Consider the following 115343-nt stretch of genomic DNA (forward strand, 5'->3'; position numbering starts at 1 on the left):
TGTCTTTGTATCACTTGTTTGTGGTACGTTTAATATTAGTTCGAGCAGTCAGTTTGGTAGAACAGCATTAAAAACCATTGTGCTCTACCTTTTTACCACATCTATAGCTATTAGTCTGGCCTTATTTGTATCAATCGTACTGGGAACTAACGGCAGTAGCATCACACCAGTAGAACAGCAATCTCAAACACTCTCCACCCCAACGATTAAAGAAACCTTGTTAAATCTGGTGCCAAGTAATCCTGTCAAAGCCATGGCAGAAGGAAACATGTTGCAAGTTATAATATTTGCATTATTACTAGGCATATCCATTACTGGCGCAGGAAGAAGCGCACAAAAAATTAAAGACTTATTCAAAGCAGCTGATGCAGTAGTTATGCGCTTGGTCCATATTGTATTTCTTGCGGCACCTTATGGAATTTTTTGCCTTATTTCAGTAATGTTTGCCCGTATTGGGATTAATTTGATCATGCAACTCTCGGGTTATTTCTTTACTGTTTTGTTAGCCTTGGCGCTGCATTTATTTATTGTATATCCCATATTACTTAAAAGTTTCACCGGTTTATCACCCTTAATTTTTTTCCGACAAATGTGGCCTGCCATGATGTTTGCTTTTTCTACTTCAAGCAGTAATGCATCGATTCCTGTGGTACTGAAAACTGTTGAAGAAAAACTGGGAGTAAATGAATCCATTGCATCATTTATTATTCCTTTAGGAGCCACAATCAACATGGATGGAACAGCTATTATGCAAGGAGTTGCTACAGTATTTATTTCACATGTATATGGCATTGATTTAGGACTCAGTGGTTATCTCACTGTAATTTTGTTAGCAACACTCGCATCCATCGGTACAGCCGGTGTTCCTGGGGTCGGTTTAGTTACATTAACCATGGTCCTTATTCAAGTGGGGCTTCCGGTTGAGGGAATCTCGTTGATTATCGGTATAGACAGACTATTGGATATGTCGCGCACTATTGTAAATATCTGTGGCGATGCTACCGTGGCTTGTATTGTTGGATATAGTGAACAAGCTCTAAATGAAAAAAAATATTATGAACTCAATTCGATTGAAATTTAAAAGGCTGTATTGAGCTTAGTTTCGCTTATTGTGTCCTCGCTGCTTTCTAACTTCGGCTCCTCTCGCTCCAGATTATTTTCTTTTGCTTTACCAAATGCTTGTTTAAATTCTTGTGTCTTTCCAATATTTTTACTAATTATGTTATCTGAAACAATTGATGCTACCTTTAAAAAAAACTCAGTGATTTTTTTAAAGATAGGAGTTCTTGCGTGTAAGCTTTGAAATTCTGATAACGAGCCATCGTTGCCAGAAGGTTTTTTGTCAATCCGGTCAATTATAGCATCACAAAATTTATCCAACGGCTCATCACCCATTCGTCTGTGAGACGGATCATTTTTATGGATTTCACCATCCAGCAGAGATACTAGGTTAACAAGATCAGTTTTATCAAGACTGCTCTCATTCAACTGACTTATTGGATTTTTCCCTTCAATTTGATGCCGCTGATTAATCACTTCCAGTAATCTGCCTTGTACACCATAGGTAAAAGCACCTCCTTTAGGAAGTCCTGTAATCTCACTCAAAAAAGCAACCAAATCATCAGCTTTTAACATAGTATTTTTTTTAATCAAGGATATTATCTCAGGAGGAGGAGTGACATCTGGGCCTAAAAGATCACAGCCTAATTGCAGGTTTTCTCTCAAAATCTCACGATCTGTTTTACTGTGTACGTTTACTGATGCAAACAGATTTTTAACTTCATTCCACTGGCCTTGTTGCGCATAAAGTACCAACAGCTGTCTCTGTACTTCAATATTGTCCTGAGTCCCCAGTGCCTCTAAAGCTTCAATTTTTTTCTTGCGATCCATGATCTGGTGAATAACATTAAATTGCTCAGTAATATCAGATGTTACTGAAGGAATAATTGATATTTTTAACGGTACATCCACGCGTTTTTCTGCTGGTAGTGCTTCAATAACGTCTTGTATTTTTTTTGCTGACTGCATCCAGGTCTGTCCATGTTGATGTTTAAAAGCGCTCTCCAGCAATGCATTAATTTCCTTATATTCAACCTTATTACCTATCAAACCTTTTATGTACAAACAATATCCTTCCGGAGAGCAAAACGTACTGTCGGGTTCTATTTCTCTTACTTTTGAACGAAACATCGACGATGTATATGGGTTTTGTCCAACAGCAGCTTGTCCAACAACGCCAACATGATTTTGCCATACCTGAAACGGAATTGTAGTCTCTACGTCTTCGCCCCAAGTGACAATACGAATTTTTACACTGTCGCTTTCCTCATCATATTCAATATTTTTGATAGTAAACAGATGTCCGTCCATAAATTGATTGAACAAATTTTGTTTTTTAGGTAATTCCTGACTATTATCAACAATAAAACTAGCCAGAGTTGACGTGCCGGCAAAACCTGCCATGTATCCATCTTTAATTAACATGTGCAACTGCTTGATCCCTTCTTTGTTACGAACAGAGATATTTTTTACATTACTATAGCCTGATTGTTTCATCCAACTGTTCAATTCATTAAGAGTGGTTACACCAAATAATTGCTTGGAAAGCTCAGTACTTTCTTCACTATAGCTTACGAGACTATTCTCCGATGAACGTAATCCATTTAAAATAATATGATCTGCATCGTGAATATCAATTCCATCACTGCGTTTTTTATTTGCTATGCGATCCTTCACTTTAACATGTAGAACTCCTTTTTCTGCATCAAGATCTTGCAAATCAACTTGTCCATCTGATGCCAGCTTAGAAACCATCTGGACATATTGCAGTGGATTTAATAAGGCCATATTATGCACATAAGTGTTAACACCACATACCTGTTCATTACGCTGATTAATGAAGCGCGGATCCAAAACACGTAATGCCATTTGCAGAACGAGTAAATTACGATCAAAATTGCGAAATTTAAGGGGAGCGTCTTTATCCAGAAAATTATCAGCTTGATATGCTTTATAATCACTTTTTATTAATTTCAGTAAGGGAAATTCATCAAGAATTTGATTTATGGAATTTTGTTCACCAGTTAAATAAGCAAAAGATTCCAGTTGCTTGGCAATAGTATATAGTTTCGGATTGTATTTATCGTTCCAATCACTTTTAGTTTCTCTCAAATGTTCTTGAAATTTTTGTAATAATAATTTGGTGAGCTCTTTAACATAGATTTTTTCTATGAGAGGATTATCTATATCATCACTAATAACAGTAACATAATCTAAGGCGTTTAAATAATCCTTATAGGAAGTAACCGGATGGTCGGCCAAAGTCAAATCGTTGTTAATTTTTGCTATTCCATTTTCATTCTTTACAAGATTTCCATCCTCATCTAGTTCTAAATAAGTAGTTAATGAAATACCCATAGTGATCTTCAATAGCTCAGAGTCTATTAGTTTAATATAGAACAAATTTTTATCACTGGCGAATATTGACGCACTACAGAATGGGGTCAATACCCACATTTTCTATCAGTTTCTGTACCGCTTCACCATAACACTCCTTATTGGATATTGGATTGCGCCCGGGGTGGTCCGGTTCAGTGTTCAGCCTGATTGAGCAAATGAACCTGTTTAGCGAAGCCTGGCGAAAGCAACAATGTCACTGCAACTGGAATTGAACCATTTTTGTAAACATATTCATCCCACTTACTTTCATTGGTGCGTGTACTTAACAGACTTTTACAGCAAACCTAAATTCTAATTACGGGTCATTTCGTGTAAATGCAAAATAGACAACACCTAAAACAAGTCCATAGACCAGATGACCTATTAGAGGTGGTATGTTTTGCTTAATACCTTCAATGCTCCAGTTGATAAACAAAGGCACCCCCGATGAAAGAAAAGGTAAAAGGGTCATCGGTCCAGCTATCCACATTCCCAAACCAAATAACAAACCAAAAAAAAATGCTGAAAACCAGGACTTAATTAACCAACCCAGTATTATAGCGAAAGCGATACCTCCTCCAATACTCATCACTGCATGAACTACAAGACCGCCCATTTTGGAAGGCATATCAATTATGTCCCCTAGTGTTTCAAGCATCCCGCTTAAAACGAGAAAACAGGTGAATACAATACCCGCGATGACTCCGGCAACGACACCGTGTCGAATGTTTCTAGCAGAAAACATATACGCTCCTTGTCAGGTTTAACAAAAAATTTTAATGCTCTTCCCGGTTGTTTGATAATGGTTAACACAAATTTTCAAAATTATAATCTGCTGACCCAATTTAAAAAAGAAGCCTGTACTACCTCCATGATTAAAATACGATTTTTCTTCTGTTAGAAATCCTAATCAACCTGTAGGCCAGATGGTTCTTCAGTTAAAGTCAGAAGTCCTCCTTTATGCATTCAATTGGTTCTGGTAATTTATTGCAAAATCGATGCCAATTTCTGGTATTTTTTGTGAAAATAAGAGCTGCCTTCTCAGCTACTGTCCATCGATAATAAATCAGAGAAACAGCACCAAAAGCCATAGCAACGATACCTCTGAGACCATCAAAAAAATGGCAAGATGAGCTATCATCCTCACGATGGCTGCCAACCTGTGCTATAGAGTTTTTGCTAGAGGAAAAACCGGATTATTACAAGAATTATCCTCTGATGAAGATATCCTATCTTGGGAGACAAGGGTATGCGATGAGCTAGCATGGAACTAATCGCATAAAGTGTATTACGATTAGGAATATTTACCTCAAATTTGATTTATAAGTCTTTATTATGTACAATAAACGATAATATAAAACTGACAAGGCTTATAACTAACAAGCTATAATCAGCTACATTGCTTGTAATTCTTGTTTAAACATGCGGTTACCACAAAAAATGACAAATTTTCTAAGAGACGTTGACGCTTACTTTAGAAGTAAGCCTCGGTTATTTTTTTCTATATTAGGCGGGTTAACCCTTTTCCTGATTGCAACAATAGTACTAAGCGTAGTGTGTCCCCCGGCAGTACTAGCTATAGGCATTGGCGCATGGTCTTTGGTTGGTAACATTCTTCCTCTTATTGCAATAAATTTATTCGCTACATTTACATTGTGTACCCTGACAACGCAAATTCCTCGAATGTTTCGTTCTCCTATTGATGAGATTGAGGATCTTTTAGGTGATCTTATCTCTTTGGCTGGTCAAATGGCTAAAGTGGATAGAGAAAAATCAACAGCTCAACCTGAGAATCAAGAAACTGAAAATCTATCTGAGGTTGTACATCATGATCCATTATTTGTCTCGACAAATAAGGTTGAAAAAAATCAAACCGAAGATCAATTACAGACGAGCAATGTACCCTCTATTAATAAATCAAACACTATCAATTAATAAGATAACTTCTGCTAAGACACAATTAAAGTGAGCCGAAAAATCACTTTATTACTTTTTTTCTCTTTCAGTGAACTCTGATTTTTATTTTAAAATACATACAGTTAATTTATTATTTTAATTATAGAATATAATTTATTCTCCCAGCGCTAAAAGTGTAACGGTCATATTTCCTCATGTGTACCATGAGCAAGTAGTGGGAGCCTTACAAAATTCAATAGAATTTCCAAGTAAGAGAATAACCCTCTGATTTTCATGATTTTATTTCAAGCCATTTAAAATAAACCTGTTTTTCCTTCCCGTCATGTGCAAATTAAAATTATCGGCTATAGTTTAATGTAATTATAAAAATAAGAACGGATATTTAATTCCGGCTGGGGGAAACATGTTAATTAGATGGCTAGGTATCGCTTCATTATTAATTGCCACACTCAATGTTCCATGCTTTGCCGAAGATCGTGAAATTGCAATTACAATTGATGATTTGCCTTTCGTTGGATCAGGGAGCAGTACCCCTGCTAGTTTGAAAAGAACTCAAGACCGATTCATGGCTTTAGTTAATGCACTGGTTGAAAATGAAGTGCCGGCTACCGGATTTGCTATTGGCGGTGCAGTTGCTAAAAATGAATGGGACTTGATGGAAACATTTCGCAATCAGGGATTTACAATAGGAAACCATACTTATACTCATCTTAGCTTAAATGCGATAAGCGCAGACAAGTATATCGCTGACATAGAGCGAGCAGACGAAAAGTTGGGCCGTGTTTTGACTGAGCCTAAATATTTCCGCTACCCCTATCTTGCTGAAGGCAAAGGTGAGAAGAAACAAAAAGTTCTTGATTATCTTCTTGCTAATCAATATACCATTGCGCCTGTGACTATTGACAGTAAAGATTATGAGTTCAATGCTCAACTTTATAGAATCCCTTATAGTAAAAGAGCTCAATGATATGGGTCCGCATGTCTGGAACAAAATTAAGGAAAAATAAGAGCTATTCATCCATCATTTATAGTTAAAAATTCACTCAAATTAACCTATTTAAACCTACTCAATACCGTATGAATAGTGATTGCTACTACGAATTGTCTTAGGTCATTTTACCACAACTCTATCAGAATGACTTATCCACAAGTCCACAGGTCAGGAGAGCTTCACTTTCTCGTATAGGCCTGTGGGCCTTGTGGGTAAGTCATGACGCTCTCATTTAGGGTTTATGGTCTTTTCCGGCCATAATACACCTCTGCGGGCGTTAAATAATTAAAGGACTGGTGAAGCCTTCGGTTATTATAATACTCAAAATACTCCGTTAAGGCCAGCTCAACCTCTTCAATTGTATCAAAATCATACCGGTAGATTTTTTCTTGCTTAACACTACGCCACAATCGCTCGATAAATATATTATCTAAATAACGTCCTCGCCCATCCATGCTGATAGAAATGTGGTGAGATTTTAGCGTATTTATCCAATCTTTTGAGGTAAATTGAGAACCCTGATCCGTGTTAAAGATCTCACAACGCGAATGCAGCAAAGCGTTTCTAAGCGCCTCAATACAAAATTCAGCCTCCATAGTAGGTGAAATAGCCCATCCAATCACATAACGACTATACCAGTCCATAATAGCTACTAAATACACATGCTTTCCTTTCATGCGGATGTAGGTGATATCTGCGGCCCAAACCTGATTTGGTTTGGTGATATCCACCTCTTTTAATAAATAAGGGAACACCTCATGCTCCTTATTGGGAACGCTTGTATTTGGCTTTGGGTAAACAGTCGATAACCCCATCATTTCCATCAACTTTTTTACTCGACGTTTACCAACAGGATAGCCTACTTCTTTTGACAGCCATCTTGCCCGCTTAATTTTACCTTCACATGGATACTGCAGATAGTGCTCATCAAGTAGCGCCATAAGCGCTTCATCTTCGACAGAAATGGGCTTGGCACTATAATAATAACTTGAAACAGGCAAGTCTAATAGCAAGCATTGTTCACGAATGGTGAGCTCGGCAAGAGGATCAATCATGACGCGCTTTTCATCCAGACTAAAGTTCATGCTTTTTTTTTAGCCAAGATAGCTGCGCTTGAAGTCGACCAATTTCTTGATATAATGCCTCAACAAGCTGCTCTTGGGACTTGGCTTCTTTTTCATTAGCCCCAGAGAATAAATCGTTAATGGCTTTGATGGCCGATTGCTTCCAAGTTTTTACCTGCGTTGCGTGAACACCGTATTCACTGGTAATTTGCGCTTGTGTGAGTTTCCCCTCAATCGCAGCTAGCGTTATTTTTGCCTTCTTGGCCGCCGTATAATAAGCTCGCTTTTTAGACATTTTATTCTCCTCTTTGTATTAAGAAGAATAGCTCTTAAAAAACCTTTTTTTGTGTCCAGAAAACCGCGCCTATATTACAAAGTGTCAAACAATTTAAAAAACGCTATCTTGCATATATTTGGCAACAAACTCTTAAGGCAGAAAAAAGAGCTAAAAAAAGTAATAGTCAACCAGTCAAACAAATTTTATTAATCCATGCTAATTTGTTAAATAGCCTGTGTTTGAGAGATATCATAGAAATGTATCGAAGTAATGGCTACAAATTTATAACTTTAGCGGATGCATTAAAGGAGAATACCGCGCAACCAATCAATGATATGTCTGATCCAGCAAGGCCGGTTCGCTCAAGCGATTCGAGCCAGCTAGACTGCATCACCTGTCAATGAATTGGGTAAATGCCATTCTGAACGCAGTAGGGGTTTTGAACCTAAACCTGACGTAAATCAAATCCTCTCAAAGTTCTGAGAGTTTTACACAAAAGTTAACTGCCTACTTCCGCGTTTAAGATATAGTTGTAACCATTAGTCGGAATCAGATGCTAATGAGTACCCTATTTTTCCAATCGTGATAAAGCATGGCGTGGCAAAAGTAACCAATAACGTCCTTCATTTTTCATGTGTCCGGCAATTAAAGTGGCTTTATCGCCCCCCCCCCAAAATACGTCACCTCTAACTTTACCTCGAATAGCCCCACCAGTATCTTGGGCTACCATCAAGCGCTGCATGGGTTTATTTGTACCCGGATTTTTACTATCGGGACGTGTAGTACTTAACCAAAGAGGCGCTCCCATAGGAACCCATTCCCGATCGATAGCCAGAGAATATCCCGGTGTAAGTGCCACACCCTGAGATCCAAATGCTGCATCTAAATTCAGTCTTCGGAAAAAAACAAAGGATTTATTTTGGTTAATTACTTCATCCATTTCTTGGGGATGCGCTTTAAAATAGCTTTTTATACCCTGCATAGATGCATTATGTTTTGTCATAACTCCTTTTTTGATTAACACGCCTGCGATAGGAGTATAAGGAGCACCGTTTTGGGCATCATAGCCTACATAGATTCGTTTACCATCTTCAAATTCTATTATTCCCGAGCCTTGAATCTCTAGAAATAATCTGTCTACCGGGCTATTAATCCAAACCAACGCCCGAGCGGTATTCTTAATAGCTCCTTTATTAATTTGTTCGCGGGTATAAAAAGGAAGTAATTTATTTTCAGAGATTCGACCAACAATTTTGCGATTTTTTAAATCAGGAATAAACGAACCTAAATCAACATTCACTAAATTGCTTGGCTTTTCATAAATAGGTACATTAAATTCAGCAGATTTAGTATAGCTGCCTTTAATCAGAGGCATATAATAACCGGTAAATAATCCTTTCACTGGTTTATTATCGTAAAACTCTACAGGGGCAAACCATTTCTGAAAAAATTGCTTTGCTGATTTTTCAATAACAGGATTAGTATCTAAAGCCACCCGACATGCAGGTTGCCAATCTTTAACTTGCAAATCTATTTTATCAGTCCCGACCACTCGCTCGGGATTTTGTTTAATAAATGCACGACATGAAGCCTGAAAAGTGAGTAATGACTTTTTCAGTTCAGCTCTTTCCCAACCGGGTAACTGATTAAAGCTCACCTGACGAAAAGTTGGTTTTGGAGACCAAAACCACCATGCCGATATACCCAAAGCAATTAAAACCAGGAATAATGTAAGACTTATAAATTTCAATTTCATAGAGGTAAATTTTTACACGTAATGGAGTAAATTGCAACTAAATCCTGTTTTTTAGTGTTTAATCAGGGTTACTAACGGTAAAAAATTATTCATTATCAATATACAGCTGCTTAAAGTACCATGAAACAAATAATGACTTCTAGTACCAGCCCGGCTCTTCTTGCATGAATAAATGAACAATTTTTTCACTGAATACGTAAAGCCAGATGATTTAAGGCATTAATATAAGCAAATAAATTTCTTAAATCCTTATCCTCAACCTCAGAGTAGGCTAAATGATGCTCAATACCATCTAAAAACCCTTGGAGTTGATAGTTCAAAGCCTCTCCACCAGCTTTATCATGATGTTCAAATAGCGCAACTAATTGGTGTTCATAAAGGGGCAAGTTTAAATCAAAAATTCTCGCCGTAACCTTTGCTTGCTCTCTATCTACAGTTACTAATATATGGCTTATGGCTGCCTGAGTGAATACCAATGATTCAAATCTTTGGGTAAGCTCTGTTAGTTTATTCTGTTTTTTAAGCGATAAATGTTCATCAGCCAAAGCTTCAATTAGTCCTCGAGAGAGCCAAAATAAATTAGCTAAATCGTGCAATGTTATTGGTCCTTCTGATACGGCAAATATTTGATTCATGTTAAAAGTCATATAGTTATATAATTTGTTGAGGTAGCGATTCAATATGGTCCATACATCTGATCTCCAGAGAATATTGGCCACTATAAAGCTCGCTATTATACCGATAATAATCCCTGCCAAACGCTGTAAAGGAGGATCCAACAGAATAGGTGGCCCCCCTTCTTGTGCAAGGGAGATAATTAAAGCAATATTCGCCTGAAGGCCTATGTAAGCATACTTGGGGTGCTTAAACATAAAATAACAAAATCCCCATACCGAAAAAAAAAGTATCATCATTAGGTCAAACAGATTCATTTCAAAGATAAATAACGAAAATAAAGCGATTCCACCACCGAGAAAACATCCTATGAACCGATAGATACTGATGTTTGTCATATCATAAAGATTTTTACGAATGGAAATAATCAAGCTACTTATAATACCGTTTAATCCACCAGGCCAGTTACTGATTAACCAAAAACTTAAAGCAAGAATGACAGACAAACCTGCTTTAATACTGTGCTTGCTTAGATCGTAATCCGATCGCAAGCGTTGTTTTTTGTTTAACAACACAAATTTTGGTTTACTAACTGAGGAACCAGCTAATAACGCATGCATTGAGGAAAAACATTGACTTACTTGCTGTAAAAAATGGATAAAGGAATATACAAATTCACTTTTAACCAGATAGTTTTTCTTTCCTCGACTAAAGTTTTGTTCTAAAGCATCAAGTGCTGCGTTGGTTTGTAAAACTATGGTTATTGAGGTTTGACTAGTAAACGCAGATTCAAGTAACGCCAAATCATGCTGAATAGCAGAAAATACCGGCTCAATAGGCATAGATTGTATCGCGCTGATATCTATATCCTTTGGAGAGGACAGATTTAAGTATTGTAACTGACGGGATAAGTCATAAAAAGAATCCAAGAATGCACGTAACTTATCAGTTCTCTCTTGTGTCACCCCTATCTCATGATTCATTGCCCCAATAAGCTCGACCGCTTTACGAATTTTCTTTTTTATTTTTAAATTACTTTGTGCTACCGCATCAAAGTCTATTTTTCCCTGCATCAAATTTTTAGCAAGTAGTTCAAACTCTGCCGAAAAATCATGAAAAATTTCATGAGTCTGCACTGTAATGTTATCTTTTAAATGGTTCGGAAAAATCGCATAAGCACTAATTGCTGAAACTAATACACCTATTCCGATCTCAACAGGTCGCCAAATAGCGACAAAAAAGGCATTTTGAGGGTTCATGGCTAATTGAGAAATCACAATAAAGGCACACAAGGCCCCTAATAAATAAGCATAACCATAGGAACTAAGATTATAATAATAAACCGCAATAATGATGATGAAAAAACATGAAAGTAAATAAAGTAAAAAACTATTGACCACTAAACCCGCGAGAAAAAAACCAATAAATGCGCCGGCAATTGTCCCAATAATGCGCATCATTGCTTTATCTATAATACTTCCTGTATATAAATTGGCAACAACAACCACGCTCATTCCTGACCAGTAAGGTGTGTCGAGATGAAATGAAAAAGAAATTAATACTGCAATCAAAGTTGCAAAAGCTGTTCTTAAGGCTGCTCTATTTTCCACACTTTGAGGCCAAAAAAAATACACCAGGTCACCTGTAGGTAATTGTTGTGGCACTGGCACCAATGCGCATTGGATATTGATCAGTTAAATCATCAATATAGATACGAACAGGAAAACGCTGGGCTATTCTAATCCAGTCCTCAGTCGCCTCCATATAAAGTAGGGTTGAAGAGGCAACGTTTCCATTTTGTACTCTGTTTATACCCCAACCTATGCTGTTCACATGTCCATGAAACACTTTGCCAGGGTACATATCAATCATAATTTTTGCTTTGTCTCCGGGTTTGATAAGTCGAACAGCTGTTTCTCTGTAGCGAGTAACCACCCACCATTGTCTCGTCTCAATCAAGGCGAATAATCCCTGTCCCGTTTGAATGTACTGGCCTTTACGCAAATTGAAATTAGTAATATAGCCGTCCTCTGGAGCGATAAGGGTGGTGTGACACAACAGGTAATTAGCTTGATCCAATTCGGCCTGAGCCGCCAAAATTTCGTTATCATCAAAATTAATTTGAGCTATTTTTAATTGTTGTTCTGCTTCAATAATAGCAGCCTCTTGTTCTTTAATCTTATCGGCCAGATTAATGAGGGTGATCTTTGGCATATCTCCCTTTAATTGCAATTTGTTAAAGCGCTCGTAATGATCCTGACTCAAACTTAGTTTTATTTGACTTCGTTTTAATCGTTGCTCTGCTTTGACTATGGCTAACTTTTCATTTTCATAATTCAATTTAGCAATATTCAACTTGGCTTTTCCTTGTTGTACTGCGTAAATATAAGGAAGGGGATCTATCTCGATAAGTTTATCTCCTTTTTTTACCTGTTGATTCTCTTTTATATAAAGCTTCGTAACCGGTCCAGAAACCAAAGGGATAATATTTACTATATTTGCTGATACGTAGGCATCATTTGATCGGGTATCATAATAGGCAAAATAACGATAAGTACCATAAGTGGCTATTACTAAAATGAGCACGCTTATTTGTGGCCAATATTTAAATTCGGGAAATCTAAATAAACTCATCCAATGAGACCTTTTTATAAATTATTTCATAACAATACAACCTAGTCTGACCTTACTCAAGAACTCAATTACCTTATTCTCATAATCTCTCAATCCAAATAAATAAGCTGAATGAGGACAACATCTACTTTAAGATCATTACCTGCCAGGTTATTGAGGTAGACAGGGAGTTGAACTGGCTATTTTTTGAAAGCCCCCCTATACTTTTCTTAGGAATTAATTGATTATGGAAATCACTCATATGGAGCATGATAACTCACCTGATAGCATCCTTAAGGTACTTCAAAAAAGTTCCCTATCTGGTTCTTTATCAAGCAAAAAAACAGAACAGATAGCCCTCTTTTTTAAAATTACCCGTTTTGGTGCTCATGAACCAATTATTAATGAACATGGTATCCCCATTGATTTATATGTTATCGCGGAAGGGGTCGTTGAAATCCTGAAAAAAATCCGAGAGTGGAAGTCCTCTGTGTATTTCAATGCTTCAAGAACTAGCTGTATGCCAGGAACAAAACACTTATTGGGGCTTAAATATCACACTTGACTGTCGGACGAGTAACGTTATTTTTGATATAAAAAAGATCCTTATTTTTCGAGGAAACAAGCGAAGTTAACAGAGAATAAAATAAAATGACACTAAAAATGACGTTCCTCGGCTCAGGTTCAGCCTTTACTGTAGGACCAGAAAATTATCATTCAAATATTTTATTGCAAATAGGAAAAGATACCCTTCTTCTTGATGCCGGATCAGATCTAAGGCATTCCCTATGCGAACAAAAACTGGATTATCATGACATCTATAATGTATATATTTCTCATTTACATGGTGACCATACTGGAGGCCTGGAATGGCTAGCATTAACCACCCACTTTGATCCAGACTATGATGGCAAGCCTAATCTGTTTGCCAACGAACACATTATTACTGATTTATGGGAAAAAACACTATCAGGCGGGTTGAGCACCCTGCCACATAAACATCCTTCTATTGATACCTTTTTTAATCCCAAACCCATAAAAGAAGATGGAAGTTTTATATGGCAGTCCGTAGAGTTTAAATTAGTTCGAACCATTCATTATTATAGTGAGTATAAACTGATGCCCAGTTATGGCTTAGCATTTACATATAATAAAACTCGTGTTTTTTTCACCACTGATACTCAAAGCAGCCCAGAGCTGACCCCACTCTATGAAAAAGCCGATATCATCTTTCATGATTGTGAAACAACACCAACCAAAAGTACTGTGCACTCCCATTACTCGGAACTGAGCCTTTTACCAAAACATTTAAAGAAGAAAATTTGGCTCTACCACTACAATCCTGGACCCCTACCAAATGCAAAAAAAGATGGCTTTCTCGGCTTTGTTACTAAGGGGCAGCATTTCTTGTTTTAACAGGTGGACAAATTTCTGCGTTCCCGGCGCTGAAGAAAGACGGAGCTAAAATTTCTTAGACGGAAGGCTCAAGTCCTGACCCAACCTTGCTCGAGTTTATATCTGGGATATAGCGCCAACTACCAATTCCAGTGGTTACCTCATGTTCCCCTCCTGAACAACCCATAACTGCTGATGGTTTAATCATTCTTAATTGTAATACAGAGACTGTATTTCCATTTTCACCAAGTAACAAGAGTGATACTCTGTTATGGCGAGTTGCATGTTTATGATCATGAAGTACCAGGCAAGGGAAATCACCTAAATCTTCAATGATGTATCGATATTGGGACTGTCCATCAATCAATGAACAACCCTGGTTATTAATTAATCGTTGGATGACTTCATTCGCTGCATCTCCATGCTCTATACAATTATCAGCAATTGCTACCTTTGAAGCCCGTGCTAATTGTAAAGCCAGAGCCTCTAACTGATAAAAATTCTGATGTTGTTGCTCCTGTTGATTTAGCGCCTTATGGTAGAGCAACACATGGTGCAAGCAAGTAATTAACAGTGAACTAATTACTAAGATAACGCACAGTGTCATAAGAAATATAAACCCGCTATATTGTTTGCTCATGATCCGCGAACAGCAACAACTAACTGTTGTTTTTTATTGTTATCTAAATCCATAACAATGGTGACGACTTGTTTCTCATTAATACACTTTTTCTCAATATGTAAGGAGTGAACCAAAGTAGTCAGCTCCTCAGTATGAAACAATTTGTAATATAAAGTCTTCTTCTTATCCCTTTGCTTGATAAACCATTTTTCTTCACGCCACTCGCCTATATAAACAGATGGAGTATATGAAAACATTAAAGGTTTGGTTAAGATCACCACATAACCACTTTCCAGTTTATCTACGCTCAAAATCTTATGGACCTCGGCATGTTGACAATCAGCAATCAAAACCGGACGTAATTCTTTAAATAACGTACCATCAGAAACTATTAATCTAGTTGGACTTTGAATATCAATAATCCCTGTAAAAAATTCACTCATTCGATTAATTTGAATCATTTGTTGTGAAGTCTGTTCAATTATCATCCCTGGTATATTGCTTTTAAAATTTCTCCTATCCATTGTCTTAAGTCGTTCAATTCCCAAGCAGGGGGTAAATCCAGCGCGACGTACACTGTCACCAAGCAGATCCCTTATCCATTGTATGTCAAAACTCTCATCCAATAATTTTTCAGCCTCAGCATATTGGCGTTTATTGCATAAATATAATTGGGTTAACGTAGTCATCATAATACTTGCTAAAAAAAGACTAATCAGCACCTCAGATAAACCAATACCTGATTGATTATTCATTGCTCAGCTCTTGTTAAACTACTTGAACGGGTTATATTAGCAAGGTTCCCAGACCAACTTAGACACAAAATGATATTTTTCTGATTTTTAGTTACTTTTAAAAAATAGGGAGATGGTGCAATAGGGAATTTATGAATACCCACAAATAATGATTCGTCAATTTGATCAAGAAATTGTGAGGCCTTCGCACGTAGCCCTAACTGCGTCAATAATTGACCGGTCTGTGCCTGTTGTGCTAATAAAGCCAAACCCATGGTAGTTACTAACATTAATGATATCAATACTTCAACCAGGGAAAATCCCTTTTGATGGACCATTCATTTCTTCCTGAGGTTGGTTGCCGGGCGCAGGCTACCGTGACCTATAAAAAAAAGCAAGAAATTTTATCTTTTGGCATTAACGAACTGCTCAAGTGATTTTGTATTAATTAAATCAACACGTTATAAAATAAGCTGCCAATATTACAAACAATTATACCGGTCATTGTATTTTTAATGGGGCTTAATATTGAATTAAACCCCATCTGGTGATGACAGTAGGGACTGGCTTCGGTAATATGATCGTAATACTCCCCTGAAGGACAACTGCTTATGGCTATCGATTTTCATCAGTTACCCCATGCAGGAATACGCTCTTTAGTTCCCTATACGCCGGGTAAATCTATAGAAGAACTTACACGAGAAAAAGGAATTACAGACATCATCAAGATGGCTAGCAATGAAAATCCTTTAGGCTGTAGTCCTTTGGCGTTAAATGCGCTGCGGACGATGTCTCCTTATTTGGCAGCAACATACCCCTCACCAATAAATCATGCCTTAATGCCCAAGTTGGCCAATAAACTTAAAATTAATACAGAACAACTTTTTTTGAGCAACGGCTCAGATCATTTATTTAGTATGCTATTATACTGTTTCGCGCTACATACGGGTAAACAAATCCTCACCCATGAATATGCGTTCAGTACTTACGCTATTCAGGCAAACACATTAAAAATTCCTGTTCGTACTGTCGCTATAAATACAGATTGGCAAATTAATATTAATAATTTAATCCAAGCATGTGATGCTCAAACAGGTATTGTTTTTGTTGCTAATCCCAATAATCCAACAGGCGTGTTAATGGATCAAAGCGACATAAAATATCTTCTGGATCATATCCCGAAAAGTACTTTGCTCGTACTTGATGAAGCATATTACGAGTTTGCTGCTACCAGACTGAGTATTAACAGCATAGAATGGCTGGCCAACCACCCCAATTTAGTCATTACCCGAACCTTTTCAAAAATGTATGGAATGGCGGGACTACGATTAGGTTACGCCATTGCCAATCCTGATATCATTAATCTCTTACAACGAGTGCAATTACCTTTCTCAGTGAATCAAGCGGCACTCATTGCTGCTCATGCAGCTTTGGATGATGATGATTTTATTAAATTAAGTTTATTGACTAATGATGAAGGGATGCAACAAATGCGTACCGGTTTTGATGAATTAAATCTAAACTACTTGCCTTCAGCGTGTAACTTTTTAACTTTTGATTGTAGGGATGATGGATCAGCACTTTATAATTATTTATTAGAACAAGGTATTATTGTAAGACCTTTACATGCGTATAAAATGAATCGACATATCAGAGTGACCATAGGAACCAAGGAACAGAACTCTAGGTTTCTTAGCGCATTAAAAATTTACTATGCATAAGTAACAAGTAGCCGGAGGTAGGACCTAATGTATGCATCAAAACAGAAATGGTGCTTGAACAGCACTAATTCAGATTGTGAGTGCATGGATAGGATGTGACTTAACCCGGCGCAAAGTGGATCAATTTAACTATTTAACAGTAAAAGGAACAATCATGACTAGTGACTTAAGCCAAAAACATTGTGAGTCTTGTGAGGGTATTGGTTCTGCGCTTAATGCAGAACAGATAAAAAACCTACTGCCCCAATTAAATAAGCAATGGCAGGTTACGGACGATAAACGAATGCTTAAACGGTCATTAGCATTCAATAATTTCTATGAAACCATGGCCTTTGTTAATGCTCTTGCCTGGATTGCCAATAGTGAAAACCATCATCCTGATCTGGAAATAGGTTATAATTACTGTCGTGTCAGTTTTATGACTCACGCACTTGATGGGTTAACACATAACGATTTTATTTGTGCTGCAAAGTTAGATCAATTGATTGCAAATTAAACATGGAATAATGGATCACGACATAAAAAAACCTCATCCTGGAGTAATGAACGTGGCGAGGAAATTGAACAGGATGTCACAAATTTTATTGATCCAAATTACGTTATAAACTACCATGTTTATTTTTCAATCAACCAGGATTTACTATGGCCTTTTTTTAAAAAAATAGAACGGTAGCTGAGTTACATAAATATTTAGCCTCTTTGTCATTAAAGCAATTAGTGTCATTGAATCAGGCTTATGGAGATCACTTTGTCGAACTTAGTGATCGTGAGGAGATAGCTGAGCGCAATTTATTATCACTGCAAGAAGAGCTGCCAAAACAAAAAGAAAAACACCAAACCCTGCTAGCCGAATTTCCAAAGGCTATAGAGGATGAAAACAGAAGGCTCAGATCACTCGAATCTTTAAGTAATGAGGGAAGTAGAACTGAAAAATATCTTTTGACAGGGCAAATAAATGGTTATTCTCCTTTGAACTTGTGTGAACTGATGATTTCTAATCAGGAAAAAACAATTGGCTCTTTAACCAAGCAGATAGAAGTTGCTAAAAACGAGGTTCAATCTGCTAAGGCTGATATTTCTCTTACTGTACAAGAACTTAGAATTCTTAACAAGATTATTGAGACTCGTAGAGAAGCTGTGAAAACTGAGCAACTGTCTGAAATTAACGCCAGAACTGATACGACAGATCTGCATCTTTCAATACGTCCTTGTTAATAACAGTTAAACAACAATTCATAGTGTATTCTGGGTAGAGGAAACCAATAGGCCCCCTCTACCAGTATAATGAAACAATCTCAAGGACGGTCATCTAACTCTTTGCGTTGATTGGGCAAGAAATCCTTTCTATCTAAGCCCATGGAAACTGCTAAGGCTCCTGCCACGTAAATTGAAGAATAAGTTCCAATTAATATTCCAATAATCAATGCCAAAGCAAAGCCGTGAATTGTTTCACCACCATAAACAAATAACGCCACAACAACAAACAAAGTCAACATTGACGTCATTATAGTTCTTGAAAGAGTTTGGTTAATTGATATATTCATAATTTCTATCGGGGAAGTTCGGCGAATTTTAATGAAATTCTCACGTACCCGATCAAAAACAACAATGGTGTCATTTAAAGAGTAACCAATTACAGCCAGTAGTCCTGCCAAAGCTTTAAGATCAAATTCAATACCAAAGAAAGCAAAAATCCCCAATATCATCACTGGGTCATGGATTAAAGCGACTGCAGAACTAACCGCAAGTCGGTACTCGAAGCGCATGGCAATATAAATCATAGTTGCCAGCAATGATACCAAAATAGCGAGGGCTCCTTTTGTAGCCAGTTCCTGACCTACTTGAGGGCCGACAAAATCAACTCGTTGTTTCACCGCACCTGGTATTACAGACATTACTTGTTCTACCAGGAGGGATTGATCTTTATCGGCACGAGGTGCAATGCTGATCAGAACATCTTTCGAAGTACCATAACTCACCACTTGTGCCTCATGAAAGCCAATCCTACTGAGATTCGCTCTAATCAGGGGCAAGTCTGCTGCATTAGGGTAAGATACTTCAATTTGGGTACCGCCGGTAAAATCAAGCCCCCACTTTAATCCGTTGATCGCCAGAGCACCAATAGAAACAACAAAAATTAATACGGAGAACATCGCCGTCCAACGACGAGCCCCCATAAAGTCCACTTTTGAATTTGGATTAAAAAATTCCATCTGAGCCTCGCCTTAAATACCTATAGATAATTTTTTTACGTTGCGATTACCATAATACCAATTCACAATCGCTCGAGTATAAGTAATACCTGTCAGCATAGAAGTTAATAATCCTAAAGACAGAGTTACAGCAAATCCACGAACTGGGCCGGTACCCACTGCAAACAGAATTACGGCTACAATAAAAGTAGTCACATTCGCATCCAGAATAGTTGAAAATGCACGCTCATAGCCCGCATAGATTGCGGCTTGGGGTGATAATCCATGACGTAACTCCTCTCTGATACGCTCATAAATCAACACGTTGGCATCAACGGCCATACCCACCGTCAGAACAATTCCTGCAATTCCTGGCAGCGTCAATGTAGCATCAATAATCGATAACAGAGCACTGAGTAAAATAAGGTTTAATACTAATGCGATGTTAGCAATCAAACCGAAAAACCGGTAGTAGACTAGCATCAGGATTAAAATTAAACCCATTCCTACACCCAATGAAACGATACCCCTGCGTATATTTTCCTTACCTAAAGTGGGACCGACCGTGCGTTCTTCAATTGGATAAATTGCTGCTGGCAAAGCCCCTGCTCTTAATAATAACGCGAGATTGCTTGCTTCTTTGGAGTCTGTTAGTCCAGTAATCTGAAAGTTGCTACCTAAAGCATTTTGAATCACAGGAGCACTAATCACTCGCTCTTCTCTATGAGTCAGTCGCTTTTCAACTCCATTGACAGTTTGCATCGTATTTTTGGTTTCAACGTAAACAATAGCCATGCGCTTGCCGATATTTTCGCGGGTAATCTTAGTAAATAAAGTCTCACCACCACCGCCGAGCTGAATTTGCACAGCAGGTGTTGCAGTTTGCTGATCAAAACTCGATACTGCTGAGGTAATTGAATCACCACTTAAAACCACCATTCTTTTCAACAATATAGGATGGCCATCCATCATATATAACTTGTCACTCACAGGTACTGCACCAGTTTGTTTTGCAATTTGAGGGTCGTTATCTTGGTCCACTAAATAAAATTGCAGCGTTGCGGTACCTCCAAGAATCTGTTTTGCTCTCGCCGCATCCTGGATTCCGGGTAAGTCAACCGCAACGCGTGTAGCTCCCTGCTGTTGAACCACCGCTTCACCAACACCTAATTCATTCACTCGATTACGTAAAATACTCATTGTCTGTTCAATAGTATTTTGTCTAATCGTGTTTAATTCTGTGGGAGAAATAGAACCTAAAATTGCGTTATCTATCTTTGTTTTTACAAAAACAACATCAGGCATCTTTTGTTTTAACTCGCCAAGAGCCTTGTTCATAGATTCAGGATCACGAAATCGCAAATCAATACCCTTATCAGCAATATAGCGAATACTGGAGTAGCGTAAACCAATATCACGCATCTCCTGTCCTATATTCTTCATTATCCCTTCGTAGCGACGACTAATCACGCTTTCTACATCAACCTCAAGAAGAAAATGCACCCCACCACGAAGATCCAATCCCTGCTTCATCGGCCCGGCATGAATTGCTTCCAGCCAACGAGGAGTAGATGGGGCCAGGTTTAATGCAACAGTGTATTGGTTGCCCAAGCTATTTTTAATTACATCCCTGGCTAATAATTGAGAGTCTGTAGATGAAAATACTACCTGAACCCCTTCGTTCTCAACAAGGAGTGATTTATACTCAATCTTAGCTTGTTTCAAAGCATGTTCCACTTGAGTTATCACTGCTTCTTTATCTTCAAGTGTATCGGATGAAATCTGAACTACAGGATTTTCTGTATATAAATTGGGTATGGCATAAATAAAACCGATAGCTGCAATCGCAATCAGCATCAGATTTTTCCATAGAGGATATTTGTTTTGCATTTCCGTGTCCCTATGACTGACTTAAAGAGATTTTAAAGTGCCTTTGGGTAATACTGTACTCACCGCGCCTTTTTGCAAATTAATCTCTATACCTTCTGCAACGCTGACTTTGATGTACTGCTCATCAATACTGACTACTTTGGCCAACATACCACCAGAAGTAATGATTTCATCACCTTTCTTTAATTGACTTACTAACTCACGATGTTCTTTCGCTTTTTTATTTTGTGGTCTGATTAACATAAAATAGAACAAAACGAAGATGGCCGCGATCATTATGAGTGAAAAGGTTCCATCAGTTTGAGCTGCTGGAGTTGTGCCGGCTGCAGCGAAAGCATCGCTAATAAAAAAACTCATATAATCTCCTCAAATCTGCTATTAATTTATCGCGTTAGACTCCAATAGCAAAGTGTATCGCAGTCTACTGTTCAACTAGCGTGACATCATATAGATAATTGATCGGAAGGTAAATGAATCGATTCAATTTCAATTTAATTTCCTAAATAACTTAGCGCATAGTAAACATTATGTTGAATTAAAAAACGTTGACATAATAAAGGAGTATGGCGAAATAAATGATGTAGATACGCTTTTGTCAGGTGTTGTGAACAGGTTGGACACCTGCATTCGCTATCAATGGGTTCAAACTGCATTGCTGCCGAATCTTCAGTCAAATTTACTATTCCCTCTTGGCTAAAAACCTGTCCTTGCATACCTGCTACTGCAGGTTGATCCGATTCAAGAAACTCTATGCCTTCACTTTTTAAACGTTTCATAAGTTCCAGGCTCAGATTCCCTGTTACATATCGCGGTAAATAGGTCCATCTTTTCAGTTGTTGCAAAAATGTCTCATCGGAAAGGGAATTATCCCAATGAAAATACACTCCATGAGTTCTATGTAGTTCCTGCTTTAATAAATCATCAACTGCAACAAAGGGTATAATTGACTCATTCCAATCATCCCATATTTTCGGATGTTGCTGCAGTATTCTTTGAGGTAAAATGACTGCATTAGGTTTTATACTTAAAACGATTTCTATCAGTTGAGAATAAGTCAACTTAAGCTTACTCCCATCATAAGGAGAAATAAGAGTAAAAATGCCCTCCTTATTTGCTAAAAGCTGAGCTGTATTTAAAATAGTTAAGCCAGACCATCCCATATATCGAGCTAAATCCGGAGTCTTTATTAAAAAATCATAACCCGGTTTCAATAATAAAGAATCAAGTTTTAAGGCAACCGATCTGATATTCACTTCGTTCCAATTGGTCGCAGTGAGACATAAACCCGCCCCGGAGGTCATTACAGGTATAAAATTTTGATCGGCATGCAACATTCATTATCCCCTGAAATACTAAAATGTTTAAAGTAATAAACTGGTATCACCATAACTAAAAAAACGATACTCTTTATTAATTGCCTCTTTGTATAATGCCATAGTTTGTTGATGACCGATAAAAGCTGAAACCAGCATGAGTAAGGTAGATTCTGGCAAGTGAAAATTTGTCATTAATCCATCACAAATTTTAAATTGATAACCGGGGTAAATAAATATATCCGTATCTCTGCTGCACGGAGCAAGAACTCCATTTTGAGCAGCGCTTTCAAGACTGCGTAATGCTGTAGTACCTACGGCAATCACTCGATTACCGGCCGCTTTAGTTGAATTTACAGCATCAACCAGCTCAGGACTTATTGTAAAATGCTCACTATGCATTTTATGTTCTTTAATATCATCGCAGCGCACAGGTCTAAATGTCCCGGCGCCAACATGTAAAGTAACATATGCAGTTGATACACCTCGAGAATGCAAACTCAATAATACAGACTCATCGAAATGCAGGCCTGCGGTCGGTGCGGCTACCGAACCAGCATATTTCGCATAAATGGTTTGATAGCGGTCCTCATCCAGTAGTTCATCTTGTCTGTTAATATAAGGGGGTAATGGGATATGCCCTAAGCGTAACAATAAATCCAATACCCCAATGTTGGCCTTGCAAACAAATAAGTCGTCTTGTCTTTCTAGTATTTCAAGTTGGTTCCCCTGCTCCAATTGAATAAAACCACCTGGTTTTAGTGCTTTGCTGGCTTTTATATGGGCAAGAAAAGTAAACTCGCCAGTAACGCGCTCGACTAACAACTCTACTTTTCCACCAGTTGATTTGTATCCATAAAGTCTTGCAGGAATGACCTTACTGTCATTCATCACTAATAAATCACCCGGATTTAAAAAATCGGCTATCTCTCTGAATTGATAATGACCATACTCCCCTTTTGCACGATTGTAGATTAGAAGGCGAGAAGCACTTCTTTGGGCCAAGGGATATTGAGCTATCAACTCTGGAGGGAGATCAAAGTGAAAATCTTGTTTGTTCATAACGCAACCTGAGAATAAATTGGCGCCATTATACACTGAATTTTGAGGATTAAACTAATTTCTAAGCGCTCATCTTTCATGAGGGCTTCTTGGAGGATCTTTTAATTGATTACAGTCCGGCTTATTGAAAAGTTATTCCTGAACCACACAAAATATGGCTATATTTAATGCTGACTAAAAGGGGGCCATTCTCAGTTTCATTTTCGAAGCAATTCAATTCTATAGTTCCAGGTCTCTTTGGAGCTGGAGAAGTTTCACCAAAGAACACAGAACGTGATAATTTCACAATTTTGGGTAACTGCTCCTCTTTTGCACCAGAGGTGAACTAATGCTCGAGTTCATGCAAAGTGGTAACTGTTTTTCGTTTATAGGCATCTGCTTTATAAACTGACTCCATGGAACCCGGGAGGTGATCGCTTAATTGAGTTACATCAATTACAGACAAATAATTCCCCGCCCCTAATTCATTATCACAATATTCCATCACTTCTAAAGCAAGGCCCTGAACGACCTTATAAAATCCACGCAAATTTACATGACCTGGACATAAAACAGATGTAGGTAGTCTTTTATTTTATATTGGTGAGTATGTTTCATAATTTATAAGATTATTAATATAAAGGCACTAACTAACCAGATTAGAGTACTTGTTAAATAGGGATATGGGTAAGGCTTATAGGTTTTTCTTCGTAAATACCAATCCAATAAAAATACGGGTACTGTTGAAATTAACGTTAGTAATATTATCGATGCAACAGAAGAGGACACTTGACCGAAAGGAATTATCCAAGTTAAAAAAGACAGCATTGCATGTAACACATCACGATAATAATAAATTACCAAGTAGACCAAATCATTAAAATTATAGACAACGCAAGATGCTACAACTAAAGGGAGAATTAAAATTGCCCCTTTAATGGCAAATATTTTTTTAAATACCCGGATAAACTCTTGCGAAAAAAAAACGAAAATAGCAGCACAAAAGACAACCGCAGCTAAAGTAAATAACATGTTTGTTCCTCTTCTCAATCAATATAGAGCTAAAATATCACTGAAATTTTGGGCTGCGTGACAACTCACATTTTTAAAGACCGAGGTGCCATGACGTGGTCAAGGCATCCAGAAATCCTGTATTTGGGAGATCTAACCAGACCCAGTGTAAAAGCATCGAGGGACAATGAAAGACCCCTGTCAACAAACCCTGGTTCAACATTTAATTATTGCCTCTCTTCCAGAGCTTCCCATCGTGCAAAAGCAACCGCCAATAAAGCTTCTTCTTTTGCTAACTGTTGGCCAACCTGTGAAATAAGCTGAGCATCCTGCTGATAAAATTGTGGATCGGCCATTTGCAACTGCAAGTTCGCTATTTTCTTTTCCAATTGCTCAATTTTCTGGGGTAGTTGAGACAGTTCACGCTGTTCATTGAAGCTCAACTTGTTAGCTGAATTAGTACGTTTCGTACTTGCTGCCTTTACTGCTACCTCACGTTGTTGCTTTCTATGCATTCTATATTCGTCATAGCCCCCGACAAACTCGCCAAATTGTCCCTCTTCCTCATAAACCAGCACACTGGTGACTACCTGATTAATAAATGCTCTATCATGGCTAATCAAGATTAAAGTGCCTGGATATTCCATAAGCATATTTTCCAAAAGCTCTAAAGTTTCAATATCCAAATCGTTAGTAGGTTCGTCCATGACCAACAGATTGACAGGCTTTGCAAATAACTTGGCTAATAGCAATCTGTTCCTTTCACCACCGGATAAAGAGGAAACAGGTTGATTAAATCGTTCTGGAGGAAATAAAAATTCACGCAAATAACTGGCAACATGTTTTTGCTTGCCATTAATCGTCACATAATCCGCCCCATCCCCAACGTTGAACATCACCGTTTGATCCTCTTGAAGATGGCGACGTAATTGATCAAAATAGGCAACATTTAACGAAGTGCCTTGTTTTATTGTTCCAGAATCTGGTTCTAACTCCCCTAATAACAAACGTACCAATGTAGTTTTACCACATCCGTTAGGACCAATAATTCCAAGCTTATCACCGCGAGTTAGTAGTAAAGAGAAATCTCTAACAATTGTTTTATTGGCGATTACAAAGTTAACTTGCTTAGCTTCTATCACCATAGAACCTGATCGGGTGACATCCAAAGCCAAGGATTTTACTGTGCCTACTTGATTACGACGCGCTTTATATTCCTCTCTCAGGGCTTTTAATGCACGCACACGGCCTTCATTACGTGTTCGTCTGGCTTTAACTCCTGTACGAATCCAAACTTCTTCCTCGGCTAATCTCTTATCGAATAAATCATTTTGTTTTTGCTCACTGAGTCTTATTGATTCGCGCCTGTCTAAATAAGTTTCATAATCACACTCATGCTGATACAGTTTTCCTCTATCAATTTCAACAATCCTATTGGCTACCTGGCCTAAAAACTCCCTATCATGGGTTACAACTACCACATTGCCTGCAAAGCTCTTTAAATATGATTCCAGCCATTCAATCGCTTCAATATCCAAATGGTTAGTTGGCTCATCTAATAACAATAAATCTGGGGTGGCAATGAGTGCGGCTCCAAGTAAAACTCGTCGTTTCATACCACCTGATAAATTATTCATTTGATCGGTGATGTTAATACCCAGCCTACTCGCCATCGTTTCAATCTTGGGTAATAAATCCCATGCATGTAAATTATCCATTTTTTGCTGACATTGAGCTAGCTTATCCATATCTTCTTGCTGGGATAATTCATTAAATTGAGCTAAAACCTCGCCCACTTCACCTAAGCTTTTCACCAGAAAATGATAGACAGACTCCTTTCCGGTAATCGGTACCTCCTGAGTTAATCCCGCTATGCGTAACCCAGACAATTGGTGAATCTGGCCACTATCAGGAATAAGATCTCCTTGTAACAGCTTAAGCAGAGTTGATTTGCCAGCGCCATTACGTCCTACCAAGGCAATTCTCTCCTGGGCTTGAATTTGCCAATCAGCCTGATCCAGCAAACGATTTCCAGCCAAAATAAGGGTGACACCATTAAGGGAAACTATACTCATATAAAACTCTATGTTTAGTAAACTATACGTTCATGTAGCCCGTATTTGCGCAAAATAATACGGGAATAGATGTCAGAATCCTGATTCTGACTTTATAATCCTGCTCATTAATTATAATTCATTCCCGTATTCTGTCGCGCAAATACGGGCTGCTGAGCAGTCCTGGCTACTGATTTCGTTTCAATATGAGTCGCATATCCTGTTGCACCATATTAAATTGTGACAGCACATTCATCCCAAGCAAAACCAAACTGTTGTCATTGCCGGGAATAATCACTGCTTTAACGTCTTTCAAAATAAATTCGCCAACCGATAGCTGCTTGAGACGAGTTAAAGAACCCGTAACTTCTCCATTCGCTGTGAACATTTTTATTGGATAACGTCCTCTAATATGCAAACGGTCTGCAAGAGCCTGGGGAATTGCAACTAACGTTGCTCCCGTATCAACTAGAAATTCAACCGGATACTCATTAATCCGTCCTTTAATGTGATAATGACCTTCTTTATCCGCACTTAATATCATTTCAGTATGATTAGAGGAGTAAACAGTATTTTCTGATTTTTGATGATAATAAAAAAATAAAAATAAACCAGCAAACAAGATAATCCAAACAAACAGGAACATAATACGTCCTGTGCGATCGTATTGATCGTTACTCATATATCAACTACTCGAAGAATACAAAACCATAATACCATCCATTTCTACTTGAGCACCACGAGGTAAAGCAGAAACCCCTATTGCAGCTCTGGCTGGATATGGCTCAACGAAATAACGACTCATCGCGTCATTAATCAGGGGGAAATGACTTAGATCGGTCAAATAAACAGATAGTTTCACTATATTAGCTAAAGTCCCACCTGCTGCCTCACATACTGCAGATAAATTATCTAACACCTGACTAATCTGTAGCTTAATATCCTCACTGCAAATTTGCATGGTTTTGGGATCTAACGGAATTTGACCTGAAAGATATACGGTATCTCCGCAGCGTATTGCCTGGCTGTATGTGCCTATAGCTTCTGGTGCCCATTTCGTGTTAATTGGTTGCATCAATTCTCCCCTTGTTTTTTTCTATAGAGCCGCATTACTACTTTATTTGCCCTTAACCTGCGCATAACCCGAGCCAGGTGTGTCCGGTCATTAACGCTAATAGAAAAAGTAACCGCATTATGGCGTCCATCACGTGGATCCACATTTATATTACCTATATTAGAGTCTGCTTCAGAAATGGCGGTTGCCAAGGCTGCTAATACACCGCGTTCGTTGGCAACATCCACAGTAATATCAACCCAGTACTCTCCCTGAATTTTCTCATCCCAACGCAAGGCAATAAATTGCTCTGGATGACTGCGCGACGTTTTCAAGGAAGAGCAATCACTGGAATGTACAATTATACCTCTGCCTTGCTGGAATTTACCTACAATATTATCGCCAGGTATCGGTTGGCAACATTCGCCAAAATGCACCACCATGCCTTCGGTCCCCTTAATTGCCAAAGGTCGCGGTTTATTGTTCCTATCAAGCTCATCAGACTCCTGGGTAACCACCAGGCGTTTGGCAATAACCATTGCCATTTGGTTACCTATCCCTATTGAATACAATAAATCATCATTCGTCTTGTAGTGCAAATCACTCAATAATGCCTGAAGCGATTCGGGGGGTACTTTAGCGTAATCACTGGATAATTCAATTAGTGATTGTTCTAACAAACGTTTTCCTAAAATAATGGACTCCGAATGCTGCTGACTTTTTAAAAAATGACGAATATTAGAGCGCGCCTTACCGGTCACAACAAAATTGAGCCATGAAGGGTTAGGGTGAGCGCCAGGAGCCGTAATCACTTCAACTGTTTGACCATTAGATAAAGGGATACTCAGTGGTACCAAGCGCCTGTTCACCTTAGCGGCAACACAACTGTTTCCTACCCCTGAATGCACTGTGTAGGCAAAGTCTACCGGTGTGGCCCCTTTAGGCAACTCCATAATATGCCCTTTTGGAGTAAATACATACACCTCATCAGGAAACAAATCGATTTTTACATTCTCAATAAATTCAAGGGAGCTTCCAGTGCTGCGCTGCATTTCCAACAAACTCTGCACCCATTCTTTTGCTCGTAATTGCGCTTCATTTATTTCAAGACCAGAGGACTTATAGATCCAATGAGCGGCTACCCCGTTATCTGCTACCTTATCCATTTCACGAGTGCGTATTTGTACTTCCAGTGGAACGCCAAAAGGACCAAATAAAGTAGTATGCAAGGACTGATATCCATTAGCCTTGGGGATGCCAATATAATCTTTAAAGCGTTGTGGAACAGGTTTGTAAGTACAATGTAAGGCACCCAAAATCCGATAACAAGAGTCGATATCCTCTGTAATCACTCGAAAAGCAAAAACATCAGTAATTTCAGTAAAAGAGGCCTTTTTTAAGCGCATCTTACGATAAATGCTATATAAATGCTTTTGTCTGCCAAATACTTGTTCATAAGGAATTTTAAGCTGGGCTAAAGCATGCTGTAAATCTTTTTCGATTGTTTGAGTTAATTCTCGCCTGTTACCTCTGGATTTTTCTACCGCGGATTTTATAGCTCTATATCTCATGGGATATAAAGCCTGGAAACCTAAATCTTCAAGGCCCACATAAATGGAGTGCATCCCCAGACGGTTGGCAATCGGTGCATAAATTTCAAGCGTTTCTATAGCAATGCGACGTCGCTTGGCAGAAGGCATAGCACCTAATGTACGCATATTATGTAAACGGTCAGCCAGTTTGACGATAATAACGCGTATGTCTTTAACCATGGCTAAAACCATTTTACGAAAATTTTCTGCCTGAGCCTCTGCTTTCGATTCAAATTTTATTTTTGTTAATTTGGTTACTCCGTCAACCAAGGCAGTTACATCCTCACCAAATTGACGGGTTAAGTCCTCTTTACTAATAGCAGTATCTTCAACTACATCATGGAGTAAAGTAGCCATTATGGTTTGATAATCTAACCTCATTCTTGCAAGGATCAAGGCAGCAGCTACTGGATGTGTAATATAGGGTTCGCCTGAACGGCGCATTTGGCCATGGTGTGCTTTTTCAGCAACTAGATATGCTTGGTAACATTTTTCTATTTGCGCCTGCTCAAGGTAGCATTTAAGCTCTTCATCGAGCTCCTTAAAGTAGCTCACGCAATACTCCCTAATGTCCAACATGGCCTTTAATACCTCTCGTTGTCAAATTATGGTTTTACGCTTCGCCCCTGGACGCTCTGCTTACCTAAATATCATAACTTGCTTTGCAAGTGGTATATTTATCGAGGAATAGTCCTCTTAATGCAAAGTTAACAACACTTTTATTCTTTGTCTAAAATATCTGCAGTTACAAACCCTTCAGCAATTTCACGTAAAGCAACCACCGTTGGCTTATCATTTTCCCACTCAACCATAGGCTGATCACCACGAACTGCTATTTGTCTTGCGCGTTTGGAAGCGACCATAACCAATTCGAATCGATTTGCAACGTTTTCTAAACAATCTTCAACTGTTACTCGTGCCATATATTACTCCAGTGATTATAAACAGATACTCTCTCTTTACCAGGTTTTATCTGCCTCTTACTCAAACCCAACATTTTACTGCGATGAAAGCAGGAATGAAAGCAATTTTGCTTGTTTATTTACCTGCCTATCCATTCGCAGCCGATTTCCAACCACTATAGCCTCTAGTTCTGAGGCTGCATGATCAAAATCATCATTCACAATTAAGTAATCAAACTCAGGATAATGACTTAGTTCATCCTGTGCTTTTTTCATTCTCTCACTGATTACCTCATCATTATCCTGACGCCGATTCATCAAGCGCAACTTTAATTCCTCCAATGAAGGGGGGATAATAAAAATGCTGATGGCATTAGGAAACGAATGTCTGATTTGTTCTGCTCCTTGCCAATCAATATCCAGTACCACATCAATTCCGTACATCAACCGCTCAGTAATTTGAGCAGCAGATGTTCCATATAAGTGGTTGAAAACCCTGGCATGTTCAATAAAAGCATTATCATTGACCATGTCTATAAATTCTTCTTTTTTAACAAAGAAATAATCACTACCGTCTTTTTCTCCTGGCCTCATCGCTCGTGTTGTATGAGAAATAGAAACTTCAATGCGATCGAGGTTATCGATGAGTTTCCGCACCAAGCTTGTTTTGCCCCCTCCAGAAGGTGCAGCTACAATATATAGATTTCCAGAATCATTACCAACCATATAACTCACTCAATATTTTGTATTTGTTCACGCATTTGTTCGATTAGAACTTTCATTTCAACAGCACTTTGCGTTAATTCAATCGAATCTGACTTTGAACTTAATGTATTCGCTTCCCTGTTTAATTCCTGCATCAAAAAATCCAGTCTTCTGCCCGCAATTTTATCGCATTCAAGAGTACGGCTAACTTCTTTAATATGCGTGTGTAATCTGTCAAGCTCTTCACTCACATCAAGCCGCGCCAATATCATAGCAATTTCTTGCTCTACCCGTGGCTCGGGAACTTCCAGTTGCACAGCATAAAGACGAGTAAGCAATTTATCCCTGGTCTGATTTGCCAGTGAAGCTACTAAAGACCTGGAACGCTCCACTTCTTGACCTAATGCTTGCAAACGTCCTTTCACATGCACCTTTAAAGATTGACCTTCAGTCAATCTGGTGTGGCTCAATTGTTCCACAGCATCTTGAAACAAATACAGGGCCTGTTTGCCCAATTCCTCCATATCCAACTGGTTTGGCTGCACTACACCAGGCCAGGAAAGTACGTGACTTACACTTAAATCGTTAGCCAAGTGATGTGAGGCAGCTAATTTACTGCTTAATTCTACTAATGCATTTACCATACCTATATTTATAAGCATAGACTGATTATTGCAACTTGTGTCTTGATATTTGAGCTGGCACTCAAGTTTTCCTCTGCTTATTTTATCTCGTAATGAACCACGCAGATGAGTTTCAATAAAGCGAAAAGACTCAGGCAAACGAAATGAAACATCTAAATAACGATGATTAACAGACCTGATTTCCCAGCAAAGATGACCTGCATCAACCTGTTTTTGAGATCGAGCAAAAGCTGTCATACTATGAATCATATAAATACCTGCGAATAAACCTTGTGCGAATATACCTCAAATGAGAACAGTTGGACAGAGATGTATCATCAAATAGTCACTTAAGACAAGAGAAGAAAAGCAACCCAGCTACAGAAAACTTATATGAACCAATGAAAAATTAAGGTGTTTAATAAACCCTGTCAAACCAAAGGTAATAAATCAATATCTGCAGTATTTACCGCCTCGAAGAGTGCAACTCCATGATTAACGCGCTATACTTCCCAATTTTATTGAGGATTATGTGATGCGCCCAAGTAACCGTGAAGCCAACCAACTTCGGCCGATTAAAATAACACGTAATTATACTAATTACGCTGAAGGTTCTGTTTTAGTCGAGTTTGGACAAACAAAAGTACTTTGCAATGCTTCCATTATAGAAGGTGTTCCTCGTTTTATTAAAGGTAAAAGTCAGGGGTGGGTTACGGCAGAATACGGGATGCTTCCCCGAGCAACTCATAGTCGTAGCGATAGAGAAGCTAGTAGAGGCAAGCAAGGAGGTAGAACACTGGAGATTCAACGCCTTATTGGCCGCTCTTTGAGAACTTGTGTTGATTTGAAGACGATTGGGGAACATACCATAACCCTGGATTGCGATGTAATCCAAGCGGATGGCGGGACAAGAACAGCAGCAATCACCGGGGCTTGTGTCGCAATGAAAGATGCTATTAGTTGGATGGTACAACGGGAAAAAATTCGCAAAATGCCCTCTTTTAATTACATTGCAGCTGTATCAGTAGGCGTCTATAGAGGGCAAGCTGTACTTGATTTGGATTATGCGGAAGACGTACTGGCTGAAACAGATATGAATGTTGTCATGAACGAAGAAGGGCATTTCATTGAGGTACAAGGAACTGCTGAAGACAGAAGTTTTAGCCGTGAACAACTAAACAGCATGCTTTCTCTTGCAGAAATTGGCATTCCTCAGTTAATTGAATTACAAAAAATACCTGAATAATTTCTTAAAGCTGTTGCCTGTTGGTCCGTCAATGCCCGAGACATGTTACAACCATCCCTAATTAACCGTCTAAATACTGCGCTTTATGCGCAGTATTTAGAATCCCCTAGAATAAAGTTTTATTAATAGCTGCTTCCTTGGCAATATGACGGGAAATAATATTTTTATTCACCAATTCGGTTAGGTGCTGATCTAAAGTTTGCATGCCTTTAGCTTGACCAGTTTGGATAGAAGAATACATTTGTGCGACTTTATCCTCTCGAATAAGATTCCGAATGGCTCCAGTACACAACATGATCTCGAGAGCAGCGACTCGTCCTCCATTAGTTTTTTTCAATAAACTTTGCGCTATAACCGCTTGTAATGACTCAGACAGCATGGAACGAACCATTGATTTTTCTTCAGCCGGAAATACGTCAATTATTCGGTTTATTGTTTTAGTGGCAGAGTTTGTATGTAAGGTTCCAAATACCAAATGTCCTGTTTCGGCAGCCGTCATTGCCAAACGAATCGTTTCCAGATCACGCAATTCACCTACCAGAATAATATCCGGATCTTCACGTAAGGCTGAACGCAAGGCGGCATTAAAACTTAACGTATCTTTGTGTACTTCACGTTGGTTTACCAGACATTTTTTACTTTGATGAACAAACTCTATAGGATCTTCAACTGTCAGGATGTGCTCATAGCGCGAGGAATTTATATAATCTATAATAGCAGCAAGAGTCGTACTTTTTCCTGATCCGGTAGGACCAGTGACCAAAACTAACCCTCTGGAGAAACTAGCCATTTCTTTAAAAATAGGCGGTAAATTTAAATCTTCCATACTTAAAATGGTCGATGGAATTGTTCGAAAAACAGCGGCAGCACCGCGTGATTGATTGAACGCATTAACCCTGAAACGGGCCAGATTAGTAATTTCAAAAGAAAAATCAGTTTCTAAAAACTCTTCAAACTCATTTCGTTGCCTGTCATTCATGATGTCATAGATAATTTTTAACACATCTTTATGTTCTAAATCAGGTAAATTGATTTTACGCAAATCCCCATCCACGCGAATCATCGGAGGCAATCCGGCGGATATATGTAAATCTGAAGATTTATTTTTAACAGAAAAAGCCAGTAACTCTGCTATGTCCATGTGCCATTAACCTTTTTAGTTTAATTATATCTACTATTCGTCTTTTTACAGTAGATTAGCTCAGGAAATGATACACAGCAAACTTTGCTGTATCATCCTATAGCTTTGAACTATAAATTGTGGAATAAACATGAGTCTTGAGCAAAATTTAAATCAAGTAAGGCTGTTGGTTGCACAGGCTGAGAAATTAAACGACAGAGAACTGGGTAGTGTTCTTTTATTGGCAGTCAGTAAAAAACAAAGTATTGAAATGATTACTAAAGCGTTTCACCTGGGTGTAACTAATTTTGGTGAAAATTATTATCAAGAAGCATTAAATAAAATAAATGCATTAAGCCATTTACCCATTAGCTGGCACTTCATAGGCCCGATTCAAAGCAACAAAACCAAGGGAATTGCTAGCCATTTCAGTTGGGTTCACAGCCTTAACCGCATTATAATTGCCAGGCTACTTAATGAATACAGACCATTAACTCTGCCTCCAATTAACGTATGTTTGCAAGTCAATCTAGTTGCCGAAGAAACCAAATCGGGAATGCTCCCCGAACAAGCACGTGAATTAGCTCTGCTGGTCAGTCAATTACCCCATCTCAAACTTAGAGGTCTTATGACCATCCCTCCTCCCCTAAAGAATCCCGAAGAACAATATCAATTATTGTTTCAACTCAATCAATTGATGCATTCCATTAATCAGGAATCAGGATTAAAAATGGATACTTTATCCATGGGGATGAGCGATGATTTAATTCCTGCAATTAAGGCGGGATCTACTATTGTTCGCATTGGTCGAGCAATTTTTGGCGAAAGATAAGGGGGATTAGCATGAATATTAGTTTTCTAGGTTATGGAAATATGGCAAAAGCCATTGCCCGTGGGTTAAGTCAACAAGGTTGCCACTCCTTGTCTGCGGCTGCACCATCTTTAGGTATAGGTACTAACAAAGATCAGATTCAAACTCATTTTGATAATAAACAAATCATTAAAGATGCGGAAATTATCGTTTTAGCAGTAAAACCAATGAAAATGAGCCTGGTTCTTAATGAAATTACGCCATTTCTTTCCCCCGATTGTCTTCTTATTTCTGTTGCTGCAGGCTTGAGTCTGTCCTGGTTCGCTGAGCATGGTAGCGTAAATCAACCTCTTATCCGCACTATGCCTAACACGCCCGCATCTGTTGGATTAGCAGCAACACCCATGATAGCTAATCCATTTACAAGTTCTGAACAGAAACGACAGGCCGATTTTATTTTTTCCACAATCGGGATAACTGCTTGGGTAGAAAATGAAGAAGACATGGATACCTTTACCGCACTTTCAGGAAGTGGGCCTGCTTATGTTTTTTCATTTTTAGAGGCTATGGTGGAGGCAGCAGTTGCCCTGGGTTTAAATGAGTCTGTCGCCAAAAAATTTGCATTGCAAACCTTTAATGGAGCACTAAAATTAGCCCAAAACGATAATTTAAGTTTAAACCAGTTAAGAACAAAGGTAACATCACCAGGAGGGACCACAGCAGCAGCACTTAGTATCATGCATAAACAACTAAATACCTTAACTCTTGCAGCAATGAGCGCCGCAAAACAACGTGCGCATGAATTAGGAACAGTAAAATAAAAATTAAACTGTTCTTCAATGTTTTTTAGTTCCTTAAACAGGAGGAGTGATGTCTGGTTTTACAGCAGTAGGATTTTTTATATTTTCTTTATTTTTTGGACTTATCATTTTCAGTTTATGGGTTCGTATTGCATTGCGTTACTTACGCATCAGCGCACTCACTCAATTCAGCCAACTTATTTCTACCATCACAGATCCTTTAGTAAAACCTTTTAATATAATTCTAAAACAAAAATATAAACCAGGACAAAAATATGATTGGGTGGCTTTTGGGGTTTTAATCCTGGTTGAAATTGTTAAAATAATCTGTCTCAGTCTGCTGTTGTTCCATGCCATCATACCGGTGCCCTTTTTACTGCTTTATGTGCTTGCTGATTTAATTATTCAGCCATGTAATCTGTTGTTCTACGCTATTCTAATTCGGGTGATTATGAGCTACGTCAATCCCAGGTGGCAACATCCAATAGCAGATTTCTTGCGTTTATTGACTGAACCTTTACTAATCTTGGGCAGAAAAATTATTCCTGATATTTCAGGTTTCGATTTTTCACCAATTATTATGATAATCATTTTAAAAATAATCACCCTGTTTATTAGTGCATCCTTGCCCTGGAGTCTGTTATAGAAGCATTGTGAATTAAAAGGGACTATAATTGAATTATGTGGAACTGACTGGATGTACACATGAAAATCAAATTTATATCTGGTTTAGTATTGTTATGTATGCCACTTAGCCTTTTGGCAGATAATTCTTTTTATTGTCCTCAAAATCATGCATATATAAATGTGGGGATGTCGGCTAACGAGGTTATTGCCGCTTGTGGACAACCTTTAAGTCAACAAGATTCAAATCAACCAATAGTGCAAAGAATTCCTGTGCAGCAATTGATTTATAACAATCAGGGTACTGGCAATGCTTTTTTTGGAGTGTGGAACGTACCAACGGGGAGTGGTGGCACACAATTGCAAGTAGATGTGGTTAACAATAGAATTAAAGCAATTAAAGTAAATGGATCTGACTCCAATGCATTTTCCATTTGCAATGGTGCTAGCATCGAAATAGGTGATCAAGTAGGTAAAGTCTATGGTTCTTGTGGCAGTCCCTCTGTTGTAAACAGTACTTTTATTAATCAGATCGTACCTACAGCAACGAAACCGCAAATTTGGATTTATCAACCTGGACAATATCAGCCAACTGTTTCCTTGACTTTTGTCGATGGCAAACTACAATCCATCAACAAATAATTGAGGATCTAACTTAAATGAGCGAAACTATAGATGATATTACTATTTCTTTCAGTGAAAATGGAACTGAAACGACTAAAGAACTTGATAAGCAAATATTAACTAAAGGTGCCTGGACAACTATCATGTTCAAATATCAAGACTGGGATAATGCTAAAAATGATTATGGTCCTGTTAAATATTCCATCAGGCGTTATCAAAAAAGAAATAACCAGTATTGGCAAAAATCCAAATTTAATATTTCCAGCGCTGATCAAGCTAAAAAAATTGTTGATATTCTTAATGAGTGGCTAAAATAAATCTGATTATCCCGACCACCAGCTAGAGATCTTCTGACAAAAGCACGTTGCCCACATTTGAAGATCCCTCGCTTCGTTCGCGGTAAGTGTGTCGACCCCATGTAACACCAAAGCTTCCTCAGGCTTTACAGCTTGGCTTGTGCTCTGTCTTTACAAGTAACACCCGACTCCATCATAACCCACTACATGACACTCACTAAAAGCGGTTTGATCTAATTGATAACTTACTGAACCGTAATAAGCACGAATTTTTCCATCTTTGGTTTTTTCTATATGAGGATTTAGATAACTCTCTTCAGATTCGCACCCAGTTTGAGTTTGTATCCACGCTGCATTTTCAGAGTTTATTTTATTTTTTCCTGGCTGGAGCATCATCTTGCCACATGCGTTCGTTGACAAAGCAGCTTTTGCAGGAGCAGAAAATAACACATCATAACCATTAAGAGCTGTTTTTACTGCATTTTCAGCGTCCAGTATCCCATGTCCGCAGGGCTTTCTTCCTACACAGGATTTATTTGTATCGTTACTTTTACCAAAATTATGAGTGGTCATATACAATATTTGTTCGACTTGTTCTGTTTTCAAACTAGTGTTGATCGCAAAAACCAACCCGGCTACTCCTGCAACATGAGGCGATGCCATACTTGTCCCTTGATAAAAATCAAATCCTGATGCGTTATATCCCCCTCCTGGATTCACTGTAGATAAAATCCCTCCTGCAGTTCCATATCGTTTATCTCCACCCGGTGCTGCCAAAGTTATACTCGGGCCATAGTTAGAAAAATAAGACCTCAAGCCTTCGGGACCTGTAGAGGCAATCTTGATAGTTCCATTGCATACGGCAGGGGCATTATAATGCTCCCAAACATTATCATTACCTGCAGCAACAGCAAGAACAGCACCTTTTTTACGGGCAAAAAATACAGCTTCCTGAAGTGCTTCATCACAGTAGTCTATTTCCCTACCCGGCTCTAAATCGACACCGAAACTCATGTTTAATACTTTTGCAGGGTATGTATTCTTTGGAACTCCTGGAACATCTTCACCTACCGACCAATAAATTCCATTCACAACCGCACTTTCGTAAAACATCCCTGTTTCAGCAGGAATTTTAACAGTTAATATTTTTAAATCTTCTCCAACACCGATCATCACATTCCCATAGCCTGCAATAGTACCAGCAACATGAGTTCCATGATAGGACTTGGTTTCATCCATTAAATTATTGTCGTTAGCAGCAAAATTCCATCCCCAAATTTGTCCACTCTTATCTTTAAGCAAGTTTTTATCCAAACTATCATTCAGGGCAATACCTGTATCTAATACTGCAACTACAATAGGTTTATTCGATGCTCCGGAAGTATATGCCCATGCACCATCCCTCAGCCCTGCTTTAGATTCCAACATAATTCCTCCAGGAGGAACAAACTCATCCCATTGACTAGTATGTGATAACAGCTCACCAAGACTTTCATTTATCGATGGATCGGGCACTGGTTTAAAAAAACCTATTCTATCCTTAACGGCATAGAGCACATCTGGATTGGCTCGCAACTTGTTTAATATCCGGGAGGTTTCAATCTGTTCGTTGCTATTTTTTAGAGCCGAGTTTGAGTTATCTAAAACTAATGAATAAGCCCCGTTAGCCATGGGCTTCATTTCCTTTACTGGTATGTGGATAGCCTGAACAACTTGTGATTTTAGGGCAGACACTGTCCTGGTCTGTTGTTTGTATTTTATGATAACTCTAATTATTTCATTATCAGGTAAAGCAAAAATGCCGTGCGATAATGATAAAAGTCCTAAAGCGATAAATCCGTATCCTGTCAGAATCGCCGGGTAAGTGTCTGCCACTGAGTCCGGATTAATCCGAGCCGCGCGCGTCAGCAAGCGGAATTCTTTAAAAATATTCAAAATACCTATTGACACGGTTTTTCTGTAAAACTGATGTTTTTCCATATCAAACGTAAGTCATGCAATATGCATGCCCTAAGATCCCCAAGATCACAATGTAGCCCCTTTCACTAATAAAACATCTCCCTCCTGAGGTCAGATTTTTTCTTAGCCCTTAGTGGCGTTAAAACTCGAAAAATGCGTTCAAAAAAAGTCATGTTATGATTGCCGTATCAGCATTAGTAACGCAGTGGTAGATGATGAAACGCCAAGAAATCAAACAAGTTTTAGATGAGTTAACAAAAGATATCGATAGTCTTGCCGACAAAAAGGCCGTGACTATCATTAAGGTATTGGTTAATTTGGTCGAAATGCTTGCCGAAGAAAATGCTTTGCTCAGAGAGGAAAACCAAGTATTACGTGATGAGATAAACCGCCTTAAGGGTGAACAGGGCAAACCTAATATTCGCGGTCAATCCAAAGGTAGCAATGGCGATAATACAGGCAATTCCAATCATTCATCTGAAGGAGATCGCAATAAACGTGGTAAAGGGAACAATAAAAACACAGGCAAAGACAAAAAAAACGTACGTATTGATAGACGTGTTACGATTGCTCTGGACAAAGCAACGCTGCCAGATGACGCCAAGTTCAAGGGTTTTGAGATTCGAATCATCCAGGATCTAAAAATCATCACGGATAATGTTGAATTCAAGCTGGAAACGTATTACTCACCATCTTTGAAAAAAACCTTTATTGCGCCGATTCCTGGCGAATATAAGGGCAGTGAATTTGGTCCTGGGGTTAAAGCGCTGGTCATCACATTATACCGTGATGCAGGGATGACGGAGAGCGCCATTGAGCGCTTTTTAAAAACATGTGGTATTCAAATATCACATGGTAAAATTGCTTCCATGCTGACAGAAGGCAATGATATTTTTCATCAGGAAAAAGAAGATATTGTCGATGCCGGTAGCAACGCAGGCTTGTACCAGCAGATGGATGACACAGGCAGTCGTGTTAACGGCAAAAATCACTACACCCATGTTTTATGTAATGACTTTTTTACAGCATACTTCACTCGTCGTAAAAAAGATCGCTTGACCTTATTGGAGTTGCTGTGTCGAGACCAATTAAAGTTTATGTTTAATCAGGAGGCTTATGAGTTAATGGATGAGTTTGGTCTCGCAAAAAAATGGTTGGATCAAATTAAACCAATGCTGCATGCACAACCCCTCACACGTGAATCAATCGATAGTTTGATGGGAACACTTTTTCCAAATCCAAAAAAACACAGCACGAATCGACGCATAATTCTTGAGTCAGCAGCTCTTGCCTATTATCAGCACTCGAAATACTTCATCCATTATTTAATGACAGATGATGCGCCTCAGTTTAATAAATTGGCCCTACATCATGCGCTGTGCTGGATCCATGAAGGTCGTCATTATAAAAAACTCACTCCATTCTCAGATATGAATCAGAATATATTGGCTGTATTTCTTGAGCAATTATGGGATTTCTACCATGCATTATTGACTTACAAGACGGCTCCATCTCAATCAATGGCCCAACAACTATCAATGCAATTTGATACTTTGTTCGCAACCACGACAGGCTATGATGTTTTAGATCAACGCATTGCAAAGACACGTGCTAAAAAACAAGCGTTATTATTGGTGTTAGACCATCCATTTCTGCCATTGCACAACAATGCCTCTGAATTAGGGACACGGTTTCAAGCAAGGATACGCGACATCAATCTCCAAACGGTCTCCCAAAATGGCACCAAATCAAAGGATACGTTTGCCACGATTGTACAGACGGCCAGAAAACTGAAAGTTAACGTTTATCAGTATATTTACGATAGGGTGACTAAAAAATTTGAAATGCCATCATTGGCTGAATTAATCTTACTTAAAGTGCGGCAGGTTCCATGCACCACATAAGCATCTCGAGATAATTCCGCTTGCTGACGCGCGCGGCTCGGATTAGTCCGGGCTCAGTGGCAGACACTTACCCGGCGATTCTGACAGGATACATAAATCCTTTATTAAATATCATCCTTCAATCTCCTTTTAAAGTCTTTGTGATATATCCATGAGGACTAACTCTACGTTACACGTTTAGAAATAAAATCGCAAAGGTGGAACGGATGTAGGCATAATTCATTGTTTTTCCACTCCTTACGTACTGCGGTTTATGCGCAATGTTTCTACTTAATAAAAAGCCCTTGTGCCGTGATTATCATCCTTTGCATAAAGCGCAGTATGCAGGCCTTTAAGCATTGTGAGGATCGTTCCGAGACAAGCCGAGGTACGTATCAAGTGTAGGGGTTTAAGTTTAATAACGATAATGATCAGGTTTAAAAGGCCCCTTTTTATCCACTCCAATGTATTGCGCTTGTTCATTGCTTAGTTCAGTTAATTTCGCTCCTATTCGACCTAAATGCAACCGAGCTACCTTTTCATCCAATAATTTGGGAAGAACGTAGACCTGATGTTCATAGTCGCTGGAGTTTTGGAATAATTCAATTTGTGCCAATACCTGATTTGTAAAGGAAGCTGACATTACAAAACTGGGATGACCGGTAGCACAACCTAAATTAACCAAACGACCTTCTGCCAACAGTATAAGGCGTTTACCATCTGGAAATATGATATGATCTACCTGAGGCTTTATATTCTCCCATTGATATTGTTTCAAACTTTGAATATCAATCTCTGAGTCAAAATGGCCAATATTACATAATATTGCCTGATTACGCATACGCTTCATATGATCCAGAGTTACTACATGATAATTACCAGTTGCAGTGACTAGAATATCTACTTGTTCAGCCACATCATCAAGAGTAACTACTCTGTAGCCCTCCATTGCCGCCTGAAGAGCACATATAGGATCAATTTCAGCGATCAAAACGGAGGCGCCCTGGCCACGTAATGCTTGAGCACAACCCTTACCCACATCGCCATAACCCAAAATCAGAGCCACTTTACCCGCAATCATAACGTCAGTTGCCCGTTTTAATCCATCCAATAAAGATTCACGGCAACCATAGAGATTATCAAACTTGGATTTGGTAACTGCATCGTTTACATTGATCGCAGGAATTTTTAACAGATCCAGTTTTGCCATTTCATATAATCTGGCCACACCTGTGGTGGTTTCTTCAGAAACCCCTTTAATAGCCGACAAAAGCTGTGGGTATTTTTGATGAATGATCTGGGTTAAATCTCCGCCATCATCTAATAGCAAATTAGGACTCCAACCATTGGGACCATTCAAGGTTTGTTCCACACACCACCAATATTCCTCTTCAGTTTCTCCTTTCCAGGCAAACACGGGGATTTTTTCTGCTGCAATGGCTGCAGCAGCATGATCTTGAGTTGAAAAGATATTACAGGATGACCAACGAACCTCTGCCCCCAAAGCAATTAATGTTTCAATTAACACTGCTGTTTGAATGGTCATATGCAAACAACCCGCTATTCTAGCACCTTTCAAAGGTTGCTTTTCAGCAAACTCAGTCCGCAAGGCCATTAATCCCGGCATTTCCGTTTCAGCAATAGCAATTTCCTTTCGCCCCCAAGGGGCTAACGACATGTCAGCTACTCTATGATCGTGGAGGTTTTTTACCTGGGCTGCTGAGTCATTGACTAAGTTCATTGAATATCCTTATAAAAATTAGAGTGCTTTACTTAATGCAGGTGCTTTATCTAACCGTTCCCAGGGAAACTGCTCTCTTCCATAGTGGCCATAGGTGGCTGTCTCTTTATAGATGGGGCGAAGCAAATTATGGTGATCAATGATTCCTTGTGGGGTCAGATCAAAATGAGTATGGATTAGATCAATGATTTCGCTATTTTTTAAACGTCCAGTACCAAATGTTTCAACGAAAATTGAAGTCGGCTCTGCTATGCCAATGGCATAGGATACTTGAATTTCGCATTTATCAGCCAAACCCGCCGCCACTATATTTTTAGCTACGTGTCTTGCCGCATAAGCAGCTGACCGATCAACTTTTGATGGATCTTTTCCAGAGAAGCAACCTCCTCCATGTCTGGCCATACCACCATAGGTATCCACTATAATTTTACGACCAGTCAAACCACAATCACCTAAAGGGCCACCAATAACAAAACGCCCTGTAGGATTTATAAAGTAGCGTGTTTTAGCTGTTAACCATTCCGCAGGTAGTATGTCTTTTATAATTTCTTCACGCACTGCTTCTGTTAAATTACTGTGAGTTACATCAGGCGCATGTTGAGTAGAAAAAACCACTGTATCTACTTCTACCGGCATCCCTCGATCATATTTCAAAGTTAATTGACATTTAGCATCCGGTCTAAGCCAGGGCAATGTACCTGATTTACGCATATTAGCCTGTTTTTCCATTAAGCGGTGCGCATAAGCAATTGGAGCTGGCATAAATACATCTGTTTCACGACTGGCATAACCAAACATCAAACCCTGATCGCCGGCTCCCAGAATTTTAGTTTGCTGATTATCAACCCCTTGAGCTATATCAGTTGATTGTTTGCCAATAGCAGAAAGTACTGCACACGACTCCCAATCAAATCCCATTTGGGAACTGTTATAACCTATATCTTTGATTACATTGCGAGTAATTTCTTCTACATCAACCCATGCTTGGGTGGTAATCTCTCCACCGACCAGCACCATTCCCGTTTTAACAAAAACTTCACATGCAACTCGCGCGGCAGGATCCTGAGCTAAGATAGCATCTAAAACAGCATCAGAGATTTGATCCGCTATCTTATCCGGATGCCCCTCAGAAACTGATTCGGAGGTAAAAACATGGCATTCATTCATTATATATCCCTCTATATTATAAAGTAGTAAAATGTTCTAAGTATGTAATTGAGCTACTTTTACGTTATTAATGCTATAAACTCGTTAAATATAATATCTATATCATGTGGACCGGGGCTAGCTTCAGGATGGCCCTGAAAACCAAATGCCGGTTTATTTTTGTGTCTAATTCCTTGCAAACTGTCATCAAATAAAGAACGGTGGGTCACCTCTAAACAGTTAGGCAAGCTTTCCTCATCAACGGCAAAACCATGATTTTGGCTGGTAATAAAAACACGCTTATTTCCCTGCGTCTCACCTACAGGGTGATTTGCACCATGATGACCAAATTTCATTTTTTTAGTGGTTGCTCCACAAGCCAGTGCTAAAATCTGAAAACCTAAGCAAATGCCAAAAACAGGAATATTATGCGCTAAAAATTCCTGAGTGGCCTTAATTGCATAGTCACAAGCTTGAGGATCTCCTGGACCATTAGATAAAAATATACCATTTGGATTCATAGCTAAGACCTCTGCAGCAGATGTTTTAGCTGGGACGATGGTTAGGTGACACCCTTTATCATGCAATATACGTAAAATATTGTGCTTCACCCCAAAGTCATAAGCAACTACATGGAATTGTTGCGGCTTGGAATGACTTCCCCACGTTCCTTGCCCCTCATGCCATCGCTCAATAGTTTGTCGGGACACCTCTAAAGCTAAATCTACACCCTGCAATCCTTTAAAAGACCGGGCTTTTTCAAGAGCCTTTTCAGGTTCAGCAGTATGAGTGGTAATACACGCTCCCAGAGCACCATGATCGCGCAACCTTAAGGTTAAATCACGAGTATCTACATCGGAAATGGCAACTACCCCATTTTTTTTAAGCCAATCAGGAAGAGATTGTTCTGCACGGTAATTACTGTGCAAAAGTGAGCAGTCTCGCATTACTAAACCCGCGGCCCAAACTTTGGACGATTCCATATCTTCGCTGTTGCAGCCAGTATTGCCAACATGAGGGGCGGTTAGAGTAATGATTTGTCGCGCATAGGAGGGATCAGTCAGGATTTCCTGATAGCCTGTCATTGAAGTATTAAAAACCAACTCACCAATACAATATCCATCGGCACCCACCGATAAGCCTTGATAGGTAGTACCATCAGCCAATACCAAAATCGCTGGTTTATTAATCATGAATAGACTCGATATTGTTCAATGTATGGCTATCCTTACCGCTCAGAGTACAAATATAAAAAATGTGCAATCCTTGAACATAATTATTAAAGTCATAATTGTATCGCACTTGGCTCAGAATTTCATGTCCTCAAAGAACTTTTTCACCCCTGCAAACCAGGTGCTGGAGCGTGGGGAGTGGTTTGCTTTGGCATTTTCCAGAGAAACTTGTAATTGCGTTAACAATTCTTTTTGTTCGCGAGATAAATTGACTGGAGTCTCCACAACCACTTTACACAGCAAATCTCCCTGAGCATATCCTCGAACTGATTTCATTCCCTTGCTTCTTAAACGGAATACTTTGCCTGTTTGGGTTTCAGCAGGAATCTTTAAGGTCACTCTGCCTTCAAGTGTAGGGACTTCGATTGCCCCGCCCATTGCTGCAGTTATAAAACTGATAGGAACCTCACAGTGCAAATCATTTTCATGACGTTCAAATATAGCATGTTTCTTAATGTTAATTTGAACATATAGATCACCGGAGCCGCCCCCATGAACGCCAGCCTCCCCTTCACTGTTTAATCTAACTCTATCTCCATTATCGACTCCAGCGGGAATTTTAACAGTTAGTTTTTTGCTTTCCCGAATCCGACCATGCCCTTGACAACTTGTGCATGGATCAGAAATCAGTTTTCCTTCACCATGACAGCTGGGACAAGTTTGTTGAATTGAGAAAAACCCCTGTTGAATTCTGACTTGCCCCATCCCATTACAGGTTTCGCAGGTCTTGGGTTGTGTCCCTTTTTTAGCACCAGACCCTTCACAGGTAGTGCAACTACCATGACGCGGAACGGTAATTTCAACTTCCTTACCTAAGGCTGCCTCTTCAAGGGTTAACTGAACATTAAATTGCAGATCTGCTCCACGCTGACCACGCGATTGCCGCCCTGCTCCACGACCACTGGAAAAAATATTTTCAAAAATATCTTCAAATACATCTCCAAAGCCCCCGAAGCCAGCACCAAATCCACCTTGTCCTCCCATAGAGGGGTCAACTCCGGCATGACCAAACTGATCGTATGCGGCTCGTTTTTGTTTATCAGATAAAATATTATAGGCTTTTTGAACTTCTTTAAATTTCTCTTCAGCAGAAGAATCGTCGGGATTACGATCGGGATGATACTTCATTGCCAGTTTGCGATAAGCTTTTTTAATTTCACCATCGTTAGCGTTTCGACTAACTTCTAAAAGTTCATAATAATCCCGCTGTTCCATAACTGCTCACAATTTTAAATAAATATCAAGGGGTTAACAGGTTAAGCCCTTGTCAAAATACAAACGGGGCGAAAGATTCCCGCCCCGCCCCAGTCTTACCTCACACTATTTTTTGTCTTCTTTAACCTCTTCAAACTCGGCATCAACAACACTTTCATCAGCTGGTTTTGCAGGTTCATCAGGTTGTGAATCGGCTGAATCGGCTTGTCCTTCGGTAGATTTTTTAGCGTAAACACGCTCAGCCATTTTAGCAGAGGCATCAGAAAGCACTTTTAGCTTTTCTTCAATATGCGCCTTATCACTACCTTGTATGGCTTCTTTTAATTCTGAAATTGCAGTTTCAATGCCTTTTTTCTCGTCTTCAGATAGTTCAGCCGCTAAATCTTTCATCGATTTGTCACAACTATGAATCAAGCCATCAGCTTGATTTCGAAGCTCTGCCATTTCCTTAAATTTCTTGTCTTCTTCGGCATGAGATTGAGCATCTTTTACCATTGCATCTACTTCATCATCACTTAAACCACTGGATGCCTTGATAACAATTGATTGAGCCTTACCTGTTGCCTTATCTTTAGCGGATACATTAAGAATACCGTTAGCATCGATATCAAACGTTACTTCAATCTGCGGTACGCCACGGGGAGCCGAAGGAATATCACTCAAATCAAATCGACCTAATGATTTATTTGCTGAAGCCTGTTCTCTTTCCCCCTGTAAAACATGGACAGTTACTGCGGTTTGATTATCATCTGCAGTTGAGAATACTTGATTGGCTTTAGTAGGAATAGTGGTATTTTTATCGATCAGTTTTGTCATAATACCACCCATGGTCTCAATACCCAGAGATAATGGTGTTACATCAAGTAAAAGAATGTCTTTCACTTCACCTGATAATACGGCGGCTTGAATCGCAGCACCCACCGCAACAGCTTCATCGGGGTTAACGTCTTTACGTGGCTCTTTACCAAAAAACTCTTCCACCGTTTTTTGCACTAAAGGCATACGTGTCTGACCACCAACCAAGATGACTTCATTAATTTGTGATACAGTCAGACCAGCATCCTTCAGTGCTATCTTGCAAGGCTCAACAGTGCGCTCTACCAGCTTCTCAACTAAGGACTCCAGTTTGGCACGAGTCAGTTTGATATTTAAGTGTTTAGGTCCAGAAGCATCTGCTGTAATGTAAGGGAGATTTACATCGGTTTGTTGGGCTGAAGACAATTCAATTTTGGCTTTCTCAGCAGCTTCTTTTAGCCGTTGTAATGCCATTGGATCGTTATGTAAATCAATACCTGAGTCTTTTTTGAATTCAGCAGCCAGGTACTCAATTAAGGCCAAGTCAAAATCCTCTCCACCAAGGAAGGTATCACCATTTGTAGCTAATACTTCGAATTGATGCTCTCCATCCACTTCAGCAATTTCAATGATGGATATATCAAAAGTACCACCACCAAGATCATAAACAGCAATAACAGAATCACCACGTTTTTTGTCCATGCCATAGGCAAGCGCTGCCGCGGTTGGTTCGTTAATAATTCTTTTTACTTCAAGTCCTGCGATACGACCAGCATCTTTAGTCGCTTGACGTTGCGAATCGTTGAAATAAGCAGGTACAGTAATCACAGCCTCTTTTACTTCCTCGCCTAAATAATCTTCCGCTGTTTTTTTCATTTTACGCAATACTTCTGCAGAAATTTGCGGTGGTGCTTTATCCTGATTTTTAACTCTAACCCAAGCATCGCCATTGTCTGTTTTAACAATTTTATATGGAACCATTTTAATGTCTTTCTGAACTACAGCATCATCAAAACGGCGACCAATCAGTCTCTTGATAGCGTACAATGTATTTTCAGGATTTGTTACTGATTGGCGCTTTGCAGAGGCACCTACTAATACTTCATCGTCATCAGTAAAGGCAACAATAGAAGGAGTTGTTCGAATACCTTCACTGTTTTCAATTACTTTAGGTTTATCACCTTCCATTACAGCAACACATGAGTTAGTAGTACCCAAGTCTATTCCTATAATCTTAGCCATTGTTTTTTGCTCCAAATTAGTAGTTTCTAGTACAATAATGTTCATATGGGGTTGTAAACGTAAAATTCAACCCATAATTAAAAAAAGCAGCATTTTTTCTTTTACCAACAAGTAATCAGTAAATTGTTATTTCTACTGGGCTGGTTTAATTTTTGACACAATCACTCGAGCGGGTCTAATTACCCTATCACTCAATTTATACCCTTTCTGGAATACCGTTAACACAGTATTCGGTGGCGTATCTGGTACTTCCTGAATAGACATGGCCTCATGTTGCTGCGGATCAAACAACTCTCCAACCGGATCGATACGCTCTACATCAAATTTTTGCAATACATCAGTGAAGAGTTTCATAGTAAGATCCAAGCCCTCATGCATTGCTGTATCGGCATTTTTCTGAGCTATCTGTAACGCTTGTTCAAGACTATCTGCAACGGGTAACAAAGCTGTGATTAATTTTTCGACGCCATATTTGTGGGCATTGGCAACCTCGCGCTCCATACGACGTCTTACATTATCCAATTCAGCCAGAGCTCGCACTGACTTTTCCCAGTTTTCATGGGCTTTTTGCTCAGCAAGAGTAAGCTGTTCTTCCAAAGCCGTGTAACTTGGATGATCTAAAGCAGCGTCTTCATGAGATAATTCCTCAATTAATTCTTCAGTTTCTTCAGATTCAGCACCTGGCACTTCGTCTGTTTTGTTTTCTTCTTTAAATTTATTCCAATCTTTTTTGTTATGTTTACTCATCAATAAGGACTCCTGACTAACTTGTATTTAGCAAGTGGGGTCGCTCCCATGAAATTTCAAGGCTTAATTTAGAATTAAAATTTGAAGTATTCGAATCACAGAAATCAAAATCTCTTGTTGCATTTTTTTGGAAGATCATCACTCGCAGCAAGATAGCTGATTAAACCCTGTTATCCTAAGCTGCATCTGAAGAAAAAGCGAAATGAACCATAGCTTGCAGTAAATGTTCATTTATTCCATACTTAGGTATTAAAAAAATCATGTGGGTCTATTATGCAAGAATGGTCGCCAGTTTCCTGGCAACAATATTCGTATTTGCAAGCTGCAACTTACGCTGATAAAGAACAACTCAATAAAGTTGTAGAGCAATTAAGCCTCCTGCCACCACTGGTTACCAGTGGTGAAGTTAAGAATTTAAAAAGAGAAATTGCTCGTGCTGGACGTGGTGAAGCTTTTATACTTCAAGGTGGAGATTGTGCTGAATCTTTTAACGACTGCCGTTCTGAAGTGATCAGTAACAAATTGAAAATCATCCTGCAAATGAGCTTGATTCTGTTGTACGGATTACGTAAACCTATTATTCGTATAGGACGAATTGCCGGACAATACGCCAAACCACGCTCCTCTGATTTTGAGACAATTGGCGGTATTACCTTACCCAGTTATAGAGGGGATATAGTTAACTCCCCTGAGTTTAATCAAACAGCCAGAGAACCAAACTCCAAATTATTGCTGCAAGCTTACAGTTGCTCTGCAATGACTCTAAATTTTATACGTGCTTTGTTAGATGGGGGATTTGCAGATTTACATAATCCCCAACGCTGGGATTTACGTTTTGTTGAACACTCCAAACAAAAAAAAGAATATCAAAATATTGTTGATTCCATCGAAGATGCTTTGGATTTTTTGACGGCTATTGATGGAATACGCTCCAGTAATTTGAGCAAGGTGGATTTCTACACCTCCCACGAGGCATTACATTTGCATTATGAACAAGCGTTAACTCGTCAGGTTAAAAATGGGCATTGGTATAACCTGTCAACTCATTTACCTTGGGTAGGGATGCGTACAGCTCAGGTTGACAGTGCTCATCTGGAGTTTTTACGTGGGGTTGAAAATCCCATAGGAATTAAGATTGGGCCAGGCGCCTCACCTGAATGGCTTGCCAACGTGCTCGCTATTGCCAATCCTAAACGCGAAGAGGGACGTATTCTATTGTTCACGCGATTAGGAGCCAAACATATAGACCAATTATTACCGCCCTTGATTGATGCAGTCAAGAAAACCAAAATTCCGGTTACCTGGTCTTGTGATCCCATGCATGGAAATACTGAAACAACGGCTGATGGAACAAAAACACGCCACTTTGATAATATCCTTACTGAATTAAAACAGGCATTGGAAATTCACCGCTCTATGGGGAGTTACCTGGGTGGCGTACACTTCGAACTAACAGGTGATAATGTCACTGAATGCATTGGTGGTGCACGCGGTTTAGATGCTAATGATCTAAAAACTGCTTACCACAGCCTGGTTGATCCCAGACTAAATTATGAGCAATCAATTGAGATGGCTCTTCAATTAAGTCGACAGTTCAGAAACACCTAAATGTTCTGAAATATAATCAGGGATTCGCTGGTCTAACCAATAGACAGGAACTCCTGGTGTATTTCCAGTGATAAACCCCACATGCCCCCCTTTTTTACTTAACTCTAGAATCACCGAATCAGCCAATTCATTCTCGAAAGGCAAAACCGCCTCCGTCATAAAGGGATCATCTAAGGCATGAATTATAAGTGTAGGGGTAGTGATATGTTTTAAATATTTTCTGGAACTACATTCCCTATAATAAGTGTGGACACTATTAAAGCCATACAAAGGTGCAGTAACCTGATCATCAAAAGTCCAAAAACAATTGCATTCTGCTGCTTTTTTTATAGCCTCCGGAGCATATTTAAAAAGATTCACCTTACGAGCAAAAACCTCTTTAAATTGATTCAATAAATGCGTTTGATAAAGACGTGAAAATCCAATATTCATTCGATTGGCGACTATATTCAGGACAAAAGGAACCGAGATGGCTACAGCAGCAGTCACTCGCGATTGAGCAGAACCTCGTTCTCCTAGCCATTTGAGTAAAACATTGCCTCCTAAAGAGACACCAACGACCACCTTTTTTGTCCCTGGCTCCCGTTGGTCCAGCGTTTGAATTAAATAATCAAGATCTGCAGTATCACCCGAATGATAAGCCCTGGGAAATCTGTTAAGCTCGTGGCCTGCTCCTCTAAAATGCATTAATACCGAGCGCCAACCTCGTTGATTAAATGCGCTCATAAACCGAGCGACATAACTGGAATTCACACAGCCACCTAGTCCATGTAACAAGATGATTAGTGGTGTGTTGGCAGGTAAGTTTGCGGTGCTCCATGCCAAATTCAAAAAATCACCATCTGGCAAATTCATTTTTTCTATTTTATCAACAGACGCTCGTACGGGATGTCTCATCGATGAGTATATCGTTTGAGCATGGGGATTAGTAAGCCACCAAGCTGGTTTAAATCTACTCTCGATTATCATAATTACCTCAAATGATATTGCGGGCTATACTCATTTATTGCATCTATCATAACAGCGACATGCTCCGGAGGAACGTCAGGAGTAATTCCATGCCCCAGATTAAATACATGACCTGATCCACTCCCAAAAGATGCCAGAACCTGTTTCACTTGCTTACGAATACAATGCCCAGTGCTTAAAAGTACGGTCGGATCGAGGTTTCCTTGTAAAGCAACTTTATCTCCCACTCTTTGACGAGCAGATTGCAGATCACACGTCCAGTCAACTCCTAAAGCATCACATCCAGTCGCTGCCATTTGCTCTAACCATTGTCCCCCACTTTTAGTAAACAAAATGACAGGTATCTCAGCATATTGGACTTTTATTTCTGCAATTATTTTCTGCATATAACCTAAGGAAAAACTCTGATAATTGGCCGGAGTTAAGATTCCTCCCCACGTATCAAAAATCATAATCGCATTAACCCCTGCTTTAATCTGTTCAATTAAATACTCACTGACTGATAAAGCCAGTTTACTCAATAACAAATGAGCAGCTTCAGGTTCCGTATAGATTAATTTTAAGACACGTTTAAAATCTCTGCTACTGCCTCCCTCCACCATATAACAAGCCAAGGTCCAGGGACTCCCAGAAAAACCAATTAGAGGCAGTTCTTGCGGCATTTCCTGACGTATTAATCGCGCAGCATTGATAACATACCCTAAAGATTCAGTAATGTCGGGAATAACAAGATCATTAATTGCCTTTACATCACGCACAGGCGTCCTAAAACATGGACCCTCTCCCTCAGCAAAATACAATCCAAGTCCCATTGCATCAGGAATAGTTAAAATATCAGAAAATAATATTGCTGCATCCAACGAGAAGCGGCGTAATGGCTGCAAGGTCACCTCACAAGCAAGCTCAGGATTCTTACAAAGACTTAGAAAATCACCCGCTTTTTCTCTGATTTTCCTGTATTCAGGAAGATAGCGACCCGCTTGACGCATGATCCATACAGGTGTTCGCTCCACCGGCTGACGTCTTAAAGCACGGAGAAACAATGATTGATTTAAGTCGTACATAATCGAGTCTCAACTACATTGAATTGAGCTTATGGTACCATGATAATCATCCTATTACAGTGGTGTGAATTTCTAAAAATAGTGGGGAATGTTCCTTCTGTTTGGTGAATATAGTAAAGTAGATGCTCGCACACATCTGGCCTGATGAGAAATTACAAAACGGTTGCAAGTTTTACCTTGAAGTCATTGAGTTATTTTAAAATTTCTTTACAACGACTGGATAATCATTAAGGATGTACTATGGATACTTTAAATATTAAAGCTCTCAGTGTAGCTACCAGAATTGGAGTGCATGCCTGGGAGCAACGTATTGATCAACAATTACTAATAGACATTACCATCTCAGCTGATTTCAGCGGCTGCGAGGATAGCTTGGTGAATACGATAGATTATGACGCGCTGTGCAAAACCGTAACTGAATTTGTGCAATCAACATCTTTTCAACTCATCGAGTCTGTAGCAAATCATGTTGCACTTTTGATTAAACAAGAGTTTGAAGTAGATCAGGTTACTGTGAAAGTAAGTAAGCCGCACGCAATTAAAAATGCGGGCACTATTCAAGTTATGGTTAATCGGTAGCCTCACCCAGCACTGGTTACCATGCCTCTCAGTCGCTCATTCCTCGCCAGGGTTTCCTGGGCTTTCTGTGCCAGCGCACGATTAGAATAAGGCCCCACCACCACCCGAAACCAAATACCTCGCGCCTGAACAGGAACAACTTTTACATTAAATCCCTTTAGAATCAACATGCCTTTCATATGTTCAGCATCCTGACGAACCTTGAATGATGCTACTTGCACCAAAAAAATTCCCTTGGATTCTTGAGGTTGTGGTATAGGCTCTGCTTCAGCGACTTTAGCCAGCCCTTTCTGTTGCAGATTGACCGGCTGTTTAATTACAGGATGAACAGCAGCAGTGGTAACTGCAGCACTGGAAGTAATCTGAGCTGCAGACGCAGATGGGCGATCTCGACGATTATTTGCATTCGATTGAGCCGCTACTCCAGTAGTTTTTTCATTGGCGAGCAGAGTATAAAATTCAAATTTCGGCTTGGGTGGTAATTGTGCTTGTTGTTTTTCCGCTTTAATTGGTTTTTGTTTCACTTGCTTATGGGCTAGCACCTGAGTATTCATCCAACTACTTATGGATCCCACATCAAAAACAGAAGCCGTTAAATATCCTAATAAAAAAGTTACAATAATTACGAGAACCTGATGCGACGCGCTACTGCGTTGTGGAGTAGAGCGTTTATTGCCATATTGTCTTGCCATTACATACTCTCAGGAGCTGATACACCTAATAAATTCAAACCATTATTCAATACTTGCCGAACAGCTTGTAACAAGCATAAACGTGCACTTCGAATTTGCTCTTGTTCACATAAAAGCTGAACCGCATTATAGTAGCTGTGTAACCCATTAGCTAGCTCTCTTAGATAGTATGCTAACTGGTGAGGCTCACAAACAGAGGCTGAAGCTTCTACGATTTCGGGATAACGGCAAATTAAGGTAATTAAAGCGGTTTCATGTTGTTGGTCTAATAAATCAATGTGCTTAAGACCCATATCTTTATCCCAAAGCAAACCTCTTTCCTTCAATTGCCTTAAAACACTACATATACGGGCATGGGCATATTGGATGTAATACACCGGGTTATCACTTGACTCAGATTTGGCTAAATCCAAATCAAAATCCATATGCTGTTCTGGCTTACGTGCCACATAAAAAAATCGTGCGGCATCATTACCTACTTCATGACGTAACTCTCTTAAGGTCACAAAAGAACCACTGCGAGTAGACATTTGTACTCGCTCAGCGCCTCTATAAAGAATGGCAAACTGGACCAGTAATACATCTAAAGCTTTTTCATCATGCCCCAAAGCGGTGACTGCAGAACGGACACGGGTTACATAACCGTGGTGATCAGCACCAAATATGTCAATTACCCGATGATAGCCTCGTTCATACTTATTCCAATGGTAGGCAACATCCGAGGCAAAATAAGTAGTTTGACCATTGGCTCGGACCAGAACTCTATCCTTTTCATCACCAAAATCAGTTGCCCTAAACCAAAGAGCGCCCTCCTGCTCAAAGGTATGTCCTCCGTCTTTGAGTGCCTGGATTCCTTTTTGAATAGAACCGTCTTCGAATAACGATTGTTCAGAAAACCAACTGTCAAAATTCACGCCAAAGCCAAGCAGATCTTCTTTAATATCATCCAAAACCGTATTTAAAGCATGCTGATGAAATACAGCAAAACCTGATTTACCCAGCACAATAATGGAGCGGTCTATCATTGCATCAATATAGTCCTCTTTGTCACCACCTTGCGGTTCATCATCAGGTAATCCTGAAGTAATCGAATCCCAGGGATGAACATACTCAGTGCCGTACTGAGACTTCAGCTCTTGAGCTATTTCAAAAACATATTGGCCTTTATAAGCATTTGCTGGAAAAACAACAGAAACACCAGCTAACTCCAAATAGCGTAACCAGACACTGACAGCAAGAATATTCATTTGCCGCCCTGCATCATTGACATAATATTCCAAGGTCACATCGTAACCAGCCGCTCTTAAAACATTACTCAAGGTAGCACCAAAAGCAGCACTTCTACCATGGCCTACATGAAGAGGTCCTGTTGGATTTGCTGAAACAAATTCGATTATAACTTTCTGATTTTGACCTAAAGTAGAACGACCAAAATCCTTACCTTTGTTAAGAATCTCAGCGACAATTAATGATCGAGCACTACTGTGCATAAAAAAATTAATGAATCCGGCACCCGCTATCTCTATTTTTTCCACTGCCGCATCTGCAGGCAATGCCTGTACTAACCTTTCAGCTAATTTTCGTGGCGATTGTCGGCATGGTTTGGCTAAGATCAACGCAAGGTTACTTGCATAATCACCATGAACAGGATCTCTTGCATTCTCGACTTTAATATCAACATCTAAATCGCCAGGGATTTCGCCTGATTTTGTTAAGGAGTCTAAAGCCTGTTTTAAAAGATGTTCTATTGTATGTTTCATACTACTCATATATCCGTCAAAATAACGCTATTATGCGCTTTTTCGTGCCTTATGAAAAGGTACCGTTTTAAACCTCATCTGGAGCGGAGGAAAGTCTGTATACCTATTTCGGGGAATATATCAGTTCAGGCTGACGGGGAGTATGGGCAAAATAACAGTTTTTCCTCGAATATTAACTATGAGGCAAATTAAATGCGATAGGAGCATCCCGTAGCGAAGAATTTAAATGCATAATTCCAAGCTCGCCTGAAGATCTTCGCCCCACGATTAAATTAACATTTAGTAATTGAGTCACATCGCCTTTATCGTTTTGATAAATAACATGCAAGGGCAAGCTGATTTTCCATTGATTATTTTTAGATTCAATCAATTGAGCTCGTCCATCCATTTGGCTGATTGCAGTTAGTTTCTGCGTTTTAATAGCCTCTATATTCCCTGTTTTTTGCATTGCGTTCTTAAATTCTTTCCATCCTTTTTCGGTATAGCAGGATTCTAATTGATGCAATTGAGTATCCAAAGATAAAAAGTTAAAGTCAAAAGATTGAATCGCAGCCTGCACAGCCCAACTTAAAACAAAAGCTTCATCAATATTTTTAGTTTCAGGAGAAATTTTATAGTTACAATTGATGGTCTCTAATTTTTGTACTGGTTCTAAACCAATGTTACTGGCTGATGAAGTACTTTGCGACACTTGGGTTGGTTGGTCTGCAGTATCAGATTGAGTTAACTGTAGTGTATTTTTTGCTTCTATTTTTTGAGCTGAACCTGAACGTGGCTCCTTCTGATTGGAAGCTTTATCTATCTTGAAAGAATGTGACTGTGTCAGTTGAGAAGAAGTTCCATTCGGTGTGGCATTTATTTGCGTAATCGCAAGTTCACCGGAGCTTGTTCTAGCTACAGTTAGATTTACATTTAGTAACTGAGTCACTTTGTTCCTGTCGTTTTGGTAAACCACTTGCATGGGCAAGCTCATTTTCCATTGATTGTTTTGAGTTTCAACCAGTTGAGGGTGCCTATCCTTTTGACTGTTTACTGTAAGTTGTGACGTTTTAATGGCTTCAAGATAATTTAATTTCTTCACGGCTGTGTGAAATTCATCGAGTCCTCTTTCACCATACTCCTGCACGTTCTGTAATCTAGCCAGAAAAATGGACTTAAAATTAAGCATTTGATCAGAAGCCAGTTTTAGGCCATTGATAATGTTTGAATCCGTTTTTTCTGGCAGCGTAACGATAAGGTTCATTTTATTTTGTGCCGTTAATATTTGATGTGACCTCATTCCATATTGTGACGCTGGGGAAGGTCGTAGTTGAGCAAGGTGTGAAACATGCCTTGTCGGAGTTTTCTTTTGTCCTTTTAGAGTCCAATCTGCCTGGCTATAAATTATATCTGCCCGGGGAAATGAGTTTCTTGGTTTTTTTGGGAATAGGGAGACCAAAAAGGACGTGGCAATCTGTTGCGTCCAATTGTATTCTTTATTGGCTGCAGCAAAATAAATACTTTGAAGTGCATCTCTTAGTGTCGATGCTTTGTGAGCCAAAGGAGCAGTTCGTGGGGTAGCGATCATTTGAGTAATTCCTAAAGCAAAAGCATTTTTCCATCCTATGGTTAAGTAAATATTTAAAAAATGAGTCTCCTCCTCTATATCATTGTGGTAGACAACTTTTAAGGGCAAAGTGATTTTCCATTGATTGTCATTCACATTGATCAGTTGAGCTTGACCATCTAACCGGCTACTAACAATTAGATTTTGAGTTTTTATTGCGTCAATATTACCTGATTTTTTTAGTGCATCGGTAAATCCAACCCATCCTTTTTTAGTATAGCAAGCTTGCAACTTCTGCAATTGGGTATCCAGCGATGCAAGATTAAAATCAAAAGATTGAGTTACTGCGTGTTCTGCCCAACTTAGAATAAAGTCGCGATCAATACTTAGGGTTTCTGCAGAAATTCTGGAGTCGCAATCAATAATTGCTTCTTTTTGTAGTTCAACAGACGGATCTTGAATAGTTTGAACGCTTGATAAGTTTGGGGATGAGTGCTTTAAGTTTGAGTGTTGCTCTTGCTTTGTATCACTGGTTTTCTGTTTTTGCATTGATACGGGTCGAGGTGGCATTTTGCTCGAAACGGACGAATTAGCTTTTTTGGCTATTGTTTTAGAAAAAGTATCTGGAGCGTGTAACGCGATTAATGGTGTACTTGTTAAGTTAAATAGCGCCCCAATAAGTATGATTTTTTTCATCAAACAAACTTCCTTATATGTTATTTGATAATTCTGTGATAATAAGAGCTACTCGTCCAGTAGTTTATCGCCAAAGAAAATTTCTCCTTTCAACCAAAGAGCGGTTTTGCTTTTCTCAAAGTGAATTGTGTCCTAACAACAAAATCGCCAAACTACACTTAAGCTTTGTCCATCATCACATGTTCCTCAATAGTTTCATAAGATTTAAAAATATAGCCATCTTGTGATAATAAAATAGCTATGGGTCTTGTGCCATCAAAATGGGCAAAGATAATCATCATCATTACGGTAATGGGTACTGATAAAAACATTCCCAGTACACCCCAAATTGACCCCCATAAACCTAAAGCAACCAAAATAACTAATGGACTAAGATTTAATGACTTACCTAATAAACGCGGCTCTAAGAAATTACCCACCACAAACTGTACAGCAACAATTCCTGAGGTCATTACAAAGAAAGGCACCCAACTTTGAAATTGAATCAAAGCTAAAGCAGCAGGAAAAGCCGTAGCTACTATTGCACCTATATTAGGAATATAATTTAAAAAGAAAATTAATAAAGCCCAAAATGCAGCAAAATCCAACCCTACCCAATTTATAATGAACCAACTTGATATTGAAGTAAGCAAACTCAACATGGTTTTAATCCCCAAGTAAGTCTGAGTATCCCTTGTTATATGGGAAATAATGTTATTAACCAGTTTTTGATGTTCTTTTTTATGAAATAAAGCATCCATTTTTTGGATGAAGTAATGCTGTTCAACAAATAAGAAAACAACATATAAAGCAATTAAAACAGCAGAGCTGGTTATGGTTGTAAAAACACCATAAATATTAAGCAGCATATTCTGAATACTTAAGCTTTTAACTATATAATTGAAATCTATAAATCCTTTAATATGAAACCGTTGATCCAGATTATTAAAAATGGTGAGCAGATTCTCTTGATATCGTGGAGAAGCAGCAATCACTTCATTAACGTTGTTCCCAATAATATTAATCAGCATATCCATCGATACCGCAACAACTGCTAACGACAAAATCATGCTAAGCCATGTGGGTAAACGTGGTCCGATCAAGGGTATTTTTTGTACACCACTGTTAATTGTATTCAATAAATGCCAAAGGAAAATAGCTATTACAATAGGGATTAATATACCGCGCCCAGCAATTAACAAAGAGCCTATTATCCAGACCAAAACCAAGCCCGCCGCAAATGAAATAATGCGATTCATCCAGTTTCACTCCCAAACTTGAAGAATAGAAAAAAAATAAAATATCGCTTATTCTTTCATAGTCCTTGATTAATTCGTAGCAAATAAATATTTTCCTGTTATTATTAAATTTTTCTACTACTAATAATACTGTGCTGTCCAACTCTTGTGAATCCCTAGCCGGTGTCGGCCCAACGCTTGCGGCTAAACTGATAAAATGCGGCATTCTGACAGTGCAAGACTTGCTCTTTCACTTACCTTATAGATATCAAGATAGAACGAGAATAACACCAATTCAGGATTTGCGCTCCCACGACTGGTGCGTTATTGCCGGAAATGTCTGTAAAACGGAAATTAAATACGGCAAAAAAATGATGTTAAATTGCTATGTGGAGGATAAAACAGGAATTGTGAAGCTTCGCTTTTTTCATTTTAACAAACAGCAAGTTAATGCCCTGAATAACAGCTTTATGATTCATGCTTTCGGGGAAGTACGCGAGTTTAATAACTACTTGGAAATGATTCATCCTGAATACCAATTGCTTGATCAGGGAAGTGAATGTTCGGTAGATGAAACCCTGACTCCTATTTATCCAACTACTCAGGGTTTAACGCAAACACGTTTAAGACAATTGGTTAAAATTGCTCTTAAACGTTGTGAAGCAGAACTCCATCAATTAGAGTGGATGAGTGAACAGCAATTAGAAGATAATAAGTTCTCTAACTTAAGCGATGCGATTAAATTATTGCATAACCCACCACCAGATACTTCATTACATAGTATGGAAATGGGTGACCACCCAGCTCTCAAACGTTTAGCATTTGATGAATTGCTGGCTCAAAGGTTAAGCATGCAATTTGCCAGGCAATCGCGAAGCGAACGCCATGCTCCTGCAATACCAGCTGAAAACAATATAAGCACGCGTTTTCTGTCCTCTCTTCCGTTCCAACTGACCAATGCACAGCAAAGAGTAGCAACTGAAATCAGTTCTGATTTAATGCAAACTAAACCTATGTTGCGTCTGGTACAGGGGGATGTTGGCGCTGGAAAAACAATTATAGCAGCCCTTGCCGCGATACAGGTTATCGCAAATGGTTATCAGGTAGCATTCATGGCTCCAACCGATTTATTGAGTGAACAACATTTTAATAATCTACTACACTGGCTTGATCCCTTAGGAATAAAAGTTCTGCGGCTTACAGGTAAAATGAAAATCGCTGAGCGCAGAACAGCTCTCGTCGCTCTGATGGATAATAGTTGTCAGCTTATTATTGGAACTCATGCCATATTTCAAGATGAAGTAGAGTTTGCTCGTTTAGGCTTAGTAATTATTGATGAGCAACACCGTTTCGGTGTTGAACAAAGATTGCTTTTGCAACAAAAGGGACAGAGAGATCAATTAACCCCTCACCAACTGCTGATGACCGCTACTCCTATACCCAGAACTTTGTCCATGACTCATTTTGCCCATTTAGATATATCGGTGATTGACGAACTCCCGCCTGGTCGCTCCCCCGTTACCACTGCTGTATTAAACCAGGATAGGCGAGAATCAATTATAGAGCGATTACATGCAGCTATTGCCAATGGCAGACAAGCCTATTGGGTATGTACTTTGATAGAGGAATCTGAAAAACTACAATGCATGGCTGCTACCAATACAGCCCAAGTCTTGCAAGAACAACTTAATTTAGCCCGTGTTGGACTCGTGCATGGCCGAATGAAGGCTGTTGAAAAAGAAGCAACTATGGCTGCTTTTAAATCAGGAGAAATAGACTTGTTAGTGGCTACAACTGTGATTGAAGTAGGTGTTGATGTGCCTAATGCCAGTTTAATGATTATAGAAAATGCCGAACGGTTAGGTTTATCGCAGCTGCATCAATTACGTGGCCGAGTAGGCAGAGGAACAACCCAATCTCATTGTATTTTACTCTATCAATCACCCTTATCTCATCAAGGTACTGAGAGGCTAAAAGTAATGCGTTCCACTAATGATGGATTTGTTATCTCTGAAAAAGATTTAGAATTAAGAGGAGCAGGAGAACTGTTAGGAACAAGACAAACGGGATACAGACAATTCAAACTGGCAAATCTACAACGAGATAAAGCAGTTTTAACCCTTTTACCGCCTTTTGCGAGACAATTAGTCCAGGAAACGCCTGAAATTGCACGTATCATCACCCAACGTTGGTTAGGAAATTTTGAACAATTTCTACATGGCTAAAAAATATTTTATTAAATATATAACGTCAAGACTGTTTTTTATTTATTTCTTTGATATTATGGCAGACCTAGTTGCTGAATTTAATCACATCTGCTTTCTGTGGATAACTGCTTTAACACCTTTTTTGATTTAACCCCCCTGGCCTTCTTAACATCATACATTTCCTTAATAATAAAGGGTTATATCAATTAAATCAGTAAAGCTTTATAATCAATTTGGTGAGTCGACCGAGGGAACTTCCCCCTCAGCCGCTCGCAGAACCGGACATGATACTCTCGCATCATCCGGCTCCCATTAAGTCAACGCACCGAACATACCTTCGCGCCAATGAATGAACAGCGTAGGCATTTCTTTATGGATTCGTTCCATTAGTTTGCCTGCTTTGGTTCTGCTGTTCCCCAATGATTTATACTTCTTCTTTGCCCAGGCCAACAACATATTGTTGACGCACCGCCAAACTCGATACATAGCGGATCGTGAGTATTTTCCATAATACGCAAGCCATCCCCTTAGCATCGGGTTGATGAAGTCAGCCAGTTCTTGAAGACTCAAGGAAGTGTTATTTCTCCAGCTGCCCCTCCGCAGTTTCAATGTCATTGCCTTCACGGCCTTTAATGATACCACCGGAGTGAAGCCAATGAAGAAACTGTTTCTTGACTTGACTTTGACTCGTCTTGCTTTGAACGTATAGCCTAGAAAGTCGAATGATTTATTTCCATATCGTCCTTTCCGTGCTCCGTCTTTGCAATAGATAATCTTTGTCTTGTCAGGGTGAATTTCAAGACCACGAGACTTAAATCGATCATCAATCTCTTTTAGCATTTCCTCTGCTTCTCGCTGTGTCCGGCAATGGGCAAGCCCATCGTCGGCATACCGACACCATGGAGACTCCGGGTGATGTTTTGTCATCCAGTGATCAAATGCATAGTGCAGAAACAGATTACTTAATAGAGGACTGATCACGCCGCCCTGCGGCGTGCCGGCCGTTCTCGGCAGGCATATTCCTTGTGGATCATGAATTGGTGCAGTTAACCATCTTTCCACATACAGCACTATCCATTTGTCGCTGATGTGATGCTTCACTGCTTTCATGAGAAGTTCATGGGATAAATTGTCAAACAGACCTTTTATGTCAAATTCAACGACCCAGTCATAATCCCAGCACCGTTTCCTTGTAACGCCTATCGCATCTAAGGCGGATTTATTAGGCCTATATCCATAGGAGTCGTTCAAAAAGTGCGGTTCAAGAAGCGGCTCCATCATTAATTTCACCGTCATTTGCGCAATTCTGTCCGTCACTGTAGGTATACCTAATTTTCTCACACCGCCTTGTTTCTTAGGAATAGCTACTTCTTTCACCGCTGGTGGAAAGTAGCTTCCTGAACTCATGCGATTCCATAGCTTATACAAGTTGCCCTTGAGGTCTTGGCTAAACTCATCAATGGATTGATTATCAATACCAGCAGAGCCAGCATTGGCTCGCACCAATTTATAAGCTTGCCAGACAAGTTGTTTTGGTATGTTAAATGGTTTTGTTGTCACTAATATGTCATCCTGCTTCCAGTTGTACATTAATGCTAACGACTTAACGCAACCCCTTCGCTCCATCACCATTACAGTGACTTCAACACTAATACGAGTTGCTCCGCCCCAATGTATTGCATCAGTACTATCAGCCTCATTGTTTCTGCAATTTGACCTTTCCCTTGGCATCAATACATTGGTTCCCGCAGTTCCATAGAAAAGCCCGAAAACAGACTCACGCCACCTACACGCCGGACACCATTTATGCAGCACCCAAGTTCGCTCATAAACTCTTCCCGGAAGTACGACCTTGCCCCCGGTTTCGATGTCAATATCACGCGCTATCGACGCGTCATCAGTGGTTCATTTACATTCGTCTTTCTGTTCCACACCTGCCAGATCTATTCTGACTTTTCTTCATCGCTCATGACCTATGCTCTTAACATACGCCACATGAAGTGGTTTCAAGCCCGCTCTTGGTCGCTTGCTTCGGCGGGACTACCGCCATCTTTTCTATAGCTTCTATGCTTCGAGGTAAATTCGTTCCTTAAATTCACGTTCTGTGCATCTACGGCACACAGTCGCTGTCGCGAAATGATTTGCTCGATAAATAATCGATGAGACTTGATTTGACGCACCAACATGTAACTTAAATCAGATCGAACCCAGCCAGCTCAATCACGCCCCTTGTATAACCGTTTTATAGGTGCTATTTGCATTATTTGCTGCAATATTAGTCATTTTATCAATTTCTGGACGTACCTCGCCTGAAAGATAACGAGTAAGTTGCCTTAAATTGAACCCAAATACAGCAGCATAACCAGCGCTTTTGGTGGTTTCATCAGATTTCATACGGCTTCTACCCAATTGACCTCCGTGTTTCGTGTGGCCAATCAAAGGCTCAATACCAGCGCGTCGATGATGCAATAATTGCCGAATTGGCCATGGTGTTGTTTCACGAGCCGCATTGAGCGTCCTATCAGGACGGGGTAATTGAATTTCAAGGACGCCTTTTTCAATCAATAGCTGTTCGTTGCTCAGTGAATAATACCCTTTATCTGTCGCCACAGATGCCAGCAACCCCTTTCCAAAAAGATGCTCATGTGTATTGAGCATCAGCGGTAAAGACTGAGCATCTGGCATATAAGTAGACGTGCATTCGCCAACAAAAAGAAAATTACCTCCAATACGTCCTAATTGATAGACGCGGCCAAACTGCACTCCTTTATTTAATTTACCTTTGTTAAAACAGCCGACTTCATAAGCATGCAATGAAGAGATCGATGTATTGATAATACCTTCAAAAAGATAACCATGTACATTCTGTAATAACATAGTCCCGCGCCAGCTCAGCGTCTCGACAGAACGGCGAAGCGCCCAATATTTACCCGATGCTAACTTAGCACCAAACAAATATAAATCATTTAAGATAGGCAGTACATCAGCATACGTTTCACGCCATAATCGCTGAAGTACCACGGATAATATACCCCCACCAACATCTTTACGTTTCAAATTAAAATAATACAGCGCGATTTGTTTTAAATTGCTTAGTCCAACGCAGTACTGTTTCATGCCACCAGAACACAATTGATTCAGTCCTTTTCCAACTTTTGACGCAAGGACAGCAACTTTAATCAATAAATTAGCGATTGCGGGATAGGCTATATTAGCTTCTTGCACAGTAGAGTCAATATCGAGCTCCGTAGGATTAGCATAATTCAGTTTAACCGCTTGTTGCGCTATCAAATTGGCAAGCCGTCGTTGTTTTTCAGGGCTTAATCGAGAACGAAACGTCTCGATTTTGGTATGGTCTGGCGCATGCCATTTCTTGATGAGACCATAACCACAAAACAGACGGAAGGCGGCATTATCACGTACCTGCTGCTCAGCAAACCTATCGGTTAAATTAAACATCTGCTGTAAGACATAAACCCCTAAATGAATACGGATTCGCAAGGGTCTGCCCATCCACCAATGTTTCTTCTCCGTGCGCTGTAAATCAGGCAATACTAATTGCAGCATCTCATCCCAGGGGAGTTTCTGAGCCAGCTTAACCAGGCGATGGTCATTACCGACTGTAATGGTAGCGGTGCCTCCTGTAACCGGCTCATCAAAGCCATTCACATCCAAGCTCATTGTTTGCTTACACCCTCTTTATCGTACTGTTCTTTGCTTCGCTACTAATTTGGCACATCTGTTACTGAAAAACATCAGATTCCACCACCAGATGGATAAGTGCTTTTTAAGCATGCCTTTTCGTAGGCGGTAGGTCTGGTAATGACTTAAAATCCCAAGATAAGAGTTGATGGAGCATAAAAAAGCCATCTGCTCTTCTTTGGTGGGTTTATGGTCTTTAACAACCTGGTTATGGCGCTGGATGGCCTCATAAAAATTCCCTTTGATGCGACGTCCGGCATGGATGCAGTGTGGTTTGAGCATCACTCCAAGAAACGGGACGCCTTTGCAGTAGTGCTGCAGGTATCGTTTACGCGGATGAAGCTCAAGTTCGAGCTCTTTTTGCAAAAACTGCTCCATTCGGGGTATGAGTGATTTTAAAAATGCATTATCTTCATGCACCAGAATAAAATCATCGACGTAACGACCATAGAAACGCACACCCAAATCGTGTTTGATGAAATGGTCAAAGGGATTTAAATAGAAATTGGCAAATACCTGGCTGGTGAGATTGCCAATCGGTAGCCCGCAGTGAGACCTGGCATAAAAAAGGCTCTTGTCTTTGGGAAAACCCTGCCAGTCGCGTCGTTTCCCCTTGATAAAGCAGTGGCTGGTTGGTTCATTTTGAATGACTTTGCAGGCGACCTCCAGGATTAATCCCTTGTCGGGCTGGTTATAATGGGTCTCGATAAAACAGCGAAGTTTCTCCCAGAGAATATGGCGGTTAATGCGGATGAAAAAACTTAAGATATCGAGCTTCAGCACATAGGAGTCTCTTTGGTAATTTAAAGAGCATTTGCGGATAAATTCGTCGGCACGCGCAATGCCCATGTGCGCGCCTCGTCCCTTGCGGCTCGCATAGCTATCATAAATAAAGGCTTTCTCAAACAGAGGATTCAATTGATTGATTAACCAGTGATGCACCACACGGTCACGAAAATCAGCAGCAAAGATTTCGCGTTTCACAGGCCTATCAATCACAAAAGCAATCGAGCGCCCAGGGTTCCAGGTGCTAGAATTGAGTTCATCTCGCAAAGCAATGAGATTGCTTTCATAATCCGTTTCAAAGCGGAGCGCATTCATGGTGTTGCGCTTGTTCTTGCGGCAGTCAAAATAGGCTTGAAATAAGGATTCCAATGACGCACCATAGTTCATACGGCTCTGTTCCTTTTCTATCAATAGTCTCATTCTAATAGGGTAGCGTGGACTTGTTAAAAGCCCACGCCGATTGTGACTTTACTTTGTTTAAAACCCCGAACACACCTAACCCGAAGATTGTTGTTCTTATTGTCGTCGTTCTGGTTGCCATTGTTGAAGTTCTGGTTCCAGGCGTTGTTCGTAGGATTGCCGGAAAACTCGGTAGAACTCCAGTAGTTGTCACCGGCAAAACCGCCTAAACAATTAATAAAGGTGTTTTGGTCTGTACAAGGCGTCTTGTGCAGACGCGAATCAACTGCCAAGTCAGTCCCTTTATCGCTTTTAAACAAAAGCATGCTCGCTCATGAACGCCGTAGCTCTCATGATTCTGGCTTTATCGACTGGCATTACGCCAGCCGGTCACCTGTTTGCCTATGCGATCTAAAAGCTCACTTAATAATGCCTGCTTTTTAAGTGATACCAGTTTCATCTCGACACACAGGCGAATTTCTAGTTTCAATAACTCCAACTCATCTAAAAACACCTCTAAGTGCTCTACTCTGTTTTGATTCTTGTTTGCTCGGTAAATACAACGAAGCAAATGAAGGGCGTCACGCTTCATATCCTGGCCCAGTGTGTATTTGTACTCCCTTGGAAAATCTTTTGTTATCTCAAACACCTTTAGTGTCAAAAGGTATGCGTCCCGATAAACCGGCAACTCGGTATATAGCGCCATCATTAAACCATAAAAATTAAGTCCGACCGCTATGCGGTTTTATAAGAGGCAGCTTCGCTGCCTCAAAAGAAAAGGGATAAAGGGTTTAAGGGGTAAAAGCCCGAACACACCTAACCCGAAGATCGAAGTTCTTACTGCCGCCGTCCTGGACGCCACTGCTGAAGACCTGGAGCCAGGCGAAGTCCGTAGGAAAGCCGGAAAACTCGGTAGAACTCCAGTAGAAGTCACCGGCAAAACCGCCTAAACCATTCGTATGCAACGTTGTATATAAGTTGGGATTGGTAGTGCCACAACCCGCATCAGTTCCTCCTGGTGGATTGGAATATCGTCCCAACTCGCAAATCGCCGGCATGAACCAGTCAGTAAACCCCTGTTCACTCTTGTTTCGACAGGCCTGCGCTGCCGGATATTGACCTACAGGGGTTTCAAGCGCATTGGTGTTACTTAATCCATCCGTGATACTGTCCGCTGCCGTATTATCGAATAATGTTGCCCATTGGAAAAAAAAGTCTGCTGGACTTTCTTCTTCATCCGTTAATGCGGCCACTTTCCCACCAATGCTTTGTGTGCTGGGTGTGGCATTATCCACAGAAAACAAAAAACCCCCTTGATAAATACAACCGTATCCTAACACCAAGACATTAACGTCCGTAGATGGCGCATTATCTGCAGTTACTGTGACCGTTGTTGGTACAGGCGCAGTTCCTGGCGCAGTAGTGCAGGCAGAGCTTAAAGAATCCAAACTGGCATTAATGCCTGGGGTGATGGTGATGTCGCAGGTGGCTCCGTTATTCAGTGTGCCCATACAGGCATTACTGGTAATTGACGTTCCAGCAGGAAATCCGGATGTACTCACCTGTACGTTGTTTGCTGGTATTGAGCCCGTATTTTCTATTCGAATGATGCGCGCAGTGCCAGAAAGGGCTGGGTCTGCTCCTGGATTGTTAATTGACAAAGCCAAGTTTTGCGTGAGAGGAGACAGGGTTGTCTGATTAAAGGTTACCTCTATAGCATGATTAGCCTGGATATTGTTCAACTGGAAGCTCGTGCCACCATTTTGTACCACATTGCCATCCAGCAGCCACTGATTGACTCCGAAACCGGTATTGGGTGTTGCCGTAAACGTCAGGCTGCTGCCAGCATTGACCACCTGTGCTGTTGTGGGGGAAATGGAGCCATTCGCACCCGCCGATGGTGCCACGGTGAATTGCTGCACCGGTGGCGGCGTTGCCAGGTGAATACGCAGGATATTGGCTGAACTCGGCTGGTAACACTGCAGGTCATTGCCCTGTTGGCATAAAACAGGGCCGCCCAATACATCGCCCAGCAGGGCAGAGCCATTGATATTGAGCGTCAGCGTACAACTTCCTTTAGCTGGAAACTGGCAGGGTGCGCCCTGAATCACCCCTGCAATGGGTTTCATCACCAGGTTTTTGGCTCTCGAGGACTGATTTTGTACCGTGTAAATCACCTGTGCACTGCCCCCTTTAGCTACGGTAATCTCGGTTGGTGTTTGCGGCACAAACGTCCATAAGGGCTTCGCCGCCTGCGCACTTGCAAGCGTCAGACAGGAGAATAAAACGGTCAGTATTGCATTGCTGAAAAATGTCTTTGTTTTCTCTAGCATGATTTTTATCCTTATGCCACGTAAGTAAGATTGACCAACACCCCATTGGTGTAAAGGTGATTGAGTGCTAATCCTGAATTCATAGTCTGCCCAAAAGCGCGACCCAGTTCGCTTTTACCCCAGTCGGCAAACTCATATCCAACCCCTACCTGCCAGTGGTCATTGAGCGACTTTTGCACGCCAGCCCCCAGCGTGTAGGTCAATGCGGTTTTTGTGTGGTCTGTAAAATTGGCATTGGGTAAGGCTTCAAAAATCAAGGGTGTGTTGGTGAATTCATGAGTGCGGTTAAAACCAACGCCAAGGCTCGCGCTCACCCAGGGCATGAGCCAATAGCCTTTATCAAGCAGAAGTTTTCCTTTTGCCGCTATGCGCGTGTTGCGTACTTTATATTGGTAGCTGTAATTATCAAATTGAGGGTCGGCATCATCCCAGATAATGCCCTGAAGATGGGCACTGCCGGTGGTGGTCACTGCCAGTCCCAATTGACCCAACCACTGGGAGGATAATGACTTTTGTATCCCCACAAACAGCTCACCTGATGCTAATGCATTGGTCGATTTTCTGGCCGCATACGTCTTTTCAATTTCCGGAGCCAAATAAAAAGTCTGAGTCTCCCCACCACGAGCCCAAACCGGGCCTGCGCTCACAGAGCCTACCCAGGTCCAGTCTTTGATGGCCATGACAGGCCCCATAGTGCCAGCTGAGGCTGTACTTCCCAGCACTCCTGCCGTGATGAGAGAAAGAACTAAGCGATGCTTCATAAACGTTCCTTGTATAATACAAATGATTTATTAAATGGACTTAAACAACAGGCAGCGGCAATCGATTTCAATAACAAGCGAATAAATGGACTAATACGCATCGCTGAATAAAAACTGAGCAAAAGGATAGGCAAGAACCCTGAACAAAGGAAATACACACAATAAAAAATAATAGAGGACATTGAAAATAAGGAAAAAGCTATTGCTGATTGCTGATTGCTGATTGCTGATTGCTGATTGCTGATTGCTGATTGCTGATTGCTGGCAATCGTCCCGTCATTGGACCTTACCAGCAATCCTTTTTTGATATCTAATCGATAGTTCATTCCCTGCATCAGCAATCCTATATTTTTACTTGGCGTTAGTGAGTATTGAAAAATTACTCTTAATTATGATACTTTGTTCATGATTTAAAATCAAAAAAATTCCTTCGATTTTTATTCCTCAAACTTGCCCAAATCATTTCGCGACAGCGACAATTTATCCACAAAATCTGTGGATAATCCTGTGTACAGATCCTAAAATGCCTTATAAAACCAATCTATTTTAGGATGACTTAGAACTTACCAAGCTGTTATGAAATCAGAAGAAACATTTTATATAAGGATATAATAATATGTTATTCATAATAAAAGAGGCAACACTCGAAGATTTGGCAACAGTTTTAACCTTTAATTCACAAGCAAATATAAATAAAGAAACAGAATTATCAATTGACACCGCAGTTCAATTATTTAAACAAATGAAATCATATCCTGACTACACCTTGTTCATCATCATGGAAGAAAACCGTATTGTTGGATCCTTTTCTTTGTTAATAATGGATAATTTGGCCCATCAAGGAACGCCTTCAGGGATAATCGATAATTTAGCAATAGATGTTAACGTAAAACAGCTGGGCATAAGACAAGCAATGCTGGATTTTTCTATCAAGTATTGTCACGATCGCCAATGTTATAAGTTAACACTTCCCAGTAATGAGTTTATAACTGACGAATTGTCTGATTTTGAACACCATGGCAAGTGCTTTGTGATGGATTTTGAGAATAAAACCAAGAAAGAGAAAAAAAATATATCATTTCTCTCTATTATCACCAGCTTAAAAATACGTGAAGCCACTAGAGAAGATCTTCCTGAAATTCTCGACCTTTATGCTCAGCCTGGGATGGATGATGGAAGTATATTGTCAACATTACAGGCCACAATCATGTATAAAAAAATGCGTTCTTATCCAAATTATAAAATTTTTGCCTGCCTTTCAGAAGGTTCTATTGTAGGAACGTTTGCATTATTAATTGCACCTAATCTTATTCACAATGGCAATGCTTTAGCGATCATTGAAGATGTTATGGTAAGCCCGAAAACTCAAGGGAAAGGTATAGGAAAATTTATGATGAGTTTTGCTATCCATGCTAGCGAAGAGCTCAATTGTTATAAAATGGCTCTATCCAGTAACCTCAAAAGAGAAATGGCTCATAATTTTTATAAATCGTTAGGTTTTGAGGAAATAGGGGCCAGTTTTTTAATTAAACCACCCCATGAATTAACCATTGAATCGATTGCTGCAAAAATATAATCTTCTCAAAAGCTAGTATCCTGTCCCTGAGAGATGAGAACTGCAGGGACTGCTCATCTTTTAGTAACTTGTATCACATATTGGAGACTCAGCCAGTGAGCAAATCGGGCACTCATTCTTTGAGCAGACGAGCACTCTTAAGTGTCCTGCATTTTTAGAAATGCTTATCGCCATCTCTCCTGACTTTGAAATAACTTGCACTGAGTCGGAAGCCTTATGTTTAACTCCATTGATTTATCAAGAAATAAAGCAAGAAATCCAGAAGAGCAAAATAAACCAAACTGGATGAAGAGAAAAATTGCAATTAGTATTCACCTGAGAATTAAATTCATCAGTTTAGCTAACAAATTTTTAACTGAGTTTTTAAACTCAAAATGCTATTATTTCATTTTTATTATTTAGTGCGAAAAAGCTCCACAGAGCTTTTAAAAACTGAAAAGGATTATCAATGACTCAACACGATAGATATTGGCAAGCCAAAAAAATAACCCTGATTGGTGCTCTTGTAAATGCTCTCCTGGGGCTTATTAAGGTCATTGGTGGATTCATATATCACTCCCATGCATTGGTCGCCGACGGAATACATTCGTTTTCAGATTTACTCACCGACGTCATGGTTTTATTTGCATCTAAATATGGCAGTCTTGATGCAGATGACTCTCACCCATATGGACATCAGCGCATAGAAACAGCAGCAACTCTGTTATTGTCTCTTTTTCTTATTCTTGCAGGCTTTGGAATTGCATGGGATGCACTTGATGAGTTGATAAAATCAAGCTCCACTATGCCTAATTGGTTATCATTGCCAATTATTTGCATTTCTATTTTAGCAAATGAAACTTTATTCCACTACACCCGTCATATTGGTAAACGTATTAATTCTCAACTAATTATTGCAAATGCCTGGCATCATCGTTCTGATGCAGCCTCATCAATCGTAGTACTTTTGGGATTAATAGGCAGCTTATCTGGATTTATATACCTGGATGCTATTGCCGCAGTTATCGTTGGATTGATGATTATCCAAATGGGATGGAGTTATGGCTGGAACAGTGTAAAAGAACTCGTTGATACAGCGGTTGGACCCGAGTTACTCGCTCAAATTGAACTGGTAATCCAAAATATAGATGGGGTTCAAAAAATTCATCAATTACGCAGCCGCTCTATGGGCAATGATGTTTTAATTGATGTCCATATACTGGTTTCCCCCAAAATCTCTGTATCTGAAGGACATTATATAGCCCAACACGTACATAATGCTTTAGTCGACCAGATTGATAGTGTTTCAGATGTCATTGTTCATGTTGATCCTGAAGATGATGAGATAAGCAGCCCCTCTTTGCATTTGCCAAGCAGAAAAGTGTTACAGGAACAATTACTTCGTGAAGTGCGTATAGACTTTCCCCAAATTATATTTTGGAATTTACATTATCTAGATGGAAAAATAAGTATTGATATAGCATGCTCTGAAGAGTTTACCCAATGGCATGCGTTACATAATCGAGTTATTTTAGCTTTGAAACTACAGGCTGATATAGATGAGGTGCGTTTATTTAGTTTGCATGAAATCATGCACCCTGATTAAACGCCAGAATAAATCTGTCAGTCAAAAGCTAAAAAAGCTTGCTAAAACAGGCTTGTGAAAATAATATACACTTTTTGAAGCAGGAATATTCCATGGTCTCGGCTACCAGTTTAAAAATAATTTTTGGTCTTACTATTTTTATAGTCATTCTTATGGCTGGCTGGTATCCTTTTAAAAAACGTATCCGTGACGATAAACACATTGATTTGCCTATAGGAGAAACTTTAGCTACCGGAGTTTTTTTAGGAGCTGCTCTCCTGCATATGTTGCCTGAAGCTAATAATTTATTTAAAGCAATGGGCTATAACTATCCTTTTTCTTTTATTATAACCGGCACTGTCTTCCTGATTTTTTTATGGTTTGAACACTTGGGCAAAGAACTTTATCATCATCACAGTGCGGAACACCCCGCCTTTGCGATTTTAGCCTGGGCTATGCTTTCCGTACATTCTGTCATGCTCGGAGCGGCTTTAGGTCTAGCTCATTATAACTCCATGATCATCATGTTATTTCTGGCAATTATTACCCATAAATGGGCAGAAAGTTTTGCTATAGCCGTGCAATTAAACAAGAGTTCGTTGAGTACCAACAAAAGTATGTTGTTTTTTCTCTTATTCAGCGTCATGACTCCTTTAGGTATCTATTTTGGCTGGTATTTTGGGCATGGAGTAGAAACCAACTCGCTCTTTGATCCTGTATTAATAGCAGCTTCTGCAGGTACGTTTCTCTATTTAGGAACGTTACACGGATTGGAGCGCTGTGTCATGGTAGAGCGCTGCTGCAACCTGAGAGATTTCAGCTTTGTCATTATAGGTTTTTTACTTATGGCATCAGTAGCTGCGTATGTCTAAATTTTTACAACAACAACCGTTAATTCTCGCCTCGGGTTCTTCCATTAGATCAAAACTTCTTAACTCGCTTGGTTTGCAATTTTCAGTTATTCCCTCAAACTGTGATGAGGAAGCATTGAAAAAAATGCATCAATCAAAAAGTATTGTTGATTTAGGCTTTGCTCTAGCGAAAACTAAAGCGCTGGATGTCAGCCAACATCATCCAGAATATTTTGTTATAGCTGCAGATCAACTCTGTGTTATTGATAACAAAATTCTTGATAAACCCTTAAATCATCAAACAGCAACAAAGCACTTACAATTATTGAGTGGTAAAAAGCACCAACAAATTGCCTGTGTTTGTATTGCAAAAAACAATGAAATTATCTGGCAGCAACATGATATTGCGACTCTTTCAGTACGTAATTTAAATGAACAAGAGATAGATGCTTATCTGCACGGTGAACAGCCCTATTATAGCTGTGGCGCGTACCATTATGAAACTCAAGGTAAATGGTTATTTACAGAAGTAATAGGAAACGAAGACACCATACTTGGATTACCTCTCATGCCCTTGACGAATGCGCTACAAAAACTTGGTGCCGTTCACCTTATTTAGCCCTTTAGGTGCACCCCGGTATCATGAGATTATAAAAGTCGATCCCCTGTCTATGTATATAGAATACTTGACAACCAAGACAGTTAGCAAAACAATACCTGACACATTATTAATTGCACTTAGGACTCATCATGCAAATAACCAAAATTCAAGCTCGTGAAATTTTAGACTCCCGTGGTAACCCTACTGTAGAAGCAGATGTCACACTCAGAAACGATATTTCGGGAAGGGCCAGCGTACCTTCAGGCGCATCGACAGGTAGTCGGGAAGCATGTGAGCTGAGGGACAATGATCCAAAGAGATACGGAGGTAAAGGGGTATCGAAGGCTGTATCTCATATTAATAATGAAATTAATAAAGCATTGCATGGACATTCTGTTAATGATCAAAATGCTTTAGATCATCTGTTATGCGAACTGGATGGAACAGACAATAAATCACGTCTTGGAGCCAATGCAATCCTGGCTGTCTCGCTTGCTAGCGCCAGAGCCAGAGCCAACTCTCACAATCAACCCTTATATATAGCCCTCAGTCAGGGTGAAACCATGTCTATGCCAGTACCCATGATGAATATTTTAAATGGTGGTGCGCATGCCGATAATAATGTAGATATTCAAGAGTTTATGATTATGCCTGTAGGTGCTCCCGACTTCCCAACAGCACTGCAGATGGGCGCAGAAACATTTCATGTATTAAAATCCGTACTAAAAAAACAGGGATTAAATACCTCTGTGGGTGATGAGGGTGGCTTTGCTCCCAATATAAAATCTAATCGGCAGGCCTTGGATATGCTCAGCGAAGCCATTGAAAAAGCAGGTTTTCGTTTAGGTGAAGATATGGTGCTTTCTCTGGATGTAGCGGCTTCAGAGCTTTATGAGAATGATTTGTATCACATGGCTTCTGAGAATCAGAAACTTAGCTCAATGCAACTTGTTGAATATTATGTTGATCTCGTCTCTAACTATCCTATAGTCAGTATTGAGGATGGGCTAGATGAAAAAGATTGGGCAGGATGGAGGCAGTTAACAAGTCGTCTGGGTAACCAGATTCAATTGGTTGGAGATGATTTATTTGTTACCAATCCTAAAATTCTGCAAGAAGGAATAGCTCAAGAGGTTGCGAATTCAATATTGATTAAACTCAATCAAATAGGAACTTTAAGCGAGACAAGGCAAGCAATAAAACTGGCCCATCAAAACAAATATCGCTGCGTGATGTCACATCGTTCTGGTGAAACAGAAGATTCCTTTATTGCTGATCTTGCTGTTGCTACGGGTTGTGGGCAAATTAAAACAGGGTCTCTATGTCGAACGGACCGCACAGCGAAATACAATCAATTGCTCCGCATTAATGAACTAGTAAAGCTCCCTTATGCAGGCAAATCGGTATTGATTAAATAGCAGCGATGGTTGGGTTTGTTAGTGGCAATACCTTAAAGCAGCGCCACTAACTTATAATTCAACCTAAACTAGCCAAATAATACATAATTACTTCTGCCAGATATTGCCCCTGGCCGCACTATGGTAATACAATAATCAAAGATACTTTAAAAATAGACAAACTTATGCGGCCCATATTCATTATCTTGATTATTGCTTTGGTTGTTTTACAACATAAGCTATGGCTTGGTGATGGTAATTTAATCCAATGGATAAGTCTTGAAAAAAAACTTGAAGAGCATCATAACGAAAATAATAAATTGGCGGCGCGAAATAGAGCCTTAGAAGCTGACGTCAAAGAACTAAAAAATGGTGATCAGGCACTCGAAGAACAAGCACGCTCTGAACTGGGAATGATAAAAGAACATGAGATTTATTATCAGTTTGTTGATTAAAATAGTAATTATACTGCGATTAAATCCAGGTTCTCTGGAGATTTGTTACCCCAAAGACTGAGTACGAATCCGCCTCCTCCTGAACCAGTGGGTTTAACAGCAATCGCCCCATCAGAAAATAATTGATTCATATGCTGTTGTAAACTTTCACTCACCAAACCCCATTGGTAAAAGCAATCTGCAGCTGTATTCATGGCTTTCGCCAGATGCTCCAAAGCCCTAACACCTCCTTGCTCCAAAACAGTTTTAGCTACTTGAGTTGCTTCAATCATTTGATTATCAATTTGTTGAGCAAGTGAAGGATTTTTATCCCACAAGTTTTGTACCTGTTGAATGCAATGAGAGGTAATACCAATTTGATTGCAGGAAGACAAAAACCACTTAGGATGGATTACCTGTTTCAAAGGTGTAAACGAACCGTCCTTAAAAAAAACACCTCCTTCAGATGCCACCCCAGCAATATCCAGTCCACTGCTTTTACCATGAAATAAATGCTCCAATTCTCTGGCAAATTTACTGACGTTATCGACGCATATCATATCCTGAGCACAGAACCATCGACTCATAGCCACACAAAGAGAAGCCGAAGCACCCATTCCTACGCCAACAGGAATATTGCTTTCCAAATGAAAGCGTCCATCCAATTGATTTATTGAGCGACCCAACAATTGCATTCCTTGTTCGAGCACACTCCAAAACAATAAATGCATATCTGCACCGCTACTCCCAGTATAGTCAGCACCTAAAGAACTGGAGCAAGCCTTATAACTCAAAGTCAGCTGTTTTTCTTTAATGGGAAATACCAAAGCTCCATGCCCTCTGACCACGGCATGCTCCCCTGCTAAAATCCATTTGCCAAATGTTGTAGTTTTAAAATCATAAAACATCATAATTACCAACCAAATAATCGGATTTAAACTGGCGTGCCAAGTCCTCTTGAGCAGGGCGATATAGTAAATGAATATTAGGCCCAGCATCCATAGTTACTATGGGTCCATCCCCGGTGTTTTGCCATTGATCGTGTAGGATGTTCAATACACTTTGACTTTCTTTAGTTATATAAGAAAAAGGTTGCTCACAGCTACTGAACAGGCGGTGCATATCCTGAAACTCATGCCAGCAAATTTCATAAATACTGGACCAATCTTCAGCTCTCAGTGCATTAAGTAATAATTTTAAATTTTCTTCTGCTCTTTGGCCACGGGTTGAATAAAAGTTGCTGCTCTTAACTCGTTTATGAGCCTCACTGGAAGAGATATTTTTCTCTTGACCACTAATAACGATAACCTGATGTATTAATTTCTTATAAGGTAAATCTATAGCAGTTACTGTATCCCCTTTCCATAATGCCCAGGGAGAATAAAAAGAACGACATGAGGAACCTGAACCCAAACGACTCAATTGCGCCTGCTTATCAACAGATGGTATGGGTTTATCAGTCAATTCACTCAATGCAAGTGATGCGCATTTAGTTAAAGCTGCAAAACTGGATGCAGAACTGGCCAAGCCGCTACCATGCGGAAAATTATTGCTCGATTGGATTAAAAAGCCACCTTGATAATGAAAATAGGATTTTATTAACGCCAAATGTTCAATGAATCTTTTTTGTCCCTCTACAGACAATTTAAACTCAGAACCCCCGGGAGTAATAAGAGGCTCCCAAATATCTTTTTTACCAGGTAGCACCTCCAGTTTTACTGTGCTGAGTAAATTGTTTAAGGTATAGGACAATGAGGAATTATCAGGAAGATTGGAATTGGAATCCTTTTTTCCCATATATTTGATTAAAGCAATATTTGCAGGAGCCTGGGCTAGCCAATGCATAAATTTTCTCCTTGATATCAATGACCTGGCGAATCATTCCATAAAATTTTATGTAACTGTAACTGAAAGCGAACTGCTAATTTATCCTCTACTATCCAGTTTGCAAGTTCGGTCGGATTAAGTTGGTTCCAACTTGGTGAAAAAAGTAATTTCACCCGCTCAGACAGGCGGTGTGCGCTTACCATATTACAGGCCCATTCATAATCCTTACGGCTACATAGTACGAATTTAATTTGATCCTCTGGTTTTAAATAATCAAGATTTGCTAATAAATTCTTGTCAGACTCTAAAGAGTCTGGTGTTTTTAAATCCATAACCACCATAACTCGCTGATCAACATTGGAGATATCACGCGCTCCACTTGTTTCCAGTGAAACGGAATATCCTGCATGACATAATCGTTTTAACAAATCAATACACCCTGGTTGTGCTAAAGGCTCACCACCGGTAACACAGACGTAGTTACATTCATAAGTAGCTACAGTATCAAGTATTTCGTCCATTTCTCGCACTTTACCACCAGTAAAGGCATAAGCAGTATCACAGTATTGACAACGCAATGGACAACCGGTTAGACGTATAAACACTGTTGGTAAACCTACTGTAACCGACTCTCCTTGCAATGAATGAAAAATTTCCGTGATTCTTAATTGATTATTAAATTGTTTCATAGTGCTTTAATTGAATTCAATTTCACACTGGCTAATTGGGCAGTAGATGTATCAGGATAAGTTTTGATGATCTGTTGAAAAAGAATTTTCGCTTCCTGGTTATTACCAGTGGCAGACTGCGCATATCCTAATTTGAGCATACTGGCAGCAGATTTACTGGATCCAGGAAATTGCCGTAATACAACCTCAAAATGCTCTATAGCTTTGGGGTAATCCTTCTTAACCAGATGCAACTCACCTAACCAATATTGAGCATTTGCTGTATATCCCCCTTTAGGATACTTTTGAACAAATATTTGCATTGCATTAATAGCATTATCGTACCGTTTATTTTTTACTAATTCATATGCTGCTAAATAACTAATTTGCTCATCTGCAGGGTTCGTTCTGGAAACTGCACTAACAAGTGGTACAGTTGCAGATGATGTTGTTTTTATTGGGGTTGAAGCCGTAACCGGGGAAGTCGGTTGGGCATTGAGTGGTTTCGGACCTAGAGTAATATCTGTTGCAGGCTTATTTTGAGCCATAGATCCATTGCCTAAACGAGCATCCAAATCTTTATAAAAAGCCACTTGTTGCTGCTGTAATAATTTTAAATCATGAGCTTGAACTTCCAGCTGTCCACGCAACTCTTGAAGCTCTTGCTGTAATGCTTGTATTTTATCAATAAGTTTGGCGTTATGGTTAATATCATTATTAGAATCATTGCTCTGCTCTTCCTTAACTAAGGCAGGACCATCCCCGGACTGCGCACTGTCCATTTGATAATATTCATTCTGTGACTCATCATACTTAGGGTGGACAGCAGGAGCTTCTGCCACCTGTTGTCCATCTGAAAAAGCAAAATTCTCACTATCGTCGATTACAGGTACTTCTGACCAACCAGTCAAGGGAAGCATTAATGTCAATCCAATGGCGATAATGTGTCTTTTGCAATTAATCATCTTGTTGCCTCATAAGTAAATTCTACACGACGGTTTTGAGCGTGTGATGCACCATCATGTCCTAAGTTAGCAGGACGCTCTTTCCCGTAACTAACAACACGTACTTGTTGTCTGCTTACACCAGCCATTCGTAAAATATCAGCTACGGTATTTGCACGATGCTCGCCAAGAGCTACGTTATATTCACGACTACCACGTTCATCAGTATGACCTGCCAGAAGAACACGTGCACCTGGATGTGACTTGAGATAATCAGCCTGTGCATTCACAGAAGGCAAATATTTGGATGCCAGATTACTGTCATCATAAGAGAACAAATACAATTGATTATGAGGCGCCTGGGTTGTATAAGATTCACCTGGTTGTTGACCAGAAAAATGAGTCATTTGCCCTAAACCCTGAGCGGAAGCATCAGCATCACTCATAGCGGCACCATTGACACTACCTGGTGTTCTGGAACAAGCAGCAACAAGCACTACGCTCGCCACAAGCAATCCCAATTTAAATAACGATCCGGTTTTCATCCTCAATCTCCTTTAGTTTTTTCTTATTATTAGAAATCACATGACAATCATGGGGTCTCATTGTACAATTTTTTTTATTTATTGGCTATTGCTTTACCATGTTTAGTCTCGTTTTATATGAGATATCACGAAGTCAGCTGCACTTGCCGTAAACTGATGAGATGCCCTGTTTGCGGCGAGTACACCACCGTAAGGAGTATCCATCGGACAAGGAGTTTGTAGACTGATAATGCGTGATGCAATCACTTTGTTATTATCAGTACGAGTTAGAACCAATTTAACAACCAGTTCAATGACGCTGGGTTTTTTTAGAAAACTCTGATCCAGAGTTAGCAAATGGGTATCGAGGCGATAATCTGTTTTTTCATTATGAGGGCTAGAAGCAACAGCATAAAAATATCCTGTTCGCTGTAAACTTTGCACTAACAAAGGATATAACATGTCTGCAGGTGGACTAATCCATGCATTTTTGGCAAAGGCCTCAATCTGAAAAGGCTTTTGAACATAGAGCATTTGTTCAGTCTGGTATCCTGCAACAGCCTCAGGAGAGGTGACTAAAAGAGTAAGAGAGCGAGGTCTTGAAACATATTTTTTTGCACTAAATGAACTCAACTGAAACTCATTGGCTACAGGCAGTTTCACTGGAGAACACCCCATGAGTAACGCTATTCCAATAGTAAAATAAAGGCTCATTAGGCTTCGCATGATTATTCTCCTGGACCAGATTTAGGTGGTTTTGTTCCACGAATAAGTACTGAAGGGTTTTGCCGCATTTCATTAGTGACCTTCTCCAGATTAGCAGCAATATCATTCAATCGACGAAGCAAAATTATGGCAGGAGGCAGAGTCTGCTGTGAGATTTTTTCTATTGTATTTTTTCCAGAGTCCATAGTTTTCGATACACTCTTACTGGCTTTACCGATATTTGTAGCAGCAGAATTAAATTTAACGGCCCCTAATTTTAACTCTTTAACCAGTTGGGGAAAATCACTGCTGACCTTCGCCATATTGGCTAAAAAAATATCAGCACTGTTCAGACTTTTGTTGATTTTATCATTATTATTTGCAACCACTTTAGTAACCCGTTCTATATTCGCCAAAGACTCTTTTATATGTTTTGCATTTTCTTCGTTAAATATGCGCTGCGCTTCAGTGCTCAATTTATTCACATTCTCAGAAACTTCTTTTAATATTGTATCCAATTGATTAAATAAAGAAGGTTTTGTAGGAATTACAGGATAGGGTTCGCCTGGCATTTTTTGTATCGGAGTTAGATTAGAGGTACTTGCAGATAATCCCAGATAGGTCACTCCGGTAATCCCTTGGGAAATCAAAGTTGCAGAAGTACTGGTCGTAATTGGCGTGCCCTCTTCGATACTCAAGGTAATCTCTACTTGTCTGGGATCATTACTATTCAATTTAATTCTCTTGACGTTACCCACCTGCACACCGTTATATTTAACTGGGGCATCTTGAGTCAGACCAGCTACAGACTCAGGAAAGTAAACCGTATATAAAGAATATTTTTTCTGATTGAAACCAACAGACAGCCATAATCCTGCAGATAGAAGCCCAGCTGCCAAAATCAGTACGATCAGCCCCACAATGGTGTAGTTGGTTTTTGATTCCAAGTAAACTGTCCCCTATATGTTACGTATCTAGTCCTAAAGTTTACTGAAGTAATCAGCAATCAATGGGTTTTTATTTTTCATCAATTCTTTCATGGGCTCCACGCTAAGAATTTTCCCGTCCCCAACAAAAGCTACTCGATCTGTAGTACCTTTTAACGACTCTATATCATGACTTACCATGACTATAGTTAAACTCAACGAATCCCTTAAAAAAAGAACCAATTCATCAAAAAGTCTTGCGCCCCGTGGATCTAATCCTGTGGTTGGCTCATCGAGAAACAACAACTCAGGATCCATCGCTATAGCTCGTGCAGCTGCGGCTCTTCGTTGCATACCACCGCTTAATTCAGATGGCAGTTTACCAGCAGCTTCTTTAGGTAATCCAACTAAAGCTACTTTCAACAACGCTAACTTTTGCATGAACGCTGATTCCAGATTAGTAAATTCCTGCATGGGAAACATTATATTTTCCAAAACAGTCATCGCAGAAAATAAAGCACTATGCTGAAAAAGCATTCCCCACCTGCGGCGAAGCTTAAAGGCTTCCTGCGCATCCAGGTTATACACTTCTTTGCCAAATACCTTAATACTACCGGCAGTAGGTTTCAATAACATCAGCAAGCTACGCAGGATCGTGGTTTTTCCACTTCCAGAACCACCAATAATGGCCAGTATTTCCCCTTTATTTACGGTCAGATTAATATCTGAATGTACCCATTGACCGCCAAGGAAGTTCTTCATCCCTTTAATTTCAATGACGGGTTCACTCATTTAAAGTTTCATCCAGCTGTAAATAACAGAAAATATCGCATCAACTATAATAATCAAAAATAAAGCCTGCACCACACTTTTAGTTGTTTGACTACCTATACTATCAGCACTCGATTGAACTCTGAACCCCTGATAACAGCCCACAAGAGCAATCAAAATGGCAAAAGCCGGAGCCTTATATAATCCTAACATCATTTGAGAAAGTCCAACAGATTCTCTTAAGCGTTGCAAAAAATCTTCAAAGCCAATATCTAACATTGAATTGGACATAATCATTGCCCCTAAAATACTAAAAATATCTGCCCAAAAAATTAATAAAGGAAAGACAATTAATAAACCTATGACCTTGGGCAGCACGAGCAATTCTGTAGGAGAAAGCCCCATAGTAAGCAAGGCATCAACTTCTTCATTAACCTTCATACTTCCAATCTGTGCAGTGAAGGCAGAACTGGTTCTTCCGGCTACAATAATTGCTGTGATCAGGGGGGCAAATTCACGAAAAATAGCCATGCCCGACAGGTATGCAATGAAAATATTCGCGCCATAGGTAGCTAACTGGAGACCCATTTGGTATGCCAGGACCACTCCAATTAAAAAGGAAAGTAAAGCAACTATAGGTAGTGCTTTAAGCCCGGCTGAGTTTATATTTGAAATAATGCTTGCTACGTGGAATCGGCGCCAACCACCCACAGCTTCAAATAGTTTGGTACTCAAATCACCAATTAAAATGATAAGACCATCCACCTGCATTAATTTGTTTTCTGACTCTTTGCCGATTTGGTACAGAATACCCTCTCTTTCAGGAACAGGGATTTGATAGGAAATTACCTTACGGTTTGATTCAATCAACTCAATAAGTTCATTTTGGATTTCAGAAAAATTAATTAACTGAACTTCATTTTCTCTTTTTTTGAGCTCATCCACACAGCTTGTTAAAGCCAGTGCTCCAGCACTATCAAAGGAGGTAATTGACTCCCCATTGACTACTAATTTTTGTCCTTTAGGTAGATCACTTTCTCTAAAGTTTTTTGATAAATTGCCTAGGGCCAAAACGCACCAGTCACCCCTGCACTGGAATCCGTTTTGTTCCTTTTCGAATATGATTTGAGCGTTGCTTTGATCCATAGTTATTTTTTTAAAATTGCCCAAGGATAATACATCACAGCCTAAGAGCCGGAAAAGCTAATGAGCCATGTTATCATAATATTATTCATACTTCTTATATTTACATTTAGAATTTTTAATAGTACTTAACGACACTTGAATTGCGTGGATAATCTATAGTTGAAGCGCGAATTATTAAGAGGCCTGATAAGAGGTATAGCTTATGTTAAATTAATTGATTTACAAGGACGTTGCTGTTCTGTTTGTCTTAGCAAACAAAACAGCAAATAAAGGAACAATCACTTAGGCAGAGGCAGCAGCTGCATTCCCAATTTCTTTTTCAAGTTCATCGACTATTGCACCCGATTTTGTTGCTGGCTTAAACAGCCTGAACTCAAATTTTCCGGTGGCTATAAATGATGCTCCATGAATAATACCAATGCTGAAAATAGCAGCTAATAAGTTAATCACTATTTCTTTTAAACCACGGTGCGACTTCAATGTTTGTACTTCTTCCACTGTATCGTCCAGGAGAGGAGCAGCTTCATCTTTAAAAACATTGAGTTCTATTTCGCCATGGATATACGCATCATATAAATAGTTAACACGATTATAGATATTTTCTGTAGCTTGCATCGCTTTATCAAACTCTTCCAACGTGGCCAAATCATCAGGGTATTTGTCAGCATGAGCCGAATATTTACCAACAAATTCCGCTTTTTTATCTGAAAGAGCATCTAATTGTAATTTAACTCGCGCCAAAATTCTTTCACGCTCGGGTTTTATTTCTCTGAATATGACTGGTAAGTCTGAATCCAAGGTTGATGTTGCTGCTTCTGAATTTAGATCAAGTACTGGCTCCTGATGGCCTATATCGGTTGTAGGGACAAAAGTTGGAATGTGTGCATCAACATGAGTAGGATCAGGAACAGGGTCGTTACTCTTAGACATTTCAGAAGGTTCATCTACATTTTGAATTTCTTCGCTATTATCGCGAACTTCAATTTCTTCAATAGGTTTTGGAGGAAATTGTAATTGTTTTTCTGCAATCAGTTCTTTGATCGTCTCTTGCAGACCATCAATCGTTTTTCTATGACCAGGTGTTAAATTACCTACTGCGAACATATTTTTTTTTTGATTTTTTTCATACTTATTTAAAATACTGTCTAACATACTTTTATTCTTGCAGTTTCTCAATGAAGTAATTAAATTGTTCCTAATTTGTTCTGCAGCATTAAAAGCTTTCATTTCTTTTTTATGTTTACTAGCCATTTTAGATCCTCTAAGGTTATGAACAATTAATGTGCGGATAGTACTCGTTTTTCATTCATAACTCCACAAAAAATTTAAAAAAAAGATTAAAAAGAAGTGTATTTGCAATTATATGGCGCATAATGGTACAAATTATACATATATTTGCCCTATTTATAATTAAGTTGGGTTATGTATAGCTTAGTGGTGAGATTTTGTGCGGAATGAATGGATCTAATTATCTTCAGACAAAAATCACCAGAAGAAACTGAACAGGTCTTTGGTAAACTGAATAAATAAAGTACGATTATGTCTTGCTAAAATTGCAGCATAACCACCTGAATTGCTTATTTGGAATAGCTCACCAATACCCTGGATTAAAACCAGAAATATTGTAATTACCCTGCTAAAACAAATCGTTGCCCCTTATAATAATTTTTCATGACAGAGGCTTTTTGAAGCTAATTTACATTAAGGAACATTACACAATCTTTTAGAACATAAAAATCAATATGTTCATTATATGCATTAACTGGTCTATAATAATACATGAACACATGATGAGGAGTATAAACAATGGAACGTTACTTCTACAAATGTAAGCCGGCACTGAAGCTCATTGCCGTTTTTTCTATATTATTCTGGGCGTTATTGTTCACCTCACCTGCCAAGGCGGCTTCCAGAGAATTGAATACCCCAGTTAATGCAGTACCTACTCAAGTTGCATACTACGGTGGCTATTACCATCGTGGGTATCGCTGGAACAATGGTTATCGCCACTACAGGCACCCCGGATACCGTCACTACAGGCATCCCGGATACCGTCACTACAGACATCGCGGGAATCGGCACTGGCGCAGATAAAAGTTTAAATAGCACTCATACAACATCTGTTAGATGCCTCAATCTAGCAGATGTCCAAATGGATAACAAAATAAACTGATCGATTATCAGTAATAATTAAATATTTTTTTGAGCTGCCTTAAGTAAATTTACCCACAATTGATCCTTTCAATAGGTTCTTGGTCAGCTGAAACTTGAAGGTGGTTAGCTTCATTACTTTATGATAATATCATCTCTATTTTTCTCAAATTCAGAATCCAGGTATGCAAAACGACTACAGTCAATTTGAACAACGGAAACGCGATCACATTGAACTCGCATTAATGCCAGGGAATCAAAGCAGCGAATTAAACCCCTTTGATCATTTTTCTTTGGTACATGAAGCCTTACCGGACCTTAATTTTTTTGACATCTCACTTCAAAATAGGCGTTTCAATCAAATCGTCGAAAAACCGTTTCTTGTCAGTTCAATGACCGCAGGGCATTCCAATTCAATTAACATCAACAAACGTCTTATAGAAGCTTGCGCTCAATCTGGATGGGCTATGGGTGTAGGTTCACAACGACGGGAATTAACTGACAAACAAGCTGCTTTTGAATGGAAACCCTTAAGGTATGAGTTTCCAAAAGTAAGTTTATTCAGCAACCTTGGAATTGCCCAGCTGATTCACACCCCTATTTCAGCCATTCAGCACTTAATAGACTCCCTTCAGGCAGATGCAATTATTATACATTGCAACCCGTTGCAAGAATGCATTCAACCTGAGGGCACTACTGATTTTAAAGGATGTTGGGATGCTCTGGGTTTGCTGGTAAAAACCATCCATACCCCTGTCGTTGTAAAAGAAACCGGTTGCGGTTTTTCAAAAAAGACATTATCTCGCTTAAACGATCTAGGCGTTGCTGCAGTTGATGTAAGTGGGGCTGGTGGAACTCATTGGGGACGTATTGAGGGTCACAGAGCGGTGAATGACTCCCTAAGACATCAAACAGCAGATACATTTCGGAATTGGGGAATTGATACCCTGCAGAGTGTCAAAAACGCTGCCGCTATAAATCCGGTTTTTGAAATATGGGGCTCAGGTGGAGTAAGACACGGTCTGGATGCCGCTAAATTATTTGCTTTAGGTGCTACTACAGTTGGATTTGCTAAACCTATGCTTGAACCAGCCCTCGAATCAAGTCAACACGTTCTAAACAAAATGATGGCTATAGAATATGAATTAAAAACTGCCATGTTCTGTACTGGCAGCTTAAACCTTAGCGATTTAAAGGAGAAGGCATGTCCATAGCTTCTAATGCTGAAGAATTATTCTGCGGATTTTCAAAATTATCACGTGAGGAACGATTTCAAAGACTATTAACTTTAGGAGTTATAACTCCTGAGGATATTCTTTTTTTAAACCAGGGTGGTATCAAGAGTTTAAACCTGGCTGACAAATTGATAGAAAACGTCATAGGATATTTTCAACTCCCTTTGGGTGTAGCGACCAATTTTAACATCGATGGCCGGGATTATGTTATTCCCCTGGCTGTTGAAGAAACTTCTATTATTGCTGCTTTATCCAAGTCAGCAAAATGGATAAGACAACATGGTGAAATAACAACATGGGTTCATGGCGAGTGTATTCTTGGCCAGATTCAATTAGCTAAAATCAAAGATTTTCAAAGATTTTCAAAGATTTTTAACGAAAATCGCCGCTATCTCATCGAAAAAGCAAATGAAGATGTGGCCGCTAACATGGTAAAACGCGGTGGCGGCGTCATTGATTTACAATTACGACATTTAAAAAGAGAAGATGGTAAAGACATGGGGGTTATTCATCTTACTATGAATAGTTGCGATGCTATGGGTGCCAACATCATTAATCAAGTGCTTGAATACTTAAAGACACCCATTGAACATTTAACGGATGAAGAAGTCACTATGTGTATTCTGTCCAATTTGAACGATCAAAAATTAACTACGGCACAAGTTACGCTACGCAATATTGATCCCATACTTGGCCATAAATTACATGAGGCCTCTTTATTCGCAGAAATGGATCCCTACAGAGCCGCTACTCATAATAAAGGGGTAATGAATGGTATTGATCCCGTTTTAATTGCTACGGGTAATGATTGGCGAGCGGTAGAAGCTGGAATACATGCTTATGCTGCTCGGACTGGGCAATATCAAGCAATTACCCGTTGGCGCTATCAGGATGAAATCCTCACTGGAGAATTAACCGCACCCATCATAGTGGGCACTGTAGGTGGAGTTACCTCCCTTCACCCTACTGCCAAAATGTGTTTACGAATGATGGACGTCACTTCAGCAAATCAACTCTCCCAAGTTATAGCGGCAGTAGGACTAGTACAAAATTTGGGGGCAATTAAAGCCCTATGCACCGAGGGTATTATCCAAGGTCATATGAAATTACATATTGATAACCTTCTCTTGGTAGCTGGCGCTAATGAAAATGAAATGCCGGTGCTCAAAGAGCGACTGCAAGAGTGGTTGCATGTAAACAAAAGGGTTAGCCTGAATAATGCATATGACTTATTAGCCGAACTCAGACTAACATCAATTGCTATATGAAATGGCGAATACCTGCCAAAACTTTTTTATTAGGTGAGTATGTAGCCGTGACTGAAGCTTCAGCCATAATTTTAACAACTACACCTTACTTTGAACTTTTATTAACTGATAGGAAGGAATTAGTCGGAATACATTCTGACTCTCCAGCAGGTATCTGGTGGCAACGACAAAAATACTCCAGTAAAGGTCTATCCTGGTATGATCCCTATAATGGTCTTGGTGGTTTGGGTGCATCTAGCGCTCAGTTTTTGGCAAGTTATTTAGCCAGTAGCTATATAGAAAATAAAATTTCTGATTTAAATTCCATGCTTCAGGCCTACTATCAATCATCATGGTCGGGAGCAGGTTTAAGACCCAGTGGCTATGACGTGATTGCTCAATCTCAACAAGGGTGTGTTTATATCAATAAACAAAAAAAAATCATCCAATCATATGATTGGCCCTTTAAAGATCTTTCCTTTTTACTGCTACATACAGGCGTAAAACTTGCGACTCATCATCATCTCCAGTCTGCAAGCCTTCCCCATCAGTTAGAAGAGTTATCTTTAACAGTAGATGAGGCAAAACAAGCTTTTGAAGAAATAAATAGCAAGAAATTACTTGATAGCATCAATAATTACCATCATCAATTAAGTGAGTTAAATCTAGTCGCCCTACATAGTTTAGAGTTAATCAATCGTTTAAGAACTTTTCCTGAAGTATTAGCTATCAAAGGCTGCGGTGCTATGGGAGCTGATGTTTTGCTGGTGTTAACATCAGGCCACAATGCCCGCTCCCTTAGCTACAAGCTTAAATCACAAAACTGGGCGATACTTGCCACAGAAAAAAATTTAACTACTTCAACTCAAAATCCGAATATGGATGGCCGTCTATAATTGATGCAATCTGATTATTTAAAAAAAAATTCAATAAAAAGACTTGAAATTCTGCTCTAATCCGGTATGATTTCAGCCTCTTTAGGGCCGTTAGCTCAGTTGGTAGAGCAGGAGGCTTTTAACCTCTGTGTCATAAGTTCGAATCTTATACGGCCCACCAGTTTTAAGAAACTGAATACCAACAGTCTGTATGATGTAGTTTTAAAATCGTTACCCTTGTAAGGGGCCGTTAGCTCAGTTGGTAGAGCAGGAGGCTTTTAACCTCTGTGTCATAAGTTCGAATCTTATACGGCCCACCATTTTGGTCTCAAACCTTTAAAGACCAAAAGTAAAACATCTCAAATAAACACCCATCGCGCTCGTAGCTCAGCTGGATAGAGTACTTGGCTTCGAACCAAGGTGTCGGGGGTTCGAGTCCCTCCGAGCGCACCATTTAAAATCAAGCAATTAACTGGCTCTTCCCCATTTTCGGGGGCACTAATCAAGAACACAAAACGGCTCTTTCCCATTTAATGGGGCAGCTTCAATCATCCGCAGAGCACCTTAACACGCACTCTATAATTTGGGCTCTTTCCCATTTAAGGGGGCACTTTAATCAAATCCTTATCAATTCTTTACAATAGTTAATTCAAATTGGGAACAGGATATTGTGTCAGTGCAATTTACGCTAAATATTCAATGAGGTCTGTGATATGGGTCCGCATATCTGGAACAAAATTAAGGAAAAATAAGAGCTATTCATCCATCATTTATAGTTAAAAATTCACTCAAATTAACCTATTTAAACCTACTCAATACCGTATGAATAGTGATTGCTACTACGAATTGTCTTAGGTCATTTTACCACAACTCTATCAGAATGACTTATCCACAAGTCCACAGGTCAGGAGAGCTTCACTTTCTCGTATAGGCCTGTGGGCCTTGTGGGTAAGTCATGACGCTCTCATTTAGGGTTTATGGTCTTTTCCGGCCATAATACACCTCTGCGGGCGTTAAATAATTAAAGGACTGGTGAAGCCTTCGGTTATTATAATACTCAAAATACTCCGTTAAGGCCAGCTCAACCTCTTCAATTGTATCAAAATCATACCGGTAGATTTTTTCTTGCTTAACACTACGCCACAATCGCTCGATAAATATATTATCTAAATAACGTCCTCGCCCATCCATGCTGATAGAAATGTGGTGAGATTTTAGCGTATTTATCCAATCTTTTGAGGTAAATTGAGAACCCTGATCCGTGTTAAAGATCTCACAACGCGAATGCAGCAAAGCGTTTCTAAGCGCCTCAATACAAAATTCAGCCTCCATAGTAGGTGAAATAGCCCATCCAATCACATAACGACTATACCAGTCCATAATAGCTACTAAATACACATGCTTTCCTTTCATGCGGATGTAGGTGATATCTGCGGCCCAAACCTGATTTGGTTTGGTGATATCCACCTCTTTTAATAAATAAGGGAACACCTCATGCTCCTTATTGGGAACGCTTGTATTTGGCTTTGGGTAAACAGTCGATAACCCCATCATTTCCATCAACTTTTTTACTCGACGTTTACCAACAGGATAGCCTACTTCTTTTGACAGCCATCTTGCCCGCTTAATTTTACCTTCACATGGATACTGCAGATAGTGCTCATCAAGTAGCGCCATAAGCGCTTCATCTTCGACAGAAATGGGCTTGGCACTATAATAATAACTTGAAACAGGCAAGTCTAATAGCAAGCATTGTTCACGAATGGTGAGCTCGGCAAGAGGATCAATCATGACGCGCTTTTCATCCAGACTAAAGTTCATGCTTTTTTTTTAGCCAAGATAGCTGCGCTTGAAGTCGACCAATTTCTTGATATAATGCCTCAACAAGCTGCTCTTGGGACTTGGCTTCTTTTTCATTAGCCCCAGAGAATAAATCGTTAATGGCTTTGATGGCCGATTGCTTCCAAGTTTTTACCTGCGTTGCGTGAACACCGTATTCACTGGTAATTTGCGCTTGTGTGAGTTTCCCCTCAATCGCAGCTAGCGTTATTTTTGCCTTCTTGGCCGCCGTATAATAAGCTCGCTTTTTAGACATTTTATTCTCCTCTTTGTATTAAGAAGAATAGCTCTTAAAAAACCTTTTTTTGTGTCCAGAAAACCGCGCCTATATTATAACCTTACAAGCCTGAATGATAATATGGTAATATTTGAAAATCATGTCATTAATAAACAATCATTAAGTAAAGATATAGTTCAACTTAAAAATGACTTTTATCAATTAAAAATTAAGCTAACGACTTTTGAAGAGTGCTTAAACGAATTTAATAACAGAGAACGTCTAAATGAACTATTAGCTGATTTAGTTACTGATACTGATTATGACAAATTAAAAAATTTAATATCGGCTGCAGGAAATATAAATAAAAATGAACTGTACGATTATTGTACTGAACTAGTGGAATCTTTCAACATATTTAAATCAGATTATCGAGAGTTAGTATTAGTACTTTCTGAGGAAGAACCAGAGGTAGTTTCTAATATGAATTCATATACTTAATCGTAAGCGCCAAACCAAAGACCTACTTGTCTACATATAGTAAAACAGGAATGATTCTTTGAGACTTGAGTACATCTGTGTTGACGTTACAGGTAATAACTGCTGTGTATCGCCCTCGTTATTGCGCTTGGCAGCGCGTATTTAAAGTAAGCGAAGACATCCACATCATGTTCTTTGCAGGTTTGAACCAGAGAAAAGAGAATGCTTGAAGCTTCTGCTCCTTTAATGGAGCTATTGAACAACCAGTTTTTTCGACTGATTATAAAGGGTTTAATGGCACGTTCAGAGCGATTATTGTCTCTTTCAGGCCTGCCTATCATTAATGTATTGCGTGAGACTATCCCAGAGCTTAATCGATTAAAACAAGGATTTTCCGAGTGGGGACTTTGGTAAGACGATTTTTTGTTGCGTAAGCAACCACTGTTTGAATTGGGTTAAAATAGGCTGGGCTTCGGCTAGTCGCACCTGTTTAATGCGTTCGATTGTAGCCTTGTAATCTTTTAGTTTTTTCAATCGCATAAAGTCTCGCGAACCACTCAACCGCTAATTTGACAATATCGGGTTTGTTTTTAGTGGCTTTAACCACATCAAAAAAGTAACGTCTGGCGTGCGCCATAAAAGCCACATGTAGGAGGTGCTAGTTGCGAGCCTGCCTTGTTCGTTTAGGAATTGAAGTACGGTTTCATCAACATAGGCTACATCGTAGCTTCCTATTTGCATGCTGATCCTAAATAACTTCATTTCTTGTAATTTATCAGAGGTTCTAATTAATACATATAGTTGATTGTTGTTGCTTCACTCTAATGCAAGTGCTATATTTTTGTTAACAGGGACGACCCTGTTAACAAATTCATTCATTAAGGACGACCTCTTTTAAAGGGGTGTGATGTGGTCTAATGGATTTGTACACTCCAGATAAGAGATAATCATCTTAACTGGAGGTAATAAAATGGGTGCAACGAAATATACTAAAGAATTTAAACTAGACGCTATTAGTCTTGTTTTGGAGCAGAATTATACGCAATCAGAAGCTGCACAAAGTCTGGGCATTGATTCCAGGTTGATAAGCCGGTGGATCAAAGAACACTCCAAAGAGGAAGGGCAAGCATTTAGAGGTAATGGTAAATTAACTGACGAACAACTAGAGATACGTCGTTTACGAGAAGAATTAAGACGCGTAACAATGGAAAAAGAAATATTAAAAAAGGCGACGGCCTTCTTTGCAAAAGAAATGAAGTGAAATATTCATTTATTGCCCAGAATAAGAAGGCCTGGCCAATTGACGTGATGTGTCAATTGCTGGGTGTTACAAGAAGTGGTTTTTACAATTATCTTAAATGTAATAAACCACCAGATCCATTGCATGTGGAGATGCTTGATTGGGTTAAAAAATTAGCAGAATCAAGCCATTATACTTATGGAAGCCGTCGAATGAAAAAAGCATTAAATGCATTAGGTTATCCTGTTGGGAGAAATAAAGCCCGAAATCTAATGAAGGAAGCAGGAATACACGCACGTTACAGAAAGAAATATAGGGTAACAACAAACAGCAAGCATAAGCAGCCTATATTTGAAAATGTACTTAATAGACAGTTTATTGTAGAAAAGCCTAATCAAGCTTACGCCTCCGATATTACCTATATTTGGACACAAGAGGGTTGGTTGTATTTAGCTGTTGTTATCGACTTGTTTTCAAGAAAAGTTATCGGTTGGAGTATGAGTTCGCGGATGAAGGCAAGCCTGGCTTGTGACGCCCTTAAAATGGCGCTTTGGCAACGCAAACCCAATACTGGAGTAATAACCCATTCCGATCGAGGCGTTCAATATGCGAGTAATGCTTATCGCATGCTATTAACTACTTATGGTTGCATCGGTAGTATGAGTCGTAAAGGTAACTGCTGGGATAATGCTGTTGCTGAAAGCTTTTTCGGGAGGTTAAAACAAGAGCGAGTCCAATGGCGCAATTACCAAACTCGCTTTGAGGCACAACAAGACATCCTGAATTATATTACAATGTTTTATAACAGTAACCGCTTACATTCATTCCTTGGATATAAAAGTCCAAATCAGTTTGAAAATGAGCAAATAATACAATTAAAAAAAGTCGCTTAACTGGTGTGTATCAATTTGCTTGACCACATCAGTGTTTTATGTCTTGGCTTATTCTAATTATTGCTGGTCTATTCGAAGTCTGTTGGGCTATTTTACTCAAATATACTAATGGGTTTACTCATATAGGGTATCCGTTCGGTGAACTACGGGTTGCATTAGAAGAAGGGGTTAATTCATCTTGAGATTAAAAGGAAGAAGATTCGTGAAGTCTTCTGCGGTTTTACAGAAGCGGATTTTTTCGAAGAGGACTTTGAGGTAATCAAAAGGATTAAGGCCATTGGACTTAGCTGTTGCAATAAGGCTATAGAATAATGCCCCAGCATGAGCCCCTCTAGGGCTTCCAGACATGAGCCAGTTTTTTCTGCCCAGAGCAAAAGGCCTAATGATGTTTTCAATGGCATTATTATCAATCTCGAGCATCCCATCAAGCAAATAAGCAGTAAGCTCCTTCCATCGCTGAGACATGTAAACTAAGGCATCACCCAGCTTTGATTTGGGTACCGCATTTTTTAAGGATTGGTCAAGCCAAGTCTTTAAAGCGTCAAGAATGGGTTTTGATTGTTCGAGCCTTATCTGATAGCGTTGTTCTGCCGTATAGTTCCCATCCCGAGCAATTTTTTCAATGGCATAGAGCTTTTGAATATACGCCACGGCCTGATGTGATTTACCTGTGGTTTTAGCCAGTTTGACAAGCTCAGCAAAAGGACGTCTGGCATGTGCAAAACATCCCAAATGAATAATATCAGGATGGTCATCAACCCAGTCATAACCAACATACCCATCTGTTTGTAAATAGCCTTTAAACTCTTTAAGTAGTTCTTTAGGCCATTGGGCTTGTCGGGTTTCACGATAATCAAACACAATGATTTTTTTATCCGGTTTGTGATTCTGGTATACCCACATATAGCTCTTGGATGTATTTTTTCGATTAGGCTCATCCATCACCTGAAGTGGTGTTTCATCGGCCTGAAGGTAGTTTGATGCAACCAGCTCTTTGATTAGAGCGTTCCTCATTGGGCTACATACCTCAGATGCTGCCATTATCCATCCACATACTGTATTGCGAGCCATCTCAATGCCCATTCGTTTCCAGATGTGCTCTTGACGGTATAAAGGGAGGTGGTCTTGGTATTTACTAATAATGGCATGAGCTACAAGGCTTGGTGTGGCAATGCTTTTAGGAAGGAATAATTGCGGCATAGGGGCAATGCTTACCCCTTCATCACAACGATTACATGCATATTTGGGTCGCACATGGGCAATGACCGTCAGCTTTGCAGGAACAAACTCTAGCTGTTCCGTGACCTCTTCGCCAATACGTTGCTTCATACAGCCGCAAGCACACAGTTTTTCTTCTTCTGCAATGTCATGCTCAATGGTTTCACGGGGTAACTCTGGAGGTAATGGGCGTCGTACTGGTTTTTTGCGAGTATAGGTGACCGTAATTGTATTATCTTCTTGCGGCAGCTCTGTGACCTCTATGCTTTCTGCTTCATCAAATTGCAACTCGCCTTGCAGAATATTGTGTTCAGATGAGGGAGAGTATTTACGCTGTTGAGCCAGTTTGAATTGCTCTAGCATATTAAAATACTTTTGCTTCCATTCCAGAGCTTCTTTTTTTAATTGATTAATTTCTTCCTGCAAAGGCATTAAAAGTGATTGGTCTTTTGAGGAAATCATGGCTGGTTTAGTGCTTGTTTTAATGGTGATATTATACCATAACCACCATGATTTCTTCAGTGTTTTTCAATGAAAATCACGGTAAATCACCGGGTTTCCTCCTTGATGAAAGGTGAATTTATTGCTGGCCATGAGCCATTTTAAGTGCTCTTTTGTCAGCTCAATATGACCTTGGGTATTGCGGGGGAAAATGAATTTCCCTTTCTCTAATCTGCGGTACCATAAGGTAAAACTCTGCTCTTCATAGTACAGTGCTTTTAACTTATCTCCTCCTCTGCTACGAAACAAAAATAAATGACCTGCACTAAGCTCCATTCCAAAAACTTCATGCACCAGAATGGCTAGAGTATTAATGGATTTGCGCATATCAGTTATTCCACAATATAAATGCACTTGAACATCATCTGGAATTAACATAAGGTCATCAACTCCCTTAATAATATCAGTCGGTGTTGATGGTCAGCTGCATCAAGTTCACAGCGTATTTTATTAGGGAGTTCAATAACTAATTTAAACACTGCCTTAGCAGAAGGTAATGGAGTAATAATAAGTGGCTCAAATAAAGCCTCTTTGGCTGGGGTAACTGCTTTAGACTCTTTCTTGAATTTATTGCGATAAAATCTGAGCCTGGAGTCTGATATTCCTTTATTACGGCAAAATAATCCTGGTGCTAAACCACTTTCCTCATAGGATTTAACCATGTCACTCCAGTACTCATCTCTTTTTGTCATCGTCTACTCCAATAGTTATGGTGTAGCGATCTTCTTCAATTTTCACTTATTCCTCTAGGTGTATTTCACCGAACGGATACCATATAGGGACAACCCTATGTACTCTAATAATGCTACTCATCAGTGTTTACCTTCTAGCCGTTGCAATAAAGGATTTGCCAGTAGGGATTGCCTATACAGTTTGGACAGGGATTGGCGCTGCTGGTACAGTCATTTTAGGTATCGTATTCTTCGGCGACTCTGTTTCAATAGGTAAGTTGTTCTGTTTGGGTCTCATTTTTTCTGGTGTAATTGGGCTTAAAACTCTTTCATCGTAAGATGGAAGGTGGTGAATTATGAGCAGTGAAACAGTCTCTCCTTCAATCCAACGATTGATACTCCAATGCCATGGAAAATCTGGTTCATTTGCAAAATAATTCAAGCAGAGCCGAATCTGTTTTCAAGTCCTAACAAATAATGAAGACTTGCTACTGGGCTTGTGAAAAAATACTATTCTCTTGAGGTGCGCTAGAAGCGCACCTTCAGTAGAAATGGCTTTTATTCTTATATTGCTGCGGTTGCCACATTTGGAGTGGCTTCTGGTTTTTCAGCCATGTATTGCTTAGCGCCTGCAGCGAATAGGCCGGCGCCCGACAGGGTTGCAGCAACACCTGCGCAAGCCAGTACTACCCCTGCCACACCAAAAGTTGCGGCGTTTAATAGGGCAAAAGCAACGGCGATGGCGGTGATTCCTGCGGCGGCTATAAAGCCACTCAGCACCATCATGCTGATATTTGGTGTATTTGCTTCCTTGTTGATGTTTTTACGATTGCTCTCAAGCATTTCGTCAATAGCTTCAGCGCCTTCGTTTCCGATTTGGTTAGAGCTCACATTAAGCGGTGTCGGGCTGGTATTGGCCGCCAGCGCTTTAGCGCCTTCGACTCCGATTTGGTTGCCGCGCACATCAAGCGATGTCAGGCTGGTATTGGCCGCCAGCGCTTTAGCGCCTTCGTCTCCGATTTTGTTGCCGCGCACATCAAGCGATGTCAGGCTGGTATTGGCCGCCAGCGCTTTAGCGCCTTCGTCTCCGATTTGATTAAAGCCCACATCAAGCGATGTCAGGCTGGTATTGGCCGCCAGCGCTTTAGCGCCTTCGTCTCCGATTTGGCTAAGGTACACATTAAGCGATGTCAGGCTGGTATTGACCGCCAGAGCTTTGGCGCCTTCGTCTCCAATTTGGTTATAGCCCACATTAAGCGATGTCAGGCTGGTATTGGCCGCCAGCGCTTTAGCGCCTTCGACTCCGATTTGGTTGCCGCGCACATCAAGCGATGCCAGGCTGGTATTGGCCGCCAGCGCTTTAGCGCCTTCGACTCTGAGTTGGTTAAAGCTCACATCCAGCGATGTCAGGCGGGTATTGGCCGCCAGCGCTTTAGCGCCTTCGACTCCGATCTGGTTATAGCCCACATCAAGCGATGTCAGGCGGGTATTGGCCGCCAGCGCTTTAGCGCCTTCGTCTCCGATTTGGTTAAGTTGCACATCAAGCGATGTCAGGCGGGTATTGGCCGCCAGCGCTTTAGCGCCTTCGACTCTGATTTGGTTGTTGGATACATCAAGCGATGTCAGGCAGGTATTGGCCGCTAGCGCTTTAGCGCCTTCGACTCTGATTTGGTTATAGCCCACCTTAAGCGATGTCAGGCTGGTATTGGCCGCCAGCGCTTTAGCGCCTTCGACTCCGATTTGGTTGTTGGACACATCAAGCGATGACAGGTTGGTATTGGCCGCCAGCGCTTTAGCGCCTTCGTCTCCGATTTGGTTGTCGCACACATTAATCGAGCTTATCTCTGGGTGCCCTTTTAAATAAGTGCAAATAATCGCAACATCATTATCGCTTAAGTTTTTACATGATAAGTCCAGTTTGATGCCAATTGTTGATTGTTCAATAATATCGATAGTAATAGCCATATGTATTTCCTCGTAATTTAATCTTTATGGCAGCATTCGATATTACTAATGACTGCCGTATTTCACAGTTTTTTGTGTCAGTAACATTAGCGACGAACCCGTTTAATAATTAAAACCAGAAGGAACCAGTTCTCTATTAGTCCTTTTGGAGAAGATAGGTCGCAAGCCATAATTGGTTCATTTAAACAATCATAATCGAACAAAATTATATCATGGTGCTCTAAGATAAATCAACACTTTTGTTGTTTATATTGGCTTGCGTTAATCTAGTACTGCATCCTTTAAATAAAGTACTCATTGGGCAAGGGGCCTGGTTCTGTCGAAAATATCAGTCATAAGTGATCATGCCCGTAAAAAGGCAGATTATGATCAGTTTTAAAGGACGGCATTTCCCAAAAGATATAATACTAATGACAGTGAGATGGAAATTGCCCACCCATTAAGTTAGCGTGCGATTGAAGAATTAATGGAAGAGCGAGGAGCGGATTTAGATCATTCGATGATAAGAAAAATAAAACGGATCTTTTAACGCGATATAAATTTATGCCTCTAAAGATGTCGTCAATTTTTGTAGTTACTTAATGGTTCTGGATGTAATTTGCGTGAAAATTTATTAAAACTGAAATTGAGAAAGTATGGATCTGTCACTTTTTTAACCTATTTTGAGCCATAGATTGATGGCATTTTGACAGATATCGGCCTTTTCAACAGCACTTGGAGCAATATTAACGTATCCGTTCGGTGAACTACGGGTTGCATTAGAAGAAGGGGTTAATTCATCTTGAGATTAAAAGGAAGAAGATTCGTGAAGTCTTCTGCGGTTTTACAGAAGCGGATTTTTTCGAAGAGGACTTTGAGGTAATCAAAAGGATTAAGGCCATTGGACTTAGCTGTTGCAATAAGGCTATAGAATAATGCCCCAGCATGAGCCCCTCTAGGGCTTCCAGACATGAGCCAGTTTTTTCTGCCCAGAGCAAAAGGCCTAATGATGTTTTCAATGGCATTATTATCAATCTCGAGCATCCCATCAAGCAAATAAGCAGTAAGCTCCTTCCATCGCTGAGACATGTAAACTAAGGCATCACCCAGCTTTGATTTGGGTACCGCATTTTTTAAGGATTGGTCAAGCCAAGTCTTTAAAGCGTCAAGAATGGGTTTTGATTGTTCGAGCCTTATCTGATAGCGTTGTTCTGCCGTATAGTTCCCATCCCGAGCAATTTTTTCAATGGCATAGAGCTTTTGAATATACGCCACGGCCTGATGTGATTTACCTGTGGTTTTAGCCAGTTTGACAAGCTCAGCAAAAGGACGTCTGGCATGTGCAAAACATCCCAAATGAATAATATCAGGATGGTCATCAACCCAGTCATAACCAACATACCCATCTGTTTGTAAATAGCCTTTAAACTCTTTAAGTAGTTCTTTAGGCCATTGGGCTTGTCGGGTTTCACGATAATCAAACACAATGATTTTTTTATCCGGTTTGTGATTCTGGTATACCCACATATAGCTCTTGGATGTATTTTTTCGATTAGGCTCATCCATCACCTGAAGTGGTGTTTCATCGGCCTGAAGGTAGTTTGATGCAACCAGCTCTTTGATTAGAGCGTTCCTCATTGGGCTACATACCTCAGATGCTGCCATTATCCATCCACATACTGTATTGCGAGCCATCTCAATGCCCATTCGTTTCCAGATGTGCTCTTGACGGTATAAAGGGAGGTGGTCTTGGTATTTACTAATAATGGCATGAGCTACAAGGCTTGGTGTGGCAATGCTTTTAGGAAGGAATAATTGCGGCATAGGGGCAATGCTTACCCCTTCATCACAACGATTACATGCATATTTGGGTCGCACATGGGCAATGACCGTCAGCTTTGCAGGAACAAACTCTAGCTGTTCCGTGACCTCTTCGCCAATACGTTGCTTCATACAGCCGCAAGCACACAGTTTTTCTTCTTCTGCAATGTCATGCTCAATGGTTTCACGGGGTAACTCTGGAGGTAATGGGCGTCGTACTGGTTTTTTGCGAGTATAGGTGACCGTAATTGTATTATCTTCTTGCGGCAGCTCTGTGACCTCTATGCTTTCTGCTTCATCAAATTGCAACTCGCCTTGCAGAATATTGTGTTCAGATGAGGGAGAGTATTTACGCTGTTGAGCCAGTTTGAATTGCTCTAGCATATTAAAATACTTTTGCTTCCATTCCAGAGCTTCTTTTTTTAATTGATTAATTTCTTCCTGCAAAGGCATTAAAAGTGATTGGTCTTTTGAGGAAATCATGGCTGGTTTAGTGCTTGTTTTAATGGTGATATTATACCATAACCACCATGATTTCTTCAGTGTTTTTCAATGAAAATCACGGTAAATCACCGGGTTTCCTCCTTGATGAAAGGTGAATTTATTGCTGGCCATGAGCCATTTTAAGTGCTCTTTTGTCAGCTCAATATGACCTTGGGTATTGCGGGGGAAAATGAATTTCCCTTTCTCTAATCTGCGGTACCATAAGGTAAAACTCTGCTCTTCATAGTACAGTGCTTTTAACTTATCTCCTCCTCTGCTACGAAACAAAAATAAATGACCTGCACTAAGCTCCATTCCAAAAACTTCATGCACCAGAATGGCTAGAGTATTAATGGATTTGCGCATATCAGTTATTCCACAATATAAATGCACTTGAACATCATCTGGAATTAACATAAGGTCATCAACTCCCTTAATAATATCAGTCGGTGTTGATGGTCAGCTGCATCAAGTTCACAGCGTATTTTATTAGGGAGTTCAATAACTAATTTAAACACTGCCTTAGCAGAAGGTAATGGAGTAATAATAAGTGGCTCAAATAAAGCCTCTTTGGCTGGGGTAACTGCTTTAGACTCTTTCTTGAATTTATTGCGATAAAATCTGAGCCTGGAGTCTGATATTCCTTTATTACGGCAAAATAATCCTGGTGCTAAACCACTTTCCTCATAGGATTTAACCATGTCACTCCAGTACTCATCTCTTTTTGTCATCGTCTACTCCAATAGTTATGGTGTAGCGATCTTCTTCAATTTTCACTTATTCCTCTAGGTGTATTTCACCGAACGGATACGAATTTTCTAGTAACTTACAACCAGGAGATTCTTCATGACAAAATCAAAATTTACAGATAGCCAAATACTATCAATTTTAAAGCAATCCGAAGGCGGAACGCCTGTTTCAGAGCTATGCCGTGAGCATGTGATTAGTGCTGCAACATTCTACAAATGGCGCTCTAAATTTGGCGGCATGGATGCGTCAATGATGTCCCGATTAAAAGAGCTAGAAACTGAAAACAGTCGCCTTAAAAAGATGTACGCAGAAGAGCGATTAAAAGCAGAGATCCTCAAAGAGTCCATTGAAAAAAAGTGGTAACACCGTCGCGCCGGCGTGAACTGGCGCACAAGGCGGTGCATGATAAGGGTATTTCAATTCGTTTGTCCTGTGAGCTATTTAGCTTAAGTGAAACCTGTTATCGGTATCAGGCTATATTAAACGATGAGAATGCACTCATAGCGGACTGGTTGCTTCGTCTGTCACAGAGTCAGCGCAATTGGGGCTTTGGTTTATGTTTTCTCTACTTGCGTAATGTTAAGGGATTTGCCTGGAATCATAAGAGGGTTTATCGAATCTATAGGGAGTTAGAGCTCAATATGCGGATAAAACCCAAAAAACGGTTAATCAGGGAAAAACCAGAACCATTGGCTGTGCCAACCACTATCAATGAGTGCTGGTCGATGGACTTTATGCACGACCAGTTAGAAGATGGACGTAATTATCGGTTATTTAATGTGCTTGATGATTACAACCGCGAAGGGCTTGCCATTGAGGTTGATTTGTCTTTGCCAGCAGAGCGAGTGCTACGGGCACTCGATCAAATCATTGAATGGCGGGGAAAACCTCGAAAGATACGTTGTGATAATGGGCCTGAGTACGTCAGTAAATTGCTTGAGCAATGGGCGGATAAAAATCAGATACAGTTAGTTTTTATTCAACCAGGAAATCCCCAACAAAATGCCTATATTGAACGGTATAACCGCACTGTTCGTTATGACTGGCTAAGCCAATATTTATTTGAAAGTATTGCTGATGTACAACTACATGCGACACAATGGCTATGGACGTACAACAATGAACGGCCAAATACTGCAGGGATTACTCCAAGGCAAAAATTGGCACTAGCTGCCTACCCCTCTATTTTTAGCTTCAATTAAAAATGGGGGGATTACCCTTTTTCAAACACTTCGAGATACTCTTTCTCTCATAACTTTATAATATTCAATTGATTTTCAGAATCACCCTTAGATAACCAAGAGTAATTCCTATTAAAATAGTATGAAAAAATTCAACAAACTATATTGAAAGATAAATGTTAAATTGTATTAACCGTTTCAAGTTGATTTTGATTTATTTCGCTAAAAGCTGGGGAACAAATGCCTTTATAAATAGCGGTAATAATTGCAAGTTTATGGCGCATTCCAAATTCTTTTTGTTCTCGCATTTCAAGCAATTCACTTTCATTCAAAAAATCATTGAGTAAATGTTTCTTAATGACACCCTTCTTATCTTTATACAAGCATTCAATTGAAGATTGAGTGGAATGTATGTAAATAGTTTTAGAGCTAATTTTGCTTTCATCTAACTCATTATCGGTTAACCATTTGTAATCTTCAAAAGTCAGTAGTTGAAAATCACATTTATCTCCCAGATAATCAACAGTACCCTTAAATACTTCAACTATATTTTTTAACAACCCTACCAAAATCCATCCTGACTTAGGTGATATATCATTCATTCCAGTCTGGCTTCTGGCAACATTACTGGCGAGACCACCAGAAAATAAAAGCCCTAATCCAAGTAAAGGACCACCCACAGCTGTGCCCACTACTGCACCTGTCCCCATTGAACCGTAATGAAACATATAATTGAGGTATCGTCGTTTGTTATCTCGTGGTGTAAGTATTACGTCCAACTCTTTTTGTTTCAGTTGTGCAAGTATTAACACAAAATCAATTAATAATATGCTGATATCTCTTAACTCATTGATGTGGTTCAATGGATCTGACTGATATGGGTCCGCATGTCTGGAACAAAATTAAGGAAAAATAAGAGCTATTCATCCATCATTTATAGTTAAAAATTCACTCAAATTAACCTATTTAAACCTACTCAATACCGTATGAATAGTGATTGCTACTACGAATTGTCTTAGGTCATTTTACCACAACTCTATCAGAATGACTTATCCACAAGTCCACAGGTCAGGAGAGCTTCACTTTCTCGTATAGGCCTGTGGGCCTTGTGGGTAAGTCATGACGCTCTCATTTAGGGTTTATGGTCTTTTCCGGCCATAATACACCTCTGCGGGCGTTAAATAATTAAAGGACTGGTGAAGCCTTCGGTTATTATAATACTCAAAATACTCCGTTAAGGCCAGCTCAACCTCTTCAATTGTATCAAAATCATACCGGTAGATTTTTTCTTGCTTAACACTACGCCACAATCGCTCGATAAATATATTATCTAAATAACGTCCTCGCCCATCCATGCTGATAGAAATGTGGTGAGATTTTAGCGTATTTATCCAATCTTTTGAGGTAAATTGAGAACCCTGATCCGTGTTAAAGATCTCACAACGCGAATGCAGCAAAGCGTTTCTAAGCGCCTCAATACAAAATTCAGCCTCCATAGTAGGTGAAATAGCCCATCCAATCACATAACGACTATACCAGTCCATAATAGCTACTAAATACACATGCTTTCCTTTCATGCGGATGTAGGTGATATCTGCGGCCCAAACCTGATTTGGTTTGGTGATATCCACCTCTTTTAATAAATAAGGGAACACCTCATGCTCCTTATTGGGAACGCTTGTATTTGGCTTTGGGTAAACAGTCGATAACCCCATCATTTCCATCAACTTTTTTACTCGACGTTTACCAACAGGATAGCCTACTTCTTTTGACAGCCATCTTGCCCGCTTAATTTTACCTTCACATGGATACTGCAGATAGTGCTCATCAAGTAGCGCCATAAGCGCTTCATCTTCGACAGAAATGGGCTTGGCACTATAATAATAACTTGAAACAGGCAAGTCTAATAGCAAGCATTGTTCACGAATGGTGAGCTCGGCAAGAGGATCAATCATGACGCGCTTTTCATCCAGACTAAAGTTCATGCTTTTTTTTTAGCCAAGATAGCTGCGCTTGAAGTCGACCAATTTCTTGATATAATGCCTCAACAAGCTGCTCTTGGGACTTGGCTTCTTTTTCATTAGCCCCAGAGAATAAATCGTTAATGGCTTTGATGGCCGATTGCTTCCAAGTTTTTACCTGCGTTGCGTGAACACCGTATTCACTGGTAATTTGCGCTTGTGTGAGTTTCCCCTCAATCGCAGCTAGCGTTATTTTTGCCTTCTTGGCCGCCGTATAATAAGCTCGCTTTTTAGACATTTTATTCTCCTCTTTGTATTAAGAAGAATAGCTCTTAAAAAACCTTTTTTTGTGTCCAGAAAACCGCGCCTATATTAGACCACCCCAGTTAAGAGATAATGTACTGAACTGGAGAAAGTAGTGACTATAAGAAAGAAATACCCAAAAGAATTTAAACTTGATGCAATTAGCCTTGTATTAGAGCAAGGATATGGGGTAACAGAAGCAGCAACTAACTTAGGGATTGCTCAAGCGTATCCGTTCGGTGAACTACGGGTTGCATTAGAAGAAGGGGTTAATTCATCTTGAGATTAAAAGGAAGAAGATTCGTGAAGTCTTCTGCGGTTTTACAGAAGCGGATTTTTTCGAAGAGGACTTTGAGGTAATCAAAAGGATTAAGGCCATTGGACTTAGCTGTTGCAATAAGGCTATAGAATAATGCCCCAGCATGAGCCCCTCTAGGGCTTCCAGACATGAGCCAGTTTTTTCTGCCCAGAGCAAAAGGCCTAATGATGTTTTCAATGGCATTATTATCAATCTCGAGCATCCCATCAAGCAAATAAGCAGTAAGCTCCTTCCATCGCTGAGACATGTAAACTAAGGCATCACCCAGCTTTGATTTGGGTACCGCATTTTTTAAGGATTGGTCAAGCCAAGTCTTTAAAGCGTCAAGAATGGGTTTTGATTGTTCGAGCCTTATCTGATAGCGTTGTTCTGCCGTATAGTTCCCATCCCGAGCAATTTTTTCAATGGCATAGAGCTTTTGAATATACGCCACGGCCTGATGTGATTTACCTGTGGTTTTAGCCAGTTTGACAAGCTCAGCAAAAGGACGTCTGGCATGTGCAAAACATCCCAAATGAATAATATCAGGATGGTCATCAACCCAGTCATAACCAACATACCCATCTGTTTGTAAATAGCCTTTAAACTCTTTAAGTAGTTCTTTAGGCCATTGGGCTTGTCGGGTTTCACGATAATCAAACACAATGATTTTTTTATCCGGTTTGTGATTCTGGTATACCCACATATAGCTCTTGGATGTATTTTTTCGATTAGGCTCATCCATCACCTGAAGTGGTGTTTCATCGGCCTGAAGGTAGTTTGATGCAACCAGCTCTTTGATTAGAGCGTTCCTCATTGGGCTACATACCTCAGATGCTGCCATTATCCATCCACATACTGTATTGCGAGCCATCTCAATGCCCATTCGTTTCCAGATGTGCTCTTGACGGTATAAAGGGAGGTGGTCTTGGTATTTACTAATAATGGCATGAGCTACAAGGCTTGGTGTGGCAATGCTTTTAGGAAGGAATAATTGCGGCATAGGGGCAATGCTTACCCCTTCATCACAACGATTACATGCATATTTGGGTCGCACATGGGCAATGACCGTCAGCTTTGCAGGAACAAACTCTAGCTGTTCCGTGACCTCTTCGCCAATACGTTGCTTCATACAGCCGCAAGCACACAGTTTTTCTTCTTCTGCAATGTCATGCTCAATGGTTTCACGGGGTAACTCTGGAGGTAATGGGCGTCGTACTGGTTTTTTGCGAGTATAGGTGACCGTAATTGTATTATCTTCTTGCGGCAGCTCTGTGACCTCTATGCTTTCTGCTTCATCAAATTGCAACTCGCCTTGCAGAATATTGTGTTCAGATGAGGGAGAGTATTTACGCTGTTGAGCCAGTTTGAATTGCTCTAGCATATTAAAATACTTTTGCTTCCATTCCAGAGCTTCTTTTTTTAATTGATTAATTTCTTCCTGCAAAGGCATTAAAAGTGATTGGTCTTTTGAGGAAATCATGGCTGGTTTAGTGCTTGTTTTAATGGTGATATTATACCATAACCACCATGATTTCTTCAGTGTTTTTCAATGAAAATCACGGTAAATCACCGGGTTTCCTCCTTGATGAAAGGTGAATTTATTGCTGGCCATGAGCCATTTTAAGTGCTCTTTTGTCAGCTCAATATGACCTTGGGTATTGCGGGGGAAAATGAATTTCCCTTTCTCTAATCTGCGGTACCATAAGGTAAAACTCTGCTCTTCATAGTACAGTGCTTTTAACTTATCTCCTCCTCTGCTACGAAACAAAAATAAATGACCTGCACTAAGCTCCATTCCAAAAACTTCATGCACCAGAATGGCTAGAGTATTAATGGATTTGCGCATATCAGTTATTCCACAATATAAATGCACTTGAACATCATCTGGAATTAACATAAGGTCATCAACTCCCTTAATAATATCAGTCGGTGTTGATGGTCAGCTGCATCAAGTTCACAGCGTATTTTATTAGGGAGTTCAATAACTAATTTAAACACTGCCTTAGCAGAAGGTAATGGAGTAATAATAAGTGGCTCAAATAAAGCCTCTTTGGCTGGGGTAACTGCTTTAGACTCTTTCTTGAATTTATTGCGATAAAATCTGAGCCTGGAGTCTGATATTCCTTTATTACGGCAAAATAATCCTGGTGCTAAACCACTTTCCTCATAGGATTTAACCATGTCACTCCAGTACTCATCTCTTTTTGTCATCGTCTACTCCAATAGTTATGGTGTAGCGATCTTCTTCAATTTTCACTTATTCCTCTAGGTGTATTTCACCGAACGGATACGCTCAAGCCCTACTAAGCCGATGGATAAAAGAACATAAAGAGCAAGATGGACAAGCATTTCGAGGAAATGGCAAGTTAACCGCCGAGCAATTAGAAATCCGTCGTTTACAAGAGGAAAATAAACGCCTGAAAATGGAAAAGGAAATCTTAAAAAAGGCGGCGGTCTTCTTTGCTCAAGAAACGAAATAAAATATTCGTTTGTCGCCCAAAATAAGAAGACCTGGCCTGTTGATTTAATGTGTCAACTACTGGGCATTACACGACATGGATATTACAGTTATCAGAAACGTCAAAGAAATAAACCGGACGATCCTGAGCATCAGGAGCTTATTGACTGGGTAAAGAACATCGCAGAGACAAGCCAGTATTGTTATGGAAGCCGCCGGATGAAGAATGCTTTAAATGCATTAGGTTATCCAGTAGGTCGAAGACGAACTCAAAGTTTAATGAGAGAAGCTAAAGTTTTTGTTCGTTATCGAAAGAAATACAAAGTAACTACAAATAGTAACCATAAACAGCCGGTTTATGAAAACGTCTTAAATAGGCAATTTCATGTTAAAGAACCTAATAAATCCTATGTATCAGATATTACCTATATCTGGACTCAAGAAGGCTGGCTTTATTTAGCGGTAGTTATGGATTTATTTTCAAGAAAAGTAGTTGGTTGGAGTATGAGTTCCAGAATGAAAGCAACATTGGTCTGTGATGCTCTGAATATGGCTATTTGGCAGCGGAAACCTTCATCAGGACTTATTGTTCATTCAGACAGAGGGGTTCAATATGCGAGCCACCAATACCGCAATTTATTAAAGAGTAAAGGCTATATTGGCAGTATGAGTAAAAAAGGTGATTGCTGGGATAATAGTGTTATTGAAAGCTTCTTTGGCAGTTTGAAACAAGAACGAGTTCAATGGCGAAATTATCAAAACCGATGGGAGGCTCAACAGGACATTTTGAATTACATCACCATGTTTTATAACAGCCACAGATTACATTCTTATTTGGGATATTTAAGCCCAAATCAATTTGAAAAACAGAGTGATTTTTTAATGAAAGTTGCTTAACTGGAGTGTAACGTTTTAGTTGACCACGTCAGCCCATAATGTCTCATATTTCATTAGCTCTTCATCAATAAAAATAGTAGTAATTTTTATTTTATGCCCAATAGGCGGCACCCCGCCAATTGCAAATCCTGTAATTTCTCGAGTAAAGTCCGCATCAGCCTTAATAATCTTTTCACCAACCTGATGTTCAATTGTTTTTTCATTAACACGATTGATGCCACTAGCTAGAATTAAAATGGGTTGATTCGTTTTTTTTGAACGAAACAGTAATGACTTAACAATTTGCGCCACATCACATCCTAAAGTTGCAGCTGCATCGTTTGCAGTGCGTGTGCTGGAAGAAAGTTCAATCACTTTAAAGGCTAACCCTTTTTTTGATAAAGCATCTTGTACAGCCTTCGCACTTTTTCTCAAATTTTTAAATTCATTCATTTCATTCCCTCAGAAAAATTATCGCCATAGAGAAAATTTTCTAGTTAACTCGGTTACTTTTTGCCAGTCACCATACAATACAATGCCATAATAAATAAGATCCTCATCTTTCACTTGTACTGTTCTGGCTAACTGTTCTTTGTAAGTGCCAATGGTCATCGTATCGGTGAAATCATTAAAAATAATATGATTTGCTCTAGCTTCATTGCGTAATTTTCTAATTTTGTTCGAATTTTCTGACAAAATAATAAACGGTAATTCTGAAATGAATGGATGTGAACCATCATCAGCATCTTTATAATCTGTTAGGCGTAATTCTTCTTTGCCTATAACAGAACCTAAGCCTATACACATATGGGCTAAGGCATTCATTAATTTACCTGGTTCAATACTTTTGTTAAGAACAGCCACTAATTTTTTTTTAAATTGGTCATCAGCCATAAATCACCTCTATAAAATTGCTTCACAATTTGTGCGTTATAACGCATAATAGGGCATGATAACATTGTGCGCCATAACGCACAATCTTTTTTTAAATCAAGGTGCATTGTGAACGATATATACAATCATATCTCATTGACTTTAAAGAAATTACGTCGTGAGCGCGGATGGAGTTTAGATAAGGCAGCACAAGAAACTGGCGTTAGTAAAGCCATGTTAGGGCAAATTGAACGACAAGAGTCAAGCCCCACTATTGCAACCTTATGGAAAATTGCCAGTGGATTTCAAACCTCTTTTTCTTCCTTTATCGCAGATATTAGCACTAATTTTAATGAGCCCATTTATCGGGCTGGACATGTGCAACAGATACATCCTACTGATGAGAAAATTCGGGTGATGCCATTGTTTCCGTTTGATAATGAGCTTAACTTTGAACTATTTGTTATTGAATTATTGCCAGGCTGCGAACATTTATCTCCACCACATAAACATGGTGTTATTGAGCATGTCGTTGTGGTTGATGGTACAATTGAAGTTTTAGTTGATGGTGTCTGGAAATCATTATCTAAAGGAGAAGGACTTCGATTTAATGCGAATCAAGCTCATGGATATCGTAATATCACATCAAAAACCTCAAGCGTTCATGACATAATCCACTACCCCCCCAAAATTGTGAATTAACCATGACATTTAAAGCAAACTGGGAAAAAGTAGACAAGCAAATTCAGCTGCCAGTTAAGACCATTGAGTCTATGGTAAAGATGGCCTTCCCTAATAAAAAGATGTATTCTTATAAGATAATTTCTGGTGGCTGCGCCAATTTAAACATCCAAATCAACTTGGAAGCAGATAACACTCCTTATATTTTGCGCGTTTATTTGCGGGACAAAGGGGCCGCATACCGTGAAAAAAATTTCGGCCTTCTTTTAAAAAAAACCATTCCAATACCACAAGTCTATTTTATTGGGGATTATGAAGTTTATCGCTTTGCAATCACTGAATACATCCACGGAATTACTCTCCGTGATCTGTTACTGGGTAATCAATCCTACGACCTGAACTCGATTATGTTTTCTGTAGGACAGATACTATCTATCATTCAAACTAACCGCTTTGACTCTGCTGGTTTTTTCAATAAAGAATTGATGGTAGCTGAAATAACAACCAAAGATTCCTTGCTGCAATATGATCAAGAGAGTTTAAATCATACATTAGTGATTCAAGCCTTAGGCAACGAAGTCATTACAAAGATAAAGCTACATATCGATCACTTTAAATTATATATTCCAGATGATCATGATAATCACTTAGTTCATGGAGACTTTGATCCCGCTAATATTCTAGTTGATATAAAAAATGGGCAATGGGAAATTACAGGGATTTTAGATTGGGAATTTTCTTTTTCAGGCTCTCCCCTTTGGGATGTAGCCAACATGCTCCGTTATGCACATCGAATGCCTGTTCAATTTGAGGAATCATTTTTAAAAGGGTTACAGGAAGGTTATGCTCTTCCAACGGACTTTCACATTAGTATCAACCTACTTAATCTTTCATCCCTACTTGATTGTCTCGCGCGGTGTTCCTATGGCCCACATTCAAATCAGTGTAATGATATTCGTGCACTTATTAATTTTTTCATCAAACAACTGGATAATGCGTTATGAGTACTCAAAGAATAATTGAAGTTGTTCCCTATAATCCAGAGTGGCCCAATTTATACAGTATGGAAGCAAGTCGTATCAAAGAAGCTCTTGGAGAAAATTGCATTGGCATTCATCACATTGGATCTACTTCTGTGCCAGGCCTAGCAGCGAAACCGGTGATTGACATGATTCCAGTAGTTCGTGACATCATGAAAATCGATAACTCTAACAATGCTATGCAGCTACTGGGTTATGAAGCAAAGGGTGAGTATGGAATTGCATTTAGGCGATACTTTCAGAAAGGGGCTGAATTTAGAACCCATCATGCTCATGCATTTGAAGAAGGCAGTCCTGAAATTGAAAGACACTTAAAATTTCGTGAGTGGATGAGATCCCATCCCACTGACCTGGATGCTTATGCGGCACTGAAGCAAGAGTTGGCTACAAATCATCCCAATGACATCATGGCTTATTGTCTAGGCAAAGAGGCATTTATTGCAGACATTGATAATAAAGCGGGGTGTTTTGGACTTCGAATAGTGAAATCATTAACACCTCGTGAATGGGAAGCAGTGCGTCATTTTCGTCAACACTATTTTTTTGATAAAGTACCTGTATCAGATCCATATACCTGGACTTTTGAGCACGAAGATCATGTCCACTTTATTCTTTATAAAGGAACCCTGATTAAGGGTTATGCTCATATTCAATTTTGGCCAGAGCAAAGAGCCGCGCTTCGTATCATGGTGATTGAAGAACATTCGAGGAATCAGGGAATAGGCGGAGCATTTCTAAATCTTTGTGAACGTTGGTTATATCAACAAGGCATTGTTGTATTGCAAATGGAGTCTTCTCCCGAAGCGAAAAAATTTTATGTGCGCCAAGGATATATTGAAATGCCCTTTAACGATCCTGAACATAGCTTAAGTTTCCCGCAAGATATCCCTATTGGTAAAGTGCTAGTTAAAAACCATATTACATAGAGACAGAAAATAATGGCAAAAATGCATGAAAATGAGCTTGAAATAGACGAAGGTCTTGTCCATGGGTATTCCTGCGAACGTGATCACCGATTATCGCCTAGCGTGATCACCTATTACTGCGCTGTTTTTACAAGCGGTGAGATTATTACAAAGTGATCACGATGAAGCAATTTCTTTTTTTCTCATGGACTCTCCGTTGAGTTCTATTCGATGTGCATTTTCAGAGATGCGATCGAGTATGGCATCGGCGATGGTTGGCTCACCTAAATACTCATGCCATTTAGCCACAGGAAACTGGCTTGTAATAATGGTCGATTTTAGCTGATACCGATCTTCAATAAGATTAAACAAGTCGTGGCGTTGTGCTGCATTGATTGCTGTTAATCCAAAGTCATCAAGAATCAGTACATCATCCTTGTGTAATTGCGTCATTAACTTGGCATAGCTTCCATCGGCATGTGAGATGCTCATTTCTTCTAAAAATCGCGTTAACAATAAATAGCGAACTTTATAACCTAGACGGCAAGCTTGGTTTCCGATAGCGCATGAAAGATATGTTTTCCCGCAGCCGGTAGGTCCGGTTATAAGTAAATTTTGATGGTGACGAACAAAGTCACATTTAGCAAGAGCCATCACTTTTGCCTTTTCCAAACCCCTCTTATTTTTATAACAAACATCTTCAATGGCTGCAGATTGCCTGAGTTTTGCTCGCCGCTGTAAACTCTGCACACGATTATTGTCTCTGCGTAGTATTTCGCGGTCCAACAAGAGACTTAACCTCTCTTCAAAGCTTAAGTCGGCGTGTTTGGGTTGGCTTTGTTGTTCACGAAAGCCCTCCTGCATGCCCGTCATTTTTAGTTGTCTCATTTGTTCTAATACGGATTCATTGTTCATTTTTTTCCTTGTTTTTTAATTAAAAATTGTTGATACAGACTCAGTGGTAATACTGAGAGCCCCTAATGTTGTCATGCGTTAATCCATGTAGGTTCACGTCACGTGATGCATGAATTTTTGCTCCTTGGTCAAGGTTATTTTCTAGAATGGATAACACGCTTTTACGGCTGTATGCCCCCTGGTGTACACCATAGGAGCAGGCTTGCTCTAAACGGATTTCTCCATAGCGTTTCGCTAGTTTCAAAATACCAAGGCAGGAACGGTAAGCCTGTTCGGGGTGAGGTTTTTCATCAAATATTCTTTTTACGACCATGTGTGTGCAAGCACCTATCTCGCTCGCCCACCGTAAATATCTCTCTTTTGATTGCTCGGTGTGTATGCGGTGCCTCTTGGGCATGTGATGAGAAATCGTGGATTGTTTACCTGGTATGCTTGAATACAGATGCATCGCTATGCGCTCTCCTTCAAAATAACATTCAACCGTATGCTGGTTAAACCATAAATCAATGAGCTGGCCGCAGTACCTATGAGGCACGCTGTAATAATGCCCTTGAAGCACAACATGGTAATCAATACCTGCGCGAGACGCTTTGTACTGCCTGTAATAATAGGCATCTGCTGGTAACGGTTTTAATACAGGTTTGTCCATTTCCATGAAGACTGACTCGCGACATCCAGGTAGTTTTTGAAATGGTTTTTGGTTCATTATGGTTAATAGCCGTGCAATCTCTGCATTGAGTTCATTAAGACCCACAAAGGTTTGATGTCGTAATCGGGCTAATATCCAACGTTGAGCAACTTGAACACCTGATTCAACAGATGCTTTGTCTTGAGGACGATAAGGCCTTGCTGGAAGTACAGCTGTGCCATAATGCTCAATGAAGTGTGCGTATGTTGGATTCGTATCAGGCTCATATCGACATGATTTACTGATGGCTGAACGGAGATTATCTGGCACAACAAGTGCTGGAACACCGCCAAAAAACTCAAACATCCGGCGTTGAGAACCCAAAAAGTCAGGAAGTTGCTGAGACCATGTGGCTTCAGCAAACGTATACTTAGAGGCACCCAAAACACCTACGAAAATTTCAGCAGCCCTGATGTCATTTGTTTCAGGATCAATAATACTGAACGTAACACCGCTGTAATCAATAAAAACCTTATCTCCCGCCTTATGTGTCTGACGCAACGAGCGTTTTAGGCTTTGCTTATAAGCACGATAGTGGTAACAATAACGAGAATAGCTTAAAGCGCCTTCTTGTTCTGATTGATGTTCATCCCAAAGCAACTGTAATGTGACGCCTTTTCGGCTTAATTCTTGGTGAGTTTTTGCGAAATCTATTAAGTCTAGCGCCTTGTTTAGGCTGGCATGAGCGGCTTTCGGCTTTAAAATTTCAAGTAAAGCTGGCTCGTCCATCCCCTCAGGAAGAGGCCATGAAAGATTTTTATCCAGGGCTCGATTGATGTATTTGATAACCACACCAACCGATACACTAAGACTGTTTGCTATTTGGCGCCTGCTTAATTTTAACTCAAAATGAAGACGCAGTATCTGAATCAATTTACGCATAGATGTTCCTTTTGCTGACATTTTTACTCTCCGATTAAACTAACTAGTATAACCGGTGCTAATGCTTGCAAAAGCCACGCCCCATATGGAGTGGTGGCATCGTGATCACCTATTCCTGTTTTTTGGGAAAAGTGATCACGATCAGGCGATAATCGGTGATCACGATCAAGCGATAATCACTGATCACGGTAGGGCGATAATGACTGATCACGATGGGCAGGAATACCCAGTCCACAAACTTCTTAAAAATCAGTGCCCTCATTGGGCCAATCTGCCTATAAAAACTATATTATCAAGTGGAACAGACAATGCATTATTTCGTTTAGGTAGTGACTACGTTGTTCGTCTTCCTCGAATCGAATGGGCTCCAGGAAGTATCAATAAAAGTATTAATAAAGAATATGAGTGGATTCCAAAAATTGCTAAACTTCTGAAAATATCGGTCTCTGAACCTGTGTTCAAAGGTAATTCTGAAGAGTTCTATCCTTGGTTTTGGACAGTGACCAAATGGAATGAGGGACATAACCCAAATTTTGAAGAAGATAAGGAATATGAACCTCTTGCTAAAGACTTGGCTTTGTTTTTAAACGAGCTACACGAAATAAAACTAGCAAATGGCCCTTCTTCCCGCCGCGGAATCCCCCTAAAAGCAAAAGAACTCGACGAAGAGACGAAGAAAGCCATAGGAGAACTTGAAGGCGAGATTGATGTTCAATCCTTAACTTCTTTATGGAATCAACTATCGAATATCCCCTATTGGAATAAGGAGCCTGTATGGGTTCATGGAGACTTTTTACCCGGAAATATTTTAGTTCAAAACAATCGACTTAGTGCGGTGATTGATTTTTCCGATTTAGGAATAGGTGATCCTGCTTGTGATCTGGTTATCGCTTGGAGTTTACTGAACTCACATTCAAGAAGAATCTTTAGGGAAAATCTACAACATATTGATGCAGATACATGGGAAAGAGGTAGAGGCTGGGCTCTATCAATAGCACTTATTATGTTGCCGTATTATAAGAATTCAAATCCTGTTTTAGCAACGCTCGCAAGACGAATGCTGGAACATGTGAAAGGAAAAACTAATGACTATTAAAGACACTGAATTCCAACTCAAAATAATTAAAGCAACTCGTGATGATTATCCCATTATCCAACGTATGTGGCCTTTTTATGTCTATGACATGGGGCGTTATTGCGGATTAAACAAGGGTTGGGAGTGTCCAGTAAATCCAGAATTTACTCCAGATGATTTAACATCTTATTTTATAAACCCAAGAGAAGCATTTCTCATCAAAGTGAGGGATGAACTAGCAGGCTTTATTCTGCTCAATAAAGCAGGAACGCAAACCAACATTGATTGGAATATGGGAGAATTTTTTATCCTTGCAAAATACCAAGGGAAAGGTATTGGGCAAGGAGTTGTTCATGAACTATGGAAAACACACCCAGGGATTTGG

The 115343-nt window shown here is 39.7% G+C and carries 115 protein-coding genes, 3 tRNA genes and 3 pseudogenes (2 of these 121 running past the window's edge); 44 read left to right on the plus strand and 77 right to left on the minus strand.

All coding sequences use genetic code 11. The annotated features are described in order from the left end of the window. Positions 1–1081: the 3' portion of a dicarboxylate/amino acid:cation symporter gene (locus tag HRS36_RS13110; protein ID WP_173237653.1), read on the plus strand. It extends 188 nt beyond the left edge of the window; the window shows 1081 of its 1269 coding nt (coding positions 189–1269); its start codon lies beyond the left edge, outside the window; its stop codon occupies positions 1079–1081. On the opposite strand, the gene HRS36_RS13115 is transcribed toward HRS36_RS13110, so the two are convergent. Together HRS36_RS13115 and HRS36_RS13120 are read right to left on the minus strand one after the other, a co-directional pair. Beyond that, positions 1078–3417, minus strand: coding sequence for a hypothetical protein (locus HRS36_RS13115; protein ID WP_226905470.1), 2340 nt, complete (start codon positions 3415–3417; stop codon positions 1078–1080). The two genes, HRS36_RS13110 and HRS36_RS13115, sit on opposite strands and share 4 nt — an antisense overlap. A gap of 337 nt (positions 3418–3754) precedes the next feature. Further along, positions 3755–4183, minus strand: coding sequence for a hypothetical protein (locus tag HRS36_RS13120; protein ID WP_173237654.1), 429 nt, complete (start codon positions 4181–4183; stop codon positions 3755–3757). 695 nt (positions 4184–4878) lie between these two features. Here HRS36_RS13120 and HRS36_RS13125 point away from each other — a divergent pair. Next, complete coding sequence (locus HRS36_RS13125) at positions 4879–5373, plus strand: hypothetical protein (protein WP_173237655.1); 495 nt, start codon at positions 4879–4881, stop codon at positions 5371–5373. A 385-nt stretch (positions 5374–5758) separates the two neighbouring features. Continuing rightward, on the plus strand, positions 5759–6322 hold the full coding sequence (locus HRS36_RS13130) for a polysaccharide deacetylase family protein (protein ID WP_476703259.1): 564 nt from the start codon (positions 5759–5761) through the stop codon (positions 6320–6322). Positions 6323–6585: 263 nt separating this feature from the next. Here HRS36_RS13130 and HRS36_RS13135 read toward each other — a convergent pair whose 3' ends face one another. Further along, a complete protein-coding gene (locus tag HRS36_RS13135) occupies positions 6586–7431 on the minus strand; it encodes an IS3 family transposase (protein ID WP_173235473.1) in 846 nt (281 codons plus the stop codon). Then, on the minus strand, positions 7421–7705 hold the full coding sequence (locus HRS36_RS13140) for a transposase (protein WP_173235475.1): 285 nt from the start codon (positions 7703–7705) through the stop codon (positions 7421–7423). Before HRS36_RS13140 ends, HRS36_RS13135 begins: the two co-directional genes overlap by 11 nt. Positions 7706–7788: 83 nt before the next feature. Here HRS36_RS13140 and HRS36_RS18720 point away from each other — a divergent pair. After that, positions 7789–8091, plus strand: a pseudogene (locus HRS36_RS18720) (hypothetical protein); the annotation flags it as partial. A 164-nt stretch (positions 8092–8255) separates the two neighbouring features. Here the strand turns inward: HRS36_RS18720 and mltA are convergent. The 3 genes from mltA to HRS36_RS13155 all read right to left on the minus strand — a co-directional run bounded on the left by mltA (position 8256) and on the right by HRS36_RS13155 (position 12692). Next, a complete protein-coding gene (mltA, locus tag HRS36_RS13145) occupies positions 8256–9443 on the minus strand; it encodes a murein transglycosylase A (RefSeq protein WP_173237656.1) in 1188 nt (395 codons plus the stop codon). Between the two features lie 185 nt (positions 9444–9628). Further along, on the minus strand, positions 9629–11722 hold the full coding sequence (locus HRS36_RS13150) for an FUSC family protein (RefSeq protein ID WP_226905471.1): 2094 nt from the start codon (positions 11720–11722) through the stop codon (positions 9629–9631). Next, positions 11697–12692, minus strand: a complete 996-nt coding sequence (locus tag HRS36_RS13155; protein ID WP_173237657.1) for an HlyD family secretion protein — start codon at positions 12690–12692, stop codon at positions 11697–11699. Before HRS36_RS13155 ends, HRS36_RS13150 begins: the two co-directional genes overlap by 26 nt. A 226-nt stretch (positions 12693–12918) precedes the next feature. On the opposite strand from HRS36_RS13155, the gene HRS36_RS13160 reads away from it, so the two are divergent. Beyond that, positions 12919–13236 (plus strand): hypothetical protein, encoded by a 318-nt coding sequence (locus HRS36_RS13160; RefSeq protein ID WP_173237658.1) that lies wholly within the window; start codon positions 12919–12921, stop codon positions 13234–13236. Positions 13237–13322: 86 nt separating this feature from the next. Next, complete coding sequence (locus HRS36_RS13165; protein WP_173237659.1) at positions 13323–14087, plus strand: MBL fold metallo-hydrolase; 765 nt, start codon at positions 13323–13325, stop codon at positions 14085–14087. A gap of 55 nt (positions 14088–14142) precedes the next feature. Here HRS36_RS13165 and HRS36_RS13170 read toward each other — a convergent pair whose 3' ends face one another. From HRS36_RS13170 to HRS36_RS13180, 3 genes are read right to left on the minus strand one after another with little or no spacing between them, the layout of a single operon-like run. Further along, positions 14143–14706, minus strand: a complete 564-nt coding sequence (locus HRS36_RS13170) for a type II secretion system protein (RefSeq protein ID WP_173237660.1) — start codon at positions 14704–14706, stop codon at positions 14143–14145. Continuing rightward, on the minus strand, positions 14703–15443 hold the full coding sequence (locus tag HRS36_RS13175) for a PilW family protein (RefSeq protein ID WP_173237661.1): 741 nt from the start codon (positions 15441–15443) through the stop codon (positions 14703–14705). Before HRS36_RS13175 ends, HRS36_RS13170 begins: the two co-directional genes overlap by 4 nt. Continuing rightward, complete coding sequence (locus HRS36_RS13180) at positions 15440–15760, minus strand: type IV pilus modification PilV family protein (RefSeq protein ID WP_173237662.1); 321 nt, start codon at positions 15758–15760, stop codon at positions 15440–15442. Before HRS36_RS13180 ends, HRS36_RS13175 begins: the two co-directional genes overlap by 4 nt. Positions 15761–16033: 273 nt before the next feature. Here HRS36_RS13180 and hisC point away from each other — a divergent pair, with 273 nt between their 5' ends. The 3 genes from hisC to HRS36_RS13195 all read left to right on the plus strand — a co-directional run bounded on the left by hisC (position 16034) and on the right by HRS36_RS13195 (position 18358). Then, positions 16034–17143 (plus strand): histidinol-phosphate transaminase, encoded by a 1110-nt coding sequence (gene hisC, locus HRS36_RS13185; RefSeq protein ID WP_173237663.1) that lies wholly within the window; start codon positions 16034–16036, stop codon positions 17141–17143. Positions 17144–17297: 154 nt separating this feature from the next. Beyond that, entirely contained in the window at positions 17298–17639 is a 342-nt protein-coding gene (locus tag HRS36_RS13190) for a 4a-hydroxytetrahydrobiopterin dehydratase (RefSeq protein WP_173237664.1), read from the plus strand. 227 nt (positions 17640–17866) lie between these two features. Continuing rightward, entirely contained in the window at positions 17867–18358 is a 492-nt protein-coding gene (locus HRS36_RS13195; RefSeq protein WP_173237665.1) for a hypothetical protein, read from the plus strand. Positions 18359–18438: 80 nt separating this feature from the next. Here HRS36_RS13195 and secF read toward each other — a convergent pair whose 3' ends face one another. The 14 genes from secF to HRS36_RS13265 form a co-directional block, all read right to left on the minus strand. Further along, positions 18439–19356, minus strand: coding sequence for a protein translocase subunit SecF (gene secF / locus HRS36_RS13200; protein ID WP_173237666.1), 918 nt, complete (start codon positions 19354–19356; stop codon positions 18439–18441). A gap of 12 nt (positions 19357–19368) precedes the next feature. Beyond that, positions 19369–21225, minus strand: coding sequence for a protein translocase subunit SecD (gene secD / locus HRS36_RS13205; RefSeq protein ID WP_173237667.1), 1857 nt, complete (start codon positions 21223–21225; stop codon positions 19369–19371). A gap of 21 nt (positions 21226–21246) precedes the next feature. Then, a complete protein-coding gene (yajC, locus tag HRS36_RS13210; protein WP_173237668.1) occupies positions 21247–21582 on the minus strand; it encodes a preprotein translocase subunit YajC in 336 nt (111 codons plus the stop codon). Between the two features lie 134 nt (positions 21583–21716). Continuing rightward, positions 21717–22559, minus strand: coding sequence for a tRNA-guanine transglycosylase (locus HRS36_RS13215; RefSeq protein WP_173237669.1), 843 nt, complete (start codon positions 22557–22559; stop codon positions 21717–21719). A gap of 27 nt (positions 22560–22586) precedes the next feature. After that, positions 22587–23600 carry a tRNA preQ1(34) S-adenosylmethionine ribosyltransferase-isomerase QueA gene (queA, locus tag HRS36_RS13220; RefSeq protein WP_173237670.1) on the minus strand — a complete coding sequence of 338 codons (1014 nt, stop codon included), beginning with the start codon at positions 23598–23600 and terminating at the stop codon, positions 22587–22589. A gap of 325 nt (positions 23601–23925) precedes the next feature. Then, a complete protein-coding gene (locus HRS36_RS13225; protein WP_173237671.1) occupies positions 23926–24129 on the minus strand; it encodes a hypothetical protein in 204 nt (67 codons plus the stop codon). Between the two features lie 71 nt (positions 24130–24200). Beyond that, the gene (locus HRS36_RS13230) at positions 24201–24611 is read right to left on the minus strand and encodes a hypothetical protein (protein WP_173237672.1); all 411 of its coding nucleotides are present in this window, start codon (positions 24609–24611) and stop codon (positions 24201–24203) included. A gap of 206 nt (positions 24612–24817) precedes the next feature. Beyond that, positions 24818–26665 carry an ATP-binding cassette domain-containing protein gene (locus HRS36_RS13235; RefSeq protein ID WP_173237673.1) on the minus strand — a complete coding sequence of 616 codons (1848 nt, stop codon included), beginning with the start codon at positions 26663–26665 and terminating at the stop codon, positions 24818–24820. Positions 26666–26831: 166 nt separating this feature from the next. Further along, positions 26832–27326 (minus strand): retropepsin-like aspartic protease family protein, encoded by a 495-nt coding sequence (locus HRS36_RS13240; RefSeq protein WP_173237674.1) that lies wholly within the window; start codon positions 27324–27326, stop codon positions 26832–26834. Between the two features lie 3 nt (positions 27327–27329). After that, complete coding sequence (locus HRS36_RS13245; protein ID WP_173237675.1) at positions 27330–27719, minus strand: RidA family protein; 390 nt, start codon at positions 27717–27719, stop codon at positions 27330–27332. Next, positions 27719–29845 (minus strand): bifunctional GTP diphosphokinase/guanosine-3',5'-bis pyrophosphate 3'-pyrophosphohydrolase, encoded by a 2127-nt coding sequence (spoT, locus tag HRS36_RS13250; protein WP_173237676.1) that lies wholly within the window; start codon positions 29843–29845, stop codon positions 27719–27721. The genes HRS36_RS13245 and spoT overlap by 1 nt, the downstream gene beginning before the upstream one ends. A 164-nt stretch (positions 29846–30009) precedes the next feature. Then, on the minus strand, positions 30010–30213 hold the full coding sequence (rpoZ, locus tag HRS36_RS13255) for a DNA-directed RNA polymerase subunit omega (protein ID WP_173237677.1): 204 nt from the start codon (positions 30211–30213) through the stop codon (positions 30010–30012). 75 nt (positions 30214–30288) lie between these two features. Next, a complete protein-coding gene (gmk, locus tag HRS36_RS13260; RefSeq protein ID WP_173237678.1) occupies positions 30289–30918 on the minus strand; it encodes a guanylate kinase in 630 nt (209 codons plus the stop codon). 5 nt (positions 30919–30923) lie between these two features. Then, the gene (locus HRS36_RS13265; RefSeq protein WP_173237679.1) at positions 30924–31790 is read right to left on the minus strand and encodes a YicC/YloC family endoribonuclease; all 867 of its coding nucleotides are present in this window, start codon (positions 31788–31790) and stop codon (positions 30924–30926) included. A 265-nt stretch (positions 31791–32055) separates the two neighbouring features. On the opposite strand from HRS36_RS13265, the gene rph reads away from it, so the two are divergent. Then, a complete protein-coding gene (rph, locus tag HRS36_RS13270) occupies positions 32056–32766 on the plus strand; it encodes a ribonuclease PH (RefSeq protein ID WP_173237680.1) in 711 nt (236 codons plus the stop codon). A gap of 106 nt (positions 32767–32872) precedes the next feature. On the opposite strand, the gene HRS36_RS13275 is transcribed toward rph, so the two are convergent. Beyond that, a complete protein-coding gene (locus HRS36_RS13275; RefSeq protein WP_173237681.1) occupies positions 32873–33907 on the minus strand; it encodes a type IV pilus twitching motility protein PilT in 1035 nt (344 codons plus the stop codon). A gap of 130 nt (positions 33908–34037) precedes the next feature. Here HRS36_RS13275 and HRS36_RS13280 point away from each other — a divergent pair, with 130 nt between their 5' ends. From HRS36_RS13280 to HRS36_RS13300, 5 genes are read left to right on the plus strand one after another with little or no spacing between them, the layout of a single operon-like run. Beyond that, a complete protein-coding gene (locus tag HRS36_RS13280; protein ID WP_173237682.1) occupies positions 34038–34718 on the plus strand; it encodes a YggS family pyridoxal phosphate-dependent enzyme in 681 nt (226 codons plus the stop codon). Between the two features lie 11 nt (positions 34719–34729). Further along, positions 34730–35518 carry a pyrroline-5-carboxylate reductase gene (gene proC / locus HRS36_RS13285; protein WP_173237683.1) on the plus strand — a complete coding sequence of 263 codons (789 nt, stop codon included), beginning with the start codon at positions 34730–34732 and terminating at the stop codon, positions 35516–35518. Positions 35519–35567: 49 nt separating this feature from the next. Next, on the plus strand, positions 35568–36143 hold the full coding sequence (locus HRS36_RS13290) for a YggT family protein (RefSeq protein WP_173237684.1): 576 nt from the start codon (positions 35568–35570) through the stop codon (positions 36141–36143). 59 nt (positions 36144–36202) lie between these two features. Continuing rightward, the gene (locus HRS36_RS13295) at positions 36203–36763 is read left to right on the plus strand and encodes a DUF2845 domain-containing protein (protein WP_173237685.1); all 561 of its coding nucleotides are present in this window, start codon (positions 36203–36205) and stop codon (positions 36761–36763) included. 17 nt (positions 36764–36780) lie between these two features. Then, a complete protein-coding gene (locus HRS36_RS13300) occupies positions 36781–37062 on the plus strand; it encodes a hypothetical protein (RefSeq protein ID WP_173237686.1) in 282 nt (93 codons plus the stop codon). A 150-nt stretch (positions 37063–37212) separates the two neighbouring features. On the opposite strand, the gene HRS36_RS13305 is transcribed toward HRS36_RS13300, so the two are convergent. After that, a complete protein-coding gene (locus HRS36_RS13305; RefSeq protein WP_173237687.1) occupies positions 37213–39021 on the minus strand; it encodes a S8 family serine peptidase in 1809 nt (602 codons plus the stop codon). 191 nt (positions 39022–39212) lie between these two features. On the opposite strand from HRS36_RS13305, the gene HRS36_RS13310 reads away from it, so the two are divergent. Next, positions 39213–40904 carry an IS66 family transposase gene (locus HRS36_RS13310; RefSeq protein WP_173235423.1) on the plus strand — a complete coding sequence of 564 codons (1692 nt, stop codon included), beginning with the start codon at positions 39213–39215 and terminating at the stop codon, positions 40902–40904. A 394-nt stretch (positions 40905–41298) separates the two neighbouring features. Here the strand turns inward: HRS36_RS13310 and ahcY are convergent, their stop codons facing one another. The 6 genes from ahcY to grpE all read right to left on the minus strand — a co-directional run bounded on the left by ahcY (position 41299) and on the right by grpE (position 49001). Next, on the minus strand, positions 41299–42624 hold the full coding sequence (gene ahcY, locus HRS36_RS13315) for an adenosylhomocysteinase (protein WP_173237688.1): 1326 nt from the start codon (positions 42622–42624) through the stop codon (positions 41299–41301). A gap of 18 nt (positions 42625–42642) precedes the next feature. Further along, positions 42643–43791: a methionine adenosyltransferase gene (gene metK / locus HRS36_RS13320; protein ID WP_173237689.1), complete on the minus strand. Its 1149-nt coding sequence runs from the start codon at positions 43789–43791 to the stop codon at positions 42643–42645. Positions 43792–43850: 59 nt separating this feature from the next. Beyond that, positions 43851–44963 (minus strand): glutamine-hydrolyzing carbamoyl-phosphate synthase small subunit, encoded by a 1113-nt coding sequence (carA, locus tag HRS36_RS13325; RefSeq protein ID WP_173237690.1) that lies wholly within the window; start codon positions 44961–44963, stop codon positions 43851–43853. Positions 44964–45077: 114 nt separating this feature from the next. Then, positions 45078–46217 (minus strand): molecular chaperone DnaJ, encoded by a 1140-nt coding sequence (gene dnaJ, locus HRS36_RS13330; RefSeq protein ID WP_173237691.1) that lies wholly within the window; start codon positions 46215–46217, stop codon positions 45078–45080. Positions 46218–46322: 105 nt separating this feature from the next. Beyond that, positions 46323–48254 (minus strand): molecular chaperone DnaK, encoded by a 1932-nt coding sequence (gene dnaK / locus HRS36_RS13335; protein WP_173237692.1) that lies wholly within the window; start codon positions 48252–48254, stop codon positions 46323–46325. A gap of 132 nt (positions 48255–48386) precedes the next feature. Continuing rightward, the gene (gene grpE, locus HRS36_RS13340; RefSeq protein ID WP_173237693.1) at positions 48387–49001 is read right to left on the minus strand and encodes a nucleotide exchange factor GrpE; all 615 of its coding nucleotides are present in this window, start codon (positions 48999–49001) and stop codon (positions 48387–48389) included. A 273-nt stretch (positions 49002–49274) separates the two neighbouring features. On the opposite strand from grpE, the gene HRS36_RS13345 reads away from it, so the two are divergent. Next, a complete protein-coding gene (locus HRS36_RS13345; protein WP_173237694.1) occupies positions 49275–50609 on the plus strand; it encodes a 3-deoxy-7-phosphoheptulonate synthase class II in 1335 nt (444 codons plus the stop codon). Here the strand turns inward: HRS36_RS13345 and HRS36_RS13350 are convergent. Both HRS36_RS13350 and hemE read right to left on the minus strand, forming a co-directional pair. Further along, the gene (locus tag HRS36_RS13350) at positions 50583–51578 is read right to left on the minus strand and encodes a hydrolase (protein WP_173237695.1); all 996 of its coding nucleotides are present in this window, start codon (positions 51576–51578) and stop codon (positions 50583–50585) included. The genes HRS36_RS13345 and HRS36_RS13350 overlap by 27 nt on opposite strands. Positions 51579–51580: 2 nt before the next feature. Beyond that, complete coding sequence (hemE, locus tag HRS36_RS13355; protein ID WP_173237696.1) at positions 51581–52642, minus strand: uroporphyrinogen decarboxylase; 1062 nt, start codon at positions 52640–52642, stop codon at positions 51581–51583. A 240-nt stretch (positions 52643–52882) separates the two neighbouring features. Between hemE and folB the strand changes: the two genes are divergently transcribed. Then, positions 52883–53221, plus strand: a complete 339-nt coding sequence (gene folB, locus HRS36_RS13360) for a dihydroneopterin aldolase (RefSeq protein ID WP_173237697.1) — start codon at positions 52883–52885, stop codon at positions 53219–53221. 2 nt (positions 53222–53223) lie between these two features. On the opposite strand, the gene HRS36_RS13365 is transcribed toward folB, so the two are convergent. The 4 genes from HRS36_RS13365 to HRS36_RS13380 all read right to left on the minus strand — a co-directional run bounded on the left by HRS36_RS13365 (position 53224) and on the right by HRS36_RS13380 (position 59153). Beyond that, complete coding sequence (locus tag HRS36_RS13365) at positions 53224–53913, minus strand: SPOR domain-containing protein (RefSeq protein ID WP_173237698.1); 690 nt, start codon at positions 53911–53913, stop codon at positions 53224–53226. Further along, positions 53913–55673 carry an arginine--tRNA ligase gene (argS, locus tag HRS36_RS13370; RefSeq protein WP_173237699.1) on the minus strand — a complete coding sequence of 587 codons (1761 nt, stop codon included), beginning with the start codon at positions 55671–55673 and terminating at the stop codon, positions 53913–53915. The genes HRS36_RS13365 and argS overlap by 1 nt, the downstream gene beginning before the upstream one ends. A gap of 172 nt (positions 55674–55845) precedes the next feature. Continuing rightward, complete coding sequence (locus HRS36_RS13375; RefSeq protein ID WP_173237700.1) at positions 55846–57915, minus strand: DotI/IcmL family type IV secretion protein; 2070 nt, start codon at positions 57913–57915, stop codon at positions 55846–55848. A 158-nt stretch (positions 57916–58073) separates the two neighbouring features. Beyond that, a complete protein-coding gene (locus HRS36_RS13380; protein WP_173237701.1) occupies positions 58074–59153 on the minus strand; it encodes an AI-2E family transporter in 1080 nt (359 codons plus the stop codon). A gap of 131 nt (positions 59154–59284) precedes the next feature. Between HRS36_RS13380 and recG the strand changes: the two genes are divergently transcribed. Further along, positions 59285–61357 (plus strand): ATP-dependent DNA helicase RecG, encoded by a 2073-nt coding sequence (gene recG / locus HRS36_RS13385; protein WP_173237702.1) that lies wholly within the window; start codon positions 59285–59287, stop codon positions 61355–61357. A 294-nt stretch (positions 61358–61651) separates the two neighbouring features. On the opposite strand, the gene ltrA is transcribed toward recG, so the two are convergent. From ltrA to HRS36_RS13425, 8 genes are all read right to left on the minus strand, one after another. After that, entirely contained in the window at positions 61652–63070 is a 1419-nt protein-coding gene (gene ltrA, locus HRS36_RS13390) for a group II intron reverse transcriptase/maturase (protein WP_226905451.1), read from the minus strand. Between the two features lie 489 nt (positions 63071–63559). Continuing rightward, complete coding sequence (locus HRS36_RS13395; RefSeq protein WP_173235467.1) at positions 63560–65020, minus strand: transposase; 1461 nt, start codon at positions 65018–65020, stop codon at positions 63560–63562. Positions 65021–65038: 18 nt separating this feature from the next. Continuing rightward, positions 65039–66238, minus strand: a complete 1200-nt coding sequence (locus HRS36_RS13400; RefSeq protein WP_226905453.1) for an RNA-directed DNA polymerase — start codon at positions 66236–66238, stop codon at positions 65039–65041. Positions 66239–66270: 32 nt separating this feature from the next. Beyond that, positions 66271–66552 carry an Lcl domain-containing protein gene (locus HRS36_RS13405; protein ID WP_173235465.1) on the minus strand — a complete coding sequence of 94 codons (282 nt, stop codon included), beginning with the start codon at positions 66550–66552 and terminating at the stop codon, positions 66271–66273. 38 nt (positions 66553–66590) lie between these two features. Beyond that, positions 66591–66935 (minus strand): four helix bundle protein, encoded by a 345-nt coding sequence (locus HRS36_RS13410; protein WP_338033693.1) that lies wholly within the window; start codon positions 66933–66935, stop codon positions 66591–66593. A gap of 82 nt (positions 66936–67017) precedes the next feature. Continuing rightward, the gene (locus HRS36_RS13415) at positions 67018–68247 is read right to left on the minus strand and encodes an InlB B-repeat-containing protein (RefSeq protein ID WP_226905472.1); all 1230 of its coding nucleotides are present in this window, start codon (positions 68245–68247) and stop codon (positions 67018–67020) included. Positions 68248–68570: 323 nt separating this feature from the next. After that, positions 68571–69320, minus strand: a complete 750-nt coding sequence (locus HRS36_RS13420; RefSeq protein WP_173235454.1) for an outer membrane protein — start codon at positions 69318–69320, stop codon at positions 68571–68573. Further along, the gene (locus tag HRS36_RS13425) at positions 69317–69646 is read right to left on the minus strand and encodes a hypothetical protein (RefSeq protein WP_173235398.1); all 330 of its coding nucleotides are present in this window, start codon (positions 69644–69646) and stop codon (positions 69317–69319) included. Before HRS36_RS13425 ends, HRS36_RS13420 begins: the two co-directional genes overlap by 4 nt. 290 nt (positions 69647–69936) lie before the next feature. On the opposite strand from HRS36_RS13425, the gene HRS36_RS13430 reads away from it, so the two are divergent. The 6 genes from HRS36_RS13430 to ftsB all read left to right on the plus strand — a co-directional run bounded on the left by HRS36_RS13430 (position 69937) and on the right by ftsB (position 75764). Beyond that, positions 69937–70896: a GNAT family N-acetyltransferase gene (locus HRS36_RS13430; RefSeq protein WP_173237704.1), complete on the plus strand. Its 960-nt coding sequence runs from the start codon at positions 69937–69939 to the stop codon at positions 70894–70896. Positions 70897–71344: 448 nt separating this feature from the next. Next, entirely contained in the window at positions 71345–72481 is a 1137-nt protein-coding gene (locus tag HRS36_RS13435) for a cation diffusion facilitator family transporter (protein ID WP_173237705.1), read from the plus strand. A 92-nt stretch (positions 72482–72573) separates the two neighbouring features. Beyond that, entirely contained in the window at positions 72574–73332 is a 759-nt protein-coding gene (locus tag HRS36_RS13440; RefSeq protein ID WP_173237706.1) for a ZIP family metal transporter, read from the plus strand. Continuing rightward, positions 73325–73930: a Maf family protein gene (locus HRS36_RS13445; protein WP_173237707.1), complete on the plus strand. Its 606-nt coding sequence runs from the start codon at positions 73325–73327 to the stop codon at positions 73928–73930. Before HRS36_RS13440 ends, HRS36_RS13445 begins: the two co-directional genes overlap by 8 nt. A gap of 131 nt (positions 73931–74061) precedes the next feature. Beyond that, positions 74062–75330 (plus strand): phosphopyruvate hydratase, encoded by a 1269-nt coding sequence (eno, locus tag HRS36_RS13450; protein ID WP_173237708.1) that lies wholly within the window; start codon positions 74062–74064, stop codon positions 75328–75330. 164 nt (positions 75331–75494) lie between these two features. Continuing rightward, entirely contained in the window at positions 75495–75764 is a 270-nt protein-coding gene (ftsB, locus tag HRS36_RS13455) for a cell division protein FtsB (protein WP_173237709.1), read from the plus strand. An 8-nt stretch (positions 75765–75772) separates the two neighbouring features. Here the strand turns inward: ftsB and HRS36_RS13460 are convergent, their stop codons facing one another. From HRS36_RS13460 to HRS36_RS13505, 10 genes are all read right to left on the minus strand, one after another. Next, the gene (locus tag HRS36_RS13460; RefSeq protein ID WP_173238530.1) at positions 75773–76651 is read right to left on the minus strand and encodes a mevalonate kinase family protein; all 879 of its coding nucleotides are present in this window, start codon (positions 76649–76651) and stop codon (positions 75773–75775) included. Further along, positions 76641–77588 carry a diphosphomevalonate decarboxylase gene (locus HRS36_RS13465; protein WP_173237710.1) on the minus strand — a complete coding sequence of 316 codons (948 nt, stop codon included), beginning with the start codon at positions 77586–77588 and terminating at the stop codon, positions 76641–76643. The genes HRS36_RS13460 and HRS36_RS13465 overlap by 11 nt, the downstream gene beginning before the upstream one ends. Before the next feature lie 17 nt (positions 77589–77605). After that, positions 77606–78259 carry a 7-carboxy-7-deazaguanine synthase QueE gene (gene queE / locus HRS36_RS13470; protein ID WP_173237711.1) on the minus strand — a complete coding sequence of 218 codons (654 nt, stop codon included), beginning with the start codon at positions 78257–78259 and terminating at the stop codon, positions 77606–77608. Beyond that, positions 78256–79203 carry a tol-pal system protein YbgF gene (gene ybgF / locus HRS36_RS13475; protein WP_173237712.1) on the minus strand — a complete coding sequence of 316 codons (948 nt, stop codon included), beginning with the start codon at positions 79201–79203 and terminating at the stop codon, positions 78256–78258. The genes queE and ybgF overlap by 4 nt, the downstream gene beginning before the upstream one ends. Then, complete coding sequence (gene pal, locus HRS36_RS13480; protein ID WP_173237713.1) at positions 79200–79727, minus strand: peptidoglycan-associated lipoprotein Pal; 528 nt, start codon at positions 79725–79727, stop codon at positions 79200–79202. The genes ybgF and pal overlap by 4 nt, the downstream gene beginning before the upstream one ends. 102 nt (positions 79728–79829) lie before the next feature. Continuing rightward, positions 79830–80432 carry an ABC-type transport auxiliary lipoprotein family protein gene (locus HRS36_RS13485; protein WP_173237714.1) on the minus strand — a complete coding sequence of 201 codons (603 nt, stop codon included), beginning with the start codon at positions 80430–80432 and terminating at the stop codon, positions 79830–79832. A 2-nt stretch (positions 80433–80434) separates the two neighbouring features. Further along, a complete protein-coding gene (locus HRS36_RS13490; protein ID WP_173237715.1) occupies positions 80435–81358 on the minus strand; it encodes an MlaD family protein in 924 nt (307 codons plus the stop codon). 33 nt (positions 81359–81391) lie between these two features. Next, on the minus strand, positions 81392–82129 hold the full coding sequence (locus HRS36_RS13495; RefSeq protein WP_173237716.1) for an ABC transporter ATP-binding protein: 738 nt from the start codon (positions 82127–82129) through the stop codon (positions 81392–81394). After that, positions 82130–83254: an MlaE family ABC transporter permease gene (locus HRS36_RS13500; RefSeq protein ID WP_173238531.1), complete on the minus strand. Its 1125-nt coding sequence runs from the start codon at positions 83252–83254 to the stop codon at positions 82130–82132. It lies immediately after the preceding gene. Between the two features lie 282 nt (positions 83255–83536). Next, a complete protein-coding gene (locus tag HRS36_RS13505) occupies positions 83537–84505 on the minus strand; it encodes a hypothetical protein (RefSeq protein ID WP_173237717.1) in 969 nt (322 codons plus the stop codon). A 1085-nt stretch (positions 84506–85590) separates the two neighbouring features. On the opposite strand from HRS36_RS13505, the gene fni reads away from it, so the two are divergent. From fni to HRS36_RS13535, 6 genes are all read left to right on the plus strand, one after another. Then, complete coding sequence (fni, locus tag HRS36_RS13510; RefSeq protein ID WP_173237718.1) at positions 85591–86619, plus strand: type 2 isopentenyl-diphosphate Delta-isomerase; 1029 nt, start codon at positions 85591–85593, stop codon at positions 86617–86619. Continuing rightward, entirely contained in the window at positions 86610–87908 is a 1299-nt protein-coding gene (locus HRS36_RS13515) for a hydroxymethylglutaryl-CoA reductase, degradative (protein WP_173237719.1), read from the plus strand. The genes fni and HRS36_RS13515 overlap by 10 nt, the downstream gene beginning before the upstream one ends. After that, positions 87905–88783: a hypothetical protein gene (locus HRS36_RS13520; protein ID WP_173237720.1), complete on the plus strand. Its 879-nt coding sequence runs from the start codon at positions 87905–87907 to the stop codon at positions 88781–88783. Before HRS36_RS13515 ends, HRS36_RS13520 begins: the two co-directional genes overlap by 4 nt. Before the next feature lie 84 nt (positions 88784–88867). Next, positions 88868–88943 (plus strand) — tRNA-Lys (locus tag HRS36_RS13525). Positions 88944–89006: 63 nt separating this feature from the next. Then, positions 89007–89082: transfer RNA gene (locus tag HRS36_RS13530), tRNA-Lys, on the plus strand. A 56-nt stretch (positions 89083–89138) separates the two neighbouring features. Next, positions 89139–89215: transfer RNA gene (locus HRS36_RS13535), tRNA-Arg, on the plus strand. Positions 89216–89737: 522 nt separating this feature from the next. Here the strand turns inward: HRS36_RS13535 and HRS36_RS13540 are convergent. Together HRS36_RS13540 and HRS36_RS13545 are read right to left on the minus strand one after the other, a co-directional pair. Continuing rightward, complete coding sequence (locus tag HRS36_RS13540; RefSeq protein ID WP_173235473.1) at positions 89738–90583, minus strand: IS3 family transposase; 846 nt, start codon at positions 90581–90583, stop codon at positions 89738–89740. Next, positions 90573–90857 carry a transposase gene (locus HRS36_RS13545; protein ID WP_173235475.1) on the minus strand — a complete coding sequence of 95 codons (285 nt, stop codon included), beginning with the start codon at positions 90855–90857 and terminating at the stop codon, positions 90573–90575. Before HRS36_RS13545 ends, HRS36_RS13540 begins: the two co-directional genes overlap by 11 nt. Positions 90858–90959: 102 nt before the next feature. On the opposite strand from HRS36_RS13545, the gene HRS36_RS13550 reads away from it, so the two are divergent. After that, on the plus strand, positions 90960–91319 hold the full coding sequence (locus HRS36_RS13550; protein WP_173237721.1) for a hypothetical protein: 360 nt from the start codon (positions 90960–90962) through the stop codon (positions 91317–91319). An 86-nt stretch (positions 91320–91405) separates the two neighbouring features. Here HRS36_RS13550 and HRS36_RS19075 read toward each other — a convergent pair whose 3' ends face one another. After that, positions 91406–91594 carry a hypothetical protein gene (locus HRS36_RS19075; protein WP_420814334.1) on the minus strand — a complete coding sequence of 63 codons (189 nt, stop codon included), beginning with the start codon at positions 91592–91594 and terminating at the stop codon, positions 91406–91408. Between HRS36_RS19075 and HRS36_RS18795 the strand changes: the two genes are divergently transcribed. After that, complete coding sequence (locus HRS36_RS18795) at positions 91521–91712, plus strand: hypothetical protein (RefSeq protein ID WP_228721819.1); 192 nt, start codon at positions 91521–91523, stop codon at positions 91710–91712. The genes HRS36_RS19075 and HRS36_RS18795 overlap by 74 nt on opposite strands. A 150-nt stretch (positions 91713–91862) precedes the next feature. Here the strand turns inward: HRS36_RS18795 and HRS36_RS13570 are convergent, their stop codons facing one another. Next, complete coding sequence (locus tag HRS36_RS13570; RefSeq protein ID WP_173235400.1) at positions 91863–92039, minus strand: hypothetical protein; 177 nt, start codon at positions 92037–92039, stop codon at positions 91863–91865. 229 nt (positions 92040–92268) lie between these two features. Here HRS36_RS13570 and HRS36_RS13575 point away from each other — a divergent pair. Both HRS36_RS13575 and HRS36_RS18915 read left to right on the plus strand, forming a co-directional pair. Next, positions 92269–93431 (plus strand): IS3 family transposase gene (locus HRS36_RS13575; RefSeq protein ID WP_226905474.1). Its coding sequence is split into 2 segments (ribosomal slippage): positions 92269–92530 and positions 92530–93431, totalling 1164 coding nucleotides; the frame shifts between segments, so codons are not numbered across the junction. A gap of 38 nt (positions 93432–93469) precedes the next feature. Next, a complete protein-coding gene (locus HRS36_RS18915; protein ID WP_275940993.1) occupies positions 93470–93613 on the plus strand; it encodes an SMR family transporter in 144 nt (47 codons plus the stop codon). Here the strand turns inward: HRS36_RS18915 and tnpC (HRS36_RS13585) are convergent. The 3 genes from tnpC (HRS36_RS13585) to tnpA (HRS36_RS13595) all read right to left on the minus strand — a co-directional run bounded on the left by tnpC (HRS36_RS13585) (position 93600) and on the right by tnpA (HRS36_RS13595) (position 95842). Beyond that, the gene (gene tnpC / locus HRS36_RS13585) at positions 93600–95111 is read right to left on the minus strand and encodes an IS66 family transposase (RefSeq protein ID WP_173236282.1); all 1512 of its coding nucleotides are present in this window, start codon (positions 95109–95111) and stop codon (positions 93600–93602) included. The two genes, HRS36_RS18915 and tnpC (HRS36_RS13585), sit on opposite strands and share 14 nt — an antisense overlap. Positions 95112–95177: 66 nt before the next feature. After that, positions 95178–95528 (minus strand): IS66 family insertion sequence element accessory protein TnpB, encoded by a 351-nt coding sequence (gene tnpB / locus HRS36_RS13590; RefSeq protein ID WP_173236281.1) that lies wholly within the window; start codon positions 95526–95528, stop codon positions 95178–95180. Further along, positions 95522–95842, minus strand: coding sequence for an IS66 family insertion sequence element accessory protein TnpA (gene tnpA / locus HRS36_RS13595; protein WP_173236280.1), 321 nt, complete (start codon positions 95840–95842; stop codon positions 95522–95524). Before tnpA (HRS36_RS13595) ends, tnpB (HRS36_RS13590) begins: the two co-directional genes overlap by 7 nt. Before the next feature lie 110 nt (positions 95843–95952). Here tnpA (HRS36_RS13595) and HRS36_RS13600 point away from each other — a divergent pair, with 110 nt between their 5' ends. Further along, positions 95953–96159, plus strand: a complete 207-nt coding sequence (locus tag HRS36_RS13600) for a DMT family transporter (RefSeq protein WP_173237725.1) — start codon at positions 95953–95955, stop codon at positions 96157–96159. A gap of 226 nt (positions 96160–96385) precedes the next feature. Here the strand turns inward: HRS36_RS13600 and HRS36_RS13605 are convergent, their stop codons facing one another. From HRS36_RS13605 to tnpA (HRS36_RS13620), 4 genes are all read right to left on the minus strand, one after another. Then, positions 96386–97786 carry a leucine-rich repeat domain-containing protein gene (locus HRS36_RS13605; RefSeq protein ID WP_173237726.1) on the minus strand — a complete coding sequence of 467 codons (1401 nt, stop codon included), beginning with the start codon at positions 97784–97786 and terminating at the stop codon, positions 96386–96388. Positions 97787–98557: 771 nt separating this feature from the next. After that, entirely contained in the window at positions 98558–100069 is a 1512-nt protein-coding gene (tnpC, locus tag HRS36_RS13610) for an IS66 family transposase (RefSeq protein WP_173236282.1), read from the minus strand. A gap of 66 nt (positions 100070–100135) precedes the next feature. After that, a complete protein-coding gene (tnpB, locus tag HRS36_RS13615) occupies positions 100136–100486 on the minus strand; it encodes an IS66 family insertion sequence element accessory protein TnpB (RefSeq protein WP_173236281.1) in 351 nt (116 codons plus the stop codon). Further along, positions 100480–100800, minus strand: coding sequence for an IS66 family insertion sequence element accessory protein TnpA (tnpA, locus tag HRS36_RS13620; RefSeq protein ID WP_173236280.1), 321 nt, complete (start codon positions 100798–100800; stop codon positions 100480–100482). Before tnpA (HRS36_RS13620) ends, tnpB (HRS36_RS13615) begins: the two co-directional genes overlap by 7 nt. A 115-nt stretch (positions 100801–100915) precedes the next feature. On the opposite strand from tnpA (HRS36_RS13620), the gene HRS36_RS13625 reads away from it, so the two are divergent. Then, a protein-coding gene (locus HRS36_RS13625; RefSeq protein ID WP_173237727.1) for an IS3 family transposase occupies positions 100916–102021 on the plus strand; the annotation gives its coding sequence in 2 pieces (ribosomal slippage) (positions 100916–101177 and positions 101177–102021; 1107 coding nt in all). Between the two features lie 158 nt (positions 102022–102179). Here HRS36_RS13625 and HRS36_RS13630 read toward each other — a convergent pair. The 3 genes from HRS36_RS13630 to HRS36_RS13640 all read right to left on the minus strand — a co-directional run bounded on the left by HRS36_RS13630 (position 102180) and on the right by HRS36_RS13640 (position 104259). Next, the gene (locus tag HRS36_RS13630; RefSeq protein ID WP_173237728.1) at positions 102180–102863 is read right to left on the minus strand and encodes a hypothetical protein; all 684 of its coding nucleotides are present in this window, start codon (positions 102861–102863) and stop codon (positions 102180–102182) included. 276 nt (positions 102864–103139) lie between these two features. Further along, positions 103140–103985 carry an IS3 family transposase gene (locus HRS36_RS13635; protein WP_173235473.1) on the minus strand — a complete coding sequence of 282 codons (846 nt, stop codon included), beginning with the start codon at positions 103983–103985 and terminating at the stop codon, positions 103140–103142. Next, the gene (locus HRS36_RS13640; protein WP_173235475.1) at positions 103975–104259 is read right to left on the minus strand and encodes a transposase; all 285 of its coding nucleotides are present in this window, start codon (positions 104257–104259) and stop codon (positions 103975–103977) included. The genes HRS36_RS13635 and HRS36_RS13640 overlap by 11 nt, the downstream gene beginning before the upstream one ends. Positions 104260–104379: 120 nt before the next feature. Between HRS36_RS13640 and HRS36_RS13645 the strand changes: the two are divergent. Further along, positions 104380–104487, plus strand: a pseudogene (locus HRS36_RS13645) (transposase); the annotation flags it as partial. Positions 104488–104533: 46 nt separating this feature from the next. Here HRS36_RS13645 and tnpC (HRS36_RS13650) read toward each other — a convergent pair. From tnpC (HRS36_RS13650) to tnpA (HRS36_RS13660), 3 genes are all read right to left on the minus strand, one after another. Then, positions 104534–106045: an IS66 family transposase gene (gene tnpC / locus HRS36_RS13650; RefSeq protein ID WP_173236282.1), complete on the minus strand. Its 1512-nt coding sequence runs from the start codon at positions 106043–106045 to the stop codon at positions 104534–104536. Between the two features lie 66 nt (positions 106046–106111). Next, positions 106112–106462 carry an IS66 family insertion sequence element accessory protein TnpB gene (tnpB, locus tag HRS36_RS13655; protein ID WP_173236281.1) on the minus strand — a complete coding sequence of 117 codons (351 nt, stop codon included), beginning with the start codon at positions 106460–106462 and terminating at the stop codon, positions 106112–106114. Then, positions 106456–106776: an IS66 family insertion sequence element accessory protein TnpA gene (gene tnpA, locus HRS36_RS13660; protein WP_173236280.1), complete on the minus strand. Its 321-nt coding sequence runs from the start codon at positions 106774–106776 to the stop codon at positions 106456–106458. Before tnpA (HRS36_RS13660) ends, tnpB (HRS36_RS13655) begins: the two co-directional genes overlap by 7 nt. A 74-nt stretch (positions 106777–106850) precedes the next feature. On the opposite strand from tnpA (HRS36_RS13660), the pseudogene HRS36_RS13665 reads away from it, so the two are divergent. Beyond that, a pseudogene (locus HRS36_RS13665) lies at positions 106851–107920 on the plus strand (IS3 family transposase); the annotation flags it as partial. A 15-nt stretch (positions 107921–107935) separates the two neighbouring features. Here HRS36_RS13665 and HRS36_RS13670 read toward each other — a convergent pair. Together HRS36_RS13670 and HRS36_RS13675 are read right to left on the minus strand one after the other, a co-directional pair. Further along, positions 107936–108352 (minus strand): YbaK/EbsC family protein, encoded by a 417-nt coding sequence (locus tag HRS36_RS13670; RefSeq protein WP_173237729.1) that lies wholly within the window; start codon positions 108350–108352, stop codon positions 107936–107938. 18 nt (positions 108353–108370) lie between these two features. After that, a complete protein-coding gene (locus HRS36_RS13675) occupies positions 108371–108793 on the minus strand; it encodes a DUF2000 domain-containing protein (RefSeq protein WP_173237730.1) in 423 nt (140 codons plus the stop codon). 108 nt (positions 108794–108901) lie between these two features. Here HRS36_RS13675 and HRS36_RS13680 point away from each other — a divergent pair, with 108 nt between their 5' ends. The 3 genes from HRS36_RS13680 to HRS36_RS13690 are packed head-to-tail and all read left to right on the plus strand — an operon-like array spanning position 108902 to position 111419. Continuing rightward, complete coding sequence (locus HRS36_RS13680) at positions 108902–109474, plus strand: helix-turn-helix domain-containing protein (protein ID WP_173237731.1); 573 nt, start codon at positions 108902–108904, stop codon at positions 109472–109474. A 2-nt stretch (positions 109475–109476) separates the two neighbouring features. Next, positions 109477–110457, plus strand: coding sequence for an aminoglycoside phosphotransferase family protein (locus HRS36_RS13685; RefSeq protein WP_173237732.1), 981 nt, complete (start codon positions 109477–109479; stop codon positions 110455–110457). After that, complete coding sequence (locus HRS36_RS13690) at positions 110454–111419, plus strand: bifunctional GrpB family protein/GNAT family N-acetyltransferase (protein ID WP_173237733.1); 966 nt, start codon at positions 110454–110456, stop codon at positions 111417–111419. Before HRS36_RS13685 ends, HRS36_RS13690 begins: the two co-directional genes overlap by 4 nt. 156 nt (positions 111420–111575) lie before the next feature. On the opposite strand, the gene istB is transcribed toward HRS36_RS13690, so the two are convergent. Then, a complete protein-coding gene (gene istB, locus HRS36_RS13695) occupies positions 111576–112313 on the minus strand; it encodes an IS21-like element helper ATPase IstB (protein WP_173236264.1) in 738 nt (245 codons plus the stop codon). Positions 112314–112353: 40 nt separating this feature from the next. Continuing rightward, positions 112354–113904, minus strand: a complete 1551-nt coding sequence (gene istA, locus HRS36_RS13700) for an IS21 family transposase (protein ID WP_173236263.1) — start codon at positions 113902–113904, stop codon at positions 112354–112356. 40 nt (positions 113905–113944) lie between these two features. Between istA and HRS36_RS13705 the strand changes: the two genes are divergently transcribed. Together HRS36_RS13705 and HRS36_RS13710 are read left to right on the plus strand one after the other, a co-directional pair. Then, a complete protein-coding gene (locus HRS36_RS13705) occupies positions 113945–114979 on the plus strand; it encodes an aminoglycoside phosphotransferase family protein (RefSeq protein ID WP_173237734.1) in 1035 nt (344 codons plus the stop codon). Then, positions 114969–115343, plus strand: the start of a protein-coding gene (locus HRS36_RS13710; RefSeq protein WP_173237735.1) for a GNAT family N-acetyltransferase. Its footprint extends 651 nt past the window's final position; the window shows 375 of its 1026 coding nt (coding positions 1–375); its start codon is at positions 114969–114971; its stop codon lies beyond the right edge, outside the window. The genes HRS36_RS13705 and HRS36_RS13710 overlap by 11 nt, the downstream gene beginning before the upstream one ends.

Source organism: Legionella antarctica, from assembly GCF_011764505.1.
GTDB classification, from domain to species: domain Bacteria; phylum Pseudomonadota; class Gammaproteobacteria; order Legionellales; family Legionellaceae; genus Legionella; species Legionella antarctica.

Excerpts from the sequence above, each read along its gene's own strand:
- HRS36_RS13135 (WP_173235473.1), bottom strand. The coding sequence starts at position 7,431 with ATGAACTTTAGTCTGGATGAAAAGCGCGTCATGATTGATCCTCTTGCC.
- HRS36_RS13305 (WP_173237687.1), bottom strand. The coding sequence starts at position 39,021 with ATGGAAAAACATCAGTTTTACAGAAAAACCGTGTCAATAGGTATTTTG.
- HRS36_RS13290 (WP_173237684.1), top strand. The coding sequence starts at position 35,568 with ATGTCTGGTTTTACAGCAGTAGGATTTTTTATATTTTCTTTATTTTTT.
- dnaK (WP_173237692.1), bottom strand. The coding sequence starts at position 48,254 with ATGGCTAAGATTATAGGAATAGACTTGGGTACTACTAACTCATGTGTT.
- dnaJ (WP_173237691.1), bottom strand. The coding sequence starts at position 46,217 with ATGGAACAGCGGGATTATTATGAACTTTTAGAAGTTAGTCGAAACGCT.
- tnpB (WP_173236281.1), bottom strand. The coding sequence starts at position 106,462 with ATGTTAATTCCAGATGATGTTCAAGTGCATTTATATTGTGGAATAACT.
- HRS36_RS13245 (WP_173237675.1), bottom strand. The coding sequence starts at position 27,719 with ATGCAACCAATTAACACGAAATGGGCACCAGAAGCTATAGGCACATAC.
- HRS36_RS13550 (WP_173237721.1), top strand. The coding sequence starts at position 90,960 with ATGGTAATATTTGAAAATCATGTCATTAATAAACAATCATTAAGTAAA.
- HRS36_RS13345 (WP_173237694.1), top strand. The coding sequence starts at position 49,275 with ATGCAAGAATGGTCGCCAGTTTCCTGGCAACAATATTCGTATTTGCAA.
- HRS36_RS13690 (WP_173237733.1), top strand. The coding sequence starts at position 110,454 with ATGAGTACTCAAAGAATAATTGAAGTTGTTCCCTATAATCCAGAGTGG.
- HRS36_RS13410 (WP_338033693.1), bottom strand. The coding sequence starts at position 66,935 with ATGATGGCGCTATATACCGAGTTGCCGGTTTATCGGGACGCATACCTT.
- HRS36_RS13230 (WP_173237672.1), bottom strand. The coding sequence starts at position 24,611 with ATGTTATTTACTTTAGCTGCGGTTGTCTTTTGTGCTGCTATTTTCGTT.
- queA (WP_173237670.1), bottom strand. The coding sequence starts at position 23,600 with ATGAACAAACAAGATTTTCACTTTGATCTCCCTCCAGAGTTGATAGCT.
- ybgF (WP_173237712.1), bottom strand. The coding sequence starts at position 79,203 with ATGATTAATTGCAAAAGACACATTATCGCCATTGGATTGACATTAATG.
- tnpB (WP_173236281.1), bottom strand. The coding sequence starts at position 95,528 with ATGTTAATTCCAGATGATGTTCAAGTGCATTTATATTGTGGAATAACT.
- tnpB (WP_173236281.1), bottom strand. The coding sequence starts at position 100,486 with ATGTTAATTCCAGATGATGTTCAAGTGCATTTATATTGTGGAATAACT.
- HRS36_RS13435 (WP_173237705.1), top strand. The coding sequence starts at position 71,345 with ATGACTCAACACGATAGATATTGGCAAGCCAAAAAAATAACCCTGATT.
- eno (WP_173237708.1), top strand. The coding sequence starts at position 74,062 with ATGCAAATAACCAAAATTCAAGCTCGTGAAATTTTAGACTCCCGTGGT.
- HRS36_RS13120 (WP_173237654.1), bottom strand. The coding sequence starts at position 4,183 with ATGTTTTCTGCTAGAAACATTCGACACGGTGTCGTTGCCGGAGTCATC.
- HRS36_RS13445 (WP_173237707.1), top strand. The coding sequence starts at position 73,325 with ATGTCTAAATTTTTACAACAACAACCGTTAATTCTCGCCTCGGGTTCT.
- HRS36_RS13180 (WP_173237662.1), bottom strand. The coding sequence starts at position 15,760 with ATGGTCCATCAAAAGGGATTTTCCCTGGTTGAAGTATTGATATCATTA.
- HRS36_RS13465 (WP_173237710.1), bottom strand. The coding sequence starts at position 77,588 with ATGCATTGGCTAGCCCAGGCTCCTGCAAATATTGCTTTAATCAAATAT.
- HRS36_RS13280 (WP_173237682.1), top strand. The coding sequence starts at position 34,038 with ATGAGTCTTGAGCAAAATTTAAATCAAGTAAGGCTGTTGGTTGCACAG.
- HRS36_RS13300 (WP_173237686.1), top strand. The coding sequence starts at position 36,781 with ATGAGCGAAACTATAGATGATATTACTATTTCTTTCAGTGAAAATGGA.
- HRS36_RS13460 (WP_173238530.1), bottom strand. The coding sequence starts at position 76,651 with ATGTTTTATGATTTTAAAACTACAACATTTGGCAAATGGATTTTAGCA.
- HRS36_RS13605 (WP_173237726.1), bottom strand. The coding sequence starts at position 97,786 with ATGGCTATTACTATCGATATTATTGAACAATCAACAATTGGCATCAAA.
- tnpA (WP_173236280.1), bottom strand. The coding sequence starts at position 100,800 with ATGACAAAAAGAGATGAGTACTGGAGTGACATGGTTAAATCCTATGAG.
- mltA (WP_173237656.1), bottom strand. The coding sequence starts at position 9,443 with ATGAAATTGAAATTTATAAGTCTTACATTATTCCTGGTTTTAATTGCT.
- HRS36_RS13500 (WP_173238531.1), bottom strand. The coding sequence starts at position 83,254 with ATGGATCAAAGCAACGCTCAAATCATATTCGAAAAGGAACAAAACGGA.
- HRS36_RS13600 (WP_173237725.1), top strand. The coding sequence starts at position 95,953 with ATGCTACTCATCAGTGTTTACCTTCTAGCCGTTGCAATAAAGGATTTG.
- HRS36_RS13115 (WP_226905470.1), bottom strand. The coding sequence starts at position 3,417 with ATGGGTATTTCATTAACTACTTATTTAGAACTAGATGAGGATGGAAAT.
- HRS36_RS13395 (WP_173235467.1), bottom strand. The coding sequence starts at position 65,020 with ATGAGCTTGGATGTGAATGGCTTTGATGAGCCGGTTACAGGAGGCACC.
- argS (WP_173237699.1), bottom strand. The coding sequence starts at position 55,673 with ATGAAACATACAATAGAACATCTTTTAAAACAGGCTTTAGACTCCTTA.
- HRS36_RS13160 (WP_173237658.1), top strand. The coding sequence starts at position 12,919 with ATGGAAATCACTCATATGGAGCATGATAACTCACCTGATAGCATCCTT.
- HRS36_RS13420 (WP_173235454.1), bottom strand. The coding sequence starts at position 69,320 with ATGAAGCATCGCTTAGTTCTTTCTCTCATCACGGCAGGAGTGCTGGGA.
- HRS36_RS13350 (WP_173237695.1), bottom strand. The coding sequence starts at position 51,578 with ATGATAATCGAGAGTAGATTTAAACCAGCTTGGTGGCTTACTAATCCC.
- HRS36_RS13140 (WP_173235475.1), bottom strand. The coding sequence starts at position 7,705 with ATGTCTAAAAAGCGAGCTTATTATACGGCGGCCAAGAAGGCAAAAATA.
- HRS36_RS13170 (WP_173237660.1), bottom strand. The coding sequence starts at position 14,706 with ATGAGCAAACAATATAGCGGGTTTATATTTCTTATGACACTGTGCGTT.
- HRS36_RS13240 (WP_173237674.1), bottom strand. The coding sequence starts at position 27,326 with ATGAGTAACGATCAATACGATCGCACAGGACGTATTATGTTCCTGTTT.
- HRS36_RS13295 (WP_173237685.1), top strand. The coding sequence starts at position 36,203 with ATGAAAATCAAATTTATATCTGGTTTAGTATTGTTATGTATGCCACTT.
- HRS36_RS13375 (WP_173237700.1), bottom strand. The coding sequence starts at position 57,915 with ATGAAAAAAATCATACTTATTGGGGCGCTATTTAACTTAACAAGTACA.
- HRS36_RS13235 (WP_173237673.1), bottom strand. The coding sequence starts at position 26,665 with ATGAGTATAGTTTCCCTTAATGGTGTCACCCTTATTTTGGCTGGAAAT.
- HRS36_RS13495 (WP_173237716.1), bottom strand. The coding sequence starts at position 82,129 with ATGAGTGAACCCGTCATTGAAATTAAAGGGATGAAGAACTTCCTTGGC.
- hisC (WP_173237663.1), top strand. The coding sequence starts at position 16,034 with ATGGCTATCGATTTTCATCAGTTACCCCATGCAGGAATACGCTCTTTA.
- tnpC (WP_173236282.1), bottom strand. The coding sequence starts at position 100,069 with ATGATTTCCTCAAAAGACCAATCACTTTTAATGCCTTTGCAGGAAGAA.
- carA (WP_173237690.1), bottom strand. The coding sequence starts at position 44,963 with ATGATTAATAAACCAGCGATTTTGGTATTGGCTGATGGTACTACCTAT.
- rph (WP_173237680.1), top strand. The coding sequence starts at position 32,056 with ATGCGCCCAAGTAACCGTGAAGCCAACCAACTTCGGCCGATTAAAATA.
- secF (WP_173237666.1), bottom strand. The coding sequence starts at position 19,356 with ATGGAATTTTTTAATCCAAATTCAAAAGTGGACTTTATGGGGGCTCGT.
- gmk (WP_173237678.1), bottom strand. The coding sequence starts at position 30,918 with ATGGTTGGTAATGATTCTGGAAATCTATATATTGTAGCTGCACCTTCT.
- HRS36_RS13570 (WP_173235400.1), bottom strand. The coding sequence starts at position 92,039 with ATGCAAATAGGAAGCTACGATGTAGCCTATGTTGATGAAACCGTACTT.
- ahcY (WP_173237688.1), bottom strand. The coding sequence starts at position 42,624 with ATGAACTTAGTCAATGACTCAGCAGCCCAGGTAAAAAACCTCCACGAT.
- grpE (WP_173237693.1), bottom strand. The coding sequence starts at position 49,001 with ATGAGTAAACATAACAAAAAAGATTGGAATAAATTTAAAGAAGAAAAC.
- istB (WP_173236264.1), bottom strand. The coding sequence starts at position 112,313 with ATGAACAATGAATCCGTATTAGAACAAATGAGACAACTAAAAATGACG.
- HRS36_RS18915 (WP_275940993.1), top strand. The coding sequence starts at position 93,470 with ATGTCTTGGCTTATTCTAATTATTGCTGGTCTATTCGAAGTCTGTTGG.
- fni (WP_173237718.1), top strand. The coding sequence starts at position 85,591 with ATGCAAAACGACTACAGTCAATTTGAACAACGGAAACGCGATCACATT.
- HRS36_RS13215 (WP_173237669.1), bottom strand. The coding sequence starts at position 22,559 with ATGTTGCATGCCGATCAAAATTTTATACCTGTAATGACCTCCGGGGCG.
- HRS36_RS13130 (WP_476703259.1), top strand. The coding sequence starts at position 5,759 with ATGTTAATTAGATGGCTAGGTATCGCTTCATTATTAATTGCCACACTC.
- HRS36_RS13515 (WP_173237719.1), top strand. The coding sequence starts at position 86,610 with ATGTCCATAGCTTCTAATGCTGAAGAATTATTCTGCGGATTTTCAAAA.
- HRS36_RS13155 (WP_173237657.1), bottom strand. The coding sequence starts at position 12,692 with ATGAGTTTATTTAGATTTCCCGAATTTAAATATTGGCCACAAATAAGC.
- tnpA (WP_173236280.1), bottom strand. The coding sequence starts at position 106,776 with ATGACAAAAAGAGATGAGTACTGGAGTGACATGGTTAAATCCTATGAG.
- HRS36_RS13190 (WP_173237664.1), top strand. The coding sequence starts at position 17,298 with ATGACTAGTGACTTAAGCCAAAAACATTGTGAGTCTTGTGAGGGTATT.
- metK (WP_173237689.1), bottom strand. The coding sequence starts at position 43,791 with ATGAATGAATGCCATGTTTTTACCTCCGAATCAGTTTCTGAGGGGCAT.
- yajC (WP_173237668.1), bottom strand. The coding sequence starts at position 21,582 with ATGAGTTTTTTTATTAGCGATGCTTTCGCTGCAGCCGGCACAACTCCA.
- hemE (WP_173237696.1), bottom strand. The coding sequence starts at position 52,642 with ATGTACGACTTAAATCAATCATTGTTTCTCCGTGCTTTAAGACGTCAG.
- HRS36_RS13310 (WP_173235423.1), top strand. The coding sequence starts at position 39,213 with ATGATGAAACGCCAAGAAATCAAACAAGTTTTAGATGAGTTAACAAAA.
- HRS36_RS13425 (WP_173235398.1), bottom strand. The coding sequence starts at position 69,646 with ATGAACTATCGATTAGATATCAAAAAAGGATTGCTGGTAAGGTCCAAT.
- HRS36_RS13675 (WP_173237730.1), bottom strand. The coding sequence starts at position 108,793 with ATGGCTGATGACCAATTTAAAAAAAAATTAGTGGCTGTTCTTAACAAA.
- HRS36_RS13275 (WP_173237681.1), bottom strand. The coding sequence starts at position 33,907 with ATGGACATAGCAGAGTTACTGGCTTTTTCTGTTAAAAATAAATCTTCA.
- proC (WP_173237683.1), top strand. The coding sequence starts at position 34,730 with ATGAATATTAGTTTTCTAGGTTATGGAAATATGGCAAAAGCCATTGCC.
- HRS36_RS13520 (WP_173237720.1), top strand. The coding sequence starts at position 87,905 with ATGAAATGGCGAATACCTGCCAAAACTTTTTTATTAGGTGAGTATGTA.
- secD (WP_173237667.1), bottom strand. The coding sequence starts at position 21,225 with ATGCAAAACAAATATCCTCTATGGAAAAATCTGATGCTGATTGCGATT.
- HRS36_RS13505 (WP_173237717.1), bottom strand. The coding sequence starts at position 84,505 with ATGGCTAGTAAACATAAAAAAGAAATGAAAGCTTTTAATGCTGCAGAA.
- HRS36_RS13540 (WP_173235473.1), bottom strand. The coding sequence starts at position 90,583 with ATGAACTTTAGTCTGGATGAAAAGCGCGTCATGATTGATCCTCTTGCC.
- tnpA (WP_173236280.1), bottom strand. The coding sequence starts at position 95,842 with ATGACAAAAAGAGATGAGTACTGGAGTGACATGGTTAAATCCTATGAG.
- HRS36_RS13365 (WP_173237698.1), bottom strand. The coding sequence starts at position 53,913 with ATGGCAAGACAATATGGCAATAAACGCTCTACTCCACAACGCAGTAGC.
- tnpC (WP_173236282.1), bottom strand. The coding sequence starts at position 106,045 with ATGATTTCCTCAAAAGACCAATCACTTTTAATGCCTTTGCAGGAAGAA.
- HRS36_RS13640 (WP_173235475.1), bottom strand. The coding sequence starts at position 104,259 with ATGTCTAAAAAGCGAGCTTATTATACGGCGGCCAAGAAGGCAAAAATA.
- HRS36_RS13440 (WP_173237706.1), top strand. The coding sequence starts at position 72,574 with ATGGTCTCGGCTACCAGTTTAAAAATAATTTTTGGTCTTACTATTTTT.
- HRS36_RS13430 (WP_173237704.1), top strand. The coding sequence starts at position 69,937 with ATGTTATTCATAATAAAAGAGGCAACACTCGAAGATTTGGCAACAGTT.
- HRS36_RS13635 (WP_173235473.1), bottom strand. The coding sequence starts at position 103,985 with ATGAACTTTAGTCTGGATGAAAAGCGCGTCATGATTGATCCTCTTGCC.
- istA (WP_173236263.1), bottom strand. The coding sequence starts at position 113,904 with ATGTCAGCAAAAGGAACATCTATGCGTAAATTGATTCAGATACTGCGT.
- pal (WP_173237713.1), bottom strand. The coding sequence starts at position 79,727 with ATGAAAACCGGATCGTTATTTAAATTGGGATTGCTTGTGGCGAGCGTA.
- HRS36_RS13265 (WP_173237679.1), bottom strand. The coding sequence starts at position 31,790 with ATGATTCATAGTATGACAGCTTTTGCTCGATCTCAAAAACAGGTTGAT.
- HRS36_RS13670 (WP_173237729.1), bottom strand. The coding sequence starts at position 108,352 with ATGAATGAATTTAAAAATTTGAGAAAAAGTGCGAAGGCTGTACAAGAT.
- HRS36_RS13705 (WP_173237734.1), top strand. The coding sequence starts at position 113,945 with ATGCTTGCAAAAGCCACGCCCCATATGGAGTGGTGGCATCGTGATCAC.
- HRS36_RS13380 (WP_173237701.1), bottom strand. The coding sequence starts at position 59,153 with ATGAATCGCATTATTTCATTTGCGGCGGGCTTGGTTTTGGTCTGGATA.
- ftsB (WP_173237709.1), top strand. The coding sequence starts at position 75,495 with ATGCGGCCCATATTCATTATCTTGATTATTGCTTTGGTTGTTTTACAA.
- HRS36_RS18795 (WP_228721819.1), top strand. The coding sequence starts at position 91,521 with ATGCTTGAAGCTTCTGCTCCTTTAATGGAGCTATTGAACAACCAGTTT.
- HRS36_RS13685 (WP_173237732.1), top strand. The coding sequence starts at position 109,477 with ATGACATTTAAAGCAAACTGGGAAAAAGTAGACAAGCAAATTCAGCTG.
- HRS36_RS13175 (WP_173237661.1), bottom strand. The coding sequence starts at position 15,443 with ATGAATAATCAATCAGGTATTGGTTTATCTGAGGTGCTGATTAGTCTT.
- rpoZ (WP_173237677.1), bottom strand. The coding sequence starts at position 30,213 with ATGGCACGAGTAACAGTTGAAGATTGTTTAGAAAACGTTGCAAATCGA.
- HRS36_RS13545 (WP_173235475.1), bottom strand. The coding sequence starts at position 90,857 with ATGTCTAAAAAGCGAGCTTATTATACGGCGGCCAAGAAGGCAAAAATA.
- HRS36_RS13165 (WP_173237659.1), top strand. The coding sequence starts at position 13,323 with ATGACACTAAAAATGACGTTCCTCGGCTCAGGTTCAGCCTTTACTGTA.
- ltrA (WP_226905451.1), bottom strand. The coding sequence starts at position 63,070 with ATGCCAAGGGAAAGGTCAAATTGCAGAAACAATGAGGCTGATAGTACT.
- HRS36_RS13405 (WP_173235465.1), bottom strand. The coding sequence starts at position 66,552 with ATGCTTTTGTTTAAAAGCGATAAAGGGACTGACTTGGCAGTTGATTCG.
- tnpC (WP_173236282.1), bottom strand. The coding sequence starts at position 95,111 with ATGATTTCCTCAAAAGACCAATCACTTTTAATGCCTTTGCAGGAAGAA.
- HRS36_RS13125 (WP_173237655.1), top strand. The coding sequence starts at position 4,879 with ATGACAAATTTTCTAAGAGACGTTGACGCTTACTTTAGAAGTAAGCCT.
- folB (WP_173237697.1), top strand. The coding sequence starts at position 52,883 with ATGGATACTTTAAATATTAAAGCTCTCAGTGTAGCTACCAGAATTGGA.
- queE (WP_173237711.1), bottom strand. The coding sequence starts at position 78,259 with ATGAAACAATTTAATAATCAATTAAGAATCACGGAAATTTTTCATTCA.
- HRS36_RS13485 (WP_173237714.1), bottom strand. The coding sequence starts at position 80,432 with ATGCGAAGCCTAATGAGCCTTTATTTTACTATTGGAATAGCGTTACTC.